Here is a 115343-nt window from a genome sequence, read left to right as displayed (position 1 = left end):
ATAGGTACCTGCCTTTCTCGAAGTAACAAATAATGTTAATTTTGTCATATTAACCGCGTAATCTGCAAGACCTTATATGTAAATGGATGATATTTCATACATGAAAAAAGGGTGCACGCAAGTCAATTCTCGAATGACTTGTGGGACACCCCCTTGCTTCTCGAACATTTACTAAGTTAGAGGGGACTGAATCAATGTTGCGAATTTAAAGCGGTGTACATGGCCATCGACCAATGTCGTTTGACCTGTAACAAAATGAACGTGCTTGCCATTCCCGACTGGGACAGCCGGTCCCGTTCTAATCCTTCTCAGTCTATGAAAATGGTCAAAAAAATCAGTATTGGATAGTTTAATATCATGGACATGGGTATTTCCTACCGGTATCGCTTGCCCTGAAACGCCTGCAAAGCGATGGTTATGTCGATCGTCACCTTCTTCAGCCAGCTGCGTGCTGCCTTCAAATTCATGAACATGACGCTGTGCCACTCTACGAGTTGAGAAATTCCTTTTTAATAAAAGTTTTTTCCTTCGCATCCATATCAATCCTCCTTAGGAATATGCGACTCCACATATCCTATTAGGAAAACCATAGATAAGTGCTAGGCAGCTACTCGTCATCCGATAAATGGGTGTAATAAAAAACGGCCGAGTTGTGGAGAATCTCGGCCGTTTTCAACTCTTAAGCTTTACATTTTTTTCGCAAGATTCAACTGCCACGAAACGCCATACTTGTCCTGTACCCAAGCGAACTTCTCGCTGACAGGCGTGGAGTCCATCGGCATTAACACCGAACCGTCTTGAGTTAATGCCGCATATACGCGGTCGATTTCATCCGAAGTATCGCAGGTGACGAATAACGAAATCGCCGGAGTGAACGTAAACTTGTGATCCAGGTTGCTGTCCGTGCACATGAACGTCTGTCCTTTCAGCGTGAACGCGGCATGCATGACGGAACCGTCTTGCTGATGAAACACATGATTAATCTCCGAATCATCGAATATCGAGGTGTAGAATTTCATCGCCTCCTCCGCTTGACCTTTGAATAACAAGAACGTATTGATCTTCTGATTTGAGTTCCCCATTAGTATCCCCTCCATTATTGGTGTGAAGCCAGTTGCTTCTCCAGAGCCTTGAACATCTTCGTCCAGCCCTTCTCGGTACTGCCTTTATAAGCGGCAAGCATCTCTTGGATCTGCTTGGGTGAAGCCGAATCCTCATGCGGTACCGTGATTTCTTGCGTCAACGTGAGCTCGCAACCGCTTTCGAGGGCCTTAATCTCGATGATGACACGGTCTATCGCTTCGCTGAATTGAGCCATTCTGAACGTGAAGACAATCCGGTGCGGACGATCGATCTCCTCGTATTCACCATCGCCGATATAGTCTGTGCCATTGCGGCGATCAACGATCGTATAGCTGCCGCCCACGCGGGCATCCATCTCCATCCGCCGCCCAGCCGGATCGCTGGTTGGTGAAGTAAACAGCCATCTTGTCGCGAATTCCGGATTGAGCCAAGCATCGAACACGCGCTCCGGCGAAGCCTTGAAGCGGTGTGTGACTTGAGCCTTAACATGCGCATGTCTAGTCATTATGCTCCTCCTTAACCATTCCTAATTCTGTCGGTTCAGCTTCATCCAATTCGCGCTCCAGAGCAGCGAGCTGGTTGCTCCAGAAGCTCTCATAGAAGCGGATCCACTCATTGGCCGCAGCTAGTGATTGAGGATCCAGCCGGCAAATATGAGTCCGTCCCTGAACCGATCGTTGAAGCAGTCCTGCCTCCTCCAGGACTTTAATATGCTTGGACGCGGCAGCCAGCGAGATTCGAAACGGTGACGCCAATTCGGTTACAGTACGATTCTCATAAGCGAGCTGCTTCACCATCTCCCGGCGGGTTGGATCCGCCAGTGCATGAAAAACCTTGTTCAGGAGTTCAATTTTATATTCAGCCATATGGTTAATTATAAGGAATATTTTCCAACTGTCAACCATTTGGTTGAATTTATTGCGGTATCCGTTAATTCGATACGCCACCTTCTGAAGGTGGTCGGTCAACAGGAGGATGCATGAACAGCTTCTTAGAAGATAAATCTGCTCTATATAGCTTGATATGTTGTTTTATTTTCATTCTGCTTATATATTAGTTTAATACTGCAAGGCTTTTGACCCAAACGAAATATTCCAATCAATGATTACCATCACGTAGGAGGGGCTCTATTTTGGGTCTTATGGCATGGAATGATTTCTCATTGTTTATCTTGTTGTTCGCTCTATTTGCTTATGTGTTTCTTTCGGTCACGATCACAAATTTGCATAAAGCTTATTTAGCTTTCCACTTTTCTATGATGCTATGGCCATTCTGCCAGTTTGCTATAAAAGCCACGGATAACGTCAAGATTCAATTATTTTATGTAAAGCTCGCATTCGTAGATATGGCGTTGTTTGCCGTTGGATGGCTGCTCTTTACGCTTTTCCTGACGGGCCGGTCATTGTTTCTGCGACGAAAGAGATCGATTGCGATTTATGTTCCTGCTGTATTGGCCGCATTCACTGTCATCATGAATCCTAACGCTATGTTCGTTCAACCTCTAGAGGGCGGATACATCCAAAGAGCATACGGACCCCTGTTCTGGTTTATTATTACGATCTTGATCGGTTATGTTGTCGTCTCGCTTTCCATCATGTTTCTAACCTTACTCTCCCACAAGGCCTCTCGCCTGCAAAGGCAAGTGAAACAGGTGCTTAAGGGAATGCTGGTGATGACCGCGTTCACCTTGTTCGACATCTTCCTTTATGTGATCGATCGCGATTCTCTGCCTGACATCCCGGGGCTGACATCACTTGGCATCCTTGTTGCTGCTGTATGTTTTGTCATTGCCATTACGCGTGATAAGGCATTGGATATTGTGAACATCGCTCATAAGGATGTTATAAACACGATGGCGCTCGGGGTTGTCGTACTTGATGATCATGATACCATTATAGAAATCAACCAGTCGCTTCCCCGCCATATCGTCTTGCATATAGGCGACCGCTTTGATATCGCAGCCATTCTCCCTGAAGAACAAGGAGACGAGCTTGCTCGCGCAGCTGAAGTATTCCTTCAAGCTTACCGGGAGCTTCCGCTGAAGCGTTCCGAAATTGAAGTCGCTTATCCTGAATTTGGCGGATCCCGCGTCCATATTCATGCCGATCCGATCATGGCTGGCGATACGAAGGTCGGACGAATCATCACGTTTCAGGATATGAGCGAGCTTCGAAGCCTCATTGACGAGACGAACTACCAGAATGAAATTTTACAGAACCGGAACCATTCTTTACGGGAAATCAAGAATGAACTCTATTACACCAATCAGAAGCTTGAGCAAATGGCGATCACCGATAATTTGACCGGTTGTTATAATCGGCATTACTTGACGCAGCAGTTAGAACGCGAAGTCATCAAAAATATGGGTTATCACATCCCGTTTGCGATCCTGTTGTTTGATATCGACTATTTCAAATTAGTCAATGACAATTACGGACATTTGGTCGGCGATGAAGTGCTGTGCAGCACGGTGGATACGATCAAACAATCGCTGCGGAAGACAGACATATTGGCTCGTTATGGAGGAGAGGAATTTATCATCTACCTCCCAAATACGACGCCGGCCCAGGCTAACCTCGTGGCGGAACGAGTCAAAACCAAAGTCGAATCGAACCAGATGATCGTCCGCAATGTCTCGCCTCCATTATCGATTACCATTAGCATAGGACTGCTGTCCATACATACATTCACGATTGATCATTCTTATAAATCGCGCCCTCTTCTCAATGAATTATTCCACTCCGTGGACCAAGCCTTATATCAGGCCAAAAGAAACGGACGCAATCAAATCGTTCGTGTCGTAAGATAGATCCTCGAATGGTAAGCTCGTCGGCAGGCTGTATAATCACATGAACCAAGAGGAGGCTGTCCAATGTCATCAGCAATGACTAGGACAGCCTCCTCTTATATCGGACGAATCCGTGATCACGAAATCATCTCTATGAACCGCGCCGTGATTTCTTTCGGTCTTGTAATCGCTCCGCCTACAACCACGGAAGCCGCCCCAAGCTCCAAGCATCGCTTGAACATTTCCGGCGTGCCGACATTCCCCTCCGCAATGACGGGAATATCGATCTCTCTCAGCAAGGTCTTCAGAATCATGATCATATTGGATGCAGCCGTATTCGTCGTATACCCATGGAGCGTGGTGGACACGCTTTCTGCTGTTCTACGAGCTCGCCGCTTCTAACCACTTCGTTATTAATAGGGGAAGCTTCTCTCTTGCTGCCTCCACATCTGCCCTGCCGGTAAATTTCAATGTAGCCCGATCATCGGTAACCCATTCCAGCAGCCCTGAAGGATCCTCCATCAATCGTCCCTCTCCTGCACGATCCTTCACCTTGGAGCCGCAATGGAAGATAAGCAGGAAAAATCCTTTACCGTGGAGATTAAACGTTACCCGATCCTCATGATGATGACAAAAGCTTGGCGCTTTCCACTTGATGTGCTCCGTAATGCCATCATGAGCGCTTAGAATGATTCTTCGAACCTCTTCGATCTCCGTCTTAAGCGGATGCTCGAGCGCATGTAGGAATTCTACGACTTGCTGATGGCCGGACAGCTTCTCCGGCTTCTTCCCTGTTTCTTGCTCCGTCTTGTTCGTCGCCATACCATCAATGCCTTTCCCGTCAAGCAGATTTAACATCCGGCATAGACCGAATAAATAATATCCGCCGCGCAGCTGTTCCCGCGTTAAGTTGTTCATGTAGTCCAATGTCGCGCCGGCGACCCGTCTGATCTGCTCGACATCATTATGGTCCATTCCCGCGATGGCTTGTTTGAGCCCTATTACATCGAATGAATATTCAACCTGCCGCAAGGTGCTCAGCAGCTGGATCTTGCGTATCTGCGATCGGTTAAATATTCGGTACCCATTCTGCGGATCCCTTGATGAAGTGATGAGACCCGCCTTCTCCCAGTACCGGATGGCTGAGCTTGGGATCTGCGTCTCGTCCGAAACCTCTCCAATGGTCTTCCAATCTTCCATTCCGCTCGTATCCGGTGTGCCAGGCGCTCTGGTCTCGAGGGCGTCAATCGTTTCCTCAATTAAGATTCGGTCACGATGAAGGTTGGCTTGGATTTCATTGACCAGCCGCAGCGCGGAGTCAACATCCTTTACTTGAAGCTTCCGAAGAACTTCTGACGTTGTTTCGATCCCGAAGCCGGGTGTCATCACTTGAAGGCATTCAAAATATGCCGCGTGCACCTCTGTATACATCCGGTAACCGCTTGATGAGCGGTCGGCAGCAGGAACGATTCCTTGTGCCTCGTAATTTCTTAAGGCGCTGGTGCTTATGCGAAGCTTTCTTGCAATATCGATCGGTCTCATCTTCATGAGCTCACCTCGGCTAGTTATACCCATAAAGATTAAAGCCCATTTATAATGTTTTTTCAAGCATGAGCAGCAGAATCAAGGGATTAATCATTCAAGCTTAGAATTAGCTTCCATGTTGTATGATGAAGCTGTACGGTTCATGATCCAATATTGAATGAAGGCAGGTGATCCCTCTCATGTTCCATAGTGAGTTTAAGCGGCAAGTCGATAATTTGATCCACAAGGGCTATCCGAACCTTGCCGGATTAAGCGAGGCTGCATTCAAAAAAACAACTGGAGCCCCTCCAAGATACAATCGAGACGAACGAGAAGGTGAAGTCTGAAGAAGAACGCCATGGAAGCGTGCCTTATATCATCGTCATCAAGAGCGATTGGATCAACGGAGAACAAGCGATGCAGCATGTTGAGCGAAATGGCAGGTTAGGCTTCAGCGTGATGGATGCCGAGGAGATTAGAAGCTTCAAGCCCATAGAGGGAATCGAGCTTCCCAGCGGCATCGCGTACTTGGCGGTTAATATCGACACAGGCAGAGAAACGCTTAACGTCACGCCGAATGAAGCCATGAAGAGCATTCATGCTGCTGATCGTTCCCCCCTTACCCTGGAGGAGGGAATCGCGCTAGTTACCCATTATCCGGATTGCGTTATGAAAAATAACGGTTTCTCGCTGCCGGGTTCACGATGCGGTGATAAAAGAGTTACCGCTCTGTGGATCAGCGGCGGGAAGCCCAAGCTCGGCTGGTGCTGGGCAGGCAATCCCCATACGTGGCTCGGTTCCGCCTCCTGCAGGTATCGAATCGGAGTGTAAACGGCTTGTATGCGCGTTCAAACCAAACGCAGGTCGGTTACCGGACTGCGTTTGGTTATGGGGATGAAGCATTAGGATCACCGGCCGCCTATGGCCTCTTGCTCATATCCATATACAGCACATTCCACCGATGGCCGTCCAGATCAGCGAACCCGGCTCCATACATCCACTCTTCACCGCCAGGTTTACCGTAAATCGTACCGCCGGCTTCGGCCGCCTTCCTCACCAATTCATCGACTTCTTCTCTGCTCTCCGCGCCGATTGACAGTAATACTTCGGCTGCCTGCTGGGTATCTGCGACTTCATGTCTCGTAAAGCCCTTGAATGTGGACTCCGGAAATAGCATAACAATTACCTTGTTGTCTCCGACGACTAAGCTGACGGCTTCATCATTATTAGGATGCTGCGGATTCAAGGAAAATCCGATTCGGGTGAAGAACTCTTTGGATTTGTTGAGGTCCTTTACCGGGAGGTTAAGCCATAATTCTTTGGACATTGATCATTCTCTCCTTTGCATAGGTATAATTCGTAATGCGATCTTACTATTCATAGTAGCAGACAATTGAGGGATCGATTTCTTCTCGATTGCTATGGTTAGCATCGTGATCCAGATGAGAGCAAACCTTGTCCGCCAAGCTGGATAATAGCAGCTTCTAAGCCGGATGAGGCTTGTTCGACACCATTATTATACCAATTCATGGAAACCAAACAAGACACATCGATTGTTCCATGTTCCACATCTGCAATTGGGTGAATATCCTGCCTATATCTGCACAGATGGAGGACTTTCAATGATTCCAATGTATCCTTATTACGGTCAAGAAACGAAGTGCAAGCAGGTACCCATCACGTTCCCGCCGCAGCATCAGGATATTCAACCCGGACTGGAGTATATCATGAACCCGATTCCAATATCCGATAATCCCGGATACAAAGGAAGCGGGAAGCTTGCCGGGAAAACTGCGATTATTACGGGGGGCGACAGCGGTATTGGCCGTGCCGTTGCGATTGGATTCGCCAAAGAGGGTGCGGATGTCGCCATTGTTTACTTATACGAGCGGGAAGATGCAGCAGCTACTAAGCAAATGGTGGAGCATTACGGCCGCTGCTGCCTGCTGATCGAGGGCGATCTGCGCCAGCCGGAATTCTCCTCCGAGGTCGTCCGCAGAACGCTGGAGCGATACGGCTCGATTAACATTCTCGTGCTTAACCAAGGTGTTCAATTTCCGCAGAAGAGCATCCTGGACATTACCGACGAACAATTGGAGAATACGTACCGCACGAATATTTTCCCGCTCTTCTACATGACTAAGGCCGCGCTTCCCTACCTCTGTCCCGGCAGCTCGATTATCAGCACAGCGTCCGTAACCGCCTATGCAGGCGCTCCTCTTCTTGTCGACTATTCCTCGACTAAAGGGGCTATTGTGTCTTTTACCCGTTCCTTGTCGCTTCAACTAGTCGATCAAGGAATACGGGTAAACGCCGTGGCGCCGGGTCCCATATGGACGCCGCTGATTGTATCCAGCTATTCCGCCGAATATGTGAAGACCTTTGGTCTAGAGACCCCCATGAAACGGGCAGGCCAGCCGTTTGAGCTCGCACCGACGTACATCTATTTGGCATCGAACGACTCATCATTCGTTACAGGCCAAGTGCTGCATGTCAATGGCGGGGTCATGACGGAAACCTGATGAGATAATAGGCAATACGCCAATAGGCCTCCTTATGATGTCGGAGGTCTCGCCGTTAGTCACGAAAACGTTAAAACCCACATCCGTAAGGACGTGGGTTTTAACGTTTTCCATTTAATTATACGTCATCCAAGCCGTACTCCCCATCACCTCAAAGCCTTGCTTAAACCAAAAATTACGTGATTTATCCAGCGTATAGACGTATATTTTTTGATGCGGGTACTTGTCCTTCAGCCAGTTGATAAAGAATTTCGCATACCCCTTGCCCTCATGCTCCTTCAATACATCCAGCGCTTCGATGAAGACAAAATCGGTTTTGCCTTTCATTTCAATATAGAAATCCTTCTCCAGGTATCGCTCATCTTCGTTGAAGTAATCCCGCTCCGCCTTTTGAATTAACTGTTTACCATTCTCATATTCCCAGATCACGCCATATCCGACCATCTCCGAATCGTCTTCGATGAGACAGATCTCGTCCGATAATTCCGATTGTTCCCTCTGGCTCAATTCTCCTGCATGATAACTGGATCGTATTTCACTTAGCATGGCTTGCATGTCTTGATTGAATGGCTTTGTCGTAATTGTAGGCATGTTCGATCTCCTTTTGCTGTCTATAGCGTCTTTAAACACGTTACTTTGAAATGTCCACGAACCCCTCGCCAAATACATCGCGTACATCATGAATCGTAATGAATGCCTCTTTGTCGATCGAGCGGACCATTTTTTTGAGCACGCTATCGGAAACAATACGCCATCCTCAGTTAAATACAAGAATAGGGAATGGAATGCGACGGCAATAATCGTATACAGCACCGTGTTTTATCCAGAAATTTATAGCCGACAATCAATAGAATGGAGTTGAGGATGAGACTCATGAGTCCGGGAGACCACTCGAACAAATAGTATAGCATGATTGTGATTCCCGTAACCCCGCCTTCCCCTAATTGATTGGGAATGACAAACAGATTGATGGCCAATGCGAACAACATCGCCCCGACCATAATGCCCAGGATGTCTAAGCGCCTTTTTTTCATAAAGAAGTCCGCACTTGCTACGTTACACGTGGATGGGATAGTTGCTTTGACTAGTATACCAGAATGTGTTCCTCTCTACAGTAACAGCTTGGACGGTAATAATTCGGAAATATCGCTTTTTTTGTTCTGTACGCAGCGATCGGGCACTCGAAGCATCTTCATAATGACCAAGCGTGATCTCATACACATCTATGTGCAATCTTCATGAGGGGGTTATATGATGGACCATCCACACCGCAATAACTCGATTCATGTTCCGCAGCCAATCCGAAGCGATGGTGCCGGAGGACCTGATCTCGGTCCCCGGGATATTATGAGGGATATCGAGAACCCGGATATGCTTGTCCCTCCGGTCACGGATGCAGGCTTGCTGCCCAATCTCAAGTTTTCCTTCTCCGATACACATATGCAGCTGAACCAAGGGGGCTGGTCCCGCGAGATTACAGTTTGGGAATTGTCGGCAGCCACCACACTTGCGGGTGTCAATATGAGTCTGACGCCTGGTGGAGTTCGCGAGCTTCACTGGCATCAGCAGGCGGAATGGGCCTACATGCTCTGTGGAAGCGCACGAATAACGTCTGTTGATCAAGAGGGGCGAAACTTTATTGCGGATATTGATCAAGGCGATCTCTGGTACTTTCCTGCGGGGCTTCCACATTCGATTCAAGGGCTGGAGCAGGGCTGCGAGTTCTTGCTCGTATTCGATGACGGGAAGTTCTCGGACTTGAATACATTATCGATATCGGATTGGTTTGCACATACCCCGAAGGATGTCTTGTCCGCCAATTTCGGGGTTCCGGCCAGTGCTTTCGATTCCATCCCGACCGATCAAGTCTACATCTTTCCGTCCAATGTCCCGGGATCTCTCGAAAGTCAGAAGGTCCAATCCCCCTACGGCGCGATCCCGCTCAGCTTCAAGCATAGGCTGCTAGCCCAACCCCCGATACGGACGCCGGGCGGCAGCGTGCGAATCGTGGATTCCTCCAATTTTCCGATTTCAACAACCATAGCAGCTGCGCTGGTCGAGATCGAACCCGGTGCGATGAGAGAGATGCATTGGCATCCCAATAATGATGAATGGCAGTATTACCTTACCGGCCAAGGACGGATGACGGTATTCGGCGGCAATGGCGCTGCACGTACGTTCGATTATAGAGCGGGAGATGTCGGTTATGTTCCATTCGCGTATGGTCACTATATTCAAAATACGGGAAGTCAGACGCTATGGTTCTTGGAGATGTTCAAGAGCGACCGGTTTGCCGATGTTTCCTTGAATCAGTGGATGGCCCTCACGCCGCCTGAACTGGTTCGCGATAACCTTCATGTCGGAGCGGAAGTGATGGATGCGCTGCGTAAGGACAAGTGGCCGGTCGTGAAATACCCCGGTTTCTCCTATTACCCCAAGTAACCGCACACCGATACTACAAAGGCAGGTCGCGTTTACGAAATAGTGCGATTGCTAGCGCGAACGTAATGATACCGATGGCAGCGAGAATGATGGAGCTTGCAAGCATATCCTTGCCATTCACGATTTCACCCGGTTGATATAAGGAAAAGATGGATAGGCTGCGCATCCAATTGATGTTCTCGCTGATTTTGCCAAGCAGATCCAAGCTGAAGAAGCCGAATGTAATCGCTCCGGAAATGCCAAGGGCCTTCTTCTCGTCATTGGAAAGCGCGGATACCAGGAAAGAGATGCCCCCAACAGCGAAGAAGAGCAGGAACGCCGCGGCATTCATCTGAATGAATGTGGATGTGTCGAATGCATACTCATCTCCAAGAAACCAGGCGTTCCCCGCATACCCCGCGATCGTCGTAATGGCCAGGATCAAGAATAAACCGGTCGTCAGCACGGCTGCTTGGGTCAAGGCGACTCTCCCTCTTGTCGCCTTGGTGGACAATAAATATGCCATTGAGCCCTGATCCACCAATCTGGCCATAAGCTGAGTCGATACTTGAACACATAGGATCGATAGGATAAGAACCAGAATGAGTCCGTAATATTCGCCCGAGATGAAGGCTTCCGCACTGCCGAAACCATTGAAGCCGAACGCTTTCCCTACACCCTGCGGCATGGATTGAACCAGCTCGTCGATGGCTCCCGAGTTTTTGGCGATCCCCGGATATAACCAGAACATGAGCAGAATATAGAAAGCCGACCCGAATGCATAGTTCATGAAGCCCTTCATATTCACTTTCATCATCTGTTTGTATAAGGTGGCATTCATGACATCTCCTCCTTCCGATCGTAGTAATTCATGAATATATCCTCCAGGTTCTGCGTGAAGATATCGATATTGCGCACCTTATACTTGGCGGTCTCCAGTATAAACTTATCGTAATTGCCTTGGATGGCCACTCTCACCCGGCTTCCTTCATGCGATTCAACGGGAAGCCCGGAATCCAGGAATGATGCCGCATCGGCTTGGTTGTCGAAGGTGACCTCGAACAGCTTCCGCTGCATGGACTGCAACTCATGGATATCCTTGATGGCAATAATGACGCCATCCTTAATGATGGCCGCTCTGTCGCAGGTCCTCTCGATTTCCGGAAAGCTGTGCGAGGACATCAGGAATGTCTTTCCCCGCGCCTTCTCCTCCAGCACAATTTCAATGAACACCTTCTGCATTAGCGGGTCGAGGCCTGACGTCGGTTCATCAAGAATAATCACATCGGGATCATGCATGAAGGCGGCTACGATCGCGACCTTCTGCTTCATGCCCTTGGACATCTTTCGTATAGGCGTATGAACATCGAACTGCAGACGGTCGATTAAACGGGCGCGTTTGGACAGGTCCTGTACCCCTTGCATGTTCGCCATGAAATCCAGAAACGTCTTCCCTGTCATTCCTTCAATAAAAGAGATTTCGCCTGGCAGGTAGCCGATGTAGGATTGAACCTTCCCCTGCTCTTTCCAGGTATCCAGCCCTCTTACCTTCACAGATCCGTTACCCGGCTTCATGAAGCCCATGATATGCCTGATCGTCGTAGACTTTCCCGCACCGTTCGGTCCCAGGAAGCCATAAACCTCACCCTCCTTCACCGAAAACGATACGTCAAAAATTCCTTTCCCGTTTGAAAAGGTCTTCGTCAATTGTTCAACGACTATCATGATGACACCACCTCCAATAATGAAGAAATGAAATATTTTTATAAATATATTTCATATATGCTATAATATGCTCGAATGATCGCTCCGTCAACGATTTAATGAAATATATTTGTATTATGATTTCATAAATTACATAATAGTCTGCAGAGTTAGGGTGAACGAAGATGAATGGCTTTGAGAAGAGAGCACAGCTGATCAAAGAGAAAATTATGAAAACCACGCTAGACATGCTGCGGACCTCGGAGCCCAAGCGGATTCGGATCTCCGATATTTCCAAGACGGCTCATGTTTCGCAGGTGACGATCTATAATTATTTTGGCAGCAAGGAAGCGCTGCTCCGGGAAGTGTTCATACACTACGTGGATAAGATTATTCGCGATTTCGAAGAATATATGAACGGAAACCATTCCTTAAAGGAGAAGATTGAACACATTATCTTGTTGGAGAAAGAAACGTATAAGGAGCTCCCTCCCCGTCTTATCAAGGATTTATTGATCGAAGATCATGAGCTGTCCCGTTATATTGAAGATCAATATAAGGAGAAATCAATTCCTTTAATGATTCGGATCATCGAGGAAGGGAAGAAGAGCGGCGAAATTGCGGACAACGTGACGGTCGAGGGCGTCCTCGCTTTCATCCAGCTGTTTATGAATCAATATGAGGCGCTCCTGGAGATGGCTGCGCAAAGCGGGGATCTGGATAAATTCATGGAGGATATGGTGCACATGTTCTTTTACGGCATTAGCGGGAAGCCTTAATAGAGGGGCAAAAAATAAAAAGGCAGCTCATTTGGGCTGCCTTTGATGCTGTTCATTAATATTTATACGATTGTTATGCTCAGCAGATAGATTCCGTTTATATTCGGTTTATAAACGCGTATTATACTAGGCACAGACAAGGGATAGATGCTCAATGGATTATAGTTGAATTCCATCATTGTGGACGCATTTGTTTACGCGATCCGAACGAAACCGATAAAATAAGATAAGAAACACCGAAAGGACGTGAGCGGATATGGCACAAATCTTGGTCGTCGATGACGATCCCAATATACGGAAGCTTGTTGGGCATTTTCTGAACCGGGAAGGCTTCCGTGTTATCGAGGCCGTGGATGGTCTTGACGCACTGCGCGTACTTGAAACGGCGAATGCGGATCTCGTTATTCTCGATATCATGATGCCGGGAATGGACGGCTGGGAGCTATGCCGCCAGCTTCGCGAGCATTATGATCTGCCCATTCTCATGCTGACAGCCAAAGGGGAATCCGCGCAGAAGGTCAAGGGGTTCGAGCTGGGGACAGACGACTATCTCGTGAAGCCGTTTGATCCGCCCGAGCTGATTGCACGGGTCAAATCCTTGCTTAAACGATATCGAATCGTCGCCGCTCAAACGCTGCAGATCGGGGAGTTGTCGTTAAACCAGCGTCATTATGAATGTAAAATCGGCAATGAGGTGCTGACGCTGCCGCTCAAAGAATTTGAGCTGCTGTTCAAGCTGGCCAGCTATCCCTTCAAGACATTCACTCGCGATCAGCTTATCGAGGCGATCTGGGGGTATAATTACGAAGGCAATGAACGAACGGTCGATGTGCACATTAACCGGCTCCGCGAACGATTCCCCGAAGACCGGCATACCTTTCGGATCAGCACGATTCGGGGGTTGGGGTATCGGCTCGAGGTGCAGTCATGAAGCGTTTGCGCATAATCGGGGATGTATTGTTAAAATCAATCTTCATTCTATTGATGCTCTCCTTATGCTGGATCTCAGCTTATTTCGTCACGGATTGGAGCTTTCAGCGATGGGGATGGCATTCGAGTATGTTACTTCGCCAGCTGTCTATTTCCATCTTGGGTTTTATCTTCTTCGGCGTATTCATATCTATTATTTCGCCATTCGTGCGAAAGAAGCAGATGGCATTCTTTTATGAATTAACCCATGCGCTCAAAAGAATTTCCAAAGGGGATTTCCAAATTAATTTGAATACATTTGAGGGAAGAAACGACTCCCCGCTCGGTCAACTGGCCTACAGCATTAACGATATGGCGGTGAACCTGAAGGCCATGGAAGAGATGCGTCAAGAATTTATCTCGAATGTTTCCCATGAAATCCAGTCCCCGCTTACCTCCATCAGCGGATTTGCCCGCGCCATGTTGTACGAGGAGCTTCCCCGGGAGGATCAGCTGCAGTATCTGGCAATCATCGAAGCCGAGAGCGTCCGGTTATCGAGGCTTAGCGATGATTTGCTCCGTCTCTCATCGCTCAACTCGGAACATCATCCGTTTCATCCGGAGGAATACCGGTTGGATAAGCAGCTGCAGCTGCAAATTCTAACATTCGAACCGCAGTGGCTGGACAAAAACTTGGAGATCCGTGTATCCTTAGCGGAGCTTTCTGTCAAAGCCGATAAAAACCTGTTAAGTCAAGTATGGGTCAACCTGATTCATAACGCAGTCAAATTCACACCTGAAGGCGGAACAATAAGCGTCACTCTGGAGCAGCAGGATGACAGAGCCGTCGTTCACATAGCGGATTCCGGTATTGGCATGTCTGCGGAGGATCAGAGCCGCATCTTCGAACGTTTCTTCAAGGCCGATAAGTCCCGCACCCGAACTGCCGGAGGCAGCGGCCTAGGACTGTCCATCGTGCATAAGATTGTGGAGCTGCATCAGGGAACAATCTCTGTCCGCAGTCAATTAGGCGAGGGAACGACACTGTCAATCTCGCTTCCGTGCCATCCGCATTGAACACGGAAGCGATTTATTGTCCCCCTATGTTAATCCTCGAGCTCCCACGCCGGATTCCATACAACTTCCCACAGATGACCATCGGGATCTTGAAAATGACCCGAGTATCCGCCCCAGAAAGCATCATGCGCCGGATCCGTTATGACAGCCCCAGCCTTACGGGCAAGCTCCATGATTTGATCCACTTCTTCTTTACTGCCGACGTTATGACCAATCGTAAACTCAGTAGAGCTTGGTGTGGACAGGGAAACTTTAGTCTCATGGGCAAGATCCACACGCTTCCAGATGGCTAGCTTAACCCCCGCTTGCAAATCAAAGAAGGCAACGGCTCCATGCTCAAATTCTTGTCCGACTATTCCTTGTGTGGGCAGGCCCAATCCGTCTCGATAGAACTTCAACGCTCTCTCTAAATCATCTACTCCCAGTGTAAGTACGGATATCCGCGGCTTCATCTGTACTCCTCCTCCTTGAATTCTCTTGTTGGTTCGCTCACTACTCTATTTTCACCTAATCGGAGTCTGTATGAATTGTAAAAACCGGACAAGTTATTTAAACACTTGATTGGGAGTCAATCCGTAATAGTGTTTAAAATGGTGATTAAAGTGCGGCTGATCGTAATAGCCATATCGCAGGGCAATATCAGTGAAGCGGGACGGAGCGCTCATATGCATCTCCTGCAGCAGACTTTGAAATCGAATGATATCCGTAAGCTCCTTCGGGCTGACGCCGAGCTCCCTTTGGAACGTTCTTCTTATGCTCCTTTCACTGTAACCAAGCGTATCTGCCAATGAGCGAATGCCAATCATTCCTTGACTTGCATACATGTACTGCATACTTACTTGAAGCAAGCTATCCTTGGGTGAACCATCCAATTGAAGGAATTGCAATAGTTTCTCCTCAACCTTCTCGATCATGCCGGAAACCGCAATGCTCGAATTGATGCCTTCGAATAGATGCAGAGCTTCATGTCCCCATAGATCTTCAAGCCATACGCGATGTCCATTCAGCTCGGAGACGGGACTTCTAATGAAATGGCATGCAGTGTCCGAATACAATCGAATGCCGAACAAGGATTGATCTTCAGATAGAGCGATGGCTTCATATTGAGTCATCAGCCCAACCGCGAAGGCTCCGTTGGAATGAGAGGCTGCTCTTCGATCCACAATAATGTCGACGCATCCATCCGGCAGGATTCGGTGTAATTGACTTTCATTCGATGCACAGTAATCTACGGTCCAATAGCATGCTACATATGCTTCCAGACACTCACTTGGCAGAAACTCCCGGTAACGATAATTAGACGCCGTTAATTCGTGCTGCAGGACAGGCGGTTGAACAGGAAGATAGGTTCGCATGCAGCTTCTCACCTCCTCCATAACGAGTTTACTAGTCACTTTAATATAAACTTATTCACCCTGTAGAAAGCAAGTGAAGCGCTGCTCACCGCTTAGTCCTGGTTTTTCTTAGCCTCGCTCAATGCTCTGCTCCACCAAAGTAAATCATCCAACGCATGATTCAAGCTTGAGGTATCATGATCGCTGGCTATAAACCGATTATTTACGATTTTCTCGTGCACCTTCGTCAGATGAAGCGCACTTCCCAGTGCTGCCATTTTCAATTCGATCAGTACGAGCCGCAGCTGCTCAATTCCACGAATGCCGCCTGTCGGTCCATAGCCAATAAAGCTTGCCGGCTTGCGTCCCCATTCCTCGTATAAATAATCGAGGGCATTCTTGAGGGCGGAGGTAAAGCTGTGATTATATTCGGGGCTAATGAACAAGTAACCATCCGCTTCCTTGATCTTGTCTGCCCAGCGCTGCTGCAGAGGATCTTCATACTGGCCCAGTATGGGCGGTTTAGCGAGATCATACATCGGTAAATCCCATTCCTTCAAGTCGATCAGCTCGACTTGGACATCTCCTCTGGCAGCTGCTGTATGAAAGGCCCATTCCCCAATGGATTTGCCTCTTCGGCCTTCCCGGACGCTTCCAATAATAATTTGTATTTTCATTGCGTTTCTCTCCCTTATGATGAATCGTGATTAGTCGAACGTTAGGACGATCTTACCGCGGCCGTGCCGCGTCTCGATCAACCGGTGGGCAGCTTCAACCTGATCGAGCGGGAACATCTCCCGGATATGAATGCGCAGTCTCCCCTTCGTATGCAGCTCTACCAGCTCGGCAAGACGGGCAGCGGAGCGTTCGCCGCGAACGGTGCGAAGGCCAAGTTCCTCATTCAATTCATAGGCTACGAATGTGCAGATGCGGTTCTTGTCCTTCACCAATTCCACCGATGCGCGGACACCCTCAGCACCGGCTGTATCGAATGCGGCGTCAATCCCTCCCGGAGCGATCGCTTGCACCCGTTCGACCAGCCCTTCTCCATACGTAACCGGTATGGCGCCAAGCGAGCTAAGATAGTCGTGGTTGCTCTCGCTGGCTGTGCCGATCACAGTCTTGGCCCCCCATTCCTTGGCCAGCTGTACAGCGAAAGCACCCAGAGAACCGGCTGCTCCATGGATCACGACCGTATCCCCTTCACCAACGCCAATTGCCTTCAACGCGATATAAGCGCCCTGGCCGTTGCCAGTCAACCCTCCTGCCTCAGCCCAGGACATCGCCGCCGGCTTGCTCACGATCTGGCTTGTGCTAACCACCACATATTCGGCATAGCAGTTTAGCATCGCGAATCCGAGAACTTCACTGCCCAATGTAAAGCCGGATACCCCATCCCCGACCTGATCCACGATTCCAGCAAATTCGTTACCCGGAATTTGCGGCAAGTTAATCGTGACACCTGCAGGCGACCAGCCTCTGCGTATTCCGCAATCGTAATGCTGTACGCCTGCCGCCTTAACTCTAACCCTCACTTGACCAGGACCGGCTTGCGGATCAGGAAACTCCATCACCTTCATGACCTCCGGACCGCCAATTGACTCAAATGCAGCTGCCTTCATCGTCCATCCCTCTCCTTCTTGTTTGTTCGTTTAAAGCCATTCTATAATTGATTTGCAATAAATAAAAATATATATTTGATTATAAAGATCATATACTGTGGTATATGACGATGGGAGGAAAAAGGATGGAACTGCTGCAACTGCAGTACTTTCGGACGGTCGCCAAATTGGAACATATGACACGGGCAGCCCAAGAGCTGCGGATCGCGCAGCCTGCGCTCAGCAAGACAATCGCTCGGTTAGAGGAGCATGTAGGCGTGTCGCTGTTTGACCGCCATGGCGGGCGGATTCGATTAAATTCGTTCGGCAGAGCGTTTTTGAACAAAGTGGAAGCTGCGCTGGGATTACTGGATGAAGCGAAGAAGGAAGTGCTCGAGTTAGCGGGGCTGGAGCAAGGGAGCATTCATTTGGCGACATCGACATTAACTCGCTTGTCAGAGCCATTGGGTAAATTCCTGACTCTTCATCCCCATGTCAATATGCAAATTACGCAAGCCTCGACGGCAGAAATTGCGCAACTCATCGAAACTGGAGCGGTCGATATCGGCTTTACGGCGATGCCGGTTGATCATCCCGGAATTGCGTATGCGACCGTACTGAAGGAAGATTTATATTTGGCGGTTCACCCGAAGCATCGCTTAGCCAACCGCCAATCTATTCGCCTGAGTGACGCAGCCGACGAACCGTTTATCGGGTACAAAGAAGGGTTTGTTTTTCAAAGAATGAACGATATGTTTTTCCGGGAGGCCGGAATATCGCCGAAATTCGTCTGCCGGGTAGACGAACCAGCCGCTGTTGTCAGTCTGGTCCGCACCGGGCTCGGTGTTGCTCTATTCGGATGTAAGGGCGGAGAGAACTCCGATCTTACGCTTCTGCCTATTGAATATCCGGTCTGTCAGCGTAACTATCAGCTTATTTGGTCAGAGAAGCGATACTTCTCCTTGGCCGCACGCAAATTTCGCGACTTTGTCATTCAATATTTTTCCAGTCGGTAGACAGCCCCTAACGATCGCATAGGCATCCTCTCATCTCATTGCACTCGCTATCCTAATTCGTTCGACAACGTGACGAGCTTGTTGATCGTTTTCCAGTTGCGCGTAGTAACCGGCACCCCCAGTTTCTCCACCTGGACCGCAAGCTTCGAATTGCGGATACTTTGGTGAAACAAAAGATAGATGTCCCTGCCCACAACGCGGAATTGCTCGTCTTGGGAGCTGAAGGCTCCCAGCTTCTCAAGCTTCTCAGCCTGGGGCTCCTCCAGCAGCATCGCGACATATAAGCTCTCGCTCTCTGAGGCAGCTTCTGCGTCGGCAATGAGCTTGCGTGAGAATGGGCAGACCTCCACAAGCTTATTCAATTCCGCGGATGATCGGATCATGACCTTGATCGGCATCCCGAACTCCTTCTCAATCATTTGTTCGATCCGGTTGCGCAATACCGCCTCGTCTTCATCCGACTCGAATAAGACGTTGCCGCTCTGAATGTACGTTTGGACACGGGCCAGGCCCACCGCGCCAAGCGCTTCTCTTAGATCCGCCATCTTGATTTTGTTCTTCCCGCCAACATTAATGCCTCTCAGCAAAGCAATGTAAGTTGTCATGTACTCACCACTTTCTCTAGTTTCTATTATTTTCAAGTTTATCCTATTTCCAAGGCTGCCTATTGTACAAAAGCGACCTCCGCATACGGTTAATGTGTATTGCCCTGCCTCACTTCGTCAATGATTGCCTTGACGCCCATGTCGATTTGCTCCGGCTGCGCCCGCGAAATGCTGATCCGCAGAAACTTGTCCCGCTCCCGGTAATCCGTTAGATAAAACCTTTTTCCGGAGACAACGCTGACGTTTCTCATCGCAAGCCGCTTCGTCAGACTATCCAAATTAACCGTTTTCGGCAGCATAAAAGGCACATAGATGCCTGAGTTTATGCACGTCACGCCAATTGAACCCGCATCGTTATACCGTTCTACAGCCTCATTTAAGGCACGGACCCTCGCTGTGTATTGATTGCATATTTTGCGCTTATGCCGTTCATACATGCCATTCTTGATGTATACCTCAAGAGCCGCCTGGGATAGCAGCGAGGTATCTGCATAACTTTTACAGGCGTGATATGTCTCCAGTAACCGTTCCGGCAGCACGGCGGCGCCCAATCGCAAGCCAGGGAAGATGATCTTGGAGAAGCTCTTCAAATAAACGACGTGAGAAGTCCGGTTATATGCGTAGATGGGCTCGAAGCCCCGTTCTTCTCCTAAGTCGGCCATGTAATCGTCCTCTACGATATACACATCGTATTTACTGGCCAAACCAGCAATCGCTTTCCTCTCCTCCACGCTGTACGAGGTACCCAGCGGGTTGTGATATCTAGACATCGTATAAAAAAACTTAATTCCGCCGTTCTTGAACTTCTCCTCCAATTCCTGCAAATCAATGCCTTTCGTCGAGCGAGCGATTCCGCATACCGGTATGCCTTCCGCTTCGAGAAAACGCAAATAGATATCGTACCCCGGCTGCTCGACCAAGATGACCCGCTTACCGCTCGGGAACGGCATCCTGGCCAATATCTCTAATGCCTGCTGCGCCCCCGAAGAAATCACGATCCGGTCCGCACTGGCAAACACTTGGTCGCTTGCCAAATGGGAAACAAGCGTATGCCGGAGTTTCTCTAGCCCACTCCACTCCCCGTAAGTGAACAGGTGGTATTTGTAAGTATCGATCGCCTTGTTCAAGCAGTGCTGGAAATCCAAATACGGAAACACGTTGACATCCGGAAGCACCGAAGCAAAATCGATCAGCTTGCTCTTGTTCTCCGCGCTGCCAGACTGTTCTTCCGGTTTGCCGACGACATAATAACCGCTTTGCGAGATGGAATAAATGGCATGCCTTTTCTCCAGCTCTGCGTATGCCCGAGTGATCGTGCCGGTACTGCATCCGTACGACTTCGCGGCGCTTCGGACCGAGGGCAGCTTCTGGCCCGGCCGGTAATGTCCTTCACTTATTTGCTGCTCCATATCGGAGAGAATGAACAAATATTTTCGCATCCTGTTCCTCCTCGCTTTATCTCATCATTATACAAGATCCGGACATCTGTATCGATACAGTTCGAGTAATTCAATATTGTCCGGGAGGCTGATTCGGCCTATTATTTCAAGTAACGGATCGATGGTTGTTCACAAGTATGATTCCGACTCTTGAAAGGAGGAGAACGACATATCCAACCAGAACGATTTACAACGCGCTTATTTATCAGCCGTGTTGAATGCGGTCATTATCGGGTTTTCGTTTTTGTTTACGAAAATAGCGCTTGAATACGCCAAACCGATGGACACGCTGATGTATCGTTTTGCCGTATCGTTTGCCGTCATGTCGCTCCCGGTTCTGCTTGGCCGCGTGAAACTGAACTATCGCGGGAAACCGATATACAAGGCGTTATTGCTCGCAACGATGTACCCGCTTGGCTTCTTCACATTCCAAATATTCGGGCTGCAGCAAGCCACCTCATCCGAAGGAGGTATCTTATACGCCTTCACACCTGTCTTGACAATGCTGCTCGCCTTCGTATTCTTGAAGGAAGTAACCACCCGCCTGCAGATGCTGTCCATCTTCCTATCGGTTCTCGGCGTTGTATTCATCTTTGCGATGAAAGGGGGCGGCATCGAATTATCGAATATGACGGGGATTTTCCTGTTATTCTTGTCATGCCTGGCTTTTGCCGGTTACAGCGTTTTGGCCCGGTCTCTCTTGAGAACCTTCAGCCCTGCTGAGATCAGTTATATGATGCTGGGAATCGGCTTTGTCACCTTCCTGGCAATATCGCTCACGGGTCATACGGCAGCTGGGACGCTTCATACTTTGATCGAACCACTCGCCAGCAGCACCTTCATCCTCTCAACGCTCTATCTCGGTGTGTTGTCTTCCCTTCTGACTGCACTGCTATCGAACTACGCTTTGTCCAAGATTGAAGCATCCAGCATGAGCGTGTTCTCCAATCTGTCGACTGTCGTCTCGATCGCGGCTGGAGCGATTGTTCTTCAGGAAGAAATGACGGTATATTCGATCATAGGATCGTTGATGATTATCACGGGCGTTATCGGAACCAATCATTGGAGGCGCCGCCAATCAGAGTCGCGGACATTCCAGTCGGAACGGGCAGACGCCCGATGAGGATATGAGAATTGTATTGGAGGGAATATGAATGAACGAGCTGAATGCTTTATTTCGTACAAGGATCGGACTGTCCGCTAACGAAAGGTTGACTTTCGAAAGCTTGGATCACGTTCTTGCTTTGACGGCTGCAGCCATCCCATTTGAGAATTTACGCATCATGGATCAAAAAACCAACGAGATCTCGATCGCAAATTTAACGAACAACCTGCTTGTGCAGCATGAAGGGGGACTCTGCTACGAATTAAACACCCTGCTCTACCTCTTCTTGATCGACAATGGATTCGACGCCGTTCTCACGCGCGGGGTTGTCTATAATTATGATGCACAAGCGTTTGTAACGCTGGGAAGAACGCATGTAACCCTTCTTCTCATGCACGAGGGGCAAGCATATCTGGTTGATACGGGCTTCGGCGGGAATTTGCCATTAAAACCTGTTCCCCTAACCGGGGAAACGATCACTTCCACGAATGGGGAATTTCGGGTCGTACGCGTGGACAACGAGCATGGTGACCATAGGTTTGAAATGAAATTGAAGCATAAGCATGCCGATTGGCGGATCGGCTATGCCTTCGATTCCAGGAAGCCGGTAACCGATCTATCGGAATTCAATGAGATCCAACGAATCATCGCCGAGCATCCGCAATCTTCATTCAATAAACATCCGCTCCTCACCAAGCTTACCGAGCGAGGAAGTCTAACCTTGACGAACACTTCGATTACGCAATGGGAGGATGGAATCATGACGAAAGAGAATATTGACGACTCGAGGTTCAAGGAGCTGTTGAAGCAGCATTTTGGAAGATAGACGCATGCAGGTGAGAGCAAGCTGCGCCCGCTCACTCCATTCCCATTACTTAGGCGCAAGCTGCTTATCCCGCGCCGAGTCGAGACGGGCGCAACCTTACTCGTATAAAAGAGTTGCACGGCCCTTAATCCATGAACGCGATTTGAATTAATTCTTTCGCCTTCTTCAGCTTCCGCGCATCTAACTGCTGAAGCATAGCTAAGATTTCGCTTATCGTTACGGATTCTAGTGAGGAATGCGCGAGGACCGCCGGAACGGTATGCCCATCTTGAGCCGAGTCAGGCTTCTCCTCGTATGAATCCCCTTGAACCCATGATGCTTCTGACGTATCCTTCATGCATTGTACAAGAAATTGCATCTGTTCGATATTATATCTGCGCAGAAAGTTCCGTACATTATGTTCAATGTGGCTGTGCAGCTGTTGATGTAATTCATACACGTGACGACCGAGTGGGGTTAAATGAAACAATACGGCATTTTATTCGATGAGCCGAAGCCAGGGCGACCATTCGTCAGCTTGCTTCCTAGAATCAAAGGCGTTTCCTTACTGACCGTTATGAGCACTCCTAATTTCGTATATAAGTGGATTTTCGGCAATCCGGTTACAAAAATATTATTTCGCGGTACATTTCGTAAAATGGGGATACACAAGCTCAAATGGTATAACTACACCGGAATGGAAGGTCGCAGTTTAGAGAAACGCCAACACTATTTAATGAGAACGGAACGTTTATTCTCGAATCTATAACCCCCTACTTTACGAACCTGTGGGCTGATCTCACGGAAAAAACGCAGCCCTGATCCGGCTGCGATTGTCCTCATCTTATCGATGTTCTCTGACCAAAGAAACAGCTGAAACAGGGAGAAACACCGTAAATTCAGCACCGCCGCCGGTGATATTCGCAGCTTCTATATATCCCCCATGTGCGATTAAGATTTGCCTGGCGATCGCAAGACCCAGACCCGCCCCTCCGGACGCCCTCCGCTCCGTCTTATCGACCTGATAAAATCGATCGAACAAATGAGGAATTGCTTCCGGAGGAATGCCAGGCCCCGTATCCTTGACGGCGACGCTAACAAACCCGGAGTCTTCTGTGCGAGAAATAGTTAAGGTGATGGCTCCACCATGAGGGGTATGCTTCAGAGCATTCGCCACTAAGTTAAGGAAGACCTGCTTAATCCGCCTTGCATCGATATGGATCCAAACCGTGTCGCCGGATGCCGGAACAACCAAATGAACGCCGTATGCCTCAGCTTCCGGCAAAACAAGCTCTGATAAGTCAGTCAAGAGTACAGCAAGATCGGTCATTTCTTTATGTAGAATCAGTTCACCCGCCTCCGCCGAGGACAAAAGCTGAAGCTCATCCACCAGCCGAATCAAACGAAGCACTTCATCGTGAAGCGGCAGCAGCGATTCCGGCTTAACGTCGGAAGGGGATTGTTGAATCAGCTCCAGCTTGGATAAAACGATCGACAGCGGCGTTCTTAATTCATGAGCAACGTCCTCTACCAATCGTTTACGGCTATTCTCCGCTTCCCGTAAATTGAGCGTCATCTTGTTGAACGCCTCTCCAACCTGTCCATACTCATCCCGTCTTAGAACCGGAACTTCCGCGTCCAATTCTCTGCGCGCCACTCTATCCATCACAGCGATTAGTCGTTTGAGCGGTCTTACGAGCATGCCCGACAGCCAGTAACATACAACGGCGGTGATGCCCGCTACATAAAGAGTAACCGTAATGGCTTTTAACTCCATTTGTTCCAAGATAAAGCCTCTTAGTCCTTCCAGCTGTTCCACCGGGACCTCGCCACCGCCCCCTTCTGAATAATATCTGGCGAATAAACTGCCTAGAAATCCTTGTGTTGTACCGATATAAGCCACGCTTACGAGAACAACAAGCACAGCCATAACGGTGAAAATTTTACCCCGAACCGTCATTTCGACTCACCGAACCGATAACCGAAGCCGTACACGGTCTGAATGTATTGCGGGTTCCCCGGGTCAATCTCCAGCTTTTTACGGAGTTTGCTAATATGCGAATCTAAGGTTCTTTCATAGTTCATGAATTCCTCATCCATGGACGCCCTCATTAGCTGCAGACGACTAAAGACGATTCCCGGCCTGGCCGCCAGGGTTAGCAAGATTTTAAACTCGGTAGGCGTAAGCGGAATGAGTTCTCCACCTCTTATGGCTTGAAACCTGGCTTGATCAATGAACAGATCCCCCCGCTCAAGAACGAGATTCTCATCCGGCTTCTGCTCGATTCGCCGCAAGACGGCGCGAATGCGGGATGCAAGCTCCCGTAAACTAAACGGCTTCGTGATGTAGTCGTCAGCCCCGAGCTCAAGCCCGACGATCTTATCCGTTTCTTCAGATTTGGCTGTAACCATAATAATGCCATATGAGCCGGATTGTCTTAATTCCCGGCATACTTCGATGCCGCTCTTTCCAGGCAGCATCCAATCGAGCACTACAATACCCGGCCGCCGCTTCCCTGCAATATCGAGCGCTTCATGTCCGTTAGTTGCAGTTATGACGTGAAATCCTTCCTGCTCTAGGAACCGTTTCATTGTTTCCAGCATTGTCAGCTCATCTTCCACGAGAAGAAGGGTGGTTTCCATGAGACATTCCTCTCCTACTTTTTTTTATACTATAACACCTTTTTTCCGGCAAGAGGAACGTCCATACAAAAAAAAGAAGACCTCCAACTTTTCTACACATTCATTCTGTACACTGTGAAAAAACCGAATGAAGGAGAATGACAGATGAGAGGTTTGTTAATGCTCGAATACGAAATGACCTTTTTACTTATTATTTTTTGGGGGATCGTTTTGTACAAAACCAATAGATTACATCGATCACGAACAGACACTGCACTGTGCTCCAATATAGGCAAGGTACGTCTATGGCTGTATACGGCAATCTTCATGACCGGGATCAAGGTCGCTGCAATCGCAGTGCTGTGGCATGCGGACTGGGCGTTTGTTGAAGATAAGGTTCTGGTCCAGCTGCCGTTGTACCTCCTATCGATTACCGCCGTTTTCTCTTTTTCGCTCCCATACCTAAAGGCCGTTTCCTCCGAGGCTCTTTCCTCGCAGGAAAGCACGCTGCCGGAAGCGGTTCGTTTCCAACTTTTCAATCCAATTGTCAAATTCCCTGTTACCGCGGTCTTGATATCATCAGTCGCCGCATGTATGCAAATGCTGTTCTTATCGCAATCTCCATTCCGACCGGGAACACTGGTGTTGGTTTGGGGCGGATTATTCGTATGGGCAGTCCTGTATTGGCGGATTCAATCGATGCGCTACAACAGAATCGTCGCTGACCAAGCATTCCCGCCCAATCGATCGGTTCAACAGAAATGTGCAAGAGCGGCCCTCGTATGCTTATCTTTGGCCGCCTTGCTTGGAATCACCGTTCTCACCGGCATGACCGCTTCACGCTTGCCCGCCCGTATGAATATGGCAGATCATGGCGGCAGCCTACACCATCATACGAACCATGCTTCGATGATCAGTGTGGAAGATTTAAAAGGTCCTCAGAGCGGAACTCCGGACCGCATGTTCACCTTGTCTGCCCAAACTATGAAGCGCACAACTCTGTCTGGGGAACTGGAGGAAGTATGGGCATTCAATCAACTGATCCCTGGTCCTGAATTGCGGGTCCAAGAAGGCGAGCTGGTGGAAGTCAAACTGGTCAATATCGATATTGACGAAGGGGTAACGCTGCACTGGCATGGGCTCAATGTTCCCAACGGGGAAGATGGCGTAGCTGGATTGACCCAGGATGCGGTATTGCCGGGGGGTCAGCATACGTACCGGTTTATTGCGAATCAGACGGGGACGTACTGGTATCATTCCCATCAGCAATCCTCGGTCCAGGTCGCCAAAGGTCTGTACGGCGTATTGATCGTGGAGCCACAAGCTTCAAACGAGGCAAAGAACGTTGATCTCGCCGTTATGTCGCATGGGCAAGGAACAAGTAACGGCACGACCATTACGCTAGGGTCGCTCGGGGAGCTTCAACGTGTCCTTGTAAATCCGGGAACGTCCGTCCGCCTGCGGCTGATTAACGCCCGCAACATGCCGCAATCCTTCCATTTGTCAGGCGTACAATTTCGGGTAACAGCAATTGACGGGATCGATCTCCATGAACCGCAATTGATTTCCGGTCAGAAGCTGCTGCTCGCAGCCGGGGGGCGATATGACCTTTCGTTTCAGATGCCGACCGGCGCGGTTGGTCTTGCTCACTCCACCGACTTCATCACAGATCATAGCGACGCCCTCGTGTTAGCTTCCAATAATAAGGATTTGCCTCCCCCGTTCCAGCAGGAATCGACTTTTGACCCTGCAGCATACGGCACTCCAAGTTCTGTACCGTTCGACGCGGAAACGAACTACGACAGAAGCTATACTCTAGTTCTTGATAATCGTGTTGGATTTTACAATGGCAAATTAACGAATCTGCAGACGATTAACGGGTATGTGTTTCCTCATACGCCATCCCTAATGGTCCGGGAGGGAGATATCGTTAAGGTTAAATTCGTGAATCGCGGGTTTATGGACCATCCCATGCATCTTCATGGCCACCACATCCTGGTTTTAAGCCGCAATGGCACTGCCGTTACAGGCAGCCCTTGGTGGACAGACACGCTTAATGTTGCGCCCGGCGAAACCTATGAAACGGCATTTGCGGCCGACAACCCGGGATTGTGGATGGACCATTGCCATAATCTGGACCATGCAGCCGCAGGGATGTCCATGCATCTCATGTATGAGGGCATCTATACGCCTTATGAAATCGGTGCGGATACGATCAATCTAACGGAATAAATGCAATTGATCGCGGATAAGGGAATGGACTGAGCGTCTTCTTACTCAATGTCCTCCACTCCTGCAAGTTGTTTATGTGCCGTATTCATGCCATTCCATCCATGTTATAGTAAATAAGGGATCTACATGCAGCAGTTATCTATTAACAGGAGGAGGGATCTCATGGAATACATAAGGGACTACGCCATGTACGCATCCATATTCGGCATGTTTAGTTTTTGCTGGTTCGGCTGGGCACAAGAAGATCCCAGGAAAAGCTGGCGCAAATATATTGGTATCGCTTCCGGTGTAGCACTTCTAGTATGCTTGCTGGGTGTCTATCTAAGCGTAACGAACTGGGACGCGCCTTCCGCTTTGTCAAACACGGGCTCATTCAGTCAATACCTCATTACAGTCTACATTGAATTCTTTGTGGCTGGCGCCGGTGCTTTTGTGTTGATTAAATTCAAGCATAAGGATTACGTCGCCCCTTGGATTGCCTTTATTGTAGGTATTCATTTTATTGGCTTGAAAAGTGTTTTTAATGACAGCAGCTTATATATCCTGGCGGCATTACTCGTGGCAGTCTCAATCATTTCGTTATTTATATCCCGCAAACTGCAGGTAGCGAACAGCGCGATTACAGGCATTGGCGCCGGTACGGTTTTGTTTGGCTTTGCTATACTAGGATTGATTCGATATGCATCGGTATAAACAAGGAACCACGTCCAGCGGATGTGGTTTCCTTGTTTATCGGTAGAGCCTGTGAACCCGTATCCCGCTTGTTTCCACACAACCAAGTCTTTGTTATGTGCCCAGCGCGTTATTAGCCGTTCATGACATACGAATACCCTTGACCGATCTACGGACAAGGGCATTCGTATTGTGTTATAGGTGGTCGAGCTGCCGGTTTATGGCTTCTCCACCAGCACCGGCGCCTTGCGGAATTTGGTCGCCTGTTCGTAATCGTAAGCCATGCCGAGCAGATCCGCTTCGCTCCACATCTTGCCGACGAAGGCGATTGCGAATGGTGATCCGCTCTTATAGTAACCGCCGGGAACGGTGACCAGCGGGACGCCCGCAATGTTGATTTCGGAGACGGTCGTCGCGCCGATGTTGTCTTTGCTGTCCAGCTGCGGCGTTTCCTTGAACATTTGTGGATAGACCAACACATCCAGATTGTGCTCATCCATCACATCGTTGAAGATTTGCAGCATTTTGGTACGGACCTTCACGAAAGCAGATAAATCCGCCACGCCGTTCGGATCCGGATGCTTCTTGTTATACCGGTCGAAGATGGAAGGCGTCTGCCCCGTCTTATCCATCAGCTCCTGCACGGACTTGATCGCCGCATTCGGCCCAAGCCGCTCCAGATAGTCCTGCATATCGTAGATAACGGACTCGATGCCCACCGATCCGGATGCTTTGACATACTCGGCAAATTCGGTCCCGGCGAAAGGATCCGGAACGACGGTCGCGCCCTGCTTCTCCAGCTCCGCGATCGCGCGGTCGTAGAGCTGCTGCGTCTCATCCGTCAGCTCCTGATTCCTCCAGCCCGGGCCGTAGAGTCCGATTCGCTTGCCTTTGAGTGCGAGCGGGTTAAGCTTGGATGTATAGCCGCTGCGGGGCATATTGCCGATGGAAGCGACCGTCTTCGGATCCTCATGACTGTATCCAGCGATCACATCCAGCATGATGGCCGCGTCTTGAACCGTTCTGGCATGGGGGCCAATAACATCCCGTGTGCTTCCGCCGAGCGGAACGACCCCGGCATTGGCAACCAAGCCGAATGTCGGCTTAATGCCGACCAGCGCCTGCGCAGCCGCGGGATTCTGAATGGATCCGCCCGTCTCCTCCGCAATGCCGAGCACCGCAAAATTACCCGAGATCGAGGTGGCCGTTCCGCTGCTGCTCGCACCCGGCACCAGCCTTCTGTCGACCGCATTATATGTATCCCCGTCCCAGCTCGTTGTCGCTCGCGTACCTGAGCTGCTGAAGGCCGGAATGTTAGTTCTGCCCAGGATGATGGCTCCGGCTTCCTTCAAGCGGCTGACGACCGGCGCATCCGTCTCCGGTATGAGCTCAATGCCGCCCTTGTCCTTGCTCAGCGGCTCCCAGCCCATCGTCGACGGGAAGCCCGCCATGTCCACAGCCTCCTTGATGACAATCGGAACACCGGCTAATTTCCCCAGCGGCTTGCCCGCTGCGCGAAGCCGATCGATCTCTTTCGCTTCCGCCAATGCCTTGTCGTTCATGACAGTGAAGGCATTATAGGCGGATTCATATTTTTTTATGCGATCCAGATAGGCCTGCACGACCTCCACGGCCGTATAGTCACCCTTGGCGTAGCCAGCTTGCAATTGTTGAACGGTAATTTCTTCGAAGCGGAATTTGTCGGCTGCCGATGCCGCAGGCACGGAAACCAGTACAGTTGCAGTCAGCATAATGACGAGAATGATGGATAAAGAACGTCTGAACGAGAAATGAACGGCTTGCTGTCCCATAGACATTAGGCTCCTCTCCCAATCTTGCTTTTGTCGCAACTCTCTCAATCTACCGATCGTGTCGCACATCCTCCCGCACCCGTCCTCACATCGCCGCCCACCTCCGCAAGGCCATTAATCTGGCCGCTTTTCTACCAAGATAGTAACACCGTCTCAATTTTACGTCAATATGTTTAACATTAAAAGTTATCTTAATGTCATAAAAATGTCTGAATCCACAAATTCATTGAGGGTTCGAGAGTGGTTATGTTTGATTCAATTATTTTATGTTATATTTACTTACATATAGTACTCCCAAACAAACCAATAACATCTTTATTTTTCTTGCGCATAAAAAAACCCCTTACAATGATCTGGTCAGGCAGCGCCTGTCCATGATCCACTGCAAAGGATCGAACCAACGGGGAGATTCCGCCTCTCTCAATCATAGTGATGTACTTCGTCCATGCAGCGGTCTAATCCATGTCTTTCTCCCCGCTCCTGCCCCATTGCTCACGCCTGTAATACGTAGGCGACTGCCCGGCATGCTTCTTGAACAAACGGCTGAACACGGCAATGTCGTTATAACCGCTGTCCCGGCTAATCTGCTGGACGGTTGTATTCGTATGCACCAGCAGATGCTTCGCCTTGTTCATCCGATACTGGAGCATCAATGCGGACGGTGTCATACCGGTTGCTTGCTTGATCCGTCTGGTTAAATAATCCGGGGAAAAGTGGAAGCGTCCGCCCAATTCCGCGACACTCAGCGGTTCCGCATAATGACGCTGCATATAAGCGATCACTGCCTTGATCGGATCAGACGGATCCTTCCGTTCACTGTCCAGCCACACCATCCGTTCGAGCAGCTCGAGAAAGCACATTTGTTTATGCAGCGCCCCTCTGCCCGGCACTTGTTCTTCATGCAGCTGCTCGAACAGCTCCTGCCAGTCCGGCTGCGGGTATACGCCGCGCATCGGCAGCGCGATCTCGAATTGTGGAGAACGGACACCTTCGCCGCTGTCGAGCTGCTTCACGCGAGGAGACTGCTCCGGCAAGAGGGGATCGGTTTCGATCCGCCATGCTGCCTGCGGCAAAAAATGGACATAGCGGAACACCGTCTTGACCCCGCTGGCCCGATGTCCATAATGCCGGATGCCCGGCGTCTGAATGAACCATTGTCCTGCGGTAAGCGTATAGGCGCTTTCGCCTTCCGTGAAGTAGAGCGCACCCTCCTCGATGAACATGGCCACAAAGGTCGAAAAAACTCGCTCCGGATGCATATCGATCGGCCCGTAATTCACCTTTCCGGAGGAGATGTACGTCGGGAACGGACTGCATTGAAATCGCAAAGCTGGAGAACCTTCCATCCTGATACGGCTCCTTAAAGTCGGATTTGATCAAAATTATACCTGATACAATCATGGGAATAAACGGTTTTCCATGCTAGTATCGTTATGAAATCATCAAATCGCAACTCATATAAGGAGCGAATGACATGAATATAAACGACTACTTAACCCCGTACAAACGGGATAAGCCGGTGCTTACCGGCTCTGGAGTGGCGGGCGCCTTCGATGAGAAAGCGATCGATTGCCCGTTCGTGTTCTACCATCAAAACCAATATTACATGATGTACATCGGCTTTGACGGCAAAGGCTACCAGACGGGGCTGGCAACCAGTGATAATCTGCTCGATTGGGAGCCGATTGGCTTGGTGCTGCGCCGTGGAGAAGGCAGCGGCTGGGATTCATTGAATGCCGCCGGATGCTGGATCCTGCGCGAGAACGATATGGACGGCCCGCCGGTGCTCAAGAAATGGCAGAATAAATATTGGCTCGCCTATCATGCCTATCCCGGCGATGGCTATGAGAACGGCCCCGGACGCATCGGGCTCGCATGGACGGAGGACCCGAGCCTGCTTAACTGGAACCGGCTGCCGGAGCCGATTCTGTCGCCGGAGGACGGTGCCGCGTGGGAGCAGGGCGGCTTGTATAAGGAATGCCTGCTGGAGCATGACGGCCTGTTCTATTTGTTTTACAACGCCAAGAACAAGACGGACAGCGGCTCCGGTTGGGTGGAGCAGACCGGTCTGGCTACATCGCCCGATCTGGTGAATTGGACCCGAGTCGACGGGAATCCGCTGCTGCGCGTTACCGCAAATGCATGGGACGAGAAATTCGCCAGCGATCCTTGCGTGCTGAAGCATCGGGACGAATGGGCAATGTATTACTTCGGCTACGACGGCAAGCATGCGCAGGAGGGCCTCGCCTTGTCAGGCGACCTGCTGACATGGGAGAAGCATCCTCAGCCGATTGTTCAGGCCGGACAAAGCGGCAGTCTGGACAGCATCCATGCGCATAAGCCATCCGTTATCCGCCACGAAGGTATCTTGTATCATTTCTATTGCGCATGCCGGCCGAGCCAGCCCGGTGACATTACCGTCAACTTCGGCAATGAATTCAGGACCATCACGGTTGCCACCTCGCAGCCATTAACGGATTTGCAGACTTAAATACGAAGCAATAAGTGACCCTCGCCCGCTGTTTTCGTTATTCATCTGGCTATAAAGGAAATAACCGCTGCACGCTTAGAGAATCATAAGTGTGCAGCGGTTATTTCCTTGTTTGACGAATCCCCGCGATAACACCAGCTCCTTGATATGAGCTGCCTAACCTTCCCATTTCCTTCCGAGCTATTCGACATGCCGATCCAATGTTAGAATAGAACAAGCAGTTCACTATACATGAGGAGCCTAACAAGTGCGTTTACATCCAATCCACATTTTACGTATCACAGGACTATTAGATGGTATTTCATTGCTATTATTACTCAGTATCGCGATGCCCTTGAAATATATTTGGGGGATGGACATCGCCGTAACGATTATGGGAAGTATCCATGGCGGGATTTTCAGCGTTTATGCACTCGCTATCCTGTATGCCGCCATTCGGATGAATTGGAGCCTGCTTTGGCCGGCTGCAGCACTAATCGCAGCTTTTATCCCTTTCGGCAACTTTATACTGGACTGGAAGCTGAAGAAGGCACAAGCCAGCTATAGCATAAGGCCCTTTAACTATGCCGTGCTCGTGTACAGCATCGTGTTTTTTTCTTTTTTCGACTTATTCTCGCAGCTCCCGGTCATGAGTACCTTTGCGGCATCCGTCGGCGCCAGCTCGTTTATCGTGGGCTTCGTGATCGGGTTGTATTCGTTAGCCAATACGCTTGGCAATATTTTATCCGGGATAATGACGGATAAGGTCGGGCCCTTCAAAATATTGATGGTCGGCTTGCTGTTAACAAGCGTCGCGCTGCTCCTTTATCATTTCGTCGATCAACCCTTGTTCTTGATCATCGTACGAATTCTGCATGGATTTGTCGCCGGATTGATTGTGCCCGCAGCATTTACTTTCTCTGCGAACACGACAGTTCATGATCAGCAAGGCAAGAAAGTTGCCTTTACCGGCACGTTTGTGGGACTAGCCGCTATTATCGGCCCTGCTTTCAGCGGAATTATGGCGAGCAAAACCTCGGTACCCTACGTCTTTACATGCGTAGCTATAGCGGGATTTTCACTTACCCTCCTGTCCGCTGTTTTTCTTGGCAAGTACAAGATAGCCAAGAAAGAGAAGGACGAGCTCATTCAAGCTTCAGGCTCGCTTTTCAATTCGGGCGTAATAAAGGCATATGGCGGTGCTTTCTTCTTGATGTTCTCGCAAGGCGCAATCGCTTATTTGCTGCCCCTGCATGTTCAAACACTAGGTTATGATTCGAGATTGAGCGGCACCTTGATGAGCACATTCGGGATCATTGCCGTTCTCATATTCGTACTTCCTACAAATCGTATATTCGATCGCGCCGCCTCATCAACAACGTTGGCCTTTGGAATGGGGTTAATGGGAGTAAGTCAGCTGCTTATTAGCCTATCCACGACGACATTAACGCTTTACTTTGTTTTAGGGCTATACGGAGTAGGCTTTGCCTTCTTGTTCCCCTCAATCAATACGATGCTCATTAAAGCTGTCCCAACTGAACTGCGGGGAAAAGCTTACGGTTACTTCTACGCCTTCTTCTCGCTGGGTGTTGTGGCCGGCTCTTCCCTGCTTGGCTGGCTGCCGTTCAACATCCTCGAAGGGTTTATGCTCACCGGCATCATCCTGCTGCTGTTCGCGGCTTTCGCCGCCTTCAACAAGCAGAGAGACCATGCATTGAATCACTAGTACGATATTCGGTGGAAGCCAGAGGGATCAGATCCCCCTGGCTTCTTCATTGCCATTGGAGCGTTCTGCTGCACAGGCGGCTCATGGAAGGTCAACTAGTGGCTTCTTTGCGCGTTTAATCGCTGCATGTTGGCAACGGTTCCACCATCTACACGAATATCTGTGCCTGTAATATAAGAACTATCATCGCTGCATAAGAAGTCTACAACCGATGCAATTTCAGAAGGCGCGCCTTCGCGCTGCAAAGGCGTATTCTGCAACAGGATTTTCATCTGTTCTTGATTGTCTGCTTCTTGGCGTCCCATTGGTGTATTAATCGTCCCCGGAGAGACAGATACTATACGTGCCCCTTTTTGCCCCCATTCCCATGCTTGATCTTCAACAATTAACAGTACCCCCAGCTTGGATAAGCTGTACGCGGCACCGGAAGAGCCTTGGGTGAACGGTTCCATCGCTACCACTATATTTGATGCTAACGGGTTCTTAAGCAGTTCTACATAAGGTCCTTCTCTAGGTACCATATGGCCGCTCATAGATGAAACACAGATCGCCACAGATCCCGGTTTAGCGATGGCTAAGAATGCGTCAAGAATATAACCTGTCCCAACCAAATTCACTTGGGTAATGCGTCTTGAATCAGCCATCGTCGGGGATAAACCTGCTGTGTGAATAATAGCTTTCAAGTCCCCTAACGCCTCGGCTCGCTGCGCTAGTGCGTCTACTTGTTCTTTATTCGTAATATCAAGTGTTTGATACTCCACAGCTGAGAGTCCTTCAGCTTGTAATTCCTTAACGGTGCTTTGTAAATTTTCTTCACGGATATCCGCTAATAAGATTGTCCCTTTATGTCCCAGACGCTTGGCAATTTCTTTCCCCATTCCACCGGACCCGCCAGTTATCACATAAACATTCGGCATTATTTTACCTCCTAAGAAGATATACGATATAATTTAATTTAATATCAATACGAGCAAGGTTTCAAACGACAAAATGGACCTAACTGTCCAGTTGAGAAGAGGGATCGTTCGTGAATGACCAACATTCCGACAGCTTTTCTGCCCGTCATTATATCGTCATAGCCTTTCTCGATTTACTAGACAAATCACCGTTCGATAAAATATCCGTGAGTCAAATTGTGAAAAAAGCAGGCATCAGCCGTTCTACCTTCTATCTGCATTTTCTTGATAAATATGATTTAATGGACAAACTGACCGAACATATTACCGATGAATTTTTATCTCATTATCAGGTTTACGATAAAGAATCCGTGTCCGCAGCGCCGAATCAAGTGCAAAAAACGACTTTGGAAATATGCAAGCACATGATGACTTATAAGAGCTTTTACAATCAGCAGCTCAGGAACCCCGTTTTCATTCATTATCTATCCCAACAATTATTCGAGCAGCTGGTTCATGTCTACCGTCATAAGGGATACGCTACCTTTGCGGGCTATGGAACGATAGGCTATCTTACGCAGTGGATTCATGGGGGATTTGAATTAAGTCCAATCGAAGCAGCAACAGAATTATCAAGTATCGGCCTTACGAACTGGTCACAATATAGCTTCCAACGATTCAATGAAAACGATCAGATATAAAGCCAAATAAAGTCGGATTCCAGTACTCCTGGTATCCGACTTTGCACATTAACATGGAATTGCTAGCTTCTCATAAGCTCCATACCCAATTCCCATATCCGGTTGGCGTTCTTGCTATCAATCGCGTATTTGGGGTAGCTTCCCGATCCGAAAATATTCTTCAATTGCGCGAGGCCTTGCTCGCTGGCGGACGGCTGAACGATCTCTCTTTTATGGTTGATTAACTGGCCGGTCACACCGCTGAATTCATCCGACGTGCAGATATGAAAATAGTTATCCGCCATGCCTGCAGGCAGCGGATTCGTCAGATTTTGTGCCCATGCAAGCACTCTCCAGACAGGACTTAGTTTATTCATCGTAGCTTTGGATAGCTTTACGCGGTTGATCTGAAGCGCATTGACCTTAATTCCCCGGCTTTGCAGCTGCTCTGCCATTTTGAAGGTCAAGATCAACAAGGCCATTTTCGAGTCGCCGTACATTTTATATGCGCTGTAGCGCCGCGTTTCCCGGAATTCACCGCGCAAATTATCGAAGTCGATGGTCCTCTTGGGATCGAAGAAGTTTTTGATATTGGTCGTGCACGCGTTAAGGATTCTCGGATCTTGTGATTGCTCAAGATGATCCGCCAATAATTGAGTCATATACAAGGGGCCGAATGCATTCGTAGCAAAGGACAATTCGATATGCTCGGGGCTAAGCTTATATTCTTTTTCACCATGATTTATGTAGGCGGCGTTATGTATTAAGATGTCCAGACGCGGATAACTGGCTTTGACATTGGAGCAGAATGTACGAATCGAATCAAATGAAGCAACATCCAGCTCCATCAGTTCTACGTTCGGATTGTTGGAAGCTTCCGTGATTTCTCGGTGCGATGCAAGGCCAAGCTCCATATTGCGGCATGCCATGATGACCTGATATCCTTCAGCTGCGAATCTTAGAGCCGCCGCTTTGCCGATCCCCGAATTGGCTCCTGTAATCAGTACGATTGTATCTTTCATTTTCATGCAGGCCGCAACCTCCATTAGGGATATTTCGATAGCCACACGAGACGCTGTTACTTCGTGAATCCACTATCTTAGAATAAATCATGGCGAAGCCGCGCCGCTGCCTCTCTATTCCCCTTCATAAAATATTCATGTCTCCCGAATCTCGTCATGGCCTCTTGGTCGGGCAGCCATACCCACTCGTCGATTTCGGTCTGGCAGCGATGTGCCCGAAATGCAGCGAGCTTCGCCTCCAGATGAGCATGCACATCGACTTTGGTGATATCCCCTCTCGTAAAGCCGAACCGCTCAGGACGCTCCATGGCATCGCCAAACGTAATGAAATATAGCGCTCCCCTATGTCCGGTTCCCCGTAAAGCCGCCGTCGTCGCTTTCCCAATAGCGCAATGATCCGGATGACCGCCCAGCGTTTCATGAAAAGTAAGAACAACGTCAGGATCCACTTGGTGAATCAGGTCCTCAATTCGGGCTGTCAAGCGATCCGCATCGGTAAATTCAACGGTCTTGTCGCGGATATTCAGGAAGATGAGATGCCGGATGCCCAGGCTTGCGCAGGCTTGCCTCAGCTCCATCTCGCGAGCGGCTGCCATCGTTTCCCGATTGAGGTACGGGGGGTTGCCCATTCGGCGTCCCATTTCGCCCCGCGTGGCGCTCACCAGCGTGATATCAACGCCTTCGCTGGCGTATTTAGCGAGGGTACCGCCACAAATAAACGATTCGTCATCGGGATGGGCAAACACCGCCAGGAGCTTACGCACTGGAGCTTGATCGAATTTGTTCATTCTGCGAAAGGCTCCTTCCCTAAGTGAAGAGCGACATTCATCCGCCCTCTGTCATCATAGCCGGCCAGCAGAAGACGGCTGTTCCCGTCCACCTCATAATGAGTGAGCGCTTCCATTCGCAGCCAGCCATGCCCGTCGAAGCGGAGAGCGGCGCGGAAGGGTCCTTCCCCGGCGATATAGGCATGGGTGAGCTTAATCTTGAAGTTGCGGACGAAGACAAAGGAGGTCGCCTCGCTGTGAATATAGGCGTCCGCCCCGACGAATTTCAGCAGCTCTGCCTCCACCTGCGGTCTGGTTATTGTCATCATCTTATTCATTTCTCTTTTCTAATGGGATTGGTTTGTTTGACTATTAGATTGCCTGCCAATACTGCGCCTTCATCAACATTATACCTTATCTCTATCGCAACTCCATGGGCAACAGCGATTTGTCTGGCGCACGAAAAAAAGGCTACCCTGCAGCAGTTGTCTGCCGGCAGGATAGCCTTGCGTCAAGCCTGTTATTCCACAGGTGGGATTAGATGAGACCGGACTTTGTCAGAAGCCGCTCGACAATGACCGCAACCTCTGCTCTTGTTATAGATGCTTGCGGCGCAAGCTCGATACCGTTTCTACCCGACACGATGCCTGCTCCGATGCAATCTGCGATTCCGCTTCTCGCCCAATTAGAAGCATCTTCCGCATCCGTCAAGGAACGCAATGCCGCTTCTATTTGATCAGCCGAGAGCTTGTCATTAAGCTTGGTAATCTTCATAGCCTTAGCAATGATGACCATCGCCTGTTCACGGGTAATCTTCTCAGCCGGACGGAACGTACCGTCCTCATAACCGCTGATCAGTTTATAGGCATATGCGGTGTTGATTGCGCTGCTGTACCAATCCGAATCCTTCACATCCGAGAATGGCGATGCTCCGTTCTCCAGCTTAAGTCCCAGAGCGCGGACGGCAATGGCTGCGAATTCGGCGCGTGATATATCACGATCTGGATGATACCTGCCGGTCACCGTACCGGTAACAATCAGGCGCGATCCCATGTCGTTGACAGCGTCATTCGCCCAATGATTAGCCATGTCGCGAAACTCTACCGGGTTCCAAATCACAGCGTACGTACTATTGATTAAGCTGCTGATTTGTGCGTAATACGTCCCGTCAATATTCGAAACCATCGTCGGTACATGGCGTACGGTTCCATCCGGCTCGAGCACGACTCCTGTCGTCAGCTTGTTCGCGTCAACACCATCGGGAATTGCAATCATGCGTTTCACATAGGCGTCGAACGTGGACAACTGAATCGTTTTATCGCCATACTTCACCGTCACTGTAAAATTAAGCGGCGGAGCTACGATAGTGAATCCGCCTTGTTCAGCAGCATCTTCTATCGCCTGCACCGTTTCCGCCTTTGGTTTGGCAATTTCGATTTCAACGCTTATGTCTTGCAGATCCACCGATTTTCCAAGCTCTTCGGACAAGGATTCCCAGTCAATGTGCTGGACGGGAAGCGTATAGGTCGCATGATTCGTTTTAAATTCCAGTATCGCCTGTTTGCTTTCCATGTTTTGAACCATTTGGCCGTTCAACCCGACGATCACCACATCCGAGCTGGCTTTCACTTGAATCGTAACAATCGCGCCTTGACCTTCCTCTGCAAGCTTGTTCTCCAGTTTATTCTGGTCGACGGCTACTTTCGTTACAGTTTGGTTATTCACTGTCGAAGTGGATGCCGTTCCTGCCTTCTCTGCCTTGCCGTTCACCAGCACTTCAACGTCCGTGCTCGCTGAACCCGGTGAGGCCGTTCCAATCACGGGATACACAGGAGTCGGAGCATTGACCGTCTGGGTTACCGAGAATGACACGTCTGTCATGTTCGAAGCAGATACCGTAACCGTCGCTGCATACGTGCCTGCGGTCAAACCGTCTTTCGCACGGACGGTAAAGCTGGTTGAATCTCCAGTATTTACCGTCACTGCCGGCTGCGTGATGATAAATTGATTTGCATTCGCGCCGCTTAATGTTACGGATACATTCGTCAGATTACCTGTACCGTTATTAGTCACCTGAATCGTCTTTGTTTCGATAGAGCTGGTCGCGTAACCTTGAATTAAAGACGATGCGACTTGATTGGCTATTGCTGCAATCGTATAAGTTGGAACAGCTTGTACGGTTACCGTTGTTGTGCCGGTCGAACCGACAAAGTTGGCATTCCCGTTATAAGTTGCCGTAATCGTATGCGTGCCTATACTTAAAACAGATGTCGTCATAACGGCTGTACTGCCGGATAGTGTGGCCGTGTCCAGCAGGGTGTTTCCATCATAAAAGCTTACGGTGCCGCTCGGCGTGGCGGAAATGGCTGTCACAGCTGCCGTTAACGTAACCGTTGTTCCCCATATAGATGGATCCGGCGCTGCTGACACCACAGTGCTGGTGATGGCTGGCGGCAGTGCTTCGACTGTCACTTTCGCCACACTGGAGGTTGCGGTTGCCGTCTGGTTGCCTGTGGCCGTCGCATCGGTATTCGTGACTATCGCATAGTAGTATAAGTCTCCTACGGCTGCGGTCGGCACCGTGTACGAAGCGCCGGTTGCACCGAAGATAGGCGCAGCTCCGTTTGTGCTGTTACTCGTGTTCCGGTACCATTGGTACGTTAGTGTTCCGCTGCCGCTTATATTGGCAGTGACGCTTAGTGTGGCGGCCGCTCCTTCGTTCGCCGTTTGATCCTGCGGCTCTGTGACGATGACCGGCGCTGCCGCGTGGGTCAAGGCGATGCCAGTCACTTTCACGACTCTGGAGGTTGCCGTTGCGGTTTGGTTACCTGTTGCCGTCGTGTCCGTATTCGTGACCACCACATAATAGTACAGGTCTCCTGCTGCTACGTTCGGCACCGTGTACGACGCGCCGGTTGCATTCATGATTTGCGTAGCTCCGGACGTGCTGTTGCTCGTGTTCCGGTACCACTGGAACGTTAGCGCTTCACCGCTTATGTTAACGCTTAACGTGGCGGTTGCTCCTTCGTTCGCCGTTTGATCCTGCGGCTCTGTGACGATGACCGGCGCTGCCGCGTGGGTCAAGGCGATGCCAGTCACTTTCACGACTCTGGAGGTTGCCGTTGCGGTTTGGTTACCTGTTGCCGTCGTGTCCGTATTCGTGACCACCACATAATAGTACAGGTCTCCTGCTGCTACGTTCGGCACCGTGTACGACGCGCCGGTTGCATTCATGATTTGCGTAGCTCCGGACGTGCTGTTGCTCGTGTTCCGGTACCACTGGAACGTTAGCGCTTCACCGCTTATGTTAACGCTTAACGTGGCGGTAGCTCCTTCGTTCACCGTTTGATCCTGTGGCTGTGTGACGATGACCGGTACTGCCGCATGGGTCAAGGCATTACCCGTCACTTTCGCCACGCTGGAGGTGGTCGTTGCGGTTTGGTTGCCTGTTGCCGTGGTGTCCGCATTCGTGACTACCACATAATAGTACAGGTCTCCTGCTGCTACGTTCGGCACGGTGTACGACGCGCCGGTTGCATTCATGATTTGCGTAGCTCCGGACGTGCTGTTACTCCCGTTCCGATACCACTGATACGTTAGCGTTCCGCTGCCGCTTGCGTTAGCTGTGACGCTTAACGTGGCGGTAGCTCCTTCGTTAGCCGTTTGATCCTGCGGCTGCGTGACGATGACCGGCGCTGCCGCATCTTCGTCCGCCGCAAAAGCTTTGACTGCGCCAAAGCCTGTAAGCAATGCGCTCCACATCACGATGAATGATAAGGCAGCAGACCATCCACTTAAAAAATTCCTTTTATACAACGCTTTCACACCTCGCCATCGTTCATAGTTTCCAATAAAGATAGACGCCTTAAATCATTTTCTTCGCATTCGCTATACTGGGCACATTCGCTATAGTCACTTCTAGTTCTCAATTCCCCCTTAGACATCTGGTTAGCTGATCCTTGTCCCCCCACAAATTCGTCGAGCATCTTATTAAATCCAAGCCATGGGATTCGACACGTTTCAACCATTAACCTGAAAAACTTCATTTACTAGAGTAATATACCATAAATTACCGAAAACCAGTCCCAAAGACTTAACGATTAGATATGAATTTTTTAAGACAATTCACCTAGAGTTTTATAGACTTCCTCACCTAATAGCCCAACCCTAGGTTATCCAGGTCATGCAATTAGAAGGAAGAGATCGAATTTTGTCGGATGTTTCGCTACCGGTGAAGCTAAGGGGGCTGTGCATTAGGAAGGAAGTAACGGGGAAAGCCTTGTTCGACAAGGCTTTCTTGAGTTCTTTATGACATTCTCGAGAATGCCAGACAGCTGATGAACGGAGAATTGAGACCGCAATTGTATATTGAGATTGATTTATCTTATTGGATCTTTGCTTCCGGATAAGTCTTCCTAAGGAACGTGATAGACTGAGTGATCAATGCTTGTAAGACATCAACATGAATATCATCGACTTTGTTGATGTAGACGCAGGCTTTACCTGCCGTATGCTTGCCGAAGTCCCTTAACAGCATCTCCCGTTCAATATCTCCAGTTGCAAAATACAGACTGATCTTTGCTTTTCGGGGTGAGAATCCAACCAGCGGCGCATCGCCTTCGTGACCCGATTCATATTTGTAGTGGTATGCTCCAAATCCTATCATACTTGGTCCCCACATTTTGGCGGGAAAACCTGTCGTTTCAGTAAAAATATCTAACAACTTATATGCATCCTCGCGCTTCTTAAGGCTATCGACGCTTTCAATAAACTCAATGACGCTGTTGTCGTTCTCTTTCATCTTCGGTTCATACATCGCAATCTCTCCCAGTGTAGTTATCCGCCATGCTGGTATGCTAAGATCGTCGGTCACGCGAGACATGGCCGCTCGTGTCGATCATCTCCGTGATAATCGGACAACCTGATACCAGTATACCATCATTCGTAAACCCCGCTGCAAGGAACGTGCGAATGGAATGATGATATACCGCTTCGTCGACCCATCCAGTCTGGATAAAGCGGCCTAGAAGTGTTTGGATATCATTAAATAGAGGATTGCAACTGGCAGCACCGTGGCGATGATACCGAAAACAGCCCATAACCGGGAAACTCGTGAGTATTCGCTGGACATGCTGCCGCTCTCGATAGATGCTGCGCTGTGGCGGATCATGGCACGCTGCAGAGGGATAAGAACCGCTAACCAGACGGCTCCGGTAACAGCAAACAAAATGAACGACACTGTCAGCCAATTCAACCCGCGCATAGATAAATCCGCTTGAACCGCCATAATAATTCCGGAAACGATAATAAGAATCAGACCTGGAAGCGTGAACACATAATCGGCGAGCATGACATTCTTAACAGCACTATGAATGATGACAGGGTTCTTCTGCACATCCGCACGGACTTTCCAAAACGCAGCTGTAATGATATTTCCTACAAAGATTACGACACCGACTACATGCAGGACCAGCCATAGATTCATAATCAAGCACTCCTCCTGGTTATAATTTCTCGCATCTGCCATAACCCATCATCTAGCAAGCTGCTTATGATTGCATTATACAAACCAACCATCGGTTTGTAAATAGGTTCTCAAACCTGCACTCGCTATATGCGGCTAATTGCTTGCCCTAGCGGCATATTCCGAATGTTAAGCCTGCTCCTCCATAAAAGAAAACAACCTCTCATACATTTCACGGGCGCCTTCTCCAAGCCATATCAAATGTCCCCATACCTCTAACTCGCAAAGCTGTGCATTCGAAATATAGTGATAAGCATGCCGTGCATGAGCTACGGATACCGTCGCATCGTGAATGCTGTGCATAATGAGGGTTTGGCATTGAATAGCGGATAGTACGGAATTCCGATCATGCCTGGCATGCTCTAAATCGATCAGAAACCCGGATCCTGACCGCTGCGCGTTCGCCATTTGCTTGAACAGCTGCAGATCATCTTCGCTAATTTGCTGTAAGACCTCTTTGCTCAAACGTGTACTGAAAGAGGGAATCATGCTCTTGAAGAGTAAACGTGGAAACCATTGGTTCATGACTCTAATCGCTGCCCATAGGTATTGTTCAGTCGAAGGGCGAAACATAAGCTGGGCAGATTGATACAATTTGTCAGCGGGGGTTAACCAGGTATGGGAGACAGCCGCCTGAAGAATCAGACTTCTCACCCGCTGTGGATATTGCGCCGCAAAATGAATACCGCTTGGACCGCCGGCAGATATGGCAATGAGATGAACCTGAGGAATGCGCAAATTATCCAATAGCTCCATATAGGCTTCGCATGCATCGCATAGGTTCTCCCCCAGCTCCTTCGATGTTCTGCCATAGCCCGGCCTAGAGGGGGTAATGATAGAATAGCCTCGCTCTGTTAGCTCCCTGTAACCGAGCACTTCATTGCAATTGGAATGCCCGCCGTGCATGATGAGAACGGGTTCGCCTTGTCCAACGATGGTATACTCCACGTTCAATCCTTCCTTGGTCGTGTAGTTGTGAACGGTTCGATTCATAGCAGCTCCTCCAAAAATGAAATTACGTTCATTATTAAATCAAAAAAAAGGCTGCAAGCACAGCTTACAGAAACGCCCGCAAACCTTGGTACCAGAATAAGACGTACTGGCGTACCATACTTGTACTTTCCTCCGTGTCTGAGTGACGCCGGATAATCTCAAAATAACCCTGCAAGAAAGCAACGGAAATCGGCCATACGGCCTGCTCGGTGAACACTACCCGTCCCTGGGCGCTGTTATAGGCCTCCAAGTGGCCTGCAACATTATCTGCCATCATCTGATGCAGCCTCTGCAAAGCGTCTTCGTGCTTCGTTCCCTTGCTGCTGTCGATTAGAACTAATAGCGGTCCGCGCAATTCTCCGATCAGACCGATCAGCGCTTGAACAACAAGCTCAAAAATATTGTCTTCATTCGAAGGCTCCCTGACATGGCTCTTGATTACCGACTCCAACTTATGAAATACCGGCTCAACCACCGAGTCGAATAGGGCTTCCTTGCCCGCGTAATACCGATATAAATTGCCGGCGGACATGCCTACCTTGTCTGCAATCCGTTTGATGGAAGCTGCTGCATACCCGTATTGCAAAAATTCATCCTGGGCATTCCGGAGAATCGCTTGGCGCAATTCATCTTTCAATACTTGAACCATAAATGAACATCCTTTCACTTTTGAAGTATAACAGGAACTGGAGGAGGTCCACAAGCATTGTTTCCTTGCATGTAGGAATGTAAAGAACCTTATGAGTGTACAAAAAAACACCGGGAAATCCCGGTGCTCCTTCATTCGTCCTCAGCATGCATTTTGGAAAGAAATTGCTTCGGCGTGCTGCCGGTATAGCGTTTGAACAGCTGGTAGAAATGCGTCATGTTCTCGATGCCGACCGTTTCGGCGATCTCCGTAATCGTTAGCCCGGTCGTCAGCAGCAGCTGCTCGGCGCGAAAAATCCGTTTCCGGTTCATGTATTCCGTGAACGTAAGTCCCGTCGTTTTTTTGAAAAACTTGGAGAAATAAAAATAGCTCATCTTCGCCAGCTTGCTGACTTCTTCTAACGTGATTCTTTCGTGCAGATGGCGTTCTACATATTCCAGAATCGGCCGCAATATGATGGAGCTCTCCGCATCGTTTGCTTGGAGCAGCTCCTTCTGGTCTCCCCGGAGCATGGACAGCAGTATTTGGCGGATATAGATGCTTGCGGCGATTTCGTATCCTTTTTTGCGTTCCATGATCTCTTCATGCACGCGGACGATGAAGCCGGCCACCTCTTCCCTCAAGGAGTCGTCCTCGCGGAACATATCGTTCAGCGCTTCAAGCGGGCTCTTCACCTCGGAGAAATGCGGGTAGTACATCATCATCGGCGGATCGAAATAAGGCTGCAAATCGACATGCAGCACAATGTAGACCAAGTCTTCCTCGCTCAGCTTGTTGCCCCAATGCGGCTGGGAGGCCCCGATCACCATTACGTCGCCGGGGTTCAGGATATAGCTGCGATTGAGCGTGTGCATGCCGTGAATGCCTGAGCGGATAAAGAGGAATTCCACCTCCTTATGGTAATGCCAGGTCCAATCTGCCGGAGGTTTAGCAGAAGGAGCCATGTTCGATGTAAACTCCCACACTTTCATATGAAGGAGCGGATTCTGGTAATGAATGGGCTCTTCGTAAATGTTCATTCGCTGCTCCCTGCCCGCGGCCGGCTAAGAACCGCTCTTTTGCCAGCCTCTGCTGTAAGTAAGTATCTATCGCTATATAAAGATTAAAATTTTGACGTTCTATAGTATTCTCTGATCCCGAGACAAATTTCCACAGTAATTCGGCAAATACCGTCATACAACCGCCAGCCACCGAACGATATTGTAATGGTAAGACCCATTATACAATAATCGGAAACGAGGGAATAGAGATGAGAGTAGCCATTGTCGGCTGCGGTGGACTCGGCAACGTGCACGCAAGCAGCTATGCCGAGATGCCCGGCGTTACGGTAGTCGGTGTATGTGACATTGAGGAAGAACAGGTGCGGCGCACCGCGGATCGAATCGGTGCCCCAGCCTATGTGTCGTACCGCGATATGCTCGAGCAAAGCGGCTGCGAAGTTGTCAGTATCGCGGTTCAGAGCTATTTGCATAAACAATTGGCTATTGAAGCGGCAGAGGCGGGCAAGCATGTTATCTGCGAGAAGCCGATCGCGCTCAATCTGGCGGATGCCCGGGAAATGATCGACACCTGCCGGAAGAACAACGTACGCTTGTTTGTCGGACATGTCGTCCGTTACTTTCCCGAATATGCGCAAATCAAACATCAGCTTGAGAATGGCACGATCGGCCGGCTCGGCGTAGCCCATACGAGCCGGATTGGCGGCCATCCCGGCCACGCGCGCGCCTGGTACTTCGACGATGCCTGCAGCGGCGGCGTCATTCTGGACCTGATGATTCACGACATCGACTTCATCCGCTGGGCAGGCGGCGAAGTCCGTTCCGTCTACAGCCAACGCGCTGCAAGCCGCGAGCTGGACTATGCAACGGCGACGCTTGTCTTCGAGAGCGGAGCGGTTGCCAATCTGAAGGCGCAGTGGGGCTATCCGGGGCCATTCACGACGGCAGCCGAGCTCGCCGGAAGCGGCGGCGTCATCCGCACCGACAGCTCGCGCTCCGCTTCGCTGCAGATCCGCAAAACGGAAGCTTCCGCAAGCGGCGGCCCGTTTGTCGAGGTTCCGCAAAGTCCAGGCTACGAAAGCCCCTATTATATCGAGCTGCTCGACTTTATCAATAGTATTCGTGAGGGCCGGGAAGCGCTCGTTACGGCGGAAGATGCATACAAAGCGCTGGAGATCGCCCTGGCGGCGACAGAATCGGCTCGGACCGGCAAGGCCGTCATGATCGGGCAAGACACGCGAAAGGCGGAATCGGTATGAAAACATTGAAGGTTGGCTTGATCAGCTTCGCACACGGGCACGCGTATTCGTATTTGAATTCTTTTCTGGCGCTGCCCGAAGTCGAAATCGCCGGCATTGCCGATGAAGTCCTCAGCCGCGTAGAGACAGTCGGATCCACGCATGGCATTCCGCTTTACGAGGATTACCGCGAGCTGTTGAAGACGGATATCGACGCCGTTGCCATCTGCTCGGAGAACGTGAAGCATGCGGAGCATGTCATCGCGGCGGCAGAAGCAGGCAAGCATGTTATCTGCGAGAAGCCGCTAGGCCTCTCCGTGGAGGAGATGGAGCGGATGATCGAGGCGTGTAAGGTGAACGGTGTACAGCTGATGACGGCGTTTCCTTGCCGCTATTTGGCTGCCGTCGTGAACGCGAAACAAGCGGTCGATGCCGGCGAAATCGGCGACATCGTCGCGATCAAAGGGACGAACCGCGGCTCGATGCCGGGACAATGGTTCGTTGAACCGCACTTGTCCGGCGGCGGCGCACTGCTCGACCACACCGTCCATGTGATGGATTTGATGAACTGGTTCACCGGGTCGAAGGTGACAGAGGTTTACGCCTACGCGGCAACACTGTTCCATGAAGAGCTCAAGGTCGACGATGCCGGCATGATTCATGTCCGCTTCGCCAGCGGCGTATTCGGGGTTCTCGATACAAGCTGGTCGCGTCCGAAATCGTTCCCGACCTGGGGCGATGTAACGATGGAAATCGTCGGTACCAAAGGCCAGCTGTTCATCGATTCATTCGCACAAAGCAACGAGGTGTTCAGCGACGCCGCGGGCAAAGGCGCCTGGAGCTTCTGGGGAGACAATATGGACCATTACATGGTGAAAGGGTTCGTAGACGCCCTGCTCTCGGGCAAGCCCGTTCCGATTACGGGAACGGACGGTCTCCGCTCGGCCGAAGTCGCTTTGGCCGGCTACAAATCCGTGCAATGCGGACAGCCGGTATCGATTTAACTTACAGTCGGGTTAGTAAGAATGAACAGCTATTTGGGCATAATCTCAGGGCTCACCGGCTAGCTTGGAATCAGCTTAAGATATAAGAAAAGCCTCCCTATTGGGAGGCTTAATTATTTGAATTGTGCAAACACCTTGAACGCGTATTTCTTGATATTGTCCGACTTAACGAGCGTTTTATAAGATAGCATATCGCTGGTCAAGTACACATCGCTGATGCTGATGGTCACAGCTTTCCTCAAAGCCCCTTCATCAGATCCGATCGATCGGAGTTCGGATGACCGCTACCCTCTCCTTCTGGATGGAGAAGATCACGTACAAATAGCCGTCATGAACGAGCGAGTGCGGGTAGCCGTAATCTCCACCCTTGTGCATGCCCGGAAACTTCTGCTTGAAGCTGTCGTCGCCGAGTATGTAGTGGCGATCGAACGTGTTCCCGTCCGCCGATAGAGAGAGGACAAGCGGATTGCGCCGCCATCTGGGCTCCGGGTCGGGGCATCCGACATAATAATAACGCCCGTCCGGCAAGCGGCCGAAGTGGAATTTCGTCCAATTGTCGGTAAAATCAGTCTCCACAGGGGGCGTCCAGGTTGCCCCTCCATCGCGGCTTTCGGCTGCCCATAGCTTCTCCGTATTGCTCCTCAGCATCATCCGGACCGTTCCGTCTTCCAGTTCATACAACGATCCTTCACACAGTCCGACCGGCCAGCCCGTCCGCTCCTTCACCTTCCAGAACGATTCAGAATCATCGCGAATCTCGCCCTCCATATCCGCAGGGTAGATCCCCGCCCGCTTCCATCCCGCAAGACCGGACGGATCGTTCGTATACGGAAACATGACGTTCCCGCTAATGACAAGCCGGCCGGAAGACAGCGCCGCCGGACCGTGATTCGGCACGATCGGTAGGTTCATATCGAGCGGTTGGCTCCATGTTGCACCGTCCGTCGTCGTGACGGCGCGCAGGCGCGTATTCATATGACCCTCGTCGCCAGGTTTGCGCAGTCCGTTCTCGATCCGCTCCGGCTTATATTCGTATTCCCCGAAATAGGCGATCAGCCTGTCATCGCCAATCCGGTGAAATCCTGCAGCCGTCAAGACCAGCTCGGAATGCTTGCCCATTAGCGAGTCTACGAGCGGGACCGGGTCGGACCAGCTGTAATAATCGTCCGAGACGGACAACAGCACGCGCTGCCCCAGATCGTCCTCATTAACGCGGCCGTTGGACCAGATGGCGTACAGTTTTCCTTGGAAATAAACAATGTGCGGATGATGCGAATAGGTCCAATCCGATTCCAGAACAGGTATATACAGGTGCGAGCATTCAACGTCCAGCTTGGGCCGCTCCGCCGCCGGATCGTACCGGTTCGTGATCAAGGCTTGCATATCAATGCCTCCTTAGTTTGAATCGGTTAGGCAGCACCGATTGATTAACGGCTTCACCCGCGATCATCGCGCTTGATTTCAAACAGCCTTGCCTGGTTCCGGCTTGGGAACCGTACAGTCAAGGCCCCCTTGCGTTCATTGTAGAAAGACTCGACCCGTCCCAAGTCGATCGGATACAGCGTATTTACGACTGCCGCTTGATTGGCCCAGCCCGGCAGCGGCAGCTCCATAAATTCATCATGGCTGCCAAGCCGCCATACGGCCAGCAGCAGCCGCCCTTCATCCTCGGAGGCCAAACCTACACTTGCCCAACCGTTCGCATCGCCGATTCGGGCGAACCCGGTCGGCCAGATCGGATAAGCGTTTCTCACGAAGAGGCGCTCCCGCTTCGCAAGGCCGACTGCTTCGGCGATCAAAGCAGCGTTCCGCTCGTCCGCCGCGTCGATGCGGCCGGACAAATACAGCTGTCCGCACAAGCCGTTCACCATATTGAAGATGGTCTGCTCGCCGTCCGCCATCGACTGCCTGTAGCTATCGGTCTCAACTGTCTCCGGCGCGTTATGGTTGCGATGCAGCAGCGGATACGGGTATGCCCAAATGCCAAGCTGCTCCGGCAGCACCGTCGCTAAGCTGCCGCCCAGAATGCTCGGGCATCTCGTATAGATTTCCTGATCGGTGAAGCTTTGCAGATGGAAATGACGCAGAATGCCGTAATCCTGCCTCATTGCGCCGGACGCGCAGTTCTCGATGACGAGCGCCGGATGCTTCTCTCTCACCTCGTCTATGAACGAGTAGAAGGCGCGGGAATGCTGCAGCGTTCCGTCCGCGCTCGAGCCTCCGAAGCCTTCAGCGCCCGCTCCCACCGTATCGTTGTAGTCGTTCTTGATGTAGCCGACGCCCATTGCGGTAAGCCGGTCGATGACGCTATGCATGTAGTGACGAACCTCGGGATTGGCGAAGTTCAGAAACCAGCGAGCGCCTCCGCCGACCCGCCTGCCATTCCTCATCAGAAACCAGGAGTCGGGTTTCGAGCCAAGCTCCGCTTCCTCCCCGCATACTTCCATCTCCAGCCAGACGCCGGGGATCATGCCACGCTGCTCGATCTCCGCTAGAATGCCGCGCAAGCCTGCGGAACCGAACCGGTCCTGGCTTTCCCGCCAGTCTCCAAGCCCCATCGACCAGTTCTCCTCCCGCGTCGCGAACCAGCCCGCATCGATGCAGAAGCATTCAGCCCCTGCCCGGAACGCGGCTTCGATCAAGGGAAGAAGCCGTTCCGTCGTCGGATTCCCCCACAACGTATTCATATAATCATTGTAGACGATCGGAAGCTCCTCGCGCGCCGTCTGCGGCTTGCAGGAATGACGACGGTATTTGGTCAGCTCGCGCACCGCGTCCCCGAAGGAACCATCGCAGCAGCCAAACGCCACCGGGACAGCCTCGAAGCGCTCGCCCGGCTGCAAGGGTTTCACCCATCCGCCGACCCGCTCGTTGGCTCCGTCCGCATAGAGATACAATGATCCGTCCGGCCGGTTCCAGGCGCTCCGATGACCAATCTCGATATTCCAGTTGGAAGAGGCCTCAATCTGCAAATACCACACCCGGCTCGTCTCCATATCTTCGAGGACGATCATGGGAACGTAATTCGCGGTGCTGAAGCTGCCGACAGAAGAGAATGAGACGGTGGCCAATTCCGCGTGGACGGAGGTCTGGAATAAACCCAGGCTTTCCAGATCGTCGCTCCGCCATTGGCTCTCCCCCTCCCATGCGGTCCGGCAGTAGTGCACCTTCACTTTCTTCGGGTCGTACCAGGGCCGGCAGCCGCCCAAGGCGATTCCCTGCAGATGAAGGGAAGACAGCTGCGTCAGCGTAATCGCTTCATCCCCCTCGTTCATGACGGCGGTGGTCTGACGAATCATGGCCGTACCCGGTATGAACGTCATGCCGACCTCCACTGCAAGACCCAGCTTGTCATGCTTGTAGCGGGCGAATAAACCATCGGCGGACGGCTCGAACCGTTCCATTCTCATCTCCGCAAACAAGGCGGAATACCCGGTGGCTCCGGCCGAACTGCGTCCCTGTGCAGCGCCGGCAATTCCGGTCTGGAAATTGGGATACGCGATGCTTGCCTCACCCAGTTCCAGCGGCCCTGGACTGAATGCCCGCTGCCACATGCCGTTGTCTGTCTCTTCATATTGCAGACGCATGTTCTCGTGTATGATCGTTTGATATCCCTTCGCCATGATGATCGCTCCTCTATTCGTCGTTTTATTAAACTCTACCAAATATTAAATTAAAATTAAACCATATTTTCGTTTAATTTTAATTTAATTCTTGTTTATTTGCGAAAAAAACGATGAGGCAGCCTCTTATCTGCATCATCGCTTCTAATCGCACCTGTACTAGGGAACGCTTCCGATCGCTGTTGTTCCCGAATCGTTATGATCCTATAAGCTCTCATCCGGGTTCGATTCGGGAACAAAGGGGGCCGCTTACGTTTCCCCAGCTCCGAACCGGCCTTTGTTTCATTCCGGAGCGGTATCTCTACGATTTAATAGAGCCTGTCATAATGCCGCTGATCAAGAACCGCTGGCCGAATAGAAACACAACCAGAATCGGCAGGACGAAGACGAGCAGCGCCGCCTGCTTGACTTGAAACAAGTCCACATTAGGCGAGGACGGTAAGATATAGCCGACTTGCATCAGCTGTGTCGATAGCGGATACTGCCTCTCCTGCAGAAACATGAAGGGAGCTAGATAATCGCCTCCCCAGCTCGCGTTGAAGGACATGATCGCTGCCGTCGCAACGACCGGAATCGAGATCGGCATGTAGATACGCCAGATGATCGCAAACGTCGAGCAGCCGTCGATGCGCGCCGCTTCGTCCAGCTCTCTGGGCACATTCATGAAGAACTGCCGGTAGAGGAAGATAATAAATGGACTGCCTCCGAGACCGCTGATGATCCACGGCCAATAGGTGCCGAGCAGCCCGTATTGCTTGAACAGGACAAGCTGAGGAATTTGCGTCACGGTCGGGGGGATCATCATCGTCGCCAGGATGACCATGAACAGCACGCCCTTGAACCTGGCCTTGAGCCGCGCGAACGCGAAGGCGGAGAAGAAGCTCGTGATGATCGGAATGCCTACCGAAATCAAGGCAAGCAGGCACGAGTTTCGAAAGAACATCCAATACGGCTGCAGCGTAAAGGCCAGACGGTAGTTCGCAAGCGTCGGCCTTTCGGGAAACCAGGTCATGCCCGTAAAGAGAGGCTGGAGTGAATTGGCCGCCATCCAGTACAAGGGAAACGAGAAAACGAGAGCCAGCGCCAAAAGAACGCCGTACAGGGTGAAACGGGTAGCGAGATGTTGCGTCAATGGTCAGCCTCCTTTTCGTTCGCCCGATTCATAATGAACCCACAACCGGCTCGTACCGAACACGATCAGGGTGAGCAGGATCGTAATGATGAATAGCACCCATAACAATGCCAGACCATATGCGTAGCGCTGGAACATGAAAATCTGCTGGAATGTATGGACCAGATACAGGTAGATCGGCCGGATCGGAACGCCCATCAAGCCTCCGTTCGAGGATAGGAGCGTCGCTTGCGCGAAAATCTGCAGGGAGCCGATAATCCCGAAGACCAGATTGAAGAATATGACGGGCGTCATCAGCGGGATGGTGATGAGCCGAAACCGCCTGAATGCCCCCGCTCCGTCGATCGCCGCCGCCTCGTACAGTTCGGGCGAGATGCCCTTCAGACCCGCCAAATAGATGATGATGCCTCCCCCGCAGCCCCAGCTGAGCAGAATGAGCAGCGACATCGCGGCATGATCGTACCCGAGCCAATTGATCGGCTGGAAGCCGATCCAGCTCAGGAAGTCGTTCAGCACCCCGTTCGTCGCGAACAGCTGCTTCCACATCAGCCCGACTGCCGTGATCGGCAGAATGGCGGGGAGGTAATAGAGCGACCGGAAGAATCCGATCGCTTTGAACTTGTTGTTCAACAATACGGCAATCAGGAAGCCGAACACCGTGCTAAACAGCACGTTCAGGGAGCCGATATAAAAGGAACGCCCCAGCGCAAACATCGCGTCGCTGTCCAAAAAAACGTTATTGTAGTTGCGAAGGCCGACATATCTCACGTTCTCGTAGTTGAACCCCGCGAAATTGGTAAAGCTCAAGTAGAGTCCATAAAGCATTGGATAGAGGGACATCAATAGAAACACGACGAGCCATGGGAACGTCAGCATGTAAAACTCCCGGCTCTCTCTCCGCTCTGCCTTCCCCATTGGAGCCAGTCATCCTTCCTCTTGCATCGTCATTTTGCCCCGACGATATCTTTGTTCTCGCGAATTTGAATCTTGACTTCTTTCGCGATTTTTTCAATTGCGCCATCTACTGTGTCTTTGTCGAAATAGACGGGCGTCATATACTTGTCGAGCAGCGTGCTGAAGGCTGTAGCCGAAATATACGGGTTGTACGGAAGCGTGGAGAGCTGCTTCAGATCGTCCGTAATGACGCCGTAGGTTTGCTTGTCGAAATTCGTTTCTCTCGGAAGGAGCTCGACTTTCGACTTGAAACCGGGCAGTCCCCAGCCGCTCTTCGCCCGTTCGTCCGCCGGTTTGCCGCCGTAGAACCATTCGAATACAGTCCAGGCTTCCTCCGGATGCTTGGTCTTGCTGTAGATGATGCCTCCCGTACCGCTGCGCGTCGCTTCGACGCGCGTTCCCCCGCTCATCACGGGCGCAGGAAGCATCATAAAATCGTCAAGGTGGCTATTCGTCAGCTCGTTGCTTCTCAGCAGGCCGCTAAACCAATAGCCGGCGACCATCATTCCGAGCTTGTTCTGTGAGAACAGATCGATGAAATTGGCGGCTTCGGAATTCAGCGAGCTCGGTCCGACCGGAGCCTTCACCGCCTCGACCCAATATTGGATGATGCGCTTCGCCTCAGGCGAATCCAGCATGATTTCGTTGTTGTCGGCGGTATACAGCGATTGACCCAGAGATGCCAGCTGCGCAAGCATGACATCCTGGTTGAGGCCGACTCCGCCGCCCAGCGGATCGTACAAGCCCCACTGAATCACCTTGTCCCCTTCCTTGACCGTCATCTTCGCCGCGTATTCTTTCACCTGCTCCCAGGTCAGCGGCTCCTTGTCACTCGGGATCGGGATACCGGCCGCTTCGAACAGCTTCTTGTTGATGAACAAATTGAAGTCCGGCGACCAGTCTTTCGGAAATCCGTAAATATCGCCTTTGCCCGACATCTGCCCATCCCACCGGAAAATATTGGTCGTATCAAGCAAGTCATCCGCTTTGAAATATTCACTGCGGTCAAAGTACGGCTGCAGATTCAGCGCCAGCCCCCGGCTGGCATAGAACGGAAACTCGCTGGCGCCCATTAACCGGAAAATGTCCGGTGTCGTATCGGAGTTCGCAGCAATCTGACCCATCAATTTATTGAAATCGGTATCAACCCGCTCGAGGTCGATGTTCGGGTGCTCGACTTCGAACGATTCGATTTGTTCCTTCGAAATTTCCGCTTCAGCCAGATGAATCCGAATGGTCACTTTCTTCCCGGCCTCCGTTGTCCCTCCTTCAGATGCCTTGCCATCCTTACCAGGACCGGCATCATTCGCAGGGGCATTATTGCCGCTGCAGCCGGCGATCGCCAGCGAGAATACCAGCAGCATCGCCACGATTGGATACATTTGTTTTTTGGACACGATTATGTGCTCCCCCTAATGGTCGTTGTAGATCCGGACTGCGGCCGCAATTCCTAATGTAACTGTAACAAGAGCCTCTCCGGCCCTCAAGGAGAGAAAATTCACCGTTTTCTATCGTTTTTTTCATTCATTCTGCGGATTCGTTTGCGGAATCGTCAGCCGGATTGCCGTCCCTTCGAACCATTCGCTCTCGATTTTCATCCGGGATGCCCCGTCATAGAGCAGTCTTAGCCGATGGAATACGTTGCTTAGCCCGATGCCGGTACCGCCGCCCGCGTCCGCCGTTTCCCTGTCAGCGGGCCGGCTGCGCTCCCATTGCTCCGTGATCGCGTCCAACCGCTGCGCCTCGATGCCCATGCCGTTGTCTCTCACCGTGAGCAACAACTCCCCTTCGCTGAGCGAAGCGTCGATCCAGACCGTTCCGCTGCGGATCGAATTCAGAAATCCGTGCGTAATCGCGTTCTCGACTAAGGGCTGGAGAATGAATTTGATCGTCCGGCACTGAAGCGCGGCCTCGGAGACGTTCCATTCGACCGTGAATTTATTTTTGAAGCGGAATTCCTGAATAGCGATATAGTTTCGCGTATGCCGGATCTCTTCCGCCAGCGTCACGTAATGGCCCTCCTGTCCGATGCTGTAACGAAACAGATCGGCCAGTGCATATAACATGAAGCTCGCTTCTTCGTCCCCCGAACCGCTTGAGCGCATGCCGATGCTCTGCAGTGTGTTGTACAGAAAATGGGGATTGATTTGCAGCTGCAGCATATTCAGCTCGGCTTGCATGTTGAGCGAGAGCAGCTCTTGCTGTTTCATCCGGCTGAGACTGTTTTCCTCCGCAATGCGGATATTTTCCTCCATCAGTCCATTAATCCGCGCCAGCATCCGATTGTAATTGTCGATCAGCTCACCGATCTCGTCCCTGCCCTTCCCCCCGTACCGGATTTCACGGTCCATCTTCACTTCCTCGATTTGATGCTCCATCGCCAGCTTCAGATGCTCCAGCGAGCGAAGCAGCCATCTCGACAGCCCATATGCGAGCAGCATCGCGAGCGCCACGCTTGCGATAATGACGCTCGCGTAGCGGAAGATCAACGCTCGCTGTTTCGCATCCACCGCATCCGTGGACTCCATGAAATAGGTACGCCAGTTCCATTCCCGGTCCACGTTAACGAGCGCCACGCCGCGAACCCCGTTCACCTCGGCGTATTGCTGTGCATCCGGCACGAGCCCTTCCCATACCGACGGCTCTCCCGCCGCCATCTTTCTGAACGCATCGTTCTGAAAAAGCTGGTTCCCGCCTGCATCCAAGGTCGCCGTATACACGTCGTCCTGCGGTAAGCTCGACTGAAAAGCCGATTGAGCAAAGACGATCTGGATGTAGCCGACCGTGCGTGATGCCGGAGCACGGTTGTCGAACACGGCCTTGACGAGTGAGACCGTCTGCTGATTGTAGAGATCTCTCCCATTCGAGAGCCATACCGCCCGCCCGGCGCGGTCGATCCGCTCTCTCGTCGGGCCGTCCAGCGAGAGATAATTGAAGGACTCGGAATTTTGATTGGAGTAGATGCGCGTGCCAAGCAAATTGTACAGGACAAAGTACGAGGAATCGTTGATGCCCGAATACTGAAGAAAGGAAATGTCCGGCGCTTGCGGAGACCCGGACACCGAACCCAGACTCTCGTTGTTCAATTGTTGGATGAACGTTTGATTCAACGATAATTTCCGAATCAGATCCTCATAGATGACCGCCTGCCGGCGAATATTCAGCCCAACCTGGTCGGCATATTGTTTGACCGCCGGTTTCATCTGCTGCACGGCGAAGGCATGCAGAAATTGATGATAAGCAAAACCGGAAGAAACAGCCGGAATGCATACGGCAGCGAAAAATAGTACTACCAGTTTTTTCCGAAGGGAAAGGGGTGGCAGACGATGCTTTCCCCCGTCGTGCTTGCGCAAATATTGCAGCGGAAACAGCAGATGCTGCTTCGTCATCCGGTGCGACAGCTTACGAAACGGCAAGATCAGATAATGCGAATAGAGGAAGGTGATGACGAAGGTCATGATCGTGACCACAAGAAAGAAGATCAAATAGTTCAGCAAGAATCTTTCTTTGTTCGACTCCGTCTCCGCTCTTCTCTGCGTGTACATGGCCAGCTTCATGCCGGAAGCGTCGATCGTTTTCTCCTGTTGAATGACGTCGTCCCCAGCTAGCAGCGGCGTTCGGCCGATGCTCCGCCCGTCGTGATCCGTTAACGCGAACGAGGCATATGAATCAGCATGAACCAGCGAGCCGAGCAGGTTCTCCTTCAAGACCATGATCACGATGAACGATCTCGGATTGCTCTCGAAGACGCCTCCGTTCAGAATGACACGCCCCTCCAGCGCTTGTGCCAGCTTGCGGATGTCCTCCACCTGACGGGGCGACATCGCCGGGGAACTCCGTAGTCGGCCGGTCAGCTCCCCGGCGGCGAATACGACTGGGCGATTTCTCGTATACTGCAGGATCGGGAGCAGGTTGGATGAGGTCAGATCGTCGATCGACGGCGCGGTTTCCTCTGACATCCGGTCCTGGCCTGCGCGTATGACGACACTCTTCTGAAACGAGAAGTTGCCCAAAATATAGATCTCATCGACAAGACTATCGGATAACCGTATTTGACCCAGGACGGCATTCGCTCTATCTGTCTGCCGGGCGACAAACTCGGCATCCTTGAAACCTAAGTAGGAACCGACGTAGTCAGCCAGCTCCCCAGACTGCAGGAAGCTGAGCATGGAGGCCAACTGGCTGAAATAGGTCGCGACATTATGGCTGGCGGAATCGAGCAGCTTGGCCCTTGCTTGAGCGTCGATATCGCGGTCCATTCGTTCCGCCCCCAGAATCCCCATGGCGACCAGCACGATCTGGGTGCACAGCGACAGTCCGATGGAGGCTGCGATGATCCGTTTCCGATGGGTCCAATTCAATGCTCCCCCTCCCCGGCATTTCCGTGCAAGGATCGGAATTCATGCGGCGTATGACCGTTGTGCTTGCGGAACAGATCGACGAAGTAAGCGGGCGTGGAATATCCGACCATCTCTGATATTTCATAGACCTTGAAGGAGGTATGCCGCAGCAGCATGACCGCCTGCTCCATCCTGCGGGCCGTTAAATAGTGGATATAGTTTTTACCCGTCGTCTTGCGGAACAACGAGCTCAGATAGTTGGGATTGCAATGAATATGCTCCGCCACGTCCTGCAGCGAAATCGACCTTTCGAAATTGGCGTCGATAAATCGCTTCGCTTCTTCAATCATGCCAGCGGAGGCTGCCTCTCTCGCAGGAATTCCGTATCCATTGTCGGCTGTCCGCGCGAACTCGGCCTCTTGCCCGGGAGACAGATCCGGCGCGACAAGTGCGGCGCCCTTGCCCAAGTTGGCGTTCAAAGCGTCAGCAACGGCACGGCCGGATAGATGGATCTGCGAGAGGTCGCGAACGACGGGACCGATACCGTACGACACTGTAGACATAATCAGGCCTTGAAAGCGCTTTAGATTATTGGCAATTGCAGCCGCCTTGTCCGCCTTCATCGACGTTCCCACTTCCGAATCATCCAGAAGACCGCCGCCGGCGCACAGCAGACTGCATCTTCCCGTCGCCCGATCGATCCAATGATAGCCGTGCCCCACTCCGTCCCACATCTCGGTCAAAATATTGCCTAGCGCGAACAGGATCAAGTCCCATTCCCGATCCGAATAATAACGGGACTGTTCCTCCCTTCGGTCGATCCGAAGCATCCAGACGGCATATCGTCCTCCCTCCAACATCATCTCACTCTCTGAGCAGCCTTCCTCGATCTCATCCTGCGACAAGCGCTGGAAGAGAAGCCGCTGCAGGAAGCGCTGGCGCAGGAAGTGCGCGGAAAGCTTCGCCTTCCGCTCCAGAGCCGCCGTCCGGATCTCGATCAGCCGCTTGTCGTCCAGCTCCCGTACGATCCGCCCGAACGCCTCGTCGATGTCCGCTCTGCTTACCGGCTTCAGCAAGTAATCGGAGACGCCGTACCGAATCCCTTGACGGGCATACTGAAAATCATTGTAGCCTGTCAGGATGACGATTTTCATATAGGGAAACCGTTGAACGATCTGATGAATCAGCTCGAATCCGTCCATGAAGGGCATGCGGATATCAGTGAGCAAAATATCCGCCGGTTCGCTGAACAATCGTTGGCAAGCCGTCAAGCCGTTCTCGCAGCTCCCGGCCACGCGAATGCCCACCCTCTCCCAATCGTAGGCTTCCAATCCTCTGCGGATTTCCTCTTCGTCGTCTACAATCAGCATGTTATACACCGCAATCACCGCCTTGTCGAATTAGGGAAGTTTATTGTGTTTGTGTATCGGTTGCAATCCCGTCAACGGCCGCTTCCGTACCGGTTCATTTTGCCGAATAGGTTCTCGGCGTTTGTGTCCCTTTTCGACAAATTTTCGCTGAACTCCTTCCTATTCACGGCTCGGCATACCGCCGAACGAAAACTTCTTCATTTTCCGATACAAACAGGCGAAAATATCGATATTTCCAAACGAAATACCGGTGCTATAATCGGGTGGAACGTTTTTTGCAGAGAGGATGACAGACATGATACTAAACGAAACCGAATACCGAAATAAGGTGCTTGGCTGTTGGATGGGGAAAAATATTGGCGGAACGCTCGGCGCTCCTTTTGAGTTCATGCGGCAGATCAACCGCGTTTCGTTCTACACGCAGGAGCTCGACGGCAGCCCCGTGCCGAACGATGATCTCGATATCCAGCTGCTGTGGCTGATCGCTCTCGAAGAGAAGGGCATCGACTTGAACGCGCGGCTGCTAGGCGAGTATTGGCTGCACTATGTCACGCCCCACTGGGCTGAATACGGCATCGCCAAGGTGAATATGCGCGCAGGTCTGCTGCCACCGCTGAGCGGTACGGCCAATAACGTGTTCAAGCATAGCAACGGCGCGTTCATCCGTTCCGAGATATGGGCTTGTATCGCACCAGGTTATCCCGAGCTGGCCGCACGTTATGCATACCAGGACGCCATCATCGATCATGGCAACGGGGAAGGCGTCTATGCGGAGGTGTTCTGTGCCGCGCTGGAGAGCGCCGCCTTCGTCGAGCGGAATATCGAAACGCTCATTGCGATAGGCCTGTCCTATATTCCGGAAGATTGCGGCGTCGCGCTTGCGATCCGGCATGTGATTCAATCCTTCCGCCAAGGCCTGACCTGGGAAGAGGCGCGGGACGATCTGCTTCGCCATCACCGGGGCAAGTATGCCGTATGGGCGGGCATTTCCCTGGAGGACGAGGAGAAAGGGTTTAAGGACGGCATTCCAGGCTGGGATGCGCCTTCCAATCTTGGGATCGTTATTCTCGGCCTGCTGTACGGGGAGGGCGATTTCGACAAGACGCTTTGCACGGCGGTCAATTGCGGGGAAGACACGGACTGTACGGCCGCAACCTTGGGGGCGCTGTTCGGTATCATGTACGGTCTGGAGGCCATACCTAAGCGCTGGATTACGCCGATCGGCGCTGGCATCAAGACGGCTTGTTTGAATCTGGGGGAGCTGGGGGTTTACGGGGATCAGCTGCCAGCCGATATCCATCAATTAACGGATCGGGTCACGGTCGTAGCTAAGCGGGTGATCGCCGGAAAAACGAGCCCGCTAATTCTGTCGGACGAGCCGACGCAATTGGCGGACATGCACGCAGAGTTATTGTATGACCATGAAGGCAAGTTCCAATCGATCTATGCCGGGTCGTCAGGCACCGCATTCCGGTTCGACTTCTTCGAGGTCGTTGTGGATTACGGCGAGGAAGGCGCTGTCATCCATGCGGGAGAACCGAAGACGATCCGCCTGATCGTCCACAACCATTATAAAATATCGGATATTCTCAACATCCGCTGGTACGGTCCCGACGGCTTCAACCTATCACCGGCGGGAACGGCGAAGCTATTCTCCGCCATCTATCCGGACACGACCCGGGACATTTCGTTCGAAGTCTCGCTTGCCAGTCCGCTGGGGACGAATCGCTTCGTCGTCGAGCTGACCCTGGACGGACGGAATACGGTTATGCTGGTGCCCGTCGTTCTGCTTGGGAACCATCGGTCGGTTTAACCGCGCTCGCCTTGTCCGATTCCCGCCCGGCAGTCTCGGCGCCGCCGTCCGCGAACGCTTCGCGACGGCGGCGAACGCTTCCCATGCTTCATCCTTCAATACCGGATCTCGAATTCGTTCACCCGTCCACGTCATACGCCCGGTGCGTCAGGACGTTCCGGTCGACGCGAATGCCCGCGTACATCCGCCTGCCGTTCTGGAAGTGAACGCGGTGATAAAATTGATCGTCCTTCTTCGCGTTTCGTCCTCTTCTTCAAACGAAGACGAATCTGAAACGACCAAGCGACGCTAACATCGACGGCTCTTGGGTTAGCTTGCCCTGGCATGCGGACCCAGGAGCCGTTATTTTCTCCAATCGGCCCGGTTTGCGCTCGCTTGTGGACCGACGATCCGTTATTTGCCCTCTATTCGCAGAAATCGGGCCAAAACTTCGATTCGACAACGCGGAGCCTTTATGACAAGTCTATGAGCCATGTTTACAGCAGCTGGCGGTAGGATGAAATAAACTCCTTCTTCCCGACACTTCGACGCTGCGATTCAATCGTCTGAACTGCGCTCGCCGCCATCTCCATCCTTGCTTTGGCCGACTAGACCGTAGAAAAACAGCTCCATCAGTCGCTCGATATGCCGATCCGACCGGCCGGATCCATCCGCGCTCCATAACCGTTCCAGTTCGTTTTTGTACATCGTGAAGTAGATCGCCGCAACCTCATCCGGTAATTCCTCGCGGACATAGCCCTCCCGCTTGCCAAGCGCCACATAGTGCCGGAAGAACGCCCCCACCTTCTCCTCCGCGTAACGCTCCATCATGCCGGCCAGCCTCCCCTGCTCCGAATGCGGAACTTGACCGAGCTCGTCCGACAGAAACTTCACGTTCCCGGCTTCCAGCAGCATGATCCGCTTGGTCTTCTCGGGGAAGGACAGCACAGAATCCAGAAGAATCGCCTCGTATCGTGCCAGCTGCTTGTCCATCCAATGTCTCAGCATGTCGATATACAGCCGTTCTTTCGTGCCGAAGTAATTGTAAATGGTGGCGGGAGACACGTTCGCTTGCTCCGCGATCTCGTTCACGCTGACTTTCGAAAAACCGTATTGCGAAAACATTCGAAAAGCGACGTCGAAGATTTGCTCCGTTTTATTCCGCTTTCTTCGCTCGAAACCGTTCATTTCCTCACCTCGCTTGTAGTTTAACTGAAGTTATGGAGTGAATCAATAAAACTAATACAAAACTATTGAATTCCCGACGTTTCCATAGTTATAATAATTTTATAGTATATTGATACATATACTACAAAATTAAGCGACGGGAGTGCAGCAACATGAAATCGATACGGATCCCTTCATTTCTGCATGATGTTTTCGGAGAACGACAAGCGGCCGGGGCCATTGCCGCCATCCTGCTTTTTGGGGGAGGGCTGACCGCGGCGCTGTATCTCGCTTTTTCCCGAGCTTGGCGAACGGCTGCCGCTATGGCGCGGCCTGACGGCGCTGCTGCTCGTTTTCGACATCTTCGCCGGCTGCATCGCCAACTTCACCGCTTCCACCAGCAACTTCTACGCGGCGCGCAAGACCAACCGCATCGTCTTCATTGCCGTGCACGTCCATATTATCGCGATTGCGCTTTTGCTGCAGACCGACATCCGGTATTCGGTCGGCATATGGGCTTATACGATCTGCGGGGCGTTTCTGGTCAATGCGCTCATCGGCAAGCACTCCCAACTGACGGTCGCGGCCTTGCTGCTCGCGGCCGGCATCGGCGTCATGCCGCTGCTGCCCGGCATTCAGCCGCATATGCTGACGATCGGTCTGCTCTTTATGCTGAAAGTGCTGTTCGGTTTCGCGGTCGACCACTACGGGATAATGGCGAAGAAGAACGGGGAAGGGGAGTCTGGGGGAGCATGAGCCATGCGTACGAACCGGTCCGGCTGGCCGAGGCGGACAAACGATCGTTCGTCTCGCTCATCAGTCGGGCGTTTGCCGGCGACCCTTTATTTCTGCATGTTTTCGGCGATTCGGAGCGCGACGGCATCGCGGCGTCGCGCGTGAAAACTTTTGCCTCCTTCATGTTCGACAAGAGCTTTCTGCTGGAGGAGGAGATTAGGGGCGTCTTCGAGAATGACCGGTTGCTCGGCGCCTACATCGTGGAGAAACCGCGGACGCCAAGCCTTCGGCTTCGAGTTCGGGAATGCTCGCTAGTCCGCTTGCTGATTCGGTTGTGGCGGCAAACGTCCGGAAGGACGGTAATCCGGCTGAACGGCTACATGAAAGCGACCCGTGACGCCGCCCCTCCGTGGCCCCACCACTATCTCATCATGATCGGCGTCGATCCGGAGACGCAAGGCAGGGGGATCGGCCGCCTGCTGCTGGACCACCTGTTGAAATCGACGCATGAAGACCGCCGTTCCCGAGGCGTGGCGCTGGACACCGAGAACGTCCGTAATGTCGCGTTCTATCAAAAATTCGGATTCGTGCTCGGCTCGGAGACGAAGAGCGGCGATTTGCGGGTATTTTGCATGCACTACTATATCAAGTAAACAACAAGCCCCCGGATCCGCTGACGTAGGCGGTTCCGGGGGCTTGGCGCGAGTCGTGCAATTGCCTCTTCGGCAATTGCAGAGGCCTGGCTCGCATAAGAGCTGCCGCAATTGCTTTCGGAGCATTTACGGCAGCCCCCTCCGGCCATTCGACCGGGGTCAGGGACATGCAATTGCTATTCGTGCAATTGCAAACGACCTGGTCTGCCTGCCCGCTGGCGCTTTTTCTGTTACCGGTTCAACCGATAGTACAGATCGTTCCAGCGCAGCTCGTTCTCGAGGCTCTGGATCGTGGTCGTACCGTTGATGACGACACATTCGATGCCGGCCATCTTCGCCCAGTCGGCCATTTGCTCGGCCGTTACGTTCAGCGAGAAGCCGAAGTGATGCGCGCCGCCTGCCGTGATCCACGCTTCCGCCGCGCTCTCCAGCGAAGGCTCGGGCTTCCACAGCACGCGGGCTACCGGCAAATTCGGCATCGGCTGCTCGTTCTTCACCGCCTGCACCTCGTTCACGATCAAGCGGAAGCGATCGCCTAGATCCACGACCGTCGCATTGATCGCCCGTCCCTCGACGCCGTCGAAGATCAGGCGGGCCGGGTCCGCTTTGCCGCCCACGAACAACGGATGCACCTCGATCTTTGGCTTGCCGGCCGACAGCGTCGGACAGATCTCGAGCATGTGAGAGCCCAGTACCATCGCGTTGCCCGGTTCCATATGGTACGTATAGTCTTCCATGAAGGAAGTCTCTTTGTTGCCCGCCATCACCTTCATCATCCGGACGAGCGCCGCCGTCTTCCAGTCGCCTTCCGCTCCGAAGCCGTAGCCGGCCGCCATCAGCCGTTGAGCGGCCAGACCCGGCAGCTGCTTCAAGCCGTGCAAATCCTGGAAGCTCGTGACAAACGCACTGTAGCCGCCTTCTTGCAGGAAGGCTTTCAGCCCGAGCTCGATGCGAGCCTGCTCTGCAATGGCCTCCCGCTGCGTGCCGTCGCGCAGTCCTTCCGCCGAAAAGTCGTACAGCTCCGCATACTCGTCCATCAGCTCACGCACCGCGGAATCGCCGATCTCCTGCACGCGCTCCGCCAGATCGCCAGCGGGATAACCGTTGACCGTCCAGCCGAACTGGATCTGGCCTTCCACCTTGTCGCCTTCGGTCACGGCGACGTAACGCATGTTGTCGCCGAATCGGGCGATCTTCATCGTCTGGCCTTCCGTGAAGCCCGCTGCAGTACGCATCCAGGAGCCGATACGCGCGCGCGTTCCCTCTTCCTTCCAATGGCCGGCGACGATCTTGCGGGCGATGCCCAGACGCGCTCCGATGAAGCCGAACTCGCGGTCGCCATGCGCCGCCTGGTTCAAGTTCATGAAATCCATGTCGATGCTGTCCCAAGGAATGCCGACATTGAACTGCGTATGCAGATGAAGCAGAGGCTTAATAAGCTGCTTCAGGCCGGAAATCCACATTTTGGCCGGGGAAAAGGTGTGCATCCAGGCGATGACGCCCGCGCATTCCGGATGCGCGTTGGCTTCCAGACAGACGGCGCGGATCGCCTCCGGCGTCGTGACGACGGATTTCCAGACGATCGGATAAGGCATGGCCTCGTCGCGGTTCAGCTCGGCGACCATCTCTTTGGCGTTCAGCTCCACTTGATCCAGCACTTCCTGGCCGTACAAGCCTTGACTGCCCGCCACGAACCAGAATTGATACGGTTTCGTTTGCAACATTCGAATTACCTCCCGAGAATATGTAATCGTATAAGGACGGATCAGGCTTTGCCGCTGCTTCGGAACGTGTGCATAATGCCTTGGGCGTCCTCCTGCAGGTCGCCGATCACGTTCATCATAAATTCGTGATAAAACATCTTCTCCTCGCTCTGCGCGAAGCGCTCCCGCGCACGGTCCATCACCTTCAACGCCATGCCGGTGTAGTAGTTGATCTTGGCGACGCCCTGATCGATCGAACGTTGGAAATCGTCGTCCGACAGCCCGGACCCGCCATGCATGACGATCGGTACGCCAGCCTTCCGGTTAATCTCCCCGAGCCGCTCCAGGTCCAGCTGCGGTTTCTTCAAATATACGCCATGGACGGTGCCGAACGCTGCCGCCAGCGCATCGATGCCGGTCCGCTCGACGAATTCGCGCGCCTGATCCGGATCGGTATAGAGTGTCGTATCGTCGATGATAGAATCGTCATCGTCGCCCTCCGCGCCGCCGCTCTTGGGACGGGTCACGTAGCCCAGCTCTCCTTCCACAGACACGTCCAGCGTCCTCGCGATCTTCACGATCTCCGCGGTTCGGCGCACATTCTCCTCATACTCGTATTCCGAGCCGTCGAACATGATGGCATTGAAGCCCATATGCATCGCCTGGGTCACGGCCGAGAAGCTCTTCCCGTGGTCCAGCAGAATGCTCACCGGCACTTTCGCTTTGTTCATTGCCTCCACCATAATCGGCGCGATCTGAGCAAGGGGGGTGTACTTAAAATGAATTTCGGCGTGGCAGAGGATGACAGGCGAACGCGCCTCCTCCGCAGCTTGAATGATACCCCGGACCATATCCAAATTGATGGCATTGAAACAAGGAACGGCATAGCCGCGCTTGGATGCGTCACGAAGCAGCTCTCCCATAGAAACTTTCGACATATTGTTCTTTCACCTGCTCTTTCCTGTGATGACGATATTACACTTTATTTCTCATATTTATTTTAGTTTAATTTTATGGATTTTTCAACAAAAATATTATACAAATAAACCATAAATGATTATAATCATTTTATATAGAGCCACTATGGAAGGAGCACTGCAATGTCATTCATCGGATTGGATATCGGAACGACGGGATGCAAATCGTCCCTATTCGACCAAGAAGGCCGCATCCTGTCCTCGGCCTACCGGGAATACCCGCTGGAGTATCCGAAGCCGGGTCACTATGAGCTGGATCCGAGGCGGGTGTGGGAAGCTGTCCGTACCATACTTGAAGAGACGATGGCCTCTCAGAACGGTATAAGAGTTCAAGCCCTCAGCATTTCATCCCTGGGCGAGACATTCGTTCCCGTCGACCGGGAGGGCCGCGCCCTGGCCAGCGGCATCCTGTACACGGATGTACGCGGCAGAGAAGAAACCGCTATTCTGGAGCGCAAGCTAGGCAAGCGGCGCATCATGGAGCTGGCGGGCGTGCCCGTTCACCCGATGTTTTCGCTGCCGAAGATGATGTGGATCAAGACACATCAACCGGATGTGTATGCGCGCACATGGAAATTCATGCTCTTCGGCGATTATATCGCCTACCTGCTTACAGGTGCCGCCACATGCAATCATTCCCTTGCCTCAAGAACGATGGCCTTTAACGTTTCGAACAAAAGCTGGGAGCCGGTGCTGCTCGAAGCGGCCGGCATCGAACTGGCGCTCTTGCCCGACCTGATCCAGCCCGGAGGCATTATCGGCCAGGTTCGTCAGGACCTCGCGGTTACGCTCGGCTTGCAGCCGGATACGCTGGTCGTAGCCGGCGGCCATGATCAGGCTTGCGCGGCGCTCGGCGCGGGCATCATGCGCGACAATCAGGCGATCGACGGCATCGGAACAGTGGAATGCATCACCCCGGCCTATTCGTCGCCCGTTCTGAACGAGACGATGCTGAGCCATCAGTTTAACTGTGCCCCCCATGTCATCGAAGATATGTATTTGACGTATGCGTTTAATTTTACGGGAGGCTCTCTGCTGAAGTGGTACCGCGACCATTGGGGACGCCACGCGGAGGAGGAAGCAAGGAAGGCCGGACTGGGCGTATACGACTACTTGACCTCGACCGCCCATGCGTCGCCGACCGATCTGCTGGTCGTGCCCCATTTCGCCGGATCGGGCACACCCTTCATGAATCCCGAAGCGAAGGGTGTCATCTACGGGCTGACGCTCGATACCAATGCCGGACAGCTGTACCGGGCGCTGCTGGAAGGCGTGACGTATGAGATGCGCTACAATCTGGAGTGCCTCTCGGAGGCCGGGATCCCGATCGATACGCTGCGCGCGGTCGGCGGAGGGGCCAAATCCGATCTGTGGCTGCAGATCAAAGCCGATATCATGAACCGCCCCATCGAACGGCTGAACGTCAGCGAAGCCGGCACGGTCGGCGCCATCATGCTGGCGGGCAAAGCGGCCGGCGCGTACCGCTCCTTCGACGAGGCCGCCTCCGTCCTCGTCAAGCCGGACCGCACGTTCCATCCCGGTAAGCCGAATACGGAGCTTTATCAGGATCGATACGAGAAATACAAGAAGCTGCTCATTTCGCTGAGCAACCTGTAAGGAGTTCCGTCCTTTATGAAAACGTGCAGGGGCGATGTATGACTTCGGCTTCGCCGGCAAGCATTCGCATCCGTTATCCGCCTGCCAAAAAAAGCCGTTAAACACTTGGGACACCTTGTGTTTAGCGGCTTTTAGTTATGACACCGAGATGACTACATTTCCCTTTTTATGCCCCGTCTCTACATAACGGTGAGCATCCGGAATCCGTTCCAGCGGATAGCGTCTATCGATGACCGAATGGAGCTTTCCCGATTCCATAAGCTCTTTAAGGAGAACCAAATCCTCTGTGCGTTCCTTGGCAATCCCTTGCCCATCAACAGTGACGTATGACCCGCTCTGCGTCAGAGCCTGCTTACATTTGGATTTGGAGATTTTTCCGACTGCATCGAAGATCATGTCATAATGCTCGCCTGTTCTCGTGAAATCCGCTTTCGTGTAATCCACGACCTTATCGGCTCCCAGAGATTTCACTAATTCTAGGTTTGCTGTGCTGCATACCCCTGTCACTTCGGCGCCGAAATACTTGGCAAGCTGCACCGCGGAAGTTCCTACCGCTCCGGAAGCACCATAGATTAGAACGCTTTGACCGCTGCGGATATTCCCTTTTCTAAGAAAATGTAAGGCTGTCGTTCCCCCGAAGGGAATGGCTGCAGCTTCCTCGTAAGTCGCATTCATTGGCTTTAAGGCTATAATTCCGTCTTCAGGCAAGCATATATACTCGGCATGAGCACCAAAGCGCATCCCGCTCATGGCATAGACCTGGTCGCCTTTCTTGAATCGCTTTACCCCCTGCCCGACAGCTTCGACTTCCCCGGCTAGCTCCACGCCCAGTATAGGTTTTCTTGGTTTTGTGAGGCCTAAGAATAATCGCATGGGGATCCAGAATAAGAGCGGGCTATTAAAACCTCGAACTCTACAGTCCCCTGACGTTACGGTTGTCGCGTGAACCTTGATTAATATTTCCTTGTACGAAGGTGAAGGCTTCTCTACCTCCCTAAGCTCCAGAACATCCGGCGATCCGTATTTTGTGCATATTATCGCTTTCATGTGATTCCTCCAAACCTCAAGTTGCAACTAGTATAGCGGCACCAAGGGATTGGGATGTAGCTACTAAAGTATGGTTTTGGACATTCACAACAGACCCAGCTGGCGGGCGCGCGCAACAGCTTCGGTGCGCCGTTTCACCTGCAGCTTGTCAAAGATCATCTGGTTATGCCCCTTAACCGTGGTCAATGCAATGAAAAGACGCTCGCTAATTCCGCGATTCGAGAGACCTTCTGCAATGAGCCGCAGCACTTCCAGCTCCCGGCTGCTGAGTGGCTCAATGAGGGACTTTGCAGGCTCGACTTGATGCGGAGGGATTTGGACTTCACTTCTCCCTCCCTCAGCTTCAAATTCAGCCAGCAGCCTGCCTATATCGCTGGGCATCCTTCCACTATCAGCCGTTTCGCGCAGCAGCTTATACATCGGAATCCCTTCGTCGACAAAAATCCGGATGAAGCCGCCAGACTCCGCTATCGTCAGAGCATCCACAATAAGCTGCATAGCCGCGAGCTTGTCGCCATGCGCATGCAGAGCAACCGCCTGCAATACCATGACCTTGAGCCGTTCGTCCGCATAGCCCTTAGCCTCCGCTTGCTCCCGCAACGAATGAAGCATCGCCAATGCTGAGGAAGTGTCTCCCTGAGCAAGGCGCACCCGAGCCTGGCTGATGGGAAGCTCGTGCTTCTGTGCCAGCTGGGTGGCAGCCGCCGGATTGCCCTGGTGAAGCAGGACCAGCACTTGAGCCGCAGCAATATGGGGCACCTGATTCATGAAATTGTGCTGATTGGCAGAATGTTGAGTCTTCGCTAGAATAGCGTACGCACTGCTGGCCTCCCCCAGCGCAAGCTTCAGCCTTGCGAGAAACAGCTCACCGGCAACGACTCTGTCCGTTTGTTCAAACTGCCGTGCCAGTTGAATGCTGATTTGTCCATGCTGTAGGGCGGCATCCAGATCATTCCATTCATAGCAGATACGGGCCAAGCCCAGATGTGCTTCGCAAGCGGCCGGCAGCGGCGGATTGCCTGCCATCGTCAGGACACTTCTGTAGGTCTCAGCCGCCGTATGGAGCTGATTATCTGTTTCCTGAATCATCCCTAGGCCAAGTGATGCCATAATGGTGACTATAACATGCCCGATCCGCTGACTGTGCGATAATGCTTCCGTATAAGCCTTGCTCGCCGCAGCACGATCCCCTTGAAGCTGGTAGGCGTATCCCAGCGTCCATGTCGTGGACGTCCGGACAGGCATGTTATTGGGGTGCAGGTACCGGAGGGCACGGCGCGACTCGGCCATGATCGCATCGGCCTGATGCTTGCTGACAGCGAGCGAAGCGCGTATAGCCGCAATATGTCCAATTAGATCTTGGATCTTGTCGTTCTGCTCTACATGCTGCAGTGCTTTTTCCGCAGCCTGCAGTTTCGGTTCAACGACGGTTGTGCAGCCCGTCATCAGCAAGGCAGAGGCATAGATCACCCACAGCGAGGGATTCGCGTTAAGTTCCTCGTCTGGCAATGAAGCCAGCCAAGTCATGACTGGGATCACCGCTCCGCGAAAGAGCAGGGGCATCCCCTCCCCCTCTATCAGACGGGCGGCGCGCCGGATATCCTTGGCGGCAGCGGCATGGTGAAAGGCTTCAATCGCAAAGCCATTGTCTTCGTGCCAGATGCTGGCACGTATATGTAATGCGGCTATTTCTGCTGCGGCCTGCTCCGCATCCCCGTTACTCGAGGTGGTGATGCTCTGCTCAAGCCGGCTCCGCAGCAAATCGGCAAAGAGATGGTGATAACGGTACCAGCGCCGCTCGTTATCAAGCGGGACAATGAATAGATTGGTACGCTCGAGATACTCCAAGATTTCCTGCCCGGAAGCTAAGAGAGCGAGATGCTCCTCCGCTCCTTGAAGAACGGCTTCGCAAAGTGGTCCGCACAACCGGTCCAGGATCGAGGTGCGCAGCAAGAAAGTCTGAATACTCGCGGATTGCAGCTGAAGCACTTCTTCAATTAAGTAGTCCAATACAGAATGGTGGCTGCCGGTGAAAGCTTGAATATAAGCTGCCGGATCTTGATGTCCTTGGACAGAGAGCGCGGCTAATTGCAGACCGGCAATCCAGCCTTCCGTTCGGGCTTCCAGCAGCGCGACGTCTTCCGATCGAAGGTTAAGACCCATCACTTGGCTTACAAATACAGCGGCCTCATCGAGAGTGAAACGCAATTCCGCGGCCCGCACTTCCGTCAATTGGTTCCTGACGCGCAGCCGGGCCAGAGGCAGCTCGGGATCCTCGCGGGTAGCAATAACCATATGCATCTGCGGCGGCATGCGCTCGATTAGGAAGCTGACAGCATGGTTTATCGATCTGTCATCAATAACGTGGTAATCATCCAGAACGAGTACGAAGTGATCCGGAATGTCGCAGATTTCATTGACCAAAGGCGTTATGATCGATTCCGCCGGCGGCAGCTGAGGGGACTGGAGCACACCAAGCACACCCTCTCCAATATGCCCTGCAATCGTCTGCAATGCAGCGATGAGGTATGTCAGAAATCGTGCGGGGTCATTATCTCTCTCATCCAGCGACAGCCAGGCGGCAGACTGCGGGCAGCCGGCGAGCCATTCGCTGACAAGCGTCGTTTTACCATAGCCTGCGGAAGCAGAGACGAGGGTCAGTCTGCGATTCAGTCCCTCGTTCAGATGCTCGATCAGGCGGGGGCGGACAACCGCTTTAGGCCGGGGCGGGGGGATATATAGTTTGGTCGAAAGAATGGATGTGGACATCATAACCACCGTTCTACGCCGTCAATTGACGAGGTTTGATAGGAATCATTATTATGTTCGACAGTTCATTCGATTTCCCTTTTGCGTCCTATCTCAGCATGCCGGTGTGAGCGGGATGACGGCGTCAAAAACAGGCTCGCTCCCCCTGTACGAAGAAAACCGGCAAAAGCGTCTTCGCTGCTGCCGGGTGTAACCTACTTCAGTTTGATGACTCTGCCGGTGATTACGCCATTCTCATCTCTGGAAAATTGAAGCGCCATCATTCTTGTATCGTCCCCACTGAAGTTTACGGCTTCGGAATATCCCGTTTGGCCTTCCGCAAACAACTGTTCAGGTGAGATCTTAACACTCCAGCCCTCATACTCATAGTTGATTCTCCCCTCGTCGTCGTAGGTCACTTCTTTGACGGATTCAGGATAACCGTGCCATCAGGTAATTTTTTCTTCAGTTCTTCCATCCTCTTCACCATTGCCGCTTCAGCGTCATCAACGGGGCCAGCTGGATTAGCCGTGGTATCTGAGGAAGGCTCCTTCAATAGGTCCTTCAGATAAGCCTCGGCCTGAGCGGTGTCGGCTTTCGCTTTGTCCAAGGGAAGATCAAACAGAATGGCGGTTCCTTTATAGTCTGTTTTGGGGCTTATTTCGCCCGTTGCTTCATTATAAGCGTAAGCTTTGTTGTTAAAGAAGGTATCGCCGCTGCTGACAGCCAGGTACACGCCTCTATCGGCGAACATTTCCACGTCATCGCATTCAATCAGTCTGTACATAATACCGTCCACCACGAGCTCGCTGTAACCGCCATTCATGGTGATGATGTTGACCTGCCACGGCTTCTGTCCTTTAATGAATGGAGATATGAAGAAAGGCTCTTGTCCGTATTCCGGGTCGCTTGTAGCCGGCATTGGACTGCCGTCCTGTTTGGCGATGGATACGACAGCATACGTCCGCTCCGGATTGATATCCTGCGCAGAACTGTTCAATCCAGATAGCCCGACCCCTGAGACGATCCCGTGCAAAGTAAAATTATAATCGCCGGAAGCAACCGATTGATTAACTTCTATTGCGTCACGGCTTTCAAATGCTTGGGCCAGAACCTGGTCACCCAGATGCTGTGCAACCTGCTTGGAGCTGAATAGCTGCGCCGCCGCAACAGCCGTGATGGACAAGACGAGCGTACATACAGCAACCAGCACGCCGATGGATATCCGCTTTGAATTCACGCGTTTCATTCTATTTCTCTCCTTATACCGATTGATGATGCTTTCATTCAATTCCTCTTCGGGCTCTGCTGCCGGAGCAAGGGCTTGCCTCAGCAGTCCATCCCACTTTTCGGAATCGTTCATCGGACTTCAACCTCCAATGTCTTTTTCATGGCCTTGCGGGCCTGGAAAAGACGGCTTTTGACTGTTCCAGGCGGAATCCTCAGCGCCGAAGCGATCTCATCGACGGACATTTCCGCGGTGTAGTACATATAGAGCGGCAGCTTCAACTTATCGCCCAGCCTGTCAGCCGCAGCTTGTATCATGCCGCTAAGCTCGTAGGACAGCACGGCATCCTCCGGCGTCGCTTCTCCCCTATGCCGGCAGGCCTTGTCCACTGCTTCGTTGAGCTCTGCTATGGGTGCAATCCTCTGCCTCCAGGCAAATTTCCGGCGTTTGTTTTTGCGCAATTGGATCGCAATGGAGATGAGAAATCCCTTGGGATTTTGCTCGCGTCTATTTTATGCCGCACTTCCATTGCCTTCAGGAACGTTTCCTGATAGAGATCATCCGCATCCGCTTTATTTCCCGCAAGCTTATGGCAAAATCCGTAGATCGCTTTGCCATGCAGCTTGATCAGATCGCTCAACTCATCGATATCCAAGTAGCTGCTCCTTTCCGAATGGCCATTCATCTATATATTGTCATAACCCTGCAGTCGGTTCACTCGATGATAGGGATATTTTCCATACTCGGAGTAATCTCGGATCTCGGGACAATCAGCCATGCTCCAAAACACATGCATCATGCATCGCAGCCTCATTAAGGCGCATACCTTCTGAAAAGTTAATTATACGAAAAGGCGCATACCTTCTGAAAAGTTAATTATACGAAAAAAAACGGCATCTCTGCCGTTTCGGTTTAAGCTTTTGCCGGATTAGTGATTTAGTCGGACTCAAGTCCGGCGCATATAGGCACGTACGGTAAGGGGGGCAAAAATCGCTACAATGACAGCCGCGCCGATGAGGGAGATCATAAGGTCCCAGCCCACGGTTCCGGAGTTAGCAAGATCCCGGACGGCAGTAACGAGGTGCGAGATTGGATTGATGTTAACAAACCACTGGAGCCAGTCCGGCATGGTCTTGACTGGAACGAACGCATTGGATAGAAATGTGAGCGGGAATAGCACAATCATCGATATCCCCTGTACGCTCGAGGCCGTACGGGCAATGACGCCGAAGAAGGCGAAGATCCAGCTGATTGCCCAGGAGCAGGCAATCACGAGAACCGCGGCAATGGCGACATGACCAAGACCCCCGGCGGGTTGATAGCCCATAATATATCCCATTGTAAAGGTAAGCACAGTCGCTATCGTATACCGGACGGTATCAGCCAACAAGGCTCCCGCCAGCGGCGCAATACGCGCGATAGGCAGTGACTTGAATCGGTCAAACACGCCTTTGTCCATATCCTCGCGCAGCTGGACGCCGGTTACGATTGAGGTCGTGATTACGGTCTGCACGAGGATGCCGGGAATGATCACCGGCAAATAGCTCTGTACATCACCGGAGATGGCCCCGCCAAAGATGTAAGTGAACATCAGAGTGAAAATGATGGGCTGGAACGTAACATCGAACAACTGCTCTGGTGTGCGCCGAATCTTCAGCAGCCCGCGATAGGCCATCGTCAAAGAGTTGCGTACCGACTGGCCGAAGCTCGTGTAGTTTTTCAATTGAAGCCCAGCGCCCGCTTTACTTGAATGACTTCTCATAGGATTGCCTCCTTCGCTTTGGTCGCGTCATCTTCCACACCATGGCCAGTGATGGTTAGAAACACCTCGTCAAGTGTCGGCTTCTGCACGCTGATCTCGGCCAAGTGAATCCCCGCCGCCCGGAGGGCGATAAGCAGATCGGTAACCCGGTCGGCATCTGCCATCGGCGCAGTTATTTTCCCGGCTTCCGATGACACATTCGACTGGACATGAAGCACCTGCTCGATGGTCTGGCGGGCATACTCGATATCCCGTGGATGTTGAACTCTCAAATGCAGCGATGAGGTCCCGACCGACGCTTTCAGTTCATCCACGGTCCCCTCAGCGACGACACGGCCGCGATCGATAACGGCGATCCGGTCCGCCAACTGATCCGCTTCATCGAGATATTGCGTTGTCAGCAATACGGTCGAACCCGTATTCACCAACCGGCGGATCGTATCCCACATCTGAGCGCGGGTGCGCGGGTCCAGCCCGGTAGTCGGTTCGTCCAGGAAGATAAGCGGCGGCTGTGCAATGAGACTCGCGGCCAAATCCAGCCGGCGGCGCATGCCGCCGGAGAAATTTTTGAGCGGCCGTCTCGCGGCCTCCGACAAACCGAATTCCTCAAGCAAATCCTCCGCTTTTCGCCGCGCCTCTGCGCGGCTTAGCCCGAGCAGACGGGAGAAGATGATCAAGTTCTCGGTAGCGCTGAGCGACTCATCGACCGATGCGTATTGACCGGTCACTCCGATCAATTGACGGACAATTTGCGACTCCTTCAGCACATCGTACCCGAAGATTCGCGACGAGCCCGCGTCTGGACGAAGCAAGGTCGCCAGCATTCGGATTGTGGTGGTTTTGCCTGCTCCATTGGGACCGAGCACCCCATAGATCGTACCAGCGCGGACGTTCAAGTCCACACCGTCCACTGCATGATTGTTCCCAAATGTTTTCATGAGTCCACGGGCTTCAACTGCCCATTCACTGTTTCCCGATACAGCTTTCCTATCCTTATTATTCATTGTAATCCTCCTTCTTATTGCTGCTAAGGGAATGATAGCTCACATTTATGAACTGAATATAAACAAGGAAACGTGTTTCGGATTGGACTTCCGCCCCGGTCCATCCATCTCTGCCGTTTGAGTATCTTCCTGCATTGTAATGAATTCCAGGCATCCGTTTCACCATCTGGAGAATAATGGTTTACGTATCGGTCTCCAGGCGGAAAGAAGGTTGACCGCATGGGCATGTTGTGCCGATGACGGCCGATCAGGCATCGACATCGGCGAGTTTGGGCATTTTACTTGCGCGCCGAACAAGTTGTAACAGCGCTTCAGGCTTTGGCTGAACTGGATGAAGCGCAGCTCCGTTCGCGTTATGATTTCCCGGCAATGGTTCGCGGAACTAAACCTTTAGGGGTTCATCTTCCCTCGGCTAACCACATAAAAAACGCAACCCTAGTCAGGGTTGCGTTGAGAAAGAGGCCATCTATCTTTTCACAGTTTGAGGCCGATATGTCTATTTTTTAGTTTGCGCTAGCTCTTTTTCGCCCTCTTACAGGGACCTGGCGAGACGAAAACCGAGATCATCGATTCGAAACGTTGGATGACTGCGGCGTCGGCAAGTTGCTCCACAGCCTCTCGCCTCTTCCGCCCAACTGCCGCCGCGGAACACTCTGTAGGAGCCGTACACTTCGACATCGTATTGATCCCAGCACCACTCCCAGACATTTCCTAACATATCGTAGAGTCCCCACGCATTCGGCAGCTTTTGGCCTACCTTATGTACCATGCCTTCCGAGTTTTCATGATACCAAGCGATTTCATCCAGCTCACCATATCGATAACCGCCCGTTCCAGCTTTACACGCATACTGCCATTCCGCTTCGGTAGGAAGGCGATATCCATTCGCCTCCCTGCTGCAGACGACGCTCTCGCCATCATCGCTGATTGACTTGAGTGTTGCGAAAATAATGCCGTCGACGATAGGAGTAAAAGGTTAGAAAATGAGAATCTTCGTCGAATCCATAAATAGAAGAAGGACAACGCCTTTGGATAGAGAAATTGTTGTTCACCACAAACCACAATTTCCAAGAAAAGGAGATGTCCCTCTCTTATGGTATCCCTCTAAGACAGCCCGAAGTCCCATCCGGCCCGCTTGGACCGCGGCGGCGATACCGGCCGGCGTACCGCCGTAAATGCACAGGTCGGCTTCGATCCGCTGAGGTTCGGCGCCATTATTCAATTCCGGTTTATAATAGAAGAGTTACTGAAAATCGACCATAGGAAACCTCCCTTCTGTCCCGTATACGTTATGTCGCGGTATTGGCCGTCCCTGATGTCACGGTACCATCCGGCGTCAGGATCCGATACGGGTACGGACGTCTCGCCGTTACTTTAAATTGATTGCGTCCCAAATCGTAAGAGACGCGTGCAATGTGGTCGATATGGTCCAAATAAATGACGAACTGCTTCGTATACAAATATCCGCCGATGACGAAGGACCCGCATGAAGGAATATCTATCGATTTGGCGTGTGACTGAAAGTGATCATCTTTCTCCTGCCCCAGCCTCCGCAGTTCCTCTTCGGTCAAACGGTCGGTATGCTCTTCTCCGCCTACACCAATAAGCTCACGGTACCGGATAAGCGGGCTCTTGCCCGACTTCTCAGCCGCACGCATGTAGCTGCGGCTTTGGCCGACCGGCACCCGCGAGTCGAAGGTTCCGTGCGCGAGCAGCAGCGGAGTGAGCTGGTTTTCCGCCAAACAAGCGCCGCTCCTTGCCTCGAAGGGCTCCGGTTCGTCCCAAGGGGCACAGCCGATCCATGCGTCCATATCATCGCGGAACTCGCCGATCCGATCGGTCGCATACCATTCCGCATAATCGGAAATGCCATACAGCGCCACGGCAGCCGCGAACAAATCAGGAAACTTGTTAATAGCAGCCAGCACGTTACCGCCGCCTCCGCTGCCGCCTGCAACAAAGACGACAGCGGGATCGACGAGCCATTCCGAGTAATGCCGCTGCACGAGCTTGACAGCGTCGTATATATCGACAAGCTCATACCCGTTGCAGTCGGGCGAGCCTTCGGAATACGCTCTTCCCCGCATATCCACTTGGACGACAAGATAATCGTTCCCCGGCAGCGGAGAATCCCGTTTCTGCGGCTCCGGCATACTCATGTGCAATCCATGCAGCCGAACCAGAAGGAACGATGGCTTCTCGGGTTTTATAACGTTCATTGCCAGCAACGTGCCTGGAGTAACGGATGATTCATAGTACAGGAAGTCCTGGTAGGATGAACTCCATTCGAGCCGTATGCCGGCCGTTTCCTTGCGAACGTCATTCCCGTAAGTCATAGTTATTCACCTTCCTGCGTCATTAATCGGCGCGATCCATCAACTGACGGATGCGCCCAAGCCGAACCAGCCTCCGACCGCGTTCGTGATTTCCCAGTTCCCGTCCGTTCTTCCAAGCAAGGAAATCGTATCTCCCGGATTTGCGGAGCTGACAGTCCCACTGCTTCCGGCTGGCGTCAGAATCGACGCGCCCGCCTGCGTCGCAATCGTCAGGGCGTAAGCCGTATCCACGAAAAACGTAAATGCATAACCCTTCTTCGCCGCCAGAAGCGAAAGTGTGATATCGCCAGACGCGCTGGTGTTTGTTATCTTACAGCCGATCTCATTCAATCCGACCAGTCCTGAAGAAACAATCGGGGTTACCTGCTGCGTCAGGTTGGCGATCACCACCTCTTCGGCTGTCGGTTCGATATAATACAGATTCTGAGTTCCTCCTCTGGCACTGCAGTTGACATACTTAACGCCGCGGATAAGCTCGTTTGCGTTCTTCTTGGTCGTGAATCCGCGCAGGATAAGCGGCGGGTTTCGTTCATCAATCGATTCGCAATCGTAATATTCCACATTCCCGATTACAGCCCGCGCCTGCTGCGGCACCGTTGTCACGATGAAGGAGGAACCGAAACCGTAAGGATCATCCGGCTGGTTCACCGTATTGCAGTTCACGGCCCTGCACCGGATAAACGTGGTCTTCACGCTGTCCTGGGAGTTGGATAAAACCGAGTAACCCGCATACTGTTCATTTTCGGCCACGCAATCGATCACCCTGATTTCTCCTTTAACAGCTTTAGCTCCGTCTCCTCCGCTGTTGTACGATGAGCCGAACGAATTTCCTTTCGTACGGCAATTTTCAAACGTGATGTCGACGCGCTCGCTTACAGCACTCAGTTTTTGCAGGGAGATGAGAAACCCGCGTCCGACGTTCCCCTCTGCGGAACAGCCTGCAAACCGAATCCGTTTCAGCAGATCCAGCACACTGTTCGGCTCGATATCGACGCCGCTTTTCGGTGAGGTCCCATACGAGAAATTGAAACCGCAATTCTCGGCCAGAAATCCGTCAACGCTTATGATGGACAACCCCTGCCTGCGGTTGTTGTTGGCCGTGCAATTCCGCAGCACAATGTTCTTGCAGTAGAGCTGCGTCGCTTGGTAAGCGCCTACATAAAATCCGTCGCCGCCGCTGTCATTGGCGTTCACTCGTTCGATGACAACGTTCTCCGAACCGCTGATATCGAAAATATGAGCTTGCTCGCCGGTTGTGTAAACGGCTTTGTTCATCTGCAGCGTCGCTCCATTTCCGATGATGTGGACATTGCGGACATTCAAGATCCGGATCAGCCGTTCAAACGGGGATTGACGGCTTAATGTATCGATCGCCTGCACGACCGTTCCGGGCGCAAATTCAATCACAGTATCGCCTGGAACATATAATTGTCCGGTGAGATAGTAGCCGTTCCGATGTTTCGGAATAATTAGCTTCCTGCCTGCCGCCGCATTTAACGCGCTTTGCAGCGGCTGTGTATCGACCGTTACCCCGTCTCCCTTCGTTCCGAACCACGAAGCGAGCAGTGTATCACCATATACGCGCTTAAACCTGCGTCCAGTGGTGGAGACAAGAACCGTTCCGTTATTGTCAACGGTTGTCGTATCGGCCGCATCGTACAGGAAAAACCCTTCCCTGCCCGCATCCGTCACATAAAAAGCATACTTCGGATCAGGGGCGCTGGTTATCCTCAATTGATCAACTGTGGTCGTAATGCATAGTCCCAGATTCTTCAAAGGCGAATCGGCTCCGCCAGACACCGTTCCGGATACCGTTGCTTCTTGGCCGTAAGTCACCCCAAGTTTCCGCCCGAACAGCAAACCTTCCGATGCCAGTACAACTCCGGCCGCACCGAGTGAGGCCAACAATTTTCTTCTGCTCATCAACATACCCGGCTTTTGCTGAGTGCCGCTTGATTCCTTCTGCTCCGGATAGTCCGCTCCATTCGTTTCTTTGTCCGCCATTTCAATCCCTCCGCATCAAGGCTAATTCCTTCGTTAACCTTCTTTCCGATCTGCGATGGATATCTTTAATCAGGTTTACCGGCATTCCGATAGCAAAATACGGCAGTTATGATCCCGGCTGCCGTCCGCGGCACGATTCCAAGTCTGATGCTGCGGACGCAGACGGCCTAGACGGCCTTCGAGTTAAAACAAGGAGCGGGCTTCCAGGTATGCGAGATGAAGAGTTACATCAATTGGTCGCCTGCTCGTGTACGGTATGGACATAATCGTCAAATACGACTGTCTGACCCGTCATCCGGGAATGCTCCGCGGCAAATGCCAGCATATGGCTCTGGGCGGACACTCTGCCGTGCGAGCTTTCTTGAAGCGCCTCCTTGTCCCGGAGCAGTTGAACGATATCGCGAACCATGCCATAATCGCCTCCGCTGTGCCCGCCCTCGAGTCTGGGCGGTACAATCCGCTCCCGCTGTCCCGAAAACAGCAGAAGGTCGATCTCGTTCTTCTCCAGATGTCCGCGGATTTCTCCTTCAGAACCCATAATTTTAAACGTTCTGGAGCTTTCTTGGGTAAAGGCGGTCATCGTGAATGCGGCCGTCACCCCCTTTCGGAACTGCATCGTTACGACTTGGTGGTCGACAACGTCGTTATCGCAGCGAAACACGCATCTGCCGTACGGGCCTTCCTTAATTGCCTTCCACCGTTGTTCGAGTTTCGACTCCGGACTAACCGCGTTATAGGGCCATTCATCCTTTTCGTTGAAGTACCATTTAATCGCGGAATAAGGACATTCCATCTCAACGGCACAGCCGTCCGTGCACCGTTCCGTCGAGCCCTCCGGGGCATGCTCCTTATTGAAATAGTACAGTCCGCCAAATGAAGAAATCCAGCGGCAATCGTCACCCGTCAACCATTGAATCAAATCAAGATCGTGACAGCATTTGGCGAGCAGCATCGGGCTGGATTGTTGTGTATTGCGCCAATTTCCCCGTACATAGCTATGCGCCTGATGCCAGTACCCGACATTTTCGTTCCACTGAATTGAAACAACGGAGCCGATCCGATTGTCCGAGAGCAGCTTTTTAACCGTCTGAAAAAATGGCGTGTATCGCAGCACATGGCAGACCAGCAGCGCTTTCCCCTGGCGCTCTGCCTCTTCGGCTAGCTTTAACGTTTCATCGGGTCTGGGGGACATCGGCTTCTCCAGCATGACATGATAGCCTTGGCGCAATGCTTTCATGGCCGGCTCGTAATGCTCGTTGTCCTGTGTGCAAATAAGTGCAAAATCGGCAAGCCGCGGCTTGTCAAGCAGCGCTTCCCAAGAATCGTATTGCCCGTTTCCGGCGATACCATGCTGCTTCGCGAACCGCAGTCTTCTGTGCTCGTCGGGTTCGGCGACGGCGAGAAATTGGAGCTCATGCGGGTGCTTCAATGCATAGGGGGCGTAGGCCCGCGTCCCTCTAGCGCCCGCACCGATCAATACGGCTCGGATCATCTTCACTCACCCTTTCATCCCGGTCGAGGCGATGCCCTGCACAAAATGCTTTTGCGCGAACAGGAACACAATAAGCACCGGCAGCACGGTAATGACTGCCCCGGCCATAATAAGCGTCATCCGGTTCTCCACTTCGTTCTTCAGAAACAACAGGCCAAGCGGCAGTGTGTACATTTTTTTGTCCTGCAGGTAAATGAGCGGCTCGAGCGTATTGTTCCAGGCGCTGATGAACGTGAACACCGCGAGTGCCGACAATGCCGGTTTGGATAGAGGCATATAGATCATATAGAAAATTTTCCATGGATTAGCTCCATCCACATACGCGGCGTCGAACAATTCCCGCGGCAGCGTCTTGAAAAACTGATGCAGCAGAAAGATGCCGAACGCCCCTCCCAGAAAGCTGCGTAATATGAGCGGGTAAAACGTATCCAGTGCCCCGAACGATTTCCAAATAAAATAGGTGGGTATCATCGTAATTTGCGACGGCAGCATCATCGTGCCGAGCATCGCCAGAAAGATGAGGTTGCGCCCGCGAAACTGGAAAAAAGCGAGTCCGTAAGCAACTATTGCGCAGGACGCAACCATGCCGATCAGTTCAAGAACGGTTACAAAGACGCTGTTCATCGTATAGCGCACAAAATTGACCTCGAGCCATACGGTCTTGTAGTTGCTCCACATGACCGGGTCCGGAATGAGCTTGGGAGGCAGCGTCAGTTCGTTCCCCGCTTTCATGAGCGAAGTGGAAATCATCCAGAAGAAAGGAATGAGCATGATCACCGCCCCTGCGACCAGGACGAGATAGACGATCCATTGGAGCGCTGCGGATGGTCTATTCATAGTGAACCCACCTCTTCTCCAGCTTCTTCTGCATCAGTGTGGTAGCCAGGATGATAAAGAATAGTCCCCAAGCCATCGCCGAGGCGCCGCCCATTTTAAAGTTCATAAAGGCATCGCGGTAAATAAGAATGTTCGGCACCAAGTTGCGGTCTGCAACCGCCGTAATGTCTCCTAACATGACGAGAAAGACGTCGAACGCATGGAAGGCCGAGATCGTCGATAAAATCATGACCATGTACACCATGGGAGATACGATCGGAAGGGTGATCTTGGCGAACAGCGTCCAGCCGGAAGCTCCGTCCATGCGCGCCGCTTCCACCATTTCATTCGAAATGTTCTGCATGCCGGCCAATATGAGCACCATCGAGTAACCGGCGCCTTTCCATATGTTCACCACGGCAATGGAGCCGATGACAATCCACCAATGACCGCTCCGCACCCAATCGACCGGCGATAGCCGCAACCTTTCGAGAAGCCAGTTCAAAATGCCGTAATCGTTATGGTAAATCCACAGCCAGATCATGCCTCCGGCTACCCACGGCGTAATGACGGGAAGAAAATAGACCATGCGGAACAGAGATTTGCCGGCAATTTGCCGGTTTAACAAATAGGCGAGAATGAGCGCGAAGGCTGTCTGAAGAGGAACAAATAGAATGGAGAAATAAAGGATATTGCGAAGGGACAGCCAGAACGTTTCCCGGCTTAGGAACTGTATCCAATTTTTCAGTCCGACCCATTGAGGCGGATTGAACAAATCCCATTTTGTGAAGGTCAGATAGAGGGAGAATAGAAACGGGAATATGAAAAAGACAACCAATTGCAGCAGAAAAGGAAAGGTGAAGATGAAGCCCCAATAGCCTTGTTTACGCATCGTACACCTCATTTATGACGGTAATCGGCATACGCTTATCGGTTCTCGTCGAGAATGGCTTGAACCTTCTGTTGAATCTCCTTCGCGCCTTCCTCCGGGGATCTCTTCCCGTCCATGATGTCATCGAGAATCGGGTTCGCCGCCGCTCTCCACTCGTTCCAGGTCGGATTTTCATCCAGCGTGCCGCCGGCCTCCTTAATGCCTTCCGTATACGCCTTTTTGTTGCCGGGCTTAAATGTCATCTTCTCAACCGCTTCCAGGGCGGTCTTCTTTACTGGAAGACTGGCGCCGCTTTCCGACAGAAAAGTTTGCGCCTCGTCGCTCAAATAATAGTTGAGAAACGTCCATGCTGCTTCTTTCGCTTCCGGCTTCGCTTTTGAATAGATCATCCATTCGTTCACGACCATGGGCACAAACCTGTTGCCGTTAAAGCCGACCGGCATTTTCACCGTATCCCAATCCATGTCAGGGTTGTTTTTGTTGATGGGGACCTGACTCGAATACTGCAGAAATACCATTGCAGCCTTGCCGTTCTCAAAAAACTTGCCGGTCTTCGCCAATTCACGGCTCGGACTGATCTTCAGCTTGTTGATCGTATCCGCCCAGTAGGTTAACCCTTCAATCGATTTCGGGTCGGTAAATGCGGCTTTCGTCAATGAGGCGTCCAGTGCGGAGCCGCCGGTCGCTTTCATCCACGGAAGCCAGCCCAGCGTGATGTTGTTGCCCGTCTGAAAGCCGTAAATGTCGGGTTTGCCATCGCCATTCGTATCCTTCGTCAGCTTCTTCGCCGTTTCGATCATATCCTGATACGTCCAGTCGTCGGTCGGAAACGGGATTTTGTTTTCTTGAAAAATCGTTTTGTTGTAGGCGAGAGCGCCTGCGTTAATTCCGTGGGGGATGCCGTATACTTTGCCGTCGGCCGTTCGGGCCGAGAACAGCGCATCCGCGTAGTCCTCCGTCTTTAAATCCCGTTTGATATAGGGCTCTAGATTCTCCGCCACCCCCCGCGCGCCGTAGCCGAGAATGACGGCGTTTTCCTGGAACCATATATCAGGAGGGTTGTTGCCGGCGATCCGGGTAATAATTTTCGTAGTGAAATCAGCCCAGGGCGCTTCTTCGATTTCCAGCTTAATGTTCGGATATTTGGCGTGGAACCCGTCGATGATTTTCTTGCTTGTTATGTCGTAGCCCCCGGGCAAACCGATCTTCAATTCGACCTCCTTGGGTGGTGGGTTATCCGTATTCGGCGCGTTGCCGCCAGATGGTTTGTTTTCTGTCTGATCCGTAGAGCAAGCCGCCACCGAAAGCGCAATTAAGATGGATGTGAATACAATCTTTAATGCTTTCATGGAAAACCCTCCTCAATATCATGACAAGTTCGCTGAAACCAACCGCTCGCCGCGTCCATTTTCAAAAAAAACGGCCATGTTCGTTTCTGTGCGCATCACCTCCTTCAAGATAATTTGATAATCTGACCGCCGTCGATTACAAGACAATGGCCATTCATTTAGCCGCCGCCAGACCGTTGACGCTGGACACATTGATAATCGATCCTCCACTGCCGCGCTTCGTCATCTCCTGAGCCACACGCTGCGCGGTTATGAATGTTCCTTTCAAATTAACAGCTACATGGCGGTCCCATTCCTCTTCGGTAATTTCCAGGAAGGAAGCGGGGCTGCATACCCCTGCATTGTTGACCAGCACATCGATGCCGCCCCATTCATCCAGCACGGTGCCTACCATCGCTATCGCTTCGGCTGTACGGAAGACGTCCGCTTCAATCGCAAGCGCCTCGCCACCAAGAATATAGGTCGAATCCGCAGGAGCGCCGCCGCCGACATTATCCGAGCCTTCAACCAGGACGACCGGCCCTTCATCAATATCCAGAGAAGCTGCAACAGCCTCCTGTGGCGTCATGCCGGCAATCCCGAACCGTTCGCAGAGGCCGAGCCCACGCTAATTTCCCGAGTCGGTATGCCTTCACCTCAAGCCTCCAACCTCCAGCAGTCGCTTCGTCGCTACAAGTCCTTCCGCTTCCAGGCGTGCGGTACTGCGCACCTCATCGAGTTTCGTTGGCCCGTATGCCCTCCGTGCGTCATCAGACCGACAACCTCAACTCCGGGCAGAGCCGAGATCCAGATCCGCTTCACCAATTCGGCTGTCGGCTGCCCCGGCTCGCGGCCCATACGGTTCAAACCCGTGTTGACATCGACATAGAGCGGAATTTTGCGATGGATCGCTTCTCCCAGATCGGATAATCCCTTGGCCACCGTCTCATCATCCGTGCTTGCGGTAATGCTGGCGCGCTCCATCAGTCTGCGAAGCCGCTCCAGCTTCTGTCTGCCGAATCCAGATGCTTTTATGCGTTTTAATGTGAGGCCTCAGCTTGACGCCTGCCCGACCGGCGACCTCCGCAGTTTGACGCAGGTTGCGGTCCAGCAGGTCCAGATCGACCAGCACGGCCGGCGTTTCGATTTCTTCCATGTTGACTCATCTGCTGTCTTCCTCCCTCTGACAATGAGAATGCTAGGCCTGCACATGTCCCAGCTTTAGCGAAATAAGACCTGCCGACCGCTTCATCTCTTCCGCAATTTCCTGAAGGCGCTCCTTCGGAAAACGATGCAGTGCTCCGGATAAGCTGATCGCCCCGACCGCCTTGCCGAACATATCGAAGATCGGAACAGCGATGCATCGCGCCCCTTCCACGACCTCCTGATCGTCTACCGCATAGCCCGCTTGCCGAATGGTTTCAAGCTGCTCCAGCAACTTGCCCTTATCGACGATCGTATAGTCGGTTATTTTTTGAAGCGACATTTCGCTGACAAGCCGGTTTCGTTCCGGCTCTTCCATGAAAGCGGTTATCGCTTTGCCCATGGCAGTTGCATGCAGCGGCGCCTTCGATCCGACCCGGTCCGTCATTCGAAGAGCAAATGTCCCTTCGATAATTTCGAGATATAAGACCTCTCCGTTGGACAATACCCCGAGGTTTACGGTATCGCCATACCGTTCCATCAGACGGTTCATCTCGGGAATAGCCGAGCCGCGCAGATTGTTTTTCTCTAGCAGATTCCGGGTGATGATCAAATTTTTGTAGCCGAGACAATACTTCCCGTCGCTATCGCTTCGCTCCACATACCCCCTTTTCTCCAGGGTGAGGATGATGCGGTACAGCGATGACTTCGGCTGCTTGAGCAGATCCACCAGTTCGATCAGGCTGGCAGATTCCCGTTCGGACAGCAGCTCAATCAATTCAAGCGCTTTCTCGATCGAATAAATCGTGTACCTGTCTTGCTTCTCCTGCTCTTCTTTCATTGCGACGTCTCCTGTCCCCACGATAATCCATAAATGGTTAAATCATCTCAGGATGTTTCACTAATTGAAACCTTGGTTTTAATGTATTTCTAAAACCAGTTTGCTATTCTGTAAAGATTTGTTTTCGAACGAAGATTCAATAGCCATTTTATAACCTGAAAAGATTCTTACATGTATACTGTTTTATATTCTTCTGCTGACAAGCCGATGCATCCTTAAAATTATTATCGCGCCGGCCTTCGCAATCGAGCATCTCGTCCACGCTTTTTGTTAGTTCAACTAAATTATTGTTTGTTCACTTCGCAAATATGCTTCGATTTGACCATCTACTAATCTGAACAGGAGGTTCGCGAATGGAATCGGTCTCGCACAACTTGCAGTTTCTTACCGATCTGACGAAAGGCATTGCGGCGCGGTTCGGAGACAACTACGAGGTAATCCTGCATGATCTGACGCGCCCCTACGAAGTACGATCGTTGCGATCGAGAACGGGCACGTAACCGGTCGCAATGTCGGCGATCCCGGGACGAATCTTGGGCTTGAATTAATAAGGGGCACGGCCGATGGCGGCAACCGGCACAATTATGTAACGCAGACGAAGGACGGACGCATATTGCGCTCAACATCGTTGTATATGAAAAATGACAGCGGTCAGATGATCGGCTCGTTGTGCATTAATTTTGACATAACGGAATTGACGGTTGCGGAGAAAACGCTGCAATCCCTTACGGCAAGCGGGCTGCTTACTCTGGAGCAGGCCGTCCGCAAGCTGACCTCGTTCCCGGCTCAGCGCTTCAAGCTTGGCAAGCGGGGTCTTATTGTGCCCTTATACTCGGCGGATCTTGTCGTAATCAATCCCGATCTTAGTTTTCATAATCGCATGAAGCAGGAAAATCAGTCTGGTGTCACTGCGTGGTTACTGCTCATGTCGTAAGCGAAAACCATTTCCGCAGGAGTACTTCGGGCAAATCATCGTTACGTGTATCAACAAGCCCTGGAGAAAGACCATTATTCGACATCCTAAAGCACCTCAAGATCCCTGCCTGAACAACCGAGTTATCCGTCCTGCTACAAGTCTGCCCATTTTCGATAGTTCCGTAGGAAATCGCAATACTCAAGTTATTGAATAACATTCCTTTAGTCCCGAGTGCCGGGAAAGCAAATTACAAAAGAGGATCGCATCATTCCATGAGACATCTACAACCGGAGATTGAGGATCGTCATGAGGTCCAACTGCCTTTTGCAGTATCGAGCCTATATAACGCTTTCGTAACCGTAAAGCGGTGCAAGCAGCAATGCATTCACCTGTGCCGTCCAGGTTGTCTTGATTCGATCATCCCTTAATTGAATTTCACCTGCAGGAATTCTCACCATCGGATATTCAACCTTTGCTATACTCATTAGGATCCTCCTGGTTAGCATTTACTTGTCGCCCATTGAAAAACCTTAACACAATAACAAAACGCAACCCTTAACCGGTTGCGTTGCGTCGATTGCCATATTGGGGCCGCCCGTAGTCTTCTGAAGAGAAGTACGAGCGGCATATGAGAAATCGTGCATATTCTACACATCTTTACTTACAACAATAATCGATAATCAGCCGATGCGTATTTCCATTCTTTAGTATTTCCTATGTATATTTTTTAGTTTGCGCCTCATTTGCTCTGACAGCGGTCCTCATTCCCAATTGAATAAGACCAGCTCGCCCTGCACCGGGTAGCTGCGTGGCTGCCACGACTCGCCTTGATTGTTCTGCGCGATGAGTCGCTGGTAAGCCTTTATGGCCATCTCTTTCATCGGCTGCCTATAGACGATCATTCGATACTTGGTCATTTCCGGAAGAAAGTCAATGACAGCTAATTCGATTTCCTTCCATCCGCGAATGTCCAAGTATCGGGCCGCTGCCAGCCCTATGGGCCCGTTGCAGCACAGAATTTTCGCCGGCAACGCTTGTTCTTCCTGCAGCCGCTGCAATAGAGAGATCGTCTCCCGCTCGATATCTCCTCCCCACGGAACCCGGTACAGCTTGCCGCCGCCGGCTGCGATAAACGCCTGCTCCCGTTCAAGCTCGCTCGGCATATTCAAGCCTTCATAGCCAATGAAGAGGATTTCTTCCGCGGAGGTGGGGCTCAGTTTGTCGTAGAGTGCCGTAACTGCGTGACTGTTGTCCAGCCCGACCGAGTCGGCTACGTTCGTATCGAACAGCTGGTCGAAAAAAACCAGATTCATTCCGATCGAACGCAGCCTTGTCAACAGCTCGTAATCAATACGATCCGTTTGCGGCCATAACACAACATTGCGAATATTTTTCTTAATGAACCGATAATACAGCTCATGAGAGGACAAATCCTGACCTTGAAAATCCTGCTTGAACAGAACAAGCGATCCGTTCTCCTCCGCTACTTGCTCGAAGTGCTCCATGAACGAGGCGAAGAAAGGATTGTGCACCGGGGCCACCAAGGCAATAATCTCAAGAGAGCTGGAGAAGCCGCCCCTCCGAAACGAAACGATCGTTCCCTGCCCCTGTACGCTTGCCACCAATCCTTCCTTCTTCATCTCGTCAAGCGCCCTGCGAACGGTCACGCGACTCATCCCATAGGTTTCGCACAGCGTATGCTCCGTGGGAAGCACATCGCCGCTCTTGTAGGTGCCGTCCAATATTTGCTTCACAATCTGGTCTTTTAGCGTTGCGTACAAAGACATCCCGTTTCGTCCAACCTTTCTTGATGCTTCCATTCCTATCTATTGCAGCACAAATCGGGAAGTCTTGCAACGACAAGCGTTACTGCTTCACTTCGTCCGTGCTTGCGATGTGCTGATCGGATGGCAGACGCACAAACGTTTCCGTCGGAATCATCCCCTGCGGATTATAGTTATACTCGTCGGTCCCCCTCACCAGAAATGCTTTGAATTGCGGCGCTTTAGACAAATCGCATCTCACATTCGTACCGGAATAACGTATCGTCAGCCCATTGCGCCAGCGGGTGGATCCGTTTGCCGGCGATCCGTGTACGATGGCATCGTCATGCAGTGAAATTTGCCCGGCTTTCAATACTAGAGATTGCGCATCCGCCTCGTTAAACGTCCCCTGCTCGAGCTCAAGCGCCAGCACCGAATCGCCTGTGACGCTCGTGTGTTTGATCAATCCGGCTTTGTGGCTCTTTGGAATAATCCGCATCGCCCCGTTCTCTTCGTCAACGTCCGTGAAAGCCAGCCAAACCGTCACCGAGTTATGCGGGTGAAGCGGCCAATAGTAGGCGTCCTGATGCCATGCGACCGTGTCTCTGGAGCCCGGGGCTTTTGCGAAAAACTGAGAACCCCACATGTAAAAATTCGGTCCTAGAATTGCTTCGACATAGTCGAGAATTTTAGGATTCGTACATACGTCATACAACCACTTACTTGACATGTGCCATTCTCTGATGGCCGACATTTTCTCTCCCGGCTCTAACAGCTGGGCCAGCTTCTGCAGATCCTCGTTAAGCTGCAGCATTTCCGAATCGCCGAACACCGGTTCAAGTCCGATCAAATACCCATTCTCATGATACGAAGCGATTTGTTCCTTAGATAAACGATTCTTCGTCATGCTAACGCCTCCGAATTTGTATTATTAATAAATACAAATTTACTATATGAGAATTTTAACCCTTCGTCAATGTCAATATGTCATCCCCCTCGATTACAAATGGTAAACAAAGCGGATGGTCAGATTAGGCGTTGCCGCTAAGGTTGGGTTGTGACTCTCGGTGTGCTTGCTTCCCCTACAACATGAAGCGACATCACAAGACTTTTTATCTGAAATCTAACGTTTCTTGACTAAGAAATTAAGTTTGTTAACTAGAAGACCGTCCATTTTCTTTTATACAATACAGTTAAGTAAGCGGTTACGAAAAAGGGGACTAATAACAAATGAAGGAGTTCATACGATGAGCGCAAAATCAGAACAACTCAAAAAATCAAAGCGCTTTCAGTGGAGAAAACAAGATATTGAATTAACTCTCCTGGCCATACCAACAACCATTTGGTACATCTTATTCTGTTTCTTGCCCATGTTCGGTATTATTATCGCTTTTAAAAACTTTAAAATTAGCGGGGGCTTCCTTAGTAATGTGTTTAACAGCCCTTGGGTTGGCTTGAAAAATTTTGAATTTTTATTCAAATCCAATGATGCCTGGATTATTATCCGCAACACAATCGGCTACAACATCATCTTTATTATTCTCGGCATTGTACTGCCCGTGGTATTCGCCATTATGATTGGACTTCTTCATAATCGCAAGGCAGGGAAAGTATACCAAACGATGATGTTTCTCCCTTACTTCCTGTCGTGGGTCGTCGTTTCCGCGGTAGGCTGGGCCTTCTTCAGCTTCGACAAAGGAATTCTAAATCAGTTTTTGGGCAGCTTCGGAGCCGAATCCATAAACTGGTATATGGAACCGCAATATTGGCCTTATATTCTTATTTTCTTGAATGTTTGGAAGAGTATTGGTTATGGCATGATTATTTATTTGGCAACCATTACAGCTATTGATAGCAGTTACTACGAAGCTGCTGTAATTGATGGCGCTTCCATCTGGCAGCAAATCCGCTTCATTACGATTCCATTGCTCAAGCTTGTCATCGTCATGATGTTCATCCTATCCGTAGGACGCATATTCTACACCGACTTCGGACTATTTTATCAGGTCACTCGTGATTCAAACTCCTTGTTTGAGGTAGCCACAACGATTGACGTATTAGTATACAAACAATTGAAATCCGCTACAATCGGCATGGCGTCTGCTGCTGCATTTGTCCAATCTGTACTTGGTTGTATTACAATTCTAACGGCCAATTGGATTGTCAAAAAAATTGACTCTGATAGTGCAATGATTTAGGGGGTGTGCGAGAATGGCAGCAAAAACCTATGAGTCCGGACTTGAGAAATTCAATCGAACGAGTACCGGCGTCAATATTCTAATTAACTTGATTTTCATTCTAGTAGCACTTGCCTGCGTCATCCCCGTGATTGTCGTATTATCCATATCACTGACGCATGAGTCCTACATTCGAGAAACGGGCTATAGTATCCTCCCGCCGATTTTATCACTGGAAGCATACGGTTTTATAGCCAAGCAAGGAACGATCATTTTGCGTGCTCTAGGTGTATCCGTATTCGTAACAGCTGTTGGAACTGCAATAGGTGTACTGCTAACAACCTCGATGGGCTATGTGATTTCACGTCCAACTTACAGGCATAAAAATTTTCTGACCTGGATTGTTTTTATTCCCATGATTTTCAACGGCGGTCTCGTTTCCAGCTACTTTATTAATTCCAATTTATTAGGATTGAAGGATAGCATTTGGGTACTTATTTTACCGCTTGCGGTCTCATCCTTTAATGTCATCATTTGTAAGACTTTTTTCAGAAGCACCATTCCTGATGGTCTGATCGAATCAGCTGAGATTGATGGAGCGAGCCAATTTCGAATCTTCTTCTCTATCATTCTGCCTATATCATTACCTGTTCTTGCAACGATTGGATTATTCCTATGCTTCAACTACTGGAATGACTGGTTCCAATCCATGCTGTATATCGATAACCCGAATCTGTATTCCTTACAAGCGTTACTTAACAACTTAATGACCAATGCCGACGCGCTAGCGAGAAATGCTTCGACCATAGGTGTTAGCGCTGCAGAGCTTGTAGCAACCATGCCTAAGGAATCTGCTCGTATGGCCGTTGCGATTCTCATCGTCCTGCCCGTTGCATGTGCTTATCCATTCTTCCAGAGATATTTTATTTCTGGACTTACGGTCGGTGCAGTCAAAGGCTAATTACGAAGTAAGCCAGATCCAGCCTGGTTTATGATATGCCATTGCACAGCTTGTGTAATGGCGCAAAACAAACATACTACTATAGGGGGAATTTAGGTGAAAAGATCTTTTAAGCTTTTATCAGCACTGTGCATTCTTGCATTAATGGCATCCGTCTTGGCCGCCTGCAGCGGTTCTAACAACTCAGGCTCGTCAACGAATGGCTCCACGAATACGGATTCGAAAACAAACGCAACGGATACGGAAAAACCAGCCGACAAAGAAGTTCCAACATTGGTATGGTGGCTAATCGGGGGTACTCCGCTTCCGGCAAACTTTGGTCAAGCGATTGACAAGATGAATGAATATACCGCAGAAAAAATCGGTGTAAAAGTTGATATCAAAGTCGCGAGCTGGGGCGAATGGGATACAAAAATAAACACGATTGTCAACACAGGCGAACCTTTCGACATCATGTTCACGAATAATGGGAAATATAGCAAGCAGGTAGCTATGGGCGCTTTTGCCGACATTACCGATTTGATTCAAACTGAAGCACCTGAATTGTACAGCTTAATCCCGGAAGAAGTATGGAACGGTACTAAGGTTGATGGTAAGTTCTATTCCGTTCCAACTTACAAAGACTCTTCTCTTTCGCAGTACTGGGTTTATGATGATAAGCTCATACAGAAGTATAACATCGACTTCCAGAACATTAAGACGCTGCAAGACTTGGACAAACCATTTCAAGATATGAAAGCCGGCGAAGGAAAGAACTTCTATCCGTTGCAGCTTACTCAGAACGAAGGCATCAATGGCTTGTTTAACGATTATGATGATATGACATTGGGCTTCTTACCACTCGGCGTTAAGACGGATGATCCTGCACGTAAGGTTGTTTCTGTATTAGAACAGCCTGATGTTATGGCTAATTTAAAAATGCTTCACAAATGGTATAAGGACGGCATCATTAACCCGGATGCGCCAACTAAAGTCGAAGGTGAGAAATACAGACCATTTTTTGCTGCACAAGCTTTCCCAGGTGCTGAGGTCGGTTGGCAAATCAATGCCAACGTAGAGAAATATGTGATGAACAAAGTATTGGGACCACTCTATACGACAAGTACAATTCAAGGTTCATTGAACGCAATCTCGGCGAATTCGAAATACAAAAAAGAAGCTTTGAAATACCTGCAATTGGTGAACACGGATTCAAAATTACGTAACATGCTTGCCTTTGGTGAACCAGATGTGGACTTCAAAAGCATTGATGGCGATAGAGTTGTCGAGCGTACAACGGATACATGGCCTTTGGCCGCCTACTCGCAAGGTACATTCTTCAATATGGCCGTAACGAAAGGCGCACCTGAAGATCAATGGGAGCAAGTGAAGAAATTGAATGAAGAAGCTACCGCTTCAACTATTCTCGGCTTCGCCCTTGACGTTTCCGATATCCAAACAGAAGTGGCCAACTCTAATGCTGTATTGGACAAATACAAATACGAATTGATCACAGGCGCTTCTGACCCTGAAAAGGTTGTACCAAAAATGATTGCTGAATTGAAAAACGCAGGTATGGATACAATTATGCAAAAGGCTCAGGAGCAAATTGATAATTACTTCAAATAAGCCTTACTACACAAAAAGTATATGGTATAGTTGATACTATGCCATATACTTTTTGCGTCCAATAGGCAAAATGGAATAGAGTGTGCGATTCTTCACCTTGCTATACAATATTTACCACCCTATGAGTTGAGGTGCCGCATGACTACTTTTTTGCGTATCATCATTTATCGTAATAAGTTTTGGGCCTATCTAATCTTCATTGTATTAATTGGATTAACGCTGCATGTGTTGACGAGTGCAATCGTAATCAATCAATCGCTTGGCAACGCTCGAATCGAAGCTGCCAATGCTTTTTCCCGCATAGAGAATAATTTCCAAAACGATACGGATCGCATAGAAGCTTATATCCAGCGCATTTATTCCAATCAGGCGCTAATGAAGGATGCGCAATACTTTATGAGTCCAACCATCGGTCAATATCTGACTAATAGGCTGTTGAACAACCCATACTCCGAACAGGAGCTTCTCTCCTTCCCGGAAGATGTAAAAACCTACCTGTATAATTGGGCACAGGGAGATATTAAGCAAATCAGCGTACATTCAGAGCATAGCAGTAATGTAATGCTTTTTGATAACAAAGGCATCCCAAGCTATCAATTTGGTATATCCAATGATGATGAAATATTCCAAGAAAGCATTCAGAAGGGTTTCGTATATCGAAAGAAATTGTTTCACACCTCAGAGGGGTCAGGTGAAATTCGCTTTCTGGTTAGCAGCGAGCAAATTTTCAGCAGTGTCAGCAATTATCAGCTTGGTAAAGCAGCCGCCGTTAATGCTGCTGGAGATGTATATCTCATCGGTAATGGCAATAAGAAGATTGTTCAACGAGCCATTGCCAATAAGGATACCCATGGATTTATATTTGATAACTCGCTGACACCGATCTTCTACGTCACTTTTTCATCATCGAAATTTAATTATAGGTTTGTAAGCACAATAGATTTGGGTACATTAATACGGCAGCAAAGCTCCGTGCTATACATGCTATTCTTCGTCATCTTAACGGCTATTCTCAGCGTACTACTGCTCGTGGTTTATAATCTTAGGGACGATGCCCGCTTCCTGCACCGTATTATTCAATCCATTAAACGAGTGAAAACCGCCGACTTCACCCCGAATAAACCTGCACGCTATCGGCGTAATGAATACGGCATGATTGCGCGTGAAGTAGACGATATGATCCACCAGCTTGACAGACATATTCGCAATGAATTTATACTCAAGCTGAAACAGCAGGAAGCTGAAATGAAAGCGCTGCAGCATCAGATCAATCCACATTTTCTCTATAATACATTAGAGGTTATTCGATCTACAGCGTTGGTGAATCAGGACGCGCATACAGCAGATGCCATTGCTACTTTAGGCTCGTTATATCGTGAGATTGTTCAGAAGGACAATATTATTACCATTGGAAGCGAACTGGAGCTGCTGCAAAAGTACCTTAAAATTATGGAGTTTAAATACCCGGATCATTTTTATTATCAAATCGACGTATCGGAATCCATTCTGGAGCTTCCTACCATAAAGTTCTGGATGCAAACGTTAGCGGAGAACTTCTTCATTCACGGTTTTTCGATTGAGAAGGAATTTAATCTATTTATCGTTACAGGCCGAGAAGACAAAGATTTCTATAGATTGGAATTTATCGATAACGGAATCAGCATTGAGGAAGATCGGCTGGCTGATATTCGAAATGCCCTATCGAGCAACTACGGCGCAAACACGAAGAGTATCGGCTTATATAATGTCTATACGCGACTAAAATATTATTATGGGGAAGGCCTTTCCATAAGCATCGCTAACAATGACGAAGCAGGTGTTAAAATTTCTGTACAGATTTCTAAAGAGGTGATTAGAGATGTACAAGCTGTTAATTGTTGATGATGAGCCACAAATTCTGGAAGGAATGAAACGTATTCTGGATTGGAAGAGCTACGGGTTCGAATACATCGAAACTTGTAATTCCACAGATGCGGCGGTATCCAGAGCCATTCAGTTAATACCTGATATCGCCATTTTTGATGTGTGTATTGGTAAAAACCGTGGATACGATGCAATTCAAAGACTCAATGAAGCCAACCTTCCAACAAAATATATTATTATGAGCGGTTATAGTGATTTCCACTACGCTCAGCAAGCGATTCGTTGCGGAGTCAAGGATTATTTACTAAAGCCTGTGGAACGTGAAAAGATGCAGCGGGTGGTCGAGAATATAATTGTTAAGGATCTCCATGGGACAATAGGGAATCCACATGCAAGTTCACTCCACATGGACCCTGTACTCGGTGTCCCCCATGATACGCTATCCAAATTAGTACGACGTATTCTGCTTATGGTTACGACTGAATATGCCCAGAACATCACACTTAAATCTGTTGCCGAACGCTTACAAATGAACAGTACCTATCTGGGGCAATTATTTATCAAAGAAACACAGATGAAGCTGTCCGAGTATTTGATGATTTATCGTATGCAGCGTGCAAAAGAGTTCATTTTATCTACAAATGAGAAGATTCAATGGGTTGCCTGTGCAGTAGGATATAATAACTTAAATTATTTTTACACCCATTTCCAGAGTTACTTTGGAAAGTCGCCCTCCGATTTACGCGAAAAGAGTTAACCGGCTTTAATGGACAATCATGTTCGGGGAGATAGATGTCATGAATAAGTATCGTTTCCATTTCGTTGGCCTTGCCCTGCTGTTCCTTATACAACTCACCGGATGCACGAACCAGAATTCGGATGCTCCCGATTCCCGCGACGAATCGCCTGTAAACCTTATTTATTATACGATTGGTGATCCAGATAAGGATCTAAATCTTGTCAATAACAAGATCAATGAGCTTCTTCTACGGAAGGTTGGAATTACAATCACCTATATTAAAATTGGCTGGGAAGAGTACGACAATCGTTTGAATACCATGATCTCATCGGACACCTCATTTGATATCGCCTTTGCCCCTAACTTTATAACGAACGCCAAACGCGGTAACTGGCTGAAGCTAAATGATTATTTAATGAATCAAGGCAAAGCGATGTATGATGCGATTGACCCTGTCTTCTGGGAAGGCGCGAAGCTTAACGATGGAAGTATTTACGGCATTCCTACGAACAAGGAACTAGCCGTGCTTGAAAATTGGATATACCCGGAAGCCTTAATTAAAAAATATAACATCGATATCTCAAAATATAACACGTTAGAGTCACTAGAGCCTCTATTACAGTTGATACAAAAGAATGAACCGGATTACATTCCCATGGAGCTGAACAAGGACTCCCACAATTTTTTCGCTATGTACGGTTATGAATATATTACAAACAATAAAATACCTTTAGCGGTACAATCACTGGATCCAACCGCATCCGTCGTCAATATCTTCGAAACCGCTGAGGCCGAGCAAGTATTAAAAACACTCCGACGTTACTATCAGCTTGGGTTCATTAATCAAGATGCTGCACTGCGCGAACCGGGAGCGCTAGAGCGAGATTCAAAGGTATTCTGGAAATCCGCAAGCGGCGGACCACTATCCGAGAGCGTCTGGAGTAAAGATCTGGGGTACAAGGTTGTAGCGAATCCTGTCACTCCTGAGATCGCGACGAATGTTTCCGTGCTTGGGGGGATGATGGCTGTTAACGCAAACACGAAACATCCGGAAGAATGCATCGCATTTTTAAATTTACTAAATACCGATTCCGAGCTGCGCAATCTATTCAACTATGGTATAGAAGGAATTCATTACAGCTTGGATCACAATGGTCAGGTTGTTCTTATTCCGCCGAAGGATGCTCAGGGGAAGCTATTAACGAATGAAGCTCCCAAATATGCGGGGGTTCAATTCACACAAGGAAATTGGTTTATCTTAAATACGCTTGGCGGTGATTTTCCTGATCCTCTGGATAAATGGGAGCAATTCCGTGCGTATAACGCCAAAGTCAAAAAATCTAACGTACTCGGGTTTAACCCTGACCTATCCATGATGAATGATGAATTCGAGAAAATCGAACATGTCTGGCATAAATATTATCCTTTACTCATGACCGGCAGTGTCGATATCGACACCTTCCTGCCCAAATTTAATGATGAACTGCATAAAGCCGGACTTGAGAAAGTACGTGCAGAGGTGCAAAAACATCTGGATTCATGGCGCCAAGAGCATGATAAATCGTAATTTCCTTGAACCATGTAAAGATGAAATCGATTCTAAGATATGCCGTGTTTCCACAATGGCTCGTACGTAATCGAGAAGCTGCTGTTCCATAACAGCAGCTTCTCTAAATCCCTGAGCAGGATGTCTGCTATCGCATGACCACTCAGGTTCAGCTGTGCATGATCGAATCTTTCACCACAGTCCATGGGCTGCATTCTATCAGAAAACTCCCGCAGCAAGATTCACTGCGAGAGATTTGACATTCGACTCTAATCAAGAGCAGGTTCAAAGCCCGAGCGCCTTGTTGCGTTCGGTAAATCTGGTGCTGTTCGAAGACATTTGCGCCGTCTTCGGTGCGGTCGGATCGAGAAAGAGCTTGGCGCTGTTTATGGCCAACGCCGCATCCGAGATTGCGCCGGCGATCAGATGCAGCTTGCTCGGATAGTTCGCCGCATCTCCCGCGACAAAGATGCCCGGCAGCCGGGTAGCCATGCTCTCGTCCGCATCGAAGTTCCAAGACGTCTTCTCCAGTCCCCCAGTTGACGATCGGTCCGTATTCGCTGCGCGTCCTGTGATCGACGATCACCTCGTCGACCGCAACACGTTCCCGCTCCTCCGCAAGGCGGCCTTCCGCATCGAGAAGTGCAATCGTCACGGCTTCGATCCGGTTCCCGTCACCGTGGAGCCGCTCAACAACGAACGGTGCGCGGTACTGGACCGTCGGCGACGTCAACAGCCATGGCCGGCTCCTTTGTTGCAGGTCATCGCGGCTGCGCACGACGATAACGCGAGCGGCCATGGCCGACAATTCGTCGATCCACTCGGTGGCGGTATTTCCGCCGCTCTGATTCTGTACTCCCCCTCGTCGATGAAGATCAGGGTGCTAAACGGCAACAATCAGCAATTGTCGGAGGAAATCAGTCTCGAGGCCGATCGGGTTACGGAGCTGGATGTCGATCTTCAAAGCAGCCAATATGCCTTAGTATCGGCTTACGATGCCGCTAATCAGGCTGAAAAACCGCTTCTCTATATTTTGAAGGACAGCTATGTTACGACGGCAGCCTTCCCGGCTTCGCAGGAGTAAATCTGACGGCAGCCCTCGCCTCCATTGAATCCTTGCTTATCGCAATAACGCCCCGACTTTTCCGTCTTCCGCGGAACGGTCGGGGCGTTATTACGGCTTACCCATTTATTTCAAAAATGATGGAACAGGAATTGACAATTGAACTCCCGCGGTGATATATTGTGTATACACAACATACACAATTCGAAGTGGAGGGCACGATATGCTGGCATTAGATATCAAAAAATTAAATAAAAAATATGAACATTTTCATTTGAAAAACGTATCTTTTCAACTGGAAAAAGGTTATATTATGGGATTTATCGGAGCCAATGGCGCAGGAAAAACAACCACCATAAAATCAATTTTGAATTTGATTCGTATGGATAGCGGCGAGATCCATATTTTGGGCAAGAACATGTCCGAGCACGAAGTCGAATTGAAACAAGAAATTGGCTCTGCATTTGGAGACATCAATTTTTATACGCGCAGTAAAATCAAAACGTTAACGAATGTGATCAAAACGTTCTATCGTAATTGGGATGATGATACCTACTACAAGTATCTGAAAAAATTCAACTTGATTGAAGACAAAAAAATAGCCGAATTATCAACCGGAATGAAAGTAAAATACAGCCTGGCTCTTGCTTTGTCACACGGCGCAAAGCTTCTTATTCTGGATGAACCAACAAGCGGACTTGATCCGGTTGCCAGAGACAATCTGCTGGATATTTTCCAAGAGCTGGTGGAAGACGGCGAAATCAGCATCCTTTTTTCAACCCATATCACTTCCGACTTGGAAAAATGCGCCGATTATATTACCTATATCCATAACGGACAAATCATCAACAGTGCCGAGAAAGAAGAATTTATCGATATGTATCGCTTGTTGAATGGTAACAAAGAGCAATTGGATATCATCAAAGACCAGTTAATTTCCTACAAAACAAATTCTTTCGGCTTTACAGGCTTAATTCACACAAATGACTTTGATCCGTCTTTAGCTATTAAATCCACTGTGCCTAATCTTGAGGAGATTATGATCTACTTCTCGAAAAAGGAGGATATGTATGTATAACTTATTGATGAAAGAATTAAAGTTAGGCGTAAGTCCTTTCTTTTATGTACTACCCTTTTTGACAGGCGCCTTAATGTTAATTCCAGGATGGCTTTATTTCCTTGTTATCCTATACTTTTGTTTTATCACGATACCGAATATGTTCGGAGGATATAAAAGTCAGAACGATTTAATGTTTACAAGCATGCTGCCTGTAACGAAAAAAGACATGGTAAAAGCAAAGGTATCCTTTATTGTAATCCTGGAGTTATTGCATGTTGTTACCGCCGTTATATATGGCATGATTAGTGTTCGCTTATATCCGAATCTGACCTACCATTTCTTTGCACCATCCTTTGGTTTTTGGGGACTATGTTTCGTCATGCTGGCGATCTTCAATATCACCTTGATACCCATGTATTACAAGACGGCGTATAAATACGGCTCAGCATCGATTGTATCCATCACAGCTGCTATCCTTTTTGCAATAGGTGCAGAATGGCTTGGCATAGAGAATTCGTTCGTATATGATCTTTTCAAGGGAACTGGTGCTGAAAATTGGGCCATTCAACTATCCCTCTTGCTCATTGGAATTGTGATTTTTGCAATATTTACGATTATCGCTTATCATATTGCCAACAAACGGTTTGTGAAAGTGGAAATGTAAATGAACATTGCTATTTCGAATACATCCGAGAAGCCCATCTATCAACAGCTTTTTGAACAAATCAGCGCTCAAATTCTCAAGGGTGAGCTAGAAAGCGGGTATAGTTTACCGCCCATACGACAAGCAGCCACGGAGCTTCGTGTTAGTATCATTACCGTCAAAAAAGCGTGGGAAGAACTCGAACGGCTTGGTTTGATTTACACCGTAACCGGCAAAGGATGTTTTGTCACTGATCTCTCATCCGACGAGATGCTTCAAAAACGCAATGAAATGATCCAGAAGCAGATGATTATTGACACTTCCTATTACAAATCCTTTGGACTTACGATAGAGGAAGTTATTGAGCTGTTGAAGGATGTTTATTGATGGCGATGGATGTAACCACGCTTCGCCCCTCTTATCGGATTAGACTAGTGAGCCATACCAAAAACGCAGCCGATTTGGCTGCGTTTTAACTCGTCTAAAGTCAAACAAGGTTGATAGAGGCCTGATCTTAAAAATGGCCGAACAGGATCAACTCCGCAAGACGATGAATCCCCTGCTCAATCGATGCTTGATCTACTTTTGCAAACCCCAGCACCCATCCCTTTCGATTGCTTTCCAAACAATAGGGTCCAAGAGGGTACACCCGTATTCCCTTTTGAAGGGCTAACTTTGTCACGGTTTCTTCGTCGTATGACTCTTCAGCTTCAAGTAACATATGCAGTCCCGTTTCTACTCCACTAAGTGTGAAACGCTCCCCTAAACCGCTAGCCATAATAGCCTTTGTCATGGCTTCGTGTCTTCGCCGGTACACATTTCTGACTCTTCTCATATGGCGCATAAAATGCCCATTCTTGATGAAGTGGGTTAGTGTCAGCTGATCCATAATCGGAAGATGACGGTAAGTCAGCTCCTGTACCCTGGCTAGCTGAGCAATTGCCTCGACAGAGCCAACGATTGCCGAAATCCGAATGCCTGGAGCAATCATTTTAGAAAAACTCATGAGGTACAAGGTATTATTAGGTTCCTGGCTAATCAGCGTCGGAAGCGGCTCCCCACGATATCGAAATTCACTATCATAATCATCCTCAATGATCCAAATTTGTTCTTGAACGGCCTTATGCAGCAATTGTTGCCTTCGCGGCTCCGACATCACGATCCCTGTCGCGCACTGATGGGAGGGGGTCACAAAGATCAGTTTGGATTGTGGATGAATACGCTCTACCACAAGACCATACTCATCAACGGGAACGGGCACCACATTCATACGCCGATATTTCATCGCCATCCAGGCAGCTGGAAAACCGGGATCTTCTACAGAGACCGTGTCCCCCTCAGATAAAAGCGATTGTGCGATCAAGTCAATGCTATGCTGAGCTCCTGAAGTCAACAGAATCTGATTGGTTTGAATATGGATTCCTCGTTCTAGTGATAAATAACGCTGAATTTGCTCACGTAATGGTGTGAAACCATAGGGATTACCATAAGTCCAGCTTGATAAATCCATTGAAGCGGATGCGTGGAGAAACGATTGTCGCCAGTTCTTTTGAAATTGGCCATCCAAATAAGGTTCATGGGGACTAAAATCAATATCCACTTCTCGATGTTCTTTGCCTCTGAACCAGTCATGTAATTGACCGATCGCCGAGTCCAACAAGGGAAGTGATGGGGGGATGGGGCCATGAGTTATTATTTCCTTCGTTGAACTAGAGACTTGGTTCCATGTACTAACTCGCGTTCCTCCTCGGCGAGATGTAACCGTATAGCCACGACTGAGCAATTCCTCATAGACGATCTGTATCGTTGAGCGAGAGACACCTACCAGGTGAGCGAGCTCGCGGGAAGGAATCAGCAATTCCCCTGGGGACCAGATTCCGCTTGTAATATTATGAATCGCTTGATCAAGCAATTGCTTCCAGATCGGTCTGTTATCATTCCGGTTTACTTTCAACATCGTGCACACCCCCAAATAGAAGCACCATAATATATGAATTATGGATTGCATATAACCATGAACTTTGGATGTTTATGAGCACTCCATTCACTGCTATACTACCGTAATAACGCTGAGATTTGCAATATGGTTGTTGCCTCACTGTCGTAGAGTATCGGAGTTAAGACGCTTTGAATGGGATGGATTAATATCTTAGGAGTGAAAGGAGATTTTTGAAATGGATTCGGTTCGTTACAAGATCCGGGAATGCCAGGATCAAGAGAAAATCAATAGTTTCCTTCACCAAGCGAGGATTGGGTATCTTGGGTTGATTGATGGGAACCTGCCCTATGTTGTACCGCTTAATTATGTATGGACGGAGGGGAAGCTCTATTTTCACGGTGCTGGAGATGGAAGACGTAATCAGGTCATGAGAGATAATCCAGAGGTATGTTTTACGGTATGTGAGGAATACGGAACCATCACAGACCCGGTACCTGCCAAGACGGATACGGCTTATATGAGTGTAATGATATTTGGACAAGCAGAGCCGATCACAGATTTGGATGAAGCCACCCATGTACTTCAGGAAATGATCCATAAATACGTACCCGGCTATTATAACCGCCCTTTGCCCAAACAGCATGTGGACAAGTATAGGTCGGCTGTATTCGGCGGACCGGTTCAAGTTTGCCGGGTAATTCCGCACCATGTGACGGCAAAAGAAAGTCCTATTGAAGCAGAAAAAATGTATAAAACGGGCATGAGTGTCGGACGAGAAAGTTAAGTAATTGATGCTTACTTATAAATTCATGAAAGAAAGTCATCAGCGGGTGCCTGATGACTTTCTTTCATGAACAACAATATGCTGACAAGCTAATTCGGGTGAGGACTTTTAGCGGCAGAATCAGACGCCGTGCTCCTACATTAGAAGTATGTCTTCGAAGCCTTTTCACTTCATTACGTCCGCGCGGACTTGGACTGAACCTCTGACCTCATCGCTGCCAGCGATGCGCTCTCCCGCGTTGGTCGGCTTCCCGCCCCAACGAAGTTCGACAAATCTAGCCGTTCATTATCGGTGCGTTTACTTCTTTAACACGTAATGAAGCACGACGTTTCCAGATTCAAATGTTTTCGCCTCGCCCAGCGTGAGATTAAATGGTTTAACATGTGGAAACAAAGGTTTGCCTTCACCGGCCACAACCGGAGTGACAATGAAGATATACTCGTCAATCAGTCTTTCATTGGCAAGCTGCTGAACGATGGAGCCGCTTCCCAACACCAGAATGTCTGAGCTGGAGTGTTGTTTTAATTGTCGCACGACTTCTATCAGACCGCTATCATAAATTTGGGTGTTAGCCCAATTGGATTGTTTGATTGTTTTGGAGAAAACAACCTTGGTCATGTCGGTTAACTCCTCAGCGACCTTTTTCAAATGCTCGGGTGCAAGGGGATCATTCAGGAAAGGCACCCAGGAGCGTTCAAACCCACGGTATGTCGTGCCTCCCAAAAGCAGCGCGTCCATCTTGCCGCCTATAACATGCGATGCTTTGTCAACCTCCGGGTCATGGATAAACCAATCCATCCCGAAGTTCGCTTCATTGTTGCTGGCAAAATAACCATCAATCGATACTCGGTTTAACATTTTAATTTTGCGCATGCGCCATCGCTCCCTGATAAAGATATCTGTATTCCTAATGGAATAAGATTATCATAGCCGTTACGATAGGCAAAAAATTGGACAAAACCGTCCATTTTACAAATAAGACGATCCTGCTAGATCGCTATGAAATTCACTGACCTTCATCGTAATATGTTTCGGACTAATCCAAGAAAACGACTTCATATCGCGTATAAAATGAGACTGATCATAATAATTTAGCGCATATGCGACATCGGACAGTCGTTCATACTCCCCTGAGTGCATCATCCTCAGTGCTTCATTGACTCGCCTTACCCTTATAAATAAGTGCGGTGGCATACCGACGACACGGGTGAAGCGCTTCTGGAATTGCCGTTCGGAAATAGAAAAAGCGGCTACCAGTTCCTTCACGGAGACCGATGCGATATGTTCATGAATAAACGCGAGCGTCAGCTCGATGAGCTCATCACGCTTAGCGTTATGCTCCTTCTTCTCCATAAGAAAATGAATGAGCAAGGCGATCCGCTCTTCATTCGAAGTCGAAGCCAGGAGCTGTTTCTCCAGCTCCATCGCACCAAACTGGTCCGGAAACAATATTCCCTGATTATGAACAGAGGCGTCCCAACCGAACAAGCTGTACAGCGCATGGGGCTTAAATACCAGCTGAATCGTTATATATGGCGTGCCTCTGAACCGCATGACGCTCGGTTCCGAACCTTGTCCGTGAAGAAACAGTACAGGGATATCGGACGTTTGTGCGGAGCGGATAGCGATATTCTCGATTGCGGCTGTCCGATCCTCGGCAATCTGATAGACAATGCCGGGGTAACCGCTCGGGCACACCTTAACCTCGAGCGGCTGATTACCTGAGTGGGACGCGATTCGCAGGCATTCGATATCCCGGCTTAACGCCGCGGGAGGCGGCAATACGGTAAATTGGATAGTTTTCATATATATTATTATATCGGAATGTCTGGTAACGCAGAAGTCTGTGCGGGAATAATGACAGCGGCTATACTTACAAATCGCACCTCATTGGCTGCGATGAATGTATTGTAGGAGTCTCCATTTTATCCATAATGTCCAAATCAAAATCCAGTTATCGGATTAATCTGTGGTTCTGGTAAGTCGAGGATTTCATTGATATACTTAGTCTACAACTGTTATTCCTTTTGTTGTTTGTGAGGATCTACAACATGACAAGGAATTGATCGAGGAGGAAATAACATGGAAATTTTTGCAGAATTTTTGGCCCATATAGATAACCCGAAACATCGGGCTCGAACGGAAGAGGTTTTGGCTTGGGTAACTAACAAATTCCCAAATTTAATGCCAAAAATTGCATGGAATCAGCCTATGTTTACCGATCACGACACATTTATTATTGGCTTCAGCGTAGCCAAACATCATTTGGCAGTTGCCCCTGAAAGGGCAGGAATTAATCATTTTTCTAATGAAATTGTACAGGCTGGCTATGATCACACCAAGGAGCTGGTACGTATCCAATGGGGTAGTCCGGTTGATTTCTCATTACTTGAGAACATGATCGAGTTTAATATTTTGGATAAGGCAGACTGTTCAACTTTTTGGCGGAAATAAAAATTAAAGTAGCCCTTATTTACATTTTAGAGAAGGCATCGTCCCAGGAGGTTAGAGGGGTGAGTGGAGATCCGTTAATCCCGCAATGCGATCACTCCTGAAAAAAATGAATGTTTGATTTCTGTGACCCCATGTTTCTTTATTAATAACCATCCCAACCACTCCCCCGATAAAAAGCCTTTAGTCATCTTGATATCCGACGACTTCAGATCAAACTAGAACCAATCACCGTGTGCCCAGGGCCCATAACGTGAAAAGCGACTTCGCGCACGATCACGGAGACGAATACCCCTCTTGCTTCGCCCCCGCGGCGCACCTCCCTAGCCTGAAGCGTATTTATGTCATTAAGACGCCTCCCCTTCTTTTATGCCGTGCCGATACGATAAGCTTTGTATACTTTGACGACTCCATTGGCAATTTGACTAGCGTCTTCTTCCGTCAATAGCGGGCTGATCGGGATGAACAGGGTACGGCAAACTAAATCCTCCGCCTTCGGGCACATGCCATCCTCGTATCGAACGGCTCTCCGATATGGATAATTAAATGGAAAATTATGTTTGTCCGCCGTGCGCTGCCGCCAAATTTGCGGAATCTTATAAACCGGCTGTCCTCCATATAGAATGAAGCTTTCAATCTGTTCCGCATGCAGCGCGTCATTAGCTTTCTGAGTATGAGCGGCATCCGGCAACAAAAGCCCCAGTGAGGAACCCGTATCACCGGCAGCATCGATAACACCGCGAAATCGAATGGAAGGCAGAACCCGAGTCAGTTCGTCGACGATTTGTTGCTTTCGGTCTCGCATTACGGTTATCATTTGGCTTCGCTTTTTCCATTGTTCAACCAATATGGCGCCCGTAAGCTCGCTCATCCGATAATTCTGGCCGACAAAGGCGCGTTCGGCTTCATCAACATCGGGAAATCCGAATCTCTCTTTTTCACGCATGATGCCTTGATCATGATAACGAACGGCTCGTTCATACAACTCCGGTGAATGGGTCATGATCGCTCCGCCCTCTCCCGAGGTTATCAACTTGTTCATCTGGAAGCTGAATGCGCCGATGTCCCCAATCGTACCTGCATAGTTTCCCTTGTACTTTACGCCGCATGATTGAGCGATGTCTTCTATAACCGCCAGCTTATGCTTGCGGGCGAAGCTCATGATCGGATCCATGTCCACGGGAGTTCCAAGGATCGGAACAACGATGATCGCTTTCACTTCATCATCGTAGACATTTTCCAAAGATGCGGCGTCCAGATTCAGACTGTCATCTACATCGGCAAACACGGGAACGGCATTGCAACAAACTACGGCTCCGGGTGTAGCCAAGAAAGTAATGGCAGGCACGATTACTTTATCTCCGATGCCGATACCCAGCGCTTTCATAGCGACAATGAGCGCGGCAGTGCCGGAGGATACCCCCAGCACGTATGGAATGGACCACTCTCGTCCCATTTCGTTCTCGAAATGTCGAACTGCATGCTGAACGTCCGGCCCGTAATAACGAAAAGGTGATTGTGCTCGCACAACCGCTGAAGAAGCCTTCCCTTCAGCTTCATCCATTACCGTTGCGCCCGGGTAATTCGGAGGGAGCGGCCGTTGGCGCGCAGGTTTTCCTCCATTAATGGCTAGCGTGTCTATCGGGTTCAAGAGAGCCCACTCCTTCCAGATCATAATCGTTTAGAGCCATGTTAGTCCGAACGTGTAGATTATCCGCTTCATTCATGCCTTCGCCCCTGCTGACGGTAAATCTGCGGCGGAATCGTACCAATCGTTTATTTCGGCCCCAGTTTGTCACCCTGTCTGTCCTTTCATTAAATCAATCACTCTGCCGACCCCGACTCTAATCCTCTTTCATATGCCGTCTTGTACATGCTCAGAATCTTATCTACTCCGAGCTTTTGCAAGTTGGTTACATATTGGTTCCAATCCTCCATGCTTTGCGTTCCGAGTACAAATTTGGAGATATTCTCCAGACGGAACTTATCGATTTCTTGGCCGGTCGTCGTCAGTATCAGAACTTCCTCGGGGGTAAAAGCCGGCTTCGGCTGCTGCTTATCTACAAATTTCGGTGTCAATTCATAAGCGGCCTTCAGCTCGGGCGAGGCCAACGCGATAATGGCATCGGGGTTGAACCACAGGTTCGACCCATACGTCGCAAGGCCCGTCTTTTTCTGCAGATCTGTGAGGTCCATATAACCTCCGGTAAACTCTTTTTTGCCATCGCCGATGTCCTTGTATGTTGTTCCCTCTTGTCCCCAACTAACCAAATCTCTTCCCTCTTCGGTATAGAGATAATCGATGAATTTCATAACATCATCTATCTGCTTCGAAGTGGAAGAAACCATAATGCCCGATTCATCGATTTGTGTAAATGCGTTCAGTGCTTTACCGCCTTTCCAGCCAGCAGGAGTGGGCATGAATGTAAGGTTGAAGTCCGGGTTCTCCTGGCGCATGGACTTGTTGAAGAAGTCGATTCTACCAATATAATCGATCGTAATGAAAGCCCTGTTCGTGGATATGATATCTTGCCATTGCTTCGTGTCAATAGATAGGAAATCCGGTGGAATTAAGCCCTCTTTCACGAATGTTCGCAAATATTCAACCATTTTCTTATAGTTGTCCTCGACAGGAGCATAGCGCCATTCATTTTTATCGAAATCGTAATAATATTTGTCACCCGTCTCAAACGACGGAGCGATATTGAGAAGCTTGTCGAGCCCATTGCGGAAGGTTAAAGGGTAGCTGTCCGGATACAATTCCTTTAATTTCTTGAGAACGGCGTGCAGTTCATCCCAAGTTTGCGGTTGTTGCAGCTGATGTTTATCAAAGATGTCTTTACGATACAAATAAATCATGGCATTCGTTACGCCGAGACCTTCGCTGGGGAACATGTACAATTTCCCGTCCGCTGTTAGAGTATTCTGGATGAGCGTGGGATACTTCTCCATAAACTTCGCAAAGTTGGGTAGATCTTTCTCCACGTATTCCAGAATATTGACCAAAGCCCCCTGATCCCCGAACTTCTTGGCGAGCTCTGATTCTAGGGTCAACATCATATCAGGCATATTTCCGGACGCAACGGTAAGATTTAACGCATCATTCAATTCACCTGACGGGACTTGTACGTCCAGCGTTACTCCTGTTTTTTCTTTGAGCAGCTTCCACACCAGCCATTCTTTATCATAGGGCCAGCTTGGAAGAGAATAATTAAGAAACGAAATCGTATGCTCTTCCTTCATCGTTGATCCGGTCGTTGATCCGGCAGGCGTCGTCGTTGCAATTCCGCTCCCATCCTGGCTTCCCTCAGCTGAACCTCCGTTGTTCGATTTGGAGCAGCCCGTGAACAATACAATGACTAACAAGAGAGAAACCAAACCGAATACCGTCTTTTTCATCCTGATATCTCCTTTTTTTGTGTTATTCCCCTCATCGTATGCTAGAACTCCTATGTTAACCTTTGACTGACCCGACCATGGCCCCTTGAGAAAAATACTTCTGCAGGAACGGGTATATCAAAAGAATGGGAACGGTCGACACGATAATTGTCGCGTATTTCAAAGATTCTTCCACAATCAAGGAGTCTTGGCCGATGGAAGTGACTTTGACAGAGTTGACTTGGCCAGCCAAAACAATATTCCTTAACACAACCTGCAGCGGAAACAAATCCGAATTACGCAAGTACAACAGGGCGGAATAGAAATTATTCCAGATACTTACGGCGTAGAATAGACCAATCGTTGCCAGCACCGCCTTTGATAACGGCAAAACCAGCCGGAAGAAGATACCGAAGTCATTCAAACCGTCAATCTTTGCTGATTCCTCGAGCTCTTTCGGAAAGGCGGAGAAGAACGTCCGCATAATGATCAAGTACCACGAAACTACCGCAGTAGGTAAAATCATCGCCCACCTCGTATCAATAAGTCCCAAGCTTTTCACGACAAGGAAAGTGGGGATCATCCCTCCTCCAAAAAAGATGGTGAATACGATAAGCAGCGTGAAAGTCCGATAGAATAGCATCTCTTTTTTAGATACAGCATAAGCCCCTGCAGCTGTCACAATAAGCGAAACTGTCGTACCTACTATCACATAAATCGCCGTATTGAGATATCCCTTTACAATACGCGGATCTTCCAGGACGAGACGATACACCTTGAAGTTTAAGCCTTTCGGCCAAAGACTGATTTGACCTTTAAGCACGTAGATATCCTTGCTCAGTGAAACCGAAATCATATAAATAAACGGATATAGCGTCACTGCAACAACAAAAAGCAAAAATAGGACAATCAATAGCTTACCCCAGCTCAATCGATACTTCATCAGTCTCTCCCCCCTTACCATACGCTGGTTTCACCTACCTTGCGGCTAATGGAATTGGCAGAATATATAAAGATCAGACCGATGATTCCAGTGAATACATCGACGGCTGATGCATAGCTGAAGTTCCCTTGTCCTAACCCGGTCCGATAGACGAAGGTGCTGAGAATATCCGATGTCTCGTAAATGGCGGGGTTGTACAGCAGAAACACTTTCTCGAAGCTGATATCCAGCACACTTCCGATATTCAGGATAAACAGGACGATGATGACAGGTACAATGCCTGGCAGAGTGATATGAATTGTCTTTTTCCAACGGCTTGCCCCATCCATCTCTGCCGCTTCGTACAACATCGGGTCAATCGAGGATAAAGCCGCCAAGTATAAAATGGCTTCCCAACCCGTATGCTGCCAAACTTCCGACAACACATAAATGGCACGGAATAGTTCCGGCCGCGACATAAAATTAACAGGATCCATGCCGAAAGCTTGAATCAACTGATTGACAATCCCACTGGAAGGCGAGAGGAACATCAGAATCATACTTACCACGACGACATTAGATATAAAATGTGGAAGATAGCTGATGGACTGCACGAATTTTTTGAAAATCCGTTGTTTTACTTCATTCAACATAAGTGCCAATAGAATTGGTGCTGGAAAACCGAACAAAAGTTTATAAAGTCCGAGAAGGAAAGTATTGCGTAGCAGCTTATAAAAATCATGGCTTTGGAAAAACATCTCGTAATATTTGAAACCCACCCAAGGACTGTTAATTACCCCCTTAAAAATGTTGTATTCCTTGAAAGAAATGATGACTCCGAACATCGGAAAGTATCTGAATAAAATGTAATAAATAAGACACGGGATGAACAGTAATAGTAAATATTTACTTTGATTAAATTTTCTCACGAATGTTTCTGCCATTTGAACTCTCCTATCCCTGCGGAATCATTTTCACTTGCATTTGCTGGATAGTGTTATATTATTAGATAAAATTATGGATATAAATTGTCTCCTTTGAGGTTTTGTTCATCATTTCAAGGAAAGATGGAGATTAGTGATGAAATTCGAAAAAATGACATATCGCTAGCTCAGGAAATCAACTAATAAAGGAGAATTGGCTTATGCAAAGAATGGTGAAAATCAAATTAATGACGGATTCTTTGTTTATCCGCTTGCTACTCAGCTTCCTGATCATTATCGGGCTGCTCATTTCCTTTAGTTTTTTTTCGTTTTCATTTTTTCGCAACATCATTCAGGACGAGATCATCCAGTATAATAATTCCAACCTAAAAAACACGACTGAAGGCTTCGAGAAACACTTTGAGCTGCTGAATAACCTGGTCTTAGGATTGTATATGAACGACCAAATAGAGTTTTTATTGAATGCGAAGAACACGGATTACTATACTTCCAGTCAAGTGAGCAAAGATTTACGGAATACAGTGTCGAACCCGTTATTGTATCTGGACAATATCGTCCTCTACTTTAAAGAGAATTCATTTATAATAGAGAAGACCGGAAGCACTAGAGCTGATACGATGTTTTCGAAATTCTACCATACTAATGCATATCCCTTTGATTTCTGGAAAAACCAATTTGCCCAAACCTATTCCTTTCGCATTTATCCCGCAGCCGATTTTTCGGAAATCACTTTTAATGAAGCTTCCTCTTCAATGGGAAGGTTGTTTCCCATTATGGTTAAGAACAGGTTTTCCCCCGACTTTTACATTACGGCTTTCGCCGATGCGGACAAAATGATTCAAGCCTACCATCGTTCGATCAACGACAACTTCCTAATCTTGGATGACCAAGGCTCCTTTCTATACACCTCGAACATGACTGACGAGAAATCGTTTCCTAGCCTTGCACTCGACGTAAAAGGCAATAAACATTATGCACAGCATGGGGAATATTATTATTTCTATAAGAAAGGGAGCTTCACAGGACTCATCTACGTGAATATCATTCCCGTCAAAAATATTTCTTCACAGGTCACCCGTTTGAATTACACCCTGATTACGCTGCTTGTGATAGCCGTTGCGATCAGTATCATTGCCTCCATCCTCTTCAGTATGCAAATCCATAATCCCGTTAAACAAATCCTTTATTCGATGCAGCATTTCAATACGCACAATCCCGTCCGCAGCCGAATCAAGGAATTCCAGCACATCCAATCGAATTTAACCAATAGTAATTCTCTCTTGCGAAATTATGCGTTCTCGAATAAATTAAAAAAAATCAATAGCAACTTCCATGATATAAAGGACCTGTTGGGAGACAAAAAACCCTTCATTTTTATTCTGTTCCAATTTACCTTTAAAGATCGTCTACAGGATGAATTCGGCGAAGAAACAGATCGGGCTACCAATTACCTGAAAGAATATATCAGTCGCACAATCTCGGATAAATATACCGACGCCTGTACCTTCCAGATCGAAACCAGCCAGATTCTTTCTCTGATCTTCCCAAGCCATGTCGAAACGGAGCTCAAGGGAATGCTCGAGCAATTGGAGAACGTATTGAATCTGGATACAGACTTCTGCTATGTAACGATTGCGGTCAGCGACGTTCATCTGCACTCATCGGAACTCACATCTTCATACGAACAAGTGAACAGGCGCATCCAGCAACGACAATTATTGGATGTAACCCAGATTATATGGAAGGATCGAGAAGAAACGTCCGATCTTGGTCTTACTTCGACGTTGGAGAAAGAATTTGATAACTATTTGCAATCCGGCAACGACCTGGAGCTCATCCGCTTTATTCGCAAGGTGTTCTCCGCGATGCAGAAGAAAAACGCAATCGCTGCGGACTACCTGCGAATGGCTGAACATTTGACCAAGAAGGTGATCAGAGCTGTTACTGAGATAAATATGGAACATGCACTTTTCTGTTCCACAGTGCAATTGTCCGATCGATTGGGCGACTGTCATCATATAGATCAGCTTATCCAGTTTCTTGAACAGTTCATGGTCCACTCGGCCAATATAGTTAGACAGAAGAAGGAAGCTCGTGATTTAATCACAAGCTTCGTCTACGAATATATCGAAAACCATTATTCCGAAGAGCTTTCATTGGATTCAGTAGCGGAGAAAATGAATATTTCTGGTGGTTATCTATCCTCCTACTTCAAAGAGAAGACAGGGAAGAATTTCATTGACTATCTGAATGAGGTAAGAATCGATAAAACCAAAGAGTTTTTGAGGCATTCGAATATTAAAATTCACGAAGCCGCTATAAAGGCAGGTTATCAGAATATGAACTCTTTCAATCGCATGTTCAAAAAATTTACAGGATTGACCCCGAGCGAGTACAGGCAAACGAATGCTAATTCGGATTAATGTCCGAAATCAAGGTAATAAGTCGTTCTTCTTGGTATCCATTCTTCCAGCTTCATTACGATTGTCAGATCGCCTTGCAGTCGCTCTTCCCGATGAAGAAATGCAGGTGACCGGTAACCCAGCAGCATCGTCGATAAGGTCTGGATATTGCATGCGATATCGGCCTTCTTCATCTCGCCTTCGGAACGTTCGACCTCAACCGCTCCATCCTTGCCCATTCGCAGCCAAAAAAAACCTTCATTCCATGGCGCGTAACGGTCGCTCACGGCTAATGAAATTGTTTCCCCCACTGTTCCGGACGAGAATCGATACTTCCTTATAAATCCTGCGACATCAATGATTCTTGCCATCAGATGGGTAACCATCGTCGTCTCCAATCCGATCGGATTGTCGATCAGGAATGCGAAATTGTCATCCGAAGGGGCTGTGAATTGGACGAAGTCAAACATGCTGTCCTGCTTTCTAATGAATTCCCATAGTCCTTTTCTGCTGTCTCGATCCAAATAAATCATTTCGTGAACGGTGAGGAGACGATTCTTGATCTGGTAAATCATGTATCCGGTCGATTCACCGAAGGCGTTGTCATATAAGGCGATTAAACCTCTCTTCCGCGCGAAGATCGTTGAAGTCCAGCGTAGCTCGTCTCTCTTTAAAGGACCGTTGAACCGGGAAGCATACTTCTCGTATACGGGGTTGAGCAGAGAAATATCCTGTTCAATCCGTCTAATGTTCCCGCTTCCTTGCCAATCAGGAACACAATCCACTCTTAATCTATATGTCCGATATTCGTACATCATCTCCCATCCATACTTCCGATAGAAAGGATAAGAGAAAGGACCAAGCGTCGAAAGAGTGTACCCCCTCTCGTATAAATCCTTCATTCCTTGAACGAGTAATTTGCCGACGGTCCCCCCTTTTCGATATTCCGGCCAGGAAGCCACACCGGCGATCAGGCCGGTTCTGTATGCAATTCCCTGAACGAATGTCTCGACTGGAAGAATTACGATATTAGAAGTCAATTCGTTATTTATGAAGTATCCCCATACTTGTTCCGGCAATGCTTGAACGAGAGGCATATTCGCCACTTCTTCATGCTGAAATGCGAAATTGATCAATTTACGGCTTTCCAGCATCTCATCATTTTTCAATTGCCGTATACTTTCCATCTCTTCTATCTCCCTTCTAAAGTTCCTTACAATAAATACTCTATTCAAAATTAAGACGATAATAAATCGTCGCTTTTGCGATTTTATTCATCATATAGAGGGAAGTTGAAGAATAGTTAATGCTTTCGTAGATATGACATATAACTAACAGTCCAAACCCATTTTTTCGATGATTTCCCATGCTAAAAAGACCCTCCATATAAGTCTGGTCAAGCCCCCATTCAGTAGACATTGAAAAAACACCTAGGCTACAAGCTGGTTCCTGTATTCAACAGGA

At 50.1% G+C, this 115343-nt stretch carries 109 protein-coding genes and 4 pseudogenes (1 of these 113 running past the window's edge); 36 read left to right on the top strand and 77 right to left on the bottom strand.

The window, feature by feature from the left end; genetic code table 11:
- From NNL21_RS17960 to NNL21_RS17940, 5 genes are all read right to left on the bottom strand, one after another.
- A protein-coding gene (locus NNL21_RS17960; protein ID WP_204818593.1) for an Ig-like domain-containing protein crosses the window boundary here: on the bottom strand, positions 1–2 show a 2-nt sliver of it. The gene continues 2632 nt to the left of window position 1, outside the view; just 2 of its 2634 coding nucleotides fall inside the window; its start codon straddles the left edge of the window (only 2 of its three bases are visible, at positions 1–2); its stop codon lies off the left edge, out of view.
- 169 nt (positions 3–171) lie between these two features.
- The gene (locus NNL21_RS17955; RefSeq protein WP_204818592.1) at positions 172–534 is read right to left on the bottom strand and encodes a YmaF family protein; all 363 of its coding nucleotides are present in this window, start codon (positions 532–534) and stop codon (positions 172–174) included.
- Between the two features lie 152 nt (positions 535–686).
- A complete protein-coding gene (locus NNL21_RS17950; RefSeq protein ID WP_204818591.1) occupies positions 687–1082 on the bottom strand; it encodes a VOC family protein in 396 nt (131 codons plus the stop codon).
- A 14-nt stretch (positions 1083–1096) separates the two neighbouring features.
- The gene (locus NNL21_RS17945; RefSeq protein ID WP_204818590.1) at positions 1097–1588 is read right to left on the bottom strand and encodes an SRPBCC family protein; all 492 of its coding nucleotides are present in this window, start codon (positions 1586–1588) and stop codon (positions 1097–1099) included.
- Positions 1581–1949 carry an ArsR/SmtB family transcription factor gene (locus NNL21_RS17940; protein ID WP_204818589.1) on the bottom strand — a complete coding sequence of 123 codons (369 nt, stop codon included), beginning with the start codon at positions 1947–1949 and terminating at the stop codon, positions 1581–1583. The genes NNL21_RS17945 and NNL21_RS17940 overlap by 8 nt, the downstream gene beginning before the upstream one ends.
- A 275-nt stretch (positions 1950–2224) precedes the next feature.
- Between NNL21_RS17940 and NNL21_RS17935 the strand changes: the two genes are divergently transcribed.
- Positions 2225–3892 (top strand): histidine kinase N-terminal 7TM domain-containing diguanylate cyclase, encoded by a 1668-nt coding sequence (locus NNL21_RS17935; protein WP_204819084.1) that lies wholly within the window; start codon positions 2225–2227, stop codon positions 3890–3892.
- A gap of 116 nt (positions 3893–4008) precedes the next feature.
- On the opposite strand, the pseudogene NNL21_RS17930 reads toward NNL21_RS17935, so the two are convergent.
- A pseudogene (locus NNL21_RS17930) lies at positions 4009–4245 on the bottom strand (tRNA-dihydrouridine synthase); the annotation flags it as partial.
- A gap of 7 nt (positions 4246–4252) precedes the next feature.
- Positions 4253–5413 carry a MerR family DNA-binding transcriptional regulator gene (locus tag NNL21_RS36550; protein WP_309145334.1) on the bottom strand — a complete coding sequence of 387 codons (1161 nt, stop codon included), beginning with the start codon at positions 5411–5413 and terminating at the stop codon, positions 4253–4255.
- A gap of 318 nt (positions 5414–5731) precedes the next feature.
- Between NNL21_RS36550 and NNL21_RS17915 the strand changes: the two genes are divergently transcribed.
- Positions 5732–6226: a DUF5701 family protein gene (locus NNL21_RS17915; RefSeq protein ID WP_256555315.1), complete on the top strand. Its 495-nt coding sequence runs from the start codon at positions 5732–5734 to the stop codon at positions 6224–6226.
- 88 nt (positions 6227–6314) lie between these two features.
- Here the strand turns inward: NNL21_RS17915 and NNL21_RS17910 are convergent, their stop codons facing one another.
- Positions 6315–6722, bottom strand: a complete 408-nt coding sequence (locus NNL21_RS17910; RefSeq protein WP_204818587.1) for a VOC family protein — start codon at positions 6720–6722, stop codon at positions 6315–6317.
- A gap of 295 nt (positions 6723–7017) precedes the next feature.
- Here NNL21_RS17910 and NNL21_RS17905 point away from each other — a divergent pair, with 295 nt between their 5' ends.
- On the top strand, positions 7018–7917 hold the full coding sequence (locus NNL21_RS17905; RefSeq protein WP_204818586.1) for an SDR family oxidoreductase: 900 nt from the start codon (positions 7018–7020) through the stop codon (positions 7915–7917).
- Positions 7918–8031: 114 nt separating this feature from the next.
- Here the strand turns inward: NNL21_RS17905 and NNL21_RS17900 are convergent, their stop codons facing one another.
- The 3 genes and pseudogenes from NNL21_RS17900 to NNL21_RS17895 all read right to left on the bottom strand — a co-directional run.
- Positions 8032–8508, bottom strand: a complete 477-nt coding sequence (locus NNL21_RS17900) for a GNAT family N-acetyltransferase (RefSeq protein ID WP_204818585.1) — start codon at positions 8506–8508, stop codon at positions 8032–8034.
- A gap of 40 nt (positions 8509–8548) precedes the next feature.
- Positions 8549–8638 (bottom strand): DUF2179 domain-containing protein, encoded by a 90-nt coding sequence (locus tag NNL21_RS36805; RefSeq protein WP_373567579.1) that lies wholly within the window; start codon positions 8636–8638, stop codon positions 8549–8551.
- A gap of 6 nt (positions 8639–8644) precedes the next feature.
- Positions 8645–8951: pseudogene (locus NNL21_RS17895) on the bottom strand (YitT family protein); the annotation flags it as partial.
- 220 nt (positions 8952–9171) lie between these two features.
- On the opposite strand from NNL21_RS17895, the gene NNL21_RS17890 reads away from it, so the two are divergent.
- Positions 9172–10359, top strand: a complete 1188-nt coding sequence (locus tag NNL21_RS17890; RefSeq protein WP_204819082.1) for an oxalate decarboxylase family bicupin — start codon at positions 9172–9174, stop codon at positions 10357–10359.
- A 13-nt stretch (positions 10360–10372) separates the two neighbouring features.
- Here NNL21_RS17890 and NNL21_RS17885 read toward each other — a convergent pair whose 3' ends face one another.
- On the bottom strand, positions 10373–11179 hold the full coding sequence (locus NNL21_RS17885) for an efflux permease Rv1217c-related protein (protein WP_204818584.1): 807 nt from the start codon (positions 11177–11179) through the stop codon (positions 10373–10375).
- On the bottom strand, positions 11176–12063 hold the full coding sequence (locus tag NNL21_RS17880) for an ABC transporter ATP-binding protein (protein WP_204818583.1): 888 nt from the start codon (positions 12061–12063) through the stop codon (positions 11176–11178). Before NNL21_RS17880 ends, NNL21_RS17885 begins: the two co-directional genes overlap by 4 nt.
- Positions 12064–12227: 164 nt before the next feature.
- Between NNL21_RS17880 and NNL21_RS17875 the strand changes: the two genes are divergently transcribed.
- The 3 genes from NNL21_RS17875 (at position 12228) to NNL21_RS17865 (ending at position 14807) form a co-directional block, all read left to right on the top strand.
- Entirely contained in the window at positions 12228–12821 is a 594-nt protein-coding gene (locus tag NNL21_RS17875) for a TetR/AcrR family transcriptional regulator (RefSeq protein WP_204818582.1), read from the top strand.
- 256 nt (positions 12822–13077) lie between these two features.
- Positions 13078–13752, top strand: a complete 675-nt coding sequence (locus NNL21_RS17870) for a response regulator transcription factor (RefSeq protein ID WP_204818581.1) — start codon at positions 13078–13080, stop codon at positions 13750–13752.
- Positions 13749–14807 (top strand): HAMP domain-containing sensor histidine kinase, encoded by a 1059-nt coding sequence (locus tag NNL21_RS17865; RefSeq protein WP_204818580.1) that lies wholly within the window; start codon positions 13749–13751, stop codon positions 14805–14807. The genes NNL21_RS17870 and NNL21_RS17865 overlap by 4 nt, the downstream gene beginning before the upstream one ends.
- 29 nt (positions 14808–14836) lie before the next feature.
- On the opposite strand, the gene NNL21_RS17860 is transcribed toward NNL21_RS17865, so the two are convergent.
- The 4 genes from NNL21_RS17860 to NNL21_RS17845 all read right to left on the bottom strand — a co-directional run bounded on the left by NNL21_RS17860 (position 14837) and on the right by NNL21_RS17845 (position 17763).
- Positions 14837–15259 carry a VOC family protein gene (locus NNL21_RS17860; RefSeq protein WP_204818579.1) on the bottom strand — a complete coding sequence of 141 codons (423 nt, stop codon included), beginning with the start codon at positions 15257–15259 and terminating at the stop codon, positions 14837–14839.
- Between the two features lie 93 nt (positions 15260–15352).
- Positions 15353–16162 carry a helix-turn-helix transcriptional regulator gene (locus NNL21_RS17855; protein WP_204818578.1) on the bottom strand — a complete coding sequence of 270 codons (810 nt, stop codon included), beginning with the start codon at positions 16160–16162 and terminating at the stop codon, positions 15353–15355.
- Between the two features lie 92 nt (positions 16163–16254).
- The gene (locus NNL21_RS17850; RefSeq protein ID WP_204818577.1) at positions 16255–16818 is read right to left on the bottom strand and encodes an NADPH-dependent FMN reductase; all 564 of its coding nucleotides are present in this window, start codon (positions 16816–16818) and stop codon (positions 16255–16257) included.
- Between the two features lie 30 nt (positions 16819–16848).
- On the bottom strand, positions 16849–17763 hold the full coding sequence (locus tag NNL21_RS17845) for an NADP-dependent oxidoreductase (RefSeq protein WP_204818576.1): 915 nt from the start codon (positions 17761–17763) through the stop codon (positions 16849–16851).
- Between the two features lie 125 nt (positions 17764–17888).
- Between NNL21_RS17845 and NNL21_RS17840 the strand changes: the two genes are divergently transcribed.
- Positions 17889–18758 (top strand): LysR family transcriptional regulator, encoded by an 870-nt coding sequence (locus NNL21_RS17840; RefSeq protein WP_204818575.1) that lies wholly within the window; start codon positions 17889–17891, stop codon positions 18756–18758.
- A gap of 47 nt (positions 18759–18805) precedes the next feature.
- On the opposite strand, the gene NNL21_RS17835 is transcribed toward NNL21_RS17840, so the two are convergent.
- On the bottom strand, positions 18806–19363 hold the full coding sequence (locus NNL21_RS17835) for a DUF1697 domain-containing protein (protein ID WP_204818574.1): 558 nt from the start codon (positions 19361–19363) through the stop codon (positions 18806–18808).
- A gap of 89 nt (positions 19364–19452) precedes the next feature.
- A complete protein-coding gene (locus NNL21_RS17830; RefSeq protein ID WP_204818573.1) occupies positions 19453–20802 on the bottom strand; it encodes an aminotransferase-like domain-containing protein in 1350 nt (449 codons plus the stop codon).
- 244 nt (positions 20803–21046) lie between these two features.
- Here NNL21_RS17830 and NNL21_RS17825 point away from each other — a divergent pair, with 244 nt between their 5' ends.
- Both NNL21_RS17825 and NNL21_RS17820 read left to right on the top strand, forming a co-directional pair.
- Positions 21047–21925 (top strand): DMT family transporter, encoded by an 879-nt coding sequence (locus tag NNL21_RS17825; protein ID WP_305880865.1) that lies wholly within the window; start codon positions 21047–21049, stop codon positions 21923–21925.
- A gap of 31 nt (positions 21926–21956) precedes the next feature.
- Positions 21957–22733 carry an arylamine N-acetyltransferase family protein gene (locus NNL21_RS17820; protein WP_204818572.1) on the top strand — a complete coding sequence of 259 codons (777 nt, stop codon included), beginning with the start codon at positions 21957–21959 and terminating at the stop codon, positions 22731–22733.
- Positions 22734–22857: 124 nt separating this feature from the next.
- Here NNL21_RS17820 and NNL21_RS17815 read toward each other — a convergent pair whose 3' ends face one another.
- The 3 genes from NNL21_RS17815 to NNL21_RS17805 all read right to left on the bottom strand — a co-directional run bounded on the left by NNL21_RS17815 (position 22858) and on the right by NNL21_RS17805 (position 25355).
- Positions 22858–23172 (bottom strand): hypothetical protein, encoded by a 315-nt coding sequence (locus NNL21_RS17815; protein ID WP_204818571.1) that lies wholly within the window; start codon positions 23170–23172, stop codon positions 22858–22860.
- Between the two features lie 384 nt (positions 23173–23556).
- Positions 23557–24672, bottom strand: coding sequence for a sensor histidine kinase (locus NNL21_RS17810; RefSeq protein ID WP_204818570.1), 1116 nt, complete (start codon positions 24670–24672; stop codon positions 23557–23559).
- Entirely contained in the window at positions 24669–25355 is a 687-nt protein-coding gene (locus NNL21_RS17805; RefSeq protein WP_204818569.1) for a response regulator transcription factor, read from the bottom strand. Before NNL21_RS17805 ends, NNL21_RS17810 begins: the two co-directional genes overlap by 4 nt.
- 144 nt (positions 25356–25499) lie before the next feature.
- On the opposite strand from NNL21_RS17805, the gene NNL21_RS17800 reads away from it, so the two are divergent.
- Positions 25500–27566: a multicopper oxidase family protein gene (locus NNL21_RS17800; protein WP_204818568.1), complete on the top strand. Its 2067-nt coding sequence runs from the start codon at positions 25500–25502 to the stop codon at positions 27564–27566.
- Between the two features lie 162 nt (positions 27567–27728).
- A complete protein-coding gene (locus NNL21_RS17795; protein WP_204818567.1) occupies positions 27729–28259 on the top strand; it encodes a hypothetical protein in 531 nt (176 codons plus the stop codon).
- A gap of 197 nt (positions 28260–28456) precedes the next feature.
- Here the strand turns inward: NNL21_RS17795 and NNL21_RS17790 are convergent, their stop codons facing one another.
- Both NNL21_RS17790 and NNL21_RS17785 read right to left on the bottom strand, forming a co-directional pair.
- Positions 28457–30055 (bottom strand): amidase, encoded by a 1599-nt coding sequence (locus NNL21_RS17790; protein ID WP_256555314.1) that lies wholly within the window; start codon positions 30053–30055, stop codon positions 28457–28459.
- Between the two features lie 449 nt (positions 30056–30504).
- Entirely contained in the window at positions 30505–31395 is an 891-nt protein-coding gene (locus NNL21_RS17785) for an AraC family transcriptional regulator (protein ID WP_204818566.1), read from the bottom strand.
- 128 nt (positions 31396–31523) lie between these two features.
- On the opposite strand from NNL21_RS17785, the gene NNL21_RS17780 reads away from it, so the two are divergent.
- A complete protein-coding gene (locus NNL21_RS17780; RefSeq protein ID WP_204818565.1) occupies positions 31524–32540 on the top strand; it encodes a glycoside hydrolase family protein in 1017 nt (338 codons plus the stop codon).
- Between the two features lie 247 nt (positions 32541–32787).
- Positions 32788–34245: an MFS transporter gene (locus NNL21_RS17775; RefSeq protein WP_204818564.1), complete on the top strand. Its 1458-nt coding sequence runs from the start codon at positions 32788–32790 to the stop codon at positions 34243–34245.
- Between the two features lie 95 nt (positions 34246–34340).
- On the opposite strand, the gene NNL21_RS17770 is transcribed toward NNL21_RS17775, so the two are convergent.
- Entirely contained in the window at positions 34341–35162 is an 822-nt protein-coding gene (locus NNL21_RS17770; RefSeq protein ID WP_204818563.1) for an SDR family oxidoreductase, read from the bottom strand.
- 110 nt (positions 35163–35272) lie between these two features.
- On the opposite strand from NNL21_RS17770, the gene NNL21_RS17765 reads away from it, so the two are divergent.
- Positions 35273–35842, top strand: coding sequence for a TetR family transcriptional regulator (locus tag NNL21_RS17765; RefSeq protein ID WP_204818562.1), 570 nt, complete (start codon positions 35273–35275; stop codon positions 35840–35842).
- Positions 35843–35904: 62 nt separating this feature from the next.
- Here the strand turns inward: NNL21_RS17765 and NNL21_RS17760 are convergent, their stop codons facing one another.
- From NNL21_RS17760 to NNL21_RS17720, 9 genes are all read right to left on the bottom strand, one after another.
- Entirely contained in the window at positions 35905–36849 is a 945-nt protein-coding gene (locus NNL21_RS17760; RefSeq protein WP_256555313.1) for an SDR family NAD(P)-dependent oxidoreductase, read from the bottom strand.
- A 71-nt stretch (positions 36850–36920) separates the two neighbouring features.
- Entirely contained in the window at positions 36921–37631 is a 711-nt protein-coding gene (locus NNL21_RS17755; protein WP_204818561.1) for a PIG-L family deacetylase, read from the bottom strand.
- The gene (locus NNL21_RS17750) at positions 37628–37939 is read right to left on the bottom strand and encodes a DUF1806 family protein (RefSeq protein ID WP_204818560.1); all 312 of its coding nucleotides are present in this window, start codon (positions 37937–37939) and stop codon (positions 37628–37630) included. The genes NNL21_RS17755 and NNL21_RS17750 overlap by 4 nt, the downstream gene beginning before the upstream one ends.
- Before the next feature lie 208 nt (positions 37940–38147).
- Positions 38148–41426, bottom strand: a complete 3279-nt coding sequence (locus tag NNL21_RS17745) for an S-layer homology domain-containing protein (RefSeq protein WP_256555312.1) — start codon at positions 41424–41426, stop codon at positions 38148–38150.
- Positions 41427–41994: 568 nt separating this feature from the next.
- The gene (locus NNL21_RS17740; protein ID WP_204822196.1) at positions 41995–42426 is read right to left on the bottom strand and encodes a DUF1801 domain-containing protein; all 432 of its coding nucleotides are present in this window, start codon (positions 42424–42426) and stop codon (positions 41995–41997) included.
- 207 nt (positions 42427–42633) lie between these two features.
- Positions 42634–43095, bottom strand: coding sequence for a DUF2269 family protein (locus tag NNL21_RS17735; protein ID WP_204822195.1), 462 nt, complete (start codon positions 43093–43095; stop codon positions 42634–42636).
- A gap of 168 nt (positions 43096–43263) precedes the next feature.
- Positions 43264–44127: an alpha/beta fold hydrolase gene (locus NNL21_RS17730; protein WP_204822194.1), complete on the bottom strand. Its 864-nt coding sequence runs from the start codon at positions 44125–44127 to the stop codon at positions 43264–43266.
- 64 nt (positions 44128–44191) lie between these two features.
- A complete protein-coding gene (locus NNL21_RS17725) occupies positions 44192–44776 on the bottom strand; it encodes a TetR/AcrR family transcriptional regulator (protein WP_204822193.1) in 585 nt (194 codons plus the stop codon).
- Between the two features lie 131 nt (positions 44777–44907).
- The gene (locus tag NNL21_RS17720) at positions 44908–45795 is read right to left on the bottom strand and encodes a helix-turn-helix transcriptional regulator (RefSeq protein ID WP_204822192.1); all 888 of its coding nucleotides are present in this window, start codon (positions 45793–45795) and stop codon (positions 44908–44910) included.
- A 230-nt stretch (positions 45796–46025) separates the two neighbouring features.
- Here NNL21_RS17720 and NNL21_RS17715 point away from each other — a divergent pair, with 230 nt between their 5' ends.
- Both NNL21_RS17715 and NNL21_RS17710 read left to right on the top strand, forming a co-directional pair.
- The gene (locus NNL21_RS17715) at positions 46026–47033 is read left to right on the top strand and encodes a Gfo/Idh/MocA family protein (RefSeq protein ID WP_204822191.1); all 1008 of its coding nucleotides are present in this window, start codon (positions 46026–46028) and stop codon (positions 47031–47033) included.
- Entirely contained in the window at positions 47030–48016 is a 987-nt protein-coding gene (locus NNL21_RS17710; RefSeq protein ID WP_204822190.1) for a Gfo/Idh/MocA family protein, read from the top strand. The genes NNL21_RS17715 and NNL21_RS17710 overlap by 4 nt, the downstream gene beginning before the upstream one ends.
- Positions 48017–48268: 252 nt before the next feature.
- Here the strand turns inward: NNL21_RS17710 and NNL21_RS17705 are convergent, their stop codons facing one another.
- The 7 genes from NNL21_RS17705 to NNL21_RS17675 form a co-directional block, all read right to left on the bottom strand.
- A complete protein-coding gene (locus NNL21_RS17705) occupies positions 48269–49399 on the bottom strand; it encodes a sialidase family protein (RefSeq protein WP_204822189.1) in 1131 nt (376 codons plus the stop codon).
- 53 nt (positions 49400–49452) lie between these two features.
- Positions 49453–51639 (bottom strand): glycoside hydrolase family 36 protein, encoded by a 2187-nt coding sequence (locus NNL21_RS17700; RefSeq protein ID WP_204822188.1) that lies wholly within the window; start codon positions 51637–51639, stop codon positions 49453–49455.
- 301 nt (positions 51640–51940) lie between these two features.
- Positions 51941–52771, bottom strand: a complete 831-nt coding sequence (locus tag NNL21_RS17695) for a carbohydrate ABC transporter permease (protein ID WP_204822187.1) — start codon at positions 52769–52771, stop codon at positions 51941–51943.
- Positions 52772–52774: 3 nt separating this feature from the next.
- Positions 52775–53686, bottom strand: coding sequence for a carbohydrate ABC transporter permease (locus NNL21_RS17690; protein ID WP_204822186.1), 912 nt, complete (start codon positions 53684–53686; stop codon positions 52775–52777).
- A 29-nt stretch (positions 53687–53715) separates the two neighbouring features.
- The gene (locus NNL21_RS17685) at positions 53716–55122 is read right to left on the bottom strand and encodes an ABC transporter substrate-binding protein (RefSeq protein ID WP_204822185.1); all 1407 of its coding nucleotides are present in this window, start codon (positions 55120–55122) and stop codon (positions 53716–53718) included.
- Between the two features lie 123 nt (positions 55123–55245).
- On the bottom strand, positions 55246–58086 hold the full coding sequence (locus tag NNL21_RS17680; RefSeq protein ID WP_204822184.1) for a sensor histidine kinase: 2841 nt from the start codon (positions 58084–58086) through the stop codon (positions 55246–55248).
- Positions 58083–59435 carry a response regulator transcription factor gene (locus NNL21_RS17675; protein WP_256555342.1) on the bottom strand — a complete coding sequence of 451 codons (1353 nt, stop codon included), beginning with the start codon at positions 59433–59435 and terminating at the stop codon, positions 58083–58085. Before NNL21_RS17675 ends, NNL21_RS17680 begins: the two co-directional genes overlap by 4 nt.
- Positions 59436–59730: 295 nt before the next feature.
- On the opposite strand from NNL21_RS17675, the gene NNL21_RS17670 reads away from it, so the two are divergent.
- Positions 59731–61248, top strand: coding sequence for an ADP-ribosylglycohydrolase family protein (locus tag NNL21_RS17670; RefSeq protein WP_204822182.1), 1518 nt, complete (start codon positions 59731–59733; stop codon positions 61246–61248).
- Positions 61249–61785: 537 nt separating this feature from the next.
- Here the strand turns inward: NNL21_RS17670 and NNL21_RS17665 are convergent.
- Positions 61786–62415 (bottom strand): TetR/AcrR family transcriptional regulator, encoded by a 630-nt coding sequence (locus NNL21_RS17665; RefSeq protein WP_204822181.1) that lies wholly within the window; start codon positions 62413–62415, stop codon positions 61786–61788.
- A gap of 152 nt (positions 62416–62567) precedes the next feature.
- On the opposite strand from NNL21_RS17665, the pseudogene NNL21_RS17660 reads away from it, so the two are divergent.
- Both NNL21_RS17660 and NNL21_RS17655 read left to right on the top strand, forming a co-directional pair.
- Positions 62568–63150 (top strand): annotated as a pseudogene (locus NNL21_RS17660) (hypothetical protein).
- Positions 63147–63782, top strand: a complete 636-nt coding sequence (locus tag NNL21_RS17655) for a GNAT family N-acetyltransferase (RefSeq protein ID WP_204822180.1) — start codon at positions 63147–63149, stop codon at positions 63780–63782. Before NNL21_RS17660 ends, NNL21_RS17655 begins: the two are co-directional and overlap by 4 nt.
- A gap of 230 nt (positions 63783–64012) precedes the next feature.
- On the opposite strand, the gene araA is transcribed toward NNL21_RS17655, so the two are convergent.
- Positions 64013–65506, bottom strand: coding sequence for an L-arabinose isomerase (araA, locus tag NNL21_RS17650; RefSeq protein ID WP_204822179.1), 1494 nt, complete (start codon positions 65504–65506; stop codon positions 64013–64015).
- A gap of 41 nt (positions 65507–65547) precedes the next feature.
- The gene (locus NNL21_RS17645) at positions 65548–66423 is read right to left on the bottom strand and encodes a class II fructose-bisphosphate aldolase (RefSeq protein WP_204822178.1); all 876 of its coding nucleotides are present in this window, start codon (positions 66421–66423) and stop codon (positions 65548–65550) included.
- A gap of 162 nt (positions 66424–66585) precedes the next feature.
- Here NNL21_RS17645 and NNL21_RS17640 point away from each other — a divergent pair, with 162 nt between their 5' ends.
- Entirely contained in the window at positions 66586–68079 is a 1494-nt protein-coding gene (locus NNL21_RS17640; RefSeq protein WP_204822177.1) for an FGGY-family carbohydrate kinase, read from the top strand.
- Between the two features lie 135 nt (positions 68080–68214).
- On the opposite strand, the gene NNL21_RS17635 is transcribed toward NNL21_RS17640, so the two are convergent.
- The 20 genes and pseudogenes from NNL21_RS17635 to NNL21_RS17540 all read right to left on the bottom strand — a co-directional run bounded on the left by NNL21_RS17635 (position 68215) and on the right by NNL21_RS17540 (position 86720).
- The gene (locus NNL21_RS17635; RefSeq protein ID WP_204822176.1) at positions 68215–69126 is read right to left on the bottom strand and encodes an NAD(P)-dependent alcohol dehydrogenase; all 912 of its coding nucleotides are present in this window, start codon (positions 69124–69126) and stop codon (positions 68215–68217) included.
- A gap of 84 nt (positions 69127–69210) precedes the next feature.
- Positions 69211–71895: a winged helix-turn-helix domain-containing protein gene (locus NNL21_RS17630; protein WP_204822201.1), complete on the bottom strand. Its 2685-nt coding sequence runs from the start codon at positions 71893–71895 to the stop codon at positions 69211–69213.
- A 194-nt stretch (positions 71896–72089) separates the two neighbouring features.
- Positions 72090–72293: a hypothetical protein gene (locus NNL21_RS17625; protein ID WP_204822175.1), complete on the bottom strand. Its 204-nt coding sequence runs from the start codon at positions 72291–72293 to the stop codon at positions 72090–72092.
- On the bottom strand, positions 72290–73237 hold the full coding sequence (locus NNL21_RS17620; RefSeq protein ID WP_204822174.1) for a hypothetical protein: 948 nt from the start codon (positions 73235–73237) through the stop codon (positions 72290–72292). The genes NNL21_RS17625 and NNL21_RS17620 overlap by 4 nt, the downstream gene beginning before the upstream one ends.
- Complete coding sequence (locus NNL21_RS17615; RefSeq protein ID WP_204822173.1) at positions 73234–73563, bottom strand: RNA polymerase sigma factor; 330 nt, start codon at positions 73561–73563, stop codon at positions 73234–73236. Before NNL21_RS17615 ends, NNL21_RS17620 begins: the two co-directional genes overlap by 4 nt.
- Positions 73509–73757, bottom strand: a complete 249-nt coding sequence (locus tag NNL21_RS17610; protein WP_204822172.1) for an RNA polymerase sigma factor — start codon at positions 73755–73757, stop codon at positions 73509–73511. The genes NNL21_RS17615 and NNL21_RS17610 overlap by 55 nt, the downstream gene beginning before the upstream one ends.
- 291 nt (positions 73758–74048) lie before the next feature.
- The gene (locus NNL21_RS17605) at positions 74049–74864 is read right to left on the bottom strand and encodes an ABC transporter permease (RefSeq protein WP_204822171.1); all 816 of its coding nucleotides are present in this window, start codon (positions 74862–74864) and stop codon (positions 74049–74051) included.
- Positions 74861–75868: an ATP-binding cassette domain-containing protein gene (locus tag NNL21_RS17600; RefSeq protein ID WP_204822170.1), complete on the bottom strand. Its 1008-nt coding sequence runs from the start codon at positions 75866–75868 to the stop codon at positions 74861–74863. Before NNL21_RS17600 ends, NNL21_RS17605 begins: the two co-directional genes overlap by 4 nt.
- Before the next feature lie 532 nt (positions 75869–76400).
- Positions 76401–76799, bottom strand: a pseudogene (locus NNL21_RS17595) (formylglycine-generating enzyme family protein); the annotation flags it as partial.
- Between the two features lie 117 nt (positions 76800–76916).
- Positions 76917–77090 carry an FAD-dependent oxidoreductase gene (locus tag NNL21_RS17590; RefSeq protein WP_204822169.1) on the bottom strand — a complete coding sequence of 58 codons (174 nt, stop codon included), beginning with the start codon at positions 77088–77090 and terminating at the stop codon, positions 76917–76919.
- A 67-nt stretch (positions 77091–77157) separates the two neighbouring features.
- The gene (locus NNL21_RS17585) at positions 77158–78204 is read right to left on the bottom strand and encodes an alpha/beta hydrolase family protein (RefSeq protein ID WP_204822168.1); all 1047 of its coding nucleotides are present in this window, start codon (positions 78202–78204) and stop codon (positions 77158–77160) included.
- Positions 78205–78243: 39 nt separating this feature from the next.
- The gene (locus tag NNL21_RS17580; protein ID WP_204822167.1) at positions 78244–80208 is read right to left on the bottom strand and encodes a putative phage tail protein; all 1965 of its coding nucleotides are present in this window, start codon (positions 80206–80208) and stop codon (positions 78244–78246) included.
- A 229-nt stretch (positions 80209–80437) separates the two neighbouring features.
- A complete protein-coding gene (locus NNL21_RS17575) occupies positions 80438–81700 on the bottom strand; it encodes a Gfo/Idh/MocA family protein (protein WP_204822200.1) in 1263 nt (420 codons plus the stop codon).
- Positions 81701–81706: 6 nt separating this feature from the next.
- The gene (locus tag NNL21_RS17570; RefSeq protein ID WP_204822166.1) at positions 81707–82537 is read right to left on the bottom strand and encodes a carbohydrate ABC transporter permease; all 831 of its coding nucleotides are present in this window, start codon (positions 82535–82537) and stop codon (positions 81707–81709) included.
- The gene (locus NNL21_RS17565; RefSeq protein ID WP_204822165.1) at positions 82530–83408 is read right to left on the bottom strand and encodes a carbohydrate ABC transporter permease; all 879 of its coding nucleotides are present in this window, start codon (positions 83406–83408) and stop codon (positions 82530–82532) included. Before NNL21_RS17565 ends, NNL21_RS17570 begins: the two co-directional genes overlap by 8 nt.
- A gap of 35 nt (positions 83409–83443) precedes the next feature.
- The gene (locus NNL21_RS17560) at positions 83444–84757 is read right to left on the bottom strand and encodes an ABC transporter substrate-binding protein (RefSeq protein ID WP_204822164.1); all 1314 of its coding nucleotides are present in this window, start codon (positions 84755–84757) and stop codon (positions 83444–83446) included.
- 154 nt (positions 84758–84911) lie between these two features.
- On the bottom strand, positions 84912–85325 hold the full coding sequence (locus NNL21_RS17555; RefSeq protein WP_204822163.1) for an SDR family NAD(P)-dependent oxidoreductase: 414 nt from the start codon (positions 85323–85325) through the stop codon (positions 84912–84914).
- Between the two features lie 101 nt (positions 85326–85426).
- On the bottom strand, positions 85427–85720 hold the full coding sequence (locus NNL21_RS17550) for an alanine racemase (RefSeq protein ID WP_204822162.1): 294 nt from the start codon (positions 85718–85720) through the stop codon (positions 85427–85429).
- On the bottom strand, positions 85686–85892 hold the full coding sequence (locus NNL21_RS17545; protein WP_204822161.1) for a hypothetical protein: 207 nt from the start codon (positions 85890–85892) through the stop codon (positions 85686–85688). The genes NNL21_RS17550 and NNL21_RS17545 overlap by 35 nt, the downstream gene beginning before the upstream one ends.
- A gap of 42 nt (positions 85893–85934) precedes the next feature.
- A complete protein-coding gene (locus tag NNL21_RS17540) occupies positions 85935–86720 on the bottom strand; it encodes an IclR family transcriptional regulator (protein WP_204822160.1) in 786 nt (261 codons plus the stop codon).
- Between the two features lie 353 nt (positions 86721–87073).
- Here NNL21_RS17540 and NNL21_RS36545 point away from each other — a divergent pair, with 353 nt between their 5' ends.
- Together NNL21_RS36545 and NNL21_RS36540 are read left to right on the top strand one after the other, a co-directional pair.
- Positions 87074–87220 (top strand): PAS domain-containing protein, encoded by a 147-nt coding sequence (locus NNL21_RS36545; protein ID WP_309145333.1) that lies wholly within the window; start codon positions 87074–87076, stop codon positions 87218–87220.
- Positions 87193–87654 (top strand): PAS domain-containing protein, encoded by a 462-nt coding sequence (locus NNL21_RS36540; protein ID WP_309145339.1) that lies wholly within the window; start codon positions 87193–87195, stop codon positions 87652–87654. The genes NNL21_RS36545 and NNL21_RS36540 overlap by 28 nt, the downstream gene beginning before the upstream one ends.
- A 320-nt stretch (positions 87655–87974) precedes the next feature.
- On the opposite strand, the gene NNL21_RS17530 is transcribed toward NNL21_RS36540, so the two are convergent.
- The 3 genes from NNL21_RS17530 to NNL21_RS17520 form a co-directional block, all read right to left on the bottom strand.
- Positions 87975–88121 carry a hypothetical protein gene (locus NNL21_RS17530; protein WP_204822159.1) on the bottom strand — a complete coding sequence of 49 codons (147 nt, stop codon included), beginning with the start codon at positions 88119–88121 and terminating at the stop codon, positions 87975–87977.
- Between the two features lie 276 nt (positions 88122–88397).
- Positions 88398–89423 (bottom strand): GntR family transcriptional regulator, encoded by a 1026-nt coding sequence (locus tag NNL21_RS17525; protein WP_204822158.1) that lies wholly within the window; start codon positions 89421–89423, stop codon positions 88398–88400.
- 79 nt (positions 89424–89502) lie between these two features.
- Positions 89503–90306 carry a phytanoyl-CoA dioxygenase family protein gene (locus NNL21_RS17520; RefSeq protein WP_204822157.1) on the bottom strand — a complete coding sequence of 268 codons (804 nt, stop codon included), beginning with the start codon at positions 90304–90306 and terminating at the stop codon, positions 89503–89505.
- A 340-nt stretch (positions 90307–90646) separates the two neighbouring features.
- On the opposite strand from NNL21_RS17520, the gene NNL21_RS17515 reads away from it, so the two are divergent.
- The 6 genes from NNL21_RS17515 (at position 90647) to NNL21_RS17490 (ending at position 98314) form a co-directional block, all read left to right on the top strand.
- A complete protein-coding gene (locus NNL21_RS17515) occupies positions 90647–91597 on the top strand; it encodes an ABC transporter permease (protein WP_204822156.1) in 951 nt (316 codons plus the stop codon).
- A gap of 13 nt (positions 91598–91610) precedes the next feature.
- Complete coding sequence (locus NNL21_RS17510) at positions 91611–92537, top strand: carbohydrate ABC transporter permease (RefSeq protein ID WP_204822155.1); 927 nt, start codon at positions 91611–91613, stop codon at positions 92535–92537.
- A gap of 96 nt (positions 92538–92633) precedes the next feature.
- Entirely contained in the window at positions 92634–94145 is a 1512-nt protein-coding gene (locus NNL21_RS17505; protein WP_204822154.1) for an ABC transporter substrate-binding protein, read from the top strand.
- A gap of 150 nt (positions 94146–94295) precedes the next feature.
- Positions 94296–96026: a sensor histidine kinase gene (locus NNL21_RS17500; RefSeq protein ID WP_256555311.1), complete on the top strand. Its 1731-nt coding sequence runs from the start codon at positions 94296–94298 to the stop codon at positions 96024–96026.
- Positions 96004–96765, top strand: coding sequence for a response regulator transcription factor (locus NNL21_RS17495; protein ID WP_204822153.1), 762 nt, complete (start codon positions 96004–96006; stop codon positions 96763–96765). The genes NNL21_RS17500 and NNL21_RS17495 overlap by 23 nt, the downstream gene beginning before the upstream one ends.
- 40 nt (positions 96766–96805) lie before the next feature.
- On the top strand, positions 96806–98314 hold the full coding sequence (locus tag NNL21_RS17490) for an ABC transporter substrate-binding protein (protein WP_204822152.1): 1509 nt from the start codon (positions 96806–96808) through the stop codon (positions 98312–98314).
- A gap of 32 nt (positions 98315–98346) precedes the next feature.
- Here NNL21_RS17490 and NNL21_RS17485 read toward each other — a convergent pair whose 3' ends face one another.
- Both NNL21_RS17485 and NNL21_RS17480 read right to left on the bottom strand, forming a co-directional pair.
- Positions 98347–98508 (bottom strand): hypothetical protein, encoded by a 162-nt coding sequence (locus NNL21_RS17485; protein ID WP_204822151.1) that lies wholly within the window; start codon positions 98506–98508, stop codon positions 98347–98349.
- Positions 98509–98578: 70 nt separating this feature from the next.
- Complete coding sequence (locus NNL21_RS17480) at positions 98579–98785, bottom strand: hypothetical protein (RefSeq protein ID WP_204822150.1); 207 nt, start codon at positions 98783–98785, stop codon at positions 98579–98581.
- Between NNL21_RS17480 and NNL21_RS17475 the strand changes: the two genes are divergently transcribed.
- The 4 genes from NNL21_RS17475 to NNL21_RS17460 all read left to right on the top strand — a co-directional run bounded on the left by NNL21_RS17475 (position 98784) and on the right by NNL21_RS17460 (position 101446).
- On the top strand, positions 98784–99377 hold the full coding sequence (locus NNL21_RS17475) for a hypothetical protein (protein ID WP_204822149.1): 594 nt from the start codon (positions 98784–98786) through the stop codon (positions 99375–99377). The genes NNL21_RS17480 and NNL21_RS17475 overlap by 2 nt on opposite strands.
- 202 nt (positions 99378–99579) lie before the next feature.
- Entirely contained in the window at positions 99580–100434 is an 855-nt protein-coding gene (locus NNL21_RS17470; protein WP_204822148.1) for an ABC transporter ATP-binding protein, read from the top strand.
- Positions 100427–101080: an ABC-2 transporter permease gene (locus tag NNL21_RS17465; RefSeq protein WP_204822147.1), complete on the top strand. Its 654-nt coding sequence runs from the start codon at positions 100427–100429 to the stop codon at positions 101078–101080. Before NNL21_RS17470 ends, NNL21_RS17465 begins: the two co-directional genes overlap by 8 nt.
- Complete coding sequence (locus NNL21_RS17460) at positions 101081–101446, top strand: GntR family transcriptional regulator (RefSeq protein WP_204822146.1); 366 nt, start codon at positions 101081–101083, stop codon at positions 101444–101446. It begins immediately after the preceding gene.
- A 127-nt stretch (positions 101447–101573) separates the two neighbouring features.
- Here NNL21_RS17460 and pdxR read toward each other — a convergent pair whose 3' ends face one another.
- Positions 101574–103016, bottom strand: coding sequence for a MocR-like pyridoxine biosynthesis transcription factor PdxR (pdxR, locus tag NNL21_RS17455; protein WP_204822145.1), 1443 nt, complete (start codon positions 103014–103016; stop codon positions 101574–101576).
- 217 nt (positions 103017–103233) lie between these two features.
- On the opposite strand from pdxR, the gene NNL21_RS17450 reads away from it, so the two are divergent.
- Complete coding sequence (locus tag NNL21_RS17450) at positions 103234–103782, top strand: pyridoxamine 5'-phosphate oxidase family protein (protein WP_204822144.1); 549 nt, start codon at positions 103234–103236, stop codon at positions 103780–103782.
- Between the two features lie 297 nt (positions 103783–104079).
- Here the strand turns inward: NNL21_RS17450 and NNL21_RS17445 are convergent, their stop codons facing one another.
- A complete protein-coding gene (locus tag NNL21_RS17445) occupies positions 104080–104655 on the bottom strand; it encodes a dihydrofolate reductase family protein (RefSeq protein ID WP_204822143.1) in 576 nt (191 codons plus the stop codon).
- 96 nt (positions 104656–104751) lie between these two features.
- A complete protein-coding gene (locus NNL21_RS17440; protein ID WP_204822142.1) occupies positions 104752–105588 on the bottom strand; it encodes a helix-turn-helix domain-containing protein in 837 nt (278 codons plus the stop codon).
- Positions 105589–105864: 276 nt separating this feature from the next.
- Between NNL21_RS17440 and NNL21_RS17435 the strand changes: the two genes are divergently transcribed.
- Positions 105865–106236, top strand: a complete 372-nt coding sequence (locus NNL21_RS17435) for an iron chaperone (protein ID WP_204822141.1) — start codon at positions 105865–105867, stop codon at positions 106234–106236.
- A gap of 364 nt (positions 106237–106600) precedes the next feature.
- Here the strand turns inward: NNL21_RS17435 and NNL21_RS17430 are convergent, their stop codons facing one another.
- From NNL21_RS17430 to NNL21_RS17415, 4 genes are all read right to left on the bottom strand, one after another.
- Entirely contained in the window at positions 106601–107884 is a 1284-nt protein-coding gene (locus tag NNL21_RS17430; RefSeq protein ID WP_204822140.1) for a DegT/DnrJ/EryC1/StrS family aminotransferase, read from the bottom strand.
- A gap of 173 nt (positions 107885–108057) precedes the next feature.
- Positions 108058–109632 carry an extracellular solute-binding protein gene (locus tag NNL21_RS17425; RefSeq protein WP_204822139.1) on the bottom strand — a complete coding sequence of 525 codons (1575 nt, stop codon included), beginning with the start codon at positions 109630–109632 and terminating at the stop codon, positions 108058–108060.
- 55 nt (positions 109633–109687) lie between these two features.
- Positions 109688–110554 carry a carbohydrate ABC transporter permease gene (locus NNL21_RS17420; protein ID WP_204822138.1) on the bottom strand — a complete coding sequence of 289 codons (867 nt, stop codon included), beginning with the start codon at positions 110552–110554 and terminating at the stop codon, positions 109688–109690.
- A 14-nt stretch (positions 110555–110568) separates the two neighbouring features.
- Positions 110569–111291 carry an ABC transporter permease gene (locus NNL21_RS17415; RefSeq protein WP_309145338.1) on the bottom strand — a complete coding sequence of 241 codons (723 nt, stop codon included), beginning with the start codon at positions 111289–111291 and terminating at the stop codon, positions 110569–110571.
- 386 nt (positions 111292–111677) lie between these two features.
- On the opposite strand from NNL21_RS17415, the gene NNL21_RS17410 reads away from it, so the two are divergent.
- Positions 111678–113900 (top strand): helix-turn-helix domain-containing protein, encoded by a 2223-nt coding sequence (locus tag NNL21_RS17410; protein WP_204822136.1) that lies wholly within the window; start codon positions 111678–111680, stop codon positions 113898–113900.
- Here NNL21_RS17410 and NNL21_RS17405 read toward each other — a convergent pair.
- Positions 113897–115066, bottom strand: a complete 1170-nt coding sequence (locus NNL21_RS17405; RefSeq protein ID WP_204822135.1) for a GNAT family N-acetyltransferase — start codon at positions 115064–115066, stop codon at positions 113897–113899. The two genes, NNL21_RS17410 and NNL21_RS17405, sit on opposite strands and share 4 nt — an antisense overlap.
- Between the last annotated feature and the right edge of the window lie 277 nt (positions 115067–115343).

Origin of the sequence: Paenibacillus mendelii (genome assembly GCF_024498075.1) — a bacterium.
GTDB lineage: Bacteria > Bacillota > Bacilli > Paenibacillales > Paenibacillaceae > Paenibacillus_Z > Paenibacillus_Z mendelii.
Note: the sequence above shows the minus strand (reverse complement) of the source record. Positions and strands in the feature narration are given on the sequence as shown.

Coding starts and splice junctions, on each gene's coding strand:
- NNL21_RS17410 (WP_204822136.1), top strand. CDS start 111,678: ATGCAAAGAATGGTGAAAATCAAATTAATGACGGATTCTTTGTTTATC.
- NNL21_RS17845 (WP_204818576.1), bottom strand. CDS start 17,763: ATGAAGGCAGCTGCATTTGAGTCAATTGGCGGTCCGGAGGTCATGAAG.
- NNL21_RS36805 (WP_373567579.1), bottom strand. CDS start 8,638: ATGGTCCGCTCGATCGACAAAGAGGCATTCATTACGATTCATGATGTA.
- NNL21_RS17770 (WP_204818563.1), bottom strand. CDS start 35,162: ATGCCGAATGTTTATGTGATAACTGGCGGGTCCGGTGGAATGGGGAAA.
- NNL21_RS17700 (WP_204822188.1), bottom strand. CDS start 51,639: ATGGCGAAGGGATATCAAACGATCATACACGAGAACATGCGTCTGCAA.
- NNL21_RS17630 (WP_204822201.1), bottom strand. CDS start 71,895: ATGTCCACATCCATTCTTTCGACCAAACTATATATCCCCCCGCCCCGG.
- NNL21_RS17480 (WP_204822150.1), bottom strand. CDS start 98,785: ATGGCTACCCGGCTGCCGGGCATCTTTGTCGCGGGAGATGCGGCGAAC.
- NNL21_RS17760 (WP_256555313.1), bottom strand. CDS start 36,849: ATGAAAATGAAAGATACAATCGTACTGATTACAGGAGCCAATTCGGGG.
- NNL21_RS17690 (WP_204822186.1), bottom strand. CDS start 53,686: ATGGGGAAGGCAGAGCGGAGAGAGAGCCGGGAGTTTTACATGCTGACG.
- NNL21_RS17935 (WP_204819084.1), top strand. CDS start 2,225: ATGGCATGGAATGATTTCTCATTGTTTATCTTGTTGTTCGCTCTATTT.
- NNL21_RS17715 (WP_204822191.1), top strand. CDS start 46,026: ATGAGAGTAGCCATTGTCGGCTGCGGTGGACTCGGCAACGTGCACGCA.
- NNL21_RS17875 (WP_204818582.1), top strand. CDS start 12,228: ATGAATGGCTTTGAGAAGAGAGCACAGCTGATCAAAGAGAAAATTATG.
- NNL21_RS17800 (WP_204818568.1), top strand. CDS start 25,500: ATGAGAGGTTTGTTAATGCTCGAATACGAAATGACCTTTTTACTTATT.
- NNL21_RS17665 (WP_204822181.1), bottom strand. CDS start 62,415: ATGAACGGTTTCGAGCGAAGAAAGCGGAATAAAACGGAGCAAATCTTC.
- NNL21_RS17830 (WP_204818573.1), bottom strand. CDS start 20,802: ATGCGAAAATATTTGTTCATTCTCTCCGATATGGAGCAGCAAATAAGT.
- NNL21_RS17705 (WP_204822189.1), bottom strand. CDS start 49,399: ATGCAAGCCTTGATCACGAACCGGTACGATCCGGCGGCGGAGCGGCCC.
- NNL21_RS17785 (WP_204818566.1), bottom strand. CDS start 31,395: ATGGAAGGTTCTCCAGCTTTGCGATTTCAATGCAGTCCGTTCCCGACG.
- NNL21_RS17670 (WP_204822182.1), top strand. CDS start 59,731: ATGATACTAAACGAAACCGAATACCGAAATAAGGTGCTTGGCTGTTGG.
- NNL21_RS17565 (WP_204822165.1), bottom strand. CDS start 83,408: ATGCGTAAACAAGGCTATTGGGGCTTCATCTTCACCTTTCCTTTTCTG.
- NNL21_RS17530 (WP_204822159.1), bottom strand. CDS start 88,121: ATGAGTATAGCAAAGGTTGAATATCCGATGGTGAGAATTCCTGCAGGT.
- NNL21_RS17485 (WP_204822151.1), bottom strand. CDS start 98,508: ATGCAGCCCATGGACTGTGGTGAAAGATTCGATCATGCACAGCTGAAC.
- NNL21_RS17405 (WP_204822135.1), bottom strand. CDS start 115,066: ATGGAAAGTATACGGCAATTGAAAAATGATGAGATGCTGGAAAGCCGT.
- NNL21_RS17790 (WP_256555314.1), bottom strand. CDS start 30,055: ATGTCTATGGGACAGCAAGCCGTTCATTTCTCGTTCAGACGTTCTTTA.
- NNL21_RS17840 (WP_204818575.1), top strand. CDS start 17,889: ATGGAACTGCTGCAACTGCAGTACTTTCGGACGGTCGCCAAATTGGAA.
- NNL21_RS17675 (WP_256555342.1), bottom strand. CDS start 59,435: ATGCTGATTGTAGACGACGAAGAGGAAATCCGCAGAGGATTGGAAGCC.
- NNL21_RS17585 (WP_204822168.1), bottom strand. CDS start 78,204: ATGACTTACGGGAATGACGTTCGCAAGGAAACGGCCGGCATACGGCTC.
- NNL21_RS17820 (WP_204818572.1), top strand. CDS start 21,957: ATGAACGAGCTGAATGCTTTATTTCGTACAAGGATCGGACTGTCCGCT.
- NNL21_RS17465 (WP_204822147.1), top strand. CDS start 100,427: ATGTATAACTTATTGATGAAAGAATTAAAGTTAGGCGTAAGTCCTTTC.
- NNL21_RS17540 (WP_204822160.1), bottom strand. CDS start 86,720: ATGAAAGAAGAGCAGGAGAAGCAAGACAGGTACACGATTTATTCGATC.
- NNL21_RS17810 (WP_204818570.1), bottom strand. CDS start 24,672: ATGACGGTTCGGGGTAAAATTTTCACCGTTATGGCTGTGCTTGTTGTT.
- NNL21_RS17780 (WP_204818565.1), top strand. CDS start 31,524: ATGAATATAAACGACTACTTAACCCCGTACAAACGGGATAAGCCGGTG.
- NNL21_RS17510 (WP_204822155.1), top strand. CDS start 91,611: ATGGCAGCAAAAACCTATGAGTCCGGACTTGAGAAATTCAATCGAACG.
- NNL21_RS17420 (WP_204822138.1), bottom strand. CDS start 110,554: ATGAAGTATCGATTGAGCTGGGGTAAGCTATTGATTGTCCTATTTTTG.
- NNL21_RS17945 (WP_204818590.1), bottom strand. CDS start 1,588: ATGACTAGACATGCGCATGTTAAGGCTCAAGTCACACACCGCTTCAAG.
- NNL21_RS17635 (WP_204822176.1), bottom strand. CDS start 69,126: ATGAAAGCGATAATATGCACAAAATACGGATCGCCGGATGTTCTGGAG.
- NNL21_RS17870 (WP_204818581.1), top strand. CDS start 13,078: ATGGCACAAATCTTGGTCGTCGATGACGATCCCAATATACGGAAGCTT.
- NNL21_RS17850 (WP_204818577.1), bottom strand. CDS start 16,818: ATGAAAATACAAATTATTATTGGAAGCGTCCGGGAAGGCCGAAGAGGC.
- NNL21_RS17805 (WP_204818569.1), bottom strand. CDS start 25,355: ATGGAAACCACCCTTCTTCTCGTGGAAGATGAGCTGACAATGCTGGAA.
- NNL21_RS17460 (WP_204822146.1), top strand. CDS start 101,081: ATGAACATTGCTATTTCGAATACATCCGAGAAGCCCATCTATCAACAG.
- NNL21_RS17490 (WP_204822152.1), top strand. CDS start 96,806: ATGAATAAGTATCGTTTCCATTTCGTTGGCCTTGCCCTGCTGTTCCTT.
- NNL21_RS17855 (WP_204818578.1), bottom strand. CDS start 16,162: ATGCGAACCTATCTTCCTGTTCAACCGCCTGTCCTGCAGCACGAATTA.
- NNL21_RS17440 (WP_204822142.1), bottom strand. CDS start 105,588: ATGAAAACTATCCAATTTACCGTATTGCCGCCTCCCGCGGCGTTAAGC.
- NNL21_RS17880 (WP_204818583.1), bottom strand. CDS start 12,063: ATGATAGTCGTTGAACAATTGACGAAGACCTTTTCAAACGGGAAAGGA.
- NNL21_RS17620 (WP_204822174.1), bottom strand. CDS start 73,237: ATGAACGATTCCGAAAAGTGGGATGGACTGCTGAGGCAAGCCCTTGCT.
- NNL21_RS17445 (WP_204822143.1), bottom strand. CDS start 104,655: ATGCGCAAAATTAAAATGTTAAACCGAGTATCGATTGATGGTTATTTT.
- NNL21_RS17750 (WP_204818560.1), bottom strand. CDS start 37,939: ATGATGACAATAACCAGACCGCAGGTGGAGGCAGAGCTGCTGAAATTC.
- NNL21_RS36545 (WP_309145333.1), top strand. CDS start 87,074: ATGGAATCGGTCTCGCACAACTTGCAGTTTCTTACCGATCTGACGAAA.
- NNL21_RS17425 (WP_204822139.1), bottom strand. CDS start 109,632: ATGAAAAAGACGGTATTCGGTTTGGTTTCTCTCTTGTTAGTCATTGTA.
- NNL21_RS17950 (WP_204818591.1), bottom strand. CDS start 1,082: ATGGGGAACTCAAATCAGAAGATCAATACGTTCTTGTTATTCAAAGGT.
- NNL21_RS17570 (WP_204822166.1), bottom strand. CDS start 82,537: ATGAATAGACCATCCGCAGCGCTCCAATGGATCGTCTATCTCGTCCTG.
- NNL21_RS17560 (WP_204822164.1), bottom strand. CDS start 84,757: ATGAAAGCATTAAAGATTGTATTCACATCCATCTTAATTGCGCTTTCG.
- NNL21_RS17555 (WP_204822163.1), bottom strand. CDS start 85,325: ATGACGCCACAGGAGGCTGTTGCAGCTTCTCTGGATATTGATGAAGGG.
- NNL21_RS17470 (WP_204822148.1), top strand. CDS start 99,580: ATGCTGGCATTAGATATCAAAAAATTAAATAAAAAATATGAACATTTT.
- NNL21_RS17735 (WP_204822195.1), bottom strand. CDS start 43,095: ATGAATCTATGGCTGGTCCTGCATGTAGTCGGTGTCGTAATCTTTGTA.
- NNL21_RS17435 (WP_204822141.1), top strand. CDS start 105,865: ATGGAAATTTTTGCAGAATTTTTGGCCCATATAGATAACCCGAAACAT.
- NNL21_RS17605 (WP_204822171.1), bottom strand. CDS start 74,864: ATGAGAAGTCATTCAAGTAAAGCGGGCGCTGGGCTTCAATTGAAAAAC.
- NNL21_RS17575 (WP_204822200.1), bottom strand. CDS start 81,700: ATGATCCGAGCCGTATTGATCGGTGCGGGCGCTAGAGGGACGCGGGCC.
- NNL21_RS17865 (WP_204818580.1), top strand. CDS start 13,749: ATGAAGCGTTTGCGCATAATCGGGGATGTATTGTTAAAATCAATCTTC.
- NNL21_RS17495 (WP_204822153.1), top strand. CDS start 96,004: ATGTACAAGCTGTTAATTGTTGATGATGAGCCACAAATTCTGGAAGGA.
- NNL21_RS17655 (WP_204822180.1), top strand. CDS start 63,147: ATGAGCCATGCGTACGAACCGGTCCGGCTGGCCGAGGCGGACAAACGA.
- NNL21_RS17835 (WP_204818574.1), bottom strand. CDS start 19,363: ATGACAACTTACATTGCTTTGCTGAGAGGCATTAATGTTGGCGGGAAG.
- NNL21_RS17910 (WP_204818587.1), bottom strand. CDS start 6,722: ATGTCCAAAGAATTATGGCTTAACCTCCCGGTAAAGGACCTCAACAAA.
- NNL21_RS17450 (WP_204822144.1), top strand. CDS start 103,234: ATGGATTCGGTTCGTTACAAGATCCGGGAATGCCAGGATCAAGAGAAA.
- NNL21_RS17550 (WP_204822162.1), bottom strand. CDS start 85,720: ATGGAGCGCGCCAGCATTACCGCAAGCACGGATGATGAGACGGTGGCC.
- NNL21_RS17940 (WP_204818589.1), bottom strand. CDS start 1,949: ATGGCTGAATATAAAATTGAACTCCTGAACAAGGTTTTTCATGCACTG.
- NNL21_RS17640 (WP_204822177.1), top strand. CDS start 66,586: ATGTCATTCATCGGATTGGATATCGGAACGACGGGATGCAAATCGTCC.
- NNL21_RS17475 (WP_204822149.1), top strand. CDS start 98,784: ATGCTCTCGTCCGCATCGAAGTTCCAAGACGTCTTCTCCAGTCCCCCA.
- pdxR (WP_204822145.1), bottom strand. CDS start 103,016: ATGTTGAAAGTAAACCGGAATGATAACAGACCGATCTGGAAGCAATTG.
- NNL21_RS17545 (WP_204822161.1), bottom strand. CDS start 85,892: ATGGAAGAAATCGAAACGCCGGCCGTGCTGGTCGATCTGGACCTGCTG.
- NNL21_RS17515 (WP_204822156.1), top strand. CDS start 90,647: ATGAGCGCAAAATCAGAACAACTCAAAAAATCAAAGCGCTTTCAGTGG.
- NNL21_RS17905 (WP_204818586.1), top strand. CDS start 7,018: ATGATTCCAATGTATCCTTATTACGGTCAAGAAACGAAGTGCAAGCAG.
- NNL21_RS17580 (WP_204822167.1), bottom strand. CDS start 80,208: ATGGCGGACAAAGAAACGAATGGAGCGGACTATCCGGAGCAGAAGGAA.
- NNL21_RS17525 (WP_204822158.1), bottom strand. CDS start 89,423: ATGTCTTTGTACGCAACGCTAAAAGACCAGATTGTGAAGCAAATATTG.
- araA (WP_204822179.1), bottom strand. CDS start 65,506: ATGTTGCAAACGAAACCGTATCAATTCTGGTTCGTGGCGGGCAGTCAA.
- NNL21_RS17725 (WP_204822193.1), bottom strand. CDS start 44,776: ATGGTTCAAGTATTGAAAGATGAATTGCGCCAAGCGATTCTCCGGAAT.
- NNL21_RS17900 (WP_204818585.1), bottom strand. CDS start 8,508: ATGCCTACAATTACGACAAAGCCATTCAATCAAGACATGCAAGCCATG.
- NNL21_RS17730 (WP_204822194.1), bottom strand. CDS start 44,127: ATGAATCGAACCGTTCACAACTACACGACCAAGGAAGGATTGAACGTG.
- NNL21_RS17740 (WP_204822196.1), bottom strand. CDS start 42,426: ATGTATGAACCGAAGATGAAAGAGAACGACAACAGCGTCATTGAGTTT.
- NNL21_RS17885 (WP_204818584.1), bottom strand. CDS start 11,179: ATGAATGCCACCTTATACAAACAGATGATGAAAGTGAATATGAAGGGC.
- NNL21_RS17860 (WP_204818579.1), bottom strand. CDS start 15,259: ATGAAGCCGCGGATATCCGTACTTACACTGGGAGTAGATGATTTAGAG.
- NNL21_RS17415 (WP_309145338.1), bottom strand. CDS start 111,291: ATGTTTTTCCAAAGCCATGATTTTTATAAGCTGCTACGCAATACTTTC.
- NNL21_RS17890 (WP_204819082.1), top strand. CDS start 9,172: ATGGACCATCCACACCGCAATAACTCGATTCATGTTCCGCAGCCAATC.
- NNL21_RS17795 (WP_204818567.1), top strand. CDS start 27,729: ATGGAATACATAAGGGACTACGCCATGTACGCATCCATATTCGGCATG.
- NNL21_RS17755 (WP_204818561.1), bottom strand. CDS start 37,631: ATGAACAAATTCGATCAAGCTCCAGTGCGTAAGCTCCTGGCGGTGTTT.
- NNL21_RS17710 (WP_204822190.1), top strand. CDS start 47,030: ATGAAAACATTGAAGGTTGGCTTGATCAGCTTCGCACACGGGCACGCG.
- NNL21_RS17720 (WP_204822192.1), bottom strand. CDS start 45,795: ATGAACATTTACGAAGAGCCCATTCATTACCAGAATCCGCTCCTTCAT.
- NNL21_RS17600 (WP_204822170.1), bottom strand. CDS start 75,868: ATGAATAATAAGGATAGGAAAGCTGTATCGGGAAACAGTGAATGGGCA.
- NNL21_RS17645 (WP_204822178.1), bottom strand. CDS start 66,423: ATGTCGAAAGTTTCTATGGGAGAGCTGCTTCGTGACGCATCCAAGCGC.
- NNL21_RS17520 (WP_204822157.1), bottom strand. CDS start 90,306: ATGACGAAGAATCGTTTATCTAAGGAACAAATCGCTTCGTATCATGAG.
- NNL21_RS36550 (WP_309145334.1), bottom strand. CDS start 5,413: ATGAGACCGATCGATATTGCAAGAAAGCTTCGCATAAGCACCAGCGCC.
- NNL21_RS17955 (WP_204818592.1), bottom strand. CDS start 534: ATGCGAAGGAAAAAACTTTTATTAAAAAGGAATTTCTCAACTCGTAGA.